This is a genomic window from Vibrio ulleungensis (assembly GCF_016900875.1).
Taxonomy (GTDB): Bacteria; Pseudomonadota; Gammaproteobacteria; order Enterobacterales; family Vibrionaceae; genus Vibrio; species Vibrio ulleungensis.
This window is the reverse complement of record NZ_JAFEUM010000001.1, coordinates 343,697-448,823: the sequence shown is the minus strand read 5'-3', so window position 1 is coordinate 448,823 and position 105,127 is coordinate 343,697. Positions and strand designations below refer to the sequence as shown.

At 45.2% G+C, this 105,127-nt stretch carries 92 protein-coding genes (1 of these 92 only partly in view); 39 read left to right on the top strand and 53 right to left on the bottom strand.

Annotated features, from left to right (window positions below):
• The 3 genes from JQC93_RS02180 to efpL all read right to left on the bottom strand — a co-directional run.
• Positions 1-1,001: S1 family peptidase (locus tag JQC93_RS02180; RefSeq protein ID WP_205156820.1), on the bottom strand; the 1,001-nt coding region annotated here is incomplete at its 3' end.
• Between the two features lie 552 nt (positions 1,002-1,553).
• Positions 1,554-2,465, bottom strand: a complete 912-nt coding sequence (locus JQC93_RS02175) for a TPR end-of-group domain-containing protein (protein WP_205156819.1) — start codon at positions 2,463-2,465, stop codon at positions 1,554-1,556.
• Between the two features lie 132 nt (positions 2,466-2,597).
• Positions 2,598-3,164, bottom strand: a complete 567-nt coding sequence (gene efpL, locus JQC93_RS02170) for an elongation factor P-like protein EfpL (RefSeq protein WP_205156818.1) — start codon at positions 3,162-3,164, stop codon at positions 2,598-2,600.
• Between the two features lie 254 nt (positions 3,165-3,418).
• Here efpL and JQC93_RS02165 point away from each other — a divergent pair, with 254 nt between their 5' ends.
• Positions 3,419-4,465: an MBL fold metallo-hydrolase gene (locus JQC93_RS02165; protein ID WP_205156817.1), complete on the top strand. Its 1,047-nt coding sequence runs from the start codon at positions 3,419-3,421 to the stop codon at positions 4,463-4,465.
• A gap of 85 nt (positions 4,466-4,550) precedes the next feature.
• Here JQC93_RS02165 and JQC93_RS02160 read toward each other — a convergent pair whose 3' ends face one another.
• Positions 4,551-5,162: a TetR/AcrR family transcriptional regulator gene (locus JQC93_RS02160; RefSeq protein ID WP_205156816.1), complete on the bottom strand. Its 612-nt coding sequence runs from the start codon at positions 5,160-5,162 to the stop codon at positions 4,551-4,553.
• 113 nt (positions 5,163-5,275) lie between these two features.
• Between JQC93_RS02160 and JQC93_RS02155 the strand changes: the two genes are divergently transcribed.
• The gene (locus tag JQC93_RS02155; RefSeq protein WP_205156815.1) at positions 5,276-6,133 is read left to right on the top strand and encodes an SDR family oxidoreductase; all 858 of its coding nucleotides are present in this window, start codon (positions 5,276-5,278) and stop codon (positions 6,131-6,133) included.
• 73 nt (positions 6,134-6,206) lie between these two features.
• On the opposite strand, the gene JQC93_RS02150 is transcribed toward JQC93_RS02155, so the two are convergent.
• From JQC93_RS02150 to JQC93_RS02140, 3 genes are all read right to left on the bottom strand, one after another.
• The gene (locus JQC93_RS02150) at positions 6,207-7,433 is read right to left on the bottom strand and encodes a M20/M25/M40 family metallo-hydrolase (RefSeq protein ID WP_236009246.1); all 1,227 of its coding nucleotides are present in this window, start codon (positions 7,431-7,433) and stop codon (positions 6,207-6,209) included.
• Positions 7,434-7,718: 285 nt separating this feature from the next.
• Positions 7,719-8,837: a glycine cleavage system aminomethyltransferase GcvT gene (gcvT, locus tag JQC93_RS02145; protein WP_205157364.1), complete on the bottom strand. Its 1,119-nt coding sequence runs from the start codon at positions 8,835-8,837 to the stop codon at positions 7,719-7,721.
• A 145-nt stretch (positions 8,838-8,982) separates the two neighbouring features.
• Entirely contained in the window at positions 8,983-9,606 is a 624-nt protein-coding gene (locus tag JQC93_RS02140) for a helix-turn-helix domain-containing protein (protein ID WP_205156814.1), read from the bottom strand.
• 217 nt (positions 9,607-9,823) lie between these two features.
• On the opposite strand from JQC93_RS02140, the gene gcvH reads away from it, so the two are divergent.
• Positions 9,824-10,204: a glycine cleavage system protein GcvH gene (gcvH, locus tag JQC93_RS02135; protein ID WP_205156813.1), complete on the top strand. Its 381-nt coding sequence runs from the start codon at positions 9,824-9,826 to the stop codon at positions 10,202-10,204.
• Between the two features lie 169 nt (positions 10,205-10,373).
• Positions 10,374-13,235, top strand: coding sequence for an aminomethyl-transferring glycine dehydrogenase (gcvP, locus tag JQC93_RS02130; RefSeq protein WP_205156812.1), 2,862 nt, complete (start codon positions 10,374-10,376; stop codon positions 13,233-13,235).
• 212 nt (positions 13,236-13,447) lie between these two features.
• Here the strand turns inward: gcvP and JQC93_RS02125 are convergent, their stop codons facing one another.
• Positions 13,448-14,719, bottom strand: coding sequence for an L-lactate MFS transporter (locus tag JQC93_RS02125; RefSeq protein ID WP_205156811.1), 1,272 nt, complete (start codon positions 14,717-14,719; stop codon positions 13,448-13,450).
• 408 nt (positions 14,720-15,127) lie between these two features.
• Positions 15,128-15,868, bottom strand: coding sequence for a TrmH family RNA methyltransferase (locus JQC93_RS02120; protein ID WP_205156810.1), 741 nt, complete (start codon positions 15,866-15,868; stop codon positions 15,128-15,130).
• A 146-nt stretch (positions 15,869-16,014) separates the two neighbouring features.
• Here JQC93_RS02120 and rlmE point away from each other — a divergent pair, with 146 nt between their 5' ends.
• A complete protein-coding gene (gene rlmE, locus JQC93_RS02115; protein ID WP_205156809.1) occupies positions 16,015-16,635 on the top strand; it encodes a 23S rRNA (uridine(2552)-2'-O)-methyltransferase RlmE in 621 nt (206 codons plus the stop codon).
• A 148-nt stretch (positions 16,636-16,783) separates the two neighbouring features.
• On the opposite strand, the gene fdxA is transcribed toward rlmE, so the two are convergent.
• On the bottom strand, positions 16,784-17,107 hold the full coding sequence (fdxA, locus tag JQC93_RS02110; protein WP_205156808.1) for a ferredoxin FdxA: 324 nt from the start codon (positions 17,105-17,107) through the stop codon (positions 16,784-16,786).
• A 176-nt stretch (positions 17,108-17,283) separates the two neighbouring features.
• Between fdxA and JQC93_RS02105 the strand changes: the two genes are divergently transcribed.
• A complete protein-coding gene (locus JQC93_RS02105) occupies positions 17,284-18,891 on the top strand; it encodes an NAD(P)/FAD-dependent oxidoreductase (RefSeq protein WP_205156807.1) in 1,608 nt (535 codons plus the stop codon).
• Positions 18,892-19,067: 176 nt separating this feature from the next.
• Here the strand turns inward: JQC93_RS02105 and JQC93_RS02100 are convergent, their stop codons facing one another.
• Positions 19,068-19,460: a hypothetical protein gene (locus JQC93_RS02100; RefSeq protein ID WP_328832978.1), complete on the bottom strand. Its 393-nt coding sequence runs from the start codon at positions 19,458-19,460 to the stop codon at positions 19,068-19,070.
• Between the two features lie 81 nt (positions 19,461-19,541).
• Positions 19,542-20,597 (bottom strand): DUF1254 domain-containing protein, encoded by a 1,056-nt coding sequence (locus tag JQC93_RS02095; protein WP_205156806.1) that lies wholly within the window; start codon positions 20,595-20,597, stop codon positions 19,542-19,544.
• A 322-nt stretch (positions 20,598-20,919) separates the two neighbouring features.
• On the opposite strand from JQC93_RS02095, the gene JQC93_RS02090 reads away from it, so the two are divergent.
• From JQC93_RS02090 to JQC93_RS02060, 7 genes are read left to right on the top strand one after another with little or no spacing between them, the layout of a single operon-like run.
• Positions 20,920-21,888, top strand: a complete 969-nt coding sequence (locus JQC93_RS02090) for an AAA family ATPase (protein ID WP_205156805.1) — start codon at positions 20,920-20,922, stop codon at positions 21,886-21,888.
• An 11-nt stretch (positions 21,889-21,899) separates the two neighbouring features.
• Entirely contained in the window at positions 21,900-22,850 is a 951-nt protein-coding gene (locus JQC93_RS02085; protein ID WP_236009245.1) for a DUF58 domain-containing protein, read from the top strand.
• The gene (locus tag JQC93_RS02080) at positions 22,847-23,347 is read left to right on the top strand and encodes a DUF4381 domain-containing protein (protein ID WP_205156804.1); all 501 of its coding nucleotides are present in this window, start codon (positions 22,847-22,849) and stop codon (positions 23,345-23,347) included. Before JQC93_RS02085 ends, JQC93_RS02080 begins: the two co-directional genes overlap by 4 nt.
• Positions 23,344-24,378, top strand: a complete 1,035-nt coding sequence (locus JQC93_RS02075; protein ID WP_205156803.1) for a vWA domain-containing protein — start codon at positions 23,344-23,346, stop codon at positions 24,376-24,378. The genes JQC93_RS02080 and JQC93_RS02075 overlap by 4 nt, the downstream gene beginning before the upstream one ends.
• A complete protein-coding gene (locus tag JQC93_RS02070; RefSeq protein ID WP_328832973.1) occupies positions 24,371-25,363 on the top strand; it encodes a VWA domain-containing protein in 993 nt (330 codons plus the stop codon). Before JQC93_RS02075 ends, JQC93_RS02070 begins: the two co-directional genes overlap by 8 nt.
• Positions 25,357-26,031, top strand: a complete 675-nt coding sequence (locus tag JQC93_RS02065; protein WP_205156802.1) for a hypothetical protein — start codon at positions 25,357-25,359, stop codon at positions 26,029-26,031. The genes JQC93_RS02070 and JQC93_RS02065 overlap by 7 nt, the downstream gene beginning before the upstream one ends.
• Positions 26,018-27,388, top strand: a complete 1,371-nt coding sequence (locus JQC93_RS02060; protein ID WP_205156801.1) for a BatD family protein — start codon at positions 26,018-26,020, stop codon at positions 27,386-27,388. Before JQC93_RS02065 ends, JQC93_RS02060 begins: the two co-directional genes overlap by 14 nt.
• Before the next feature lie 46 nt (positions 27,389-27,434).
• Here JQC93_RS02060 and JQC93_RS02055 read toward each other — a convergent pair whose 3' ends face one another.
• The gene (locus tag JQC93_RS02055) at positions 27,435-28,379 is read right to left on the bottom strand and encodes a LysR family transcriptional regulator (protein ID WP_205156800.1); all 945 of its coding nucleotides are present in this window, start codon (positions 28,377-28,379) and stop codon (positions 27,435-27,437) included.
• A gap of 292 nt (positions 28,380-28,671) precedes the next feature.
• Here JQC93_RS02055 and JQC93_RS02050 point away from each other — a divergent pair, with 292 nt between their 5' ends.
• Positions 28,672-29,316, top strand: coding sequence for a YdcF family protein (locus JQC93_RS02050; protein ID WP_205156799.1), 645 nt, complete (start codon positions 28,672-28,674; stop codon positions 29,314-29,316).
• 2 nt (positions 29,317-29,318) lie between these two features.
• Here JQC93_RS02050 and JQC93_RS02045 read toward each other — a convergent pair whose 3' ends face one another.
• On the bottom strand, positions 29,319-29,810 hold the full coding sequence (locus JQC93_RS02045) for a hypothetical protein (protein WP_205156798.1): 492 nt from the start codon (positions 29,808-29,810) through the stop codon (positions 29,319-29,321).
• A 118-nt stretch (positions 29,811-29,928) separates the two neighbouring features.
• Positions 29,929-30,501: a histidine phosphatase family protein gene (locus JQC93_RS02040; RefSeq protein ID WP_205156797.1), complete on the bottom strand. Its 573-nt coding sequence runs from the start codon at positions 30,499-30,501 to the stop codon at positions 29,929-29,931.
• Between the two features lie 278 nt (positions 30,502-30,779).
• On the opposite strand from JQC93_RS02040, the gene JQC93_RS02035 reads away from it, so the two are divergent.
• From JQC93_RS02035 to JQC93_RS02025, 3 genes are read left to right on the top strand one after another with little or no spacing between them, the layout of a single operon-like run.
• Positions 30,780-32,507, top strand: coding sequence for an arsenate reductase/protein-tyrosine-phosphatase family protein (locus JQC93_RS02035; RefSeq protein WP_205156796.1), 1,728 nt, complete (start codon positions 30,780-30,782; stop codon positions 32,505-32,507).
• Positions 32,508-32,515: 8 nt separating this feature from the next.
• Positions 32,516-33,484, top strand: coding sequence for a polysaccharide deacetylase family protein (locus tag JQC93_RS02030; protein WP_205156795.1), 969 nt, complete (start codon positions 32,516-32,518; stop codon positions 33,482-33,484).
• Positions 33,477-34,436: a glycosyltransferase family 2 protein gene (locus tag JQC93_RS02025; RefSeq protein WP_205156794.1), complete on the top strand. Its 960-nt coding sequence runs from the start codon at positions 33,477-33,479 to the stop codon at positions 34,434-34,436. Before JQC93_RS02030 ends, JQC93_RS02025 begins: the two co-directional genes overlap by 8 nt.
• Before the next feature lie 21 nt (positions 34,437-34,457).
• On the opposite strand, the gene JQC93_RS02020 is transcribed toward JQC93_RS02025, so the two are convergent.
• From JQC93_RS02020 to JQC93_RS02000, 5 genes are all read right to left on the bottom strand, one after another.
• Positions 34,458-35,942, bottom strand: a complete 1,485-nt coding sequence (locus JQC93_RS02020; protein ID WP_205156793.1) for a porin family protein — start codon at positions 35,940-35,942, stop codon at positions 34,458-34,460.
• 283 nt (positions 35,943-36,225) lie between these two features.
• Positions 36,226-37,032 (bottom strand): HAD family hydrolase, encoded by an 807-nt coding sequence (locus JQC93_RS02015; protein WP_205156792.1) that lies wholly within the window; start codon positions 37,030-37,032, stop codon positions 36,226-36,228.
• Positions 37,033-37,135: 103 nt separating this feature from the next.
• Entirely contained in the window at positions 37,136-38,296 is a 1,161-nt protein-coding gene (locus tag JQC93_RS02010) for a GNAT family N-acetyltransferase (RefSeq protein ID WP_205156791.1), read from the bottom strand.
• Between the two features lie 194 nt (positions 38,297-38,490).
• Complete coding sequence (locus JQC93_RS02005) at positions 38,491-39,420, bottom strand: SRPBCC family protein (protein ID WP_205156790.1); 930 nt, start codon at positions 39,418-39,420, stop codon at positions 38,491-38,493.
• An 89-nt stretch (positions 39,421-39,509) separates the two neighbouring features.
• Positions 39,510-40,664 carry a patatin-like phospholipase family protein gene (locus tag JQC93_RS02000; protein ID WP_205156789.1) on the bottom strand — a complete coding sequence of 385 codons (1,155 nt, stop codon included), beginning with the start codon at positions 40,662-40,664 and terminating at the stop codon, positions 39,510-39,512.
• A gap of 129 nt (positions 40,665-40,793) precedes the next feature.
• On the opposite strand from JQC93_RS02000, the gene JQC93_RS01995 reads away from it, so the two are divergent.
• Positions 40,794-41,390, top strand: a complete 597-nt coding sequence (locus JQC93_RS01995; RefSeq protein ID WP_236009328.1) for a TetR/AcrR family transcriptional regulator — start codon at positions 40,794-40,796, stop codon at positions 41,388-41,390.
• Positions 41,391-41,507: 117 nt separating this feature from the next.
• Here the strand turns inward: JQC93_RS01995 and JQC93_RS01990 are convergent, their stop codons facing one another.
• Positions 41,508-41,840 (bottom strand): TIGR01244 family sulfur transferase, encoded by a 333-nt coding sequence (locus tag JQC93_RS01990; RefSeq protein WP_205156787.1) that lies wholly within the window; start codon positions 41,838-41,840, stop codon positions 41,508-41,510.
• 38 nt (positions 41,841-41,878) lie between these two features.
• Complete coding sequence (locus JQC93_RS01985; RefSeq protein WP_205156786.1) at positions 41,879-42,736, bottom strand: MBL fold metallo-hydrolase; 858 nt, start codon at positions 42,734-42,736, stop codon at positions 41,879-41,881.
• A gap of 119 nt (positions 42,737-42,855) precedes the next feature.
• Between JQC93_RS01985 and JQC93_RS01980 the strand changes: the two genes are divergently transcribed.
• Positions 42,856-43,620 carry a sulfite exporter TauE/SafE family protein gene (locus JQC93_RS01980; RefSeq protein WP_205156785.1) on the top strand — a complete coding sequence of 255 codons (765 nt, stop codon included), beginning with the start codon at positions 42,856-42,858 and terminating at the stop codon, positions 43,618-43,620.
• 70 nt (positions 43,621-43,690) lie between these two features.
• Here the strand turns inward: JQC93_RS01980 and JQC93_RS01975 are convergent, their stop codons facing one another.
• Positions 43,691-44,545: an alpha/beta hydrolase gene (locus JQC93_RS01975; RefSeq protein ID WP_205156784.1), complete on the bottom strand. Its 855-nt coding sequence runs from the start codon at positions 44,543-44,545 to the stop codon at positions 43,691-43,693.
• 111 nt (positions 44,546-44,656) lie between these two features.
• A complete protein-coding gene (locus JQC93_RS01970; protein WP_205156783.1) occupies positions 44,657-45,091 on the bottom strand; it encodes a VOC family protein in 435 nt (144 codons plus the stop codon).
• Between the two features lie 186 nt (positions 45,092-45,277).
• Between JQC93_RS01970 and JQC93_RS01965 the strand changes: the two genes are divergently transcribed.
• Genes JQC93_RS01965 through JQC93_RS01955 form a run of 3 tightly spaced genes read left to right on the top strand, consistent with a single transcriptional unit; the run spans position 45,278 to position 46,520 of the window.
• The gene (locus JQC93_RS01965) at positions 45,278-45,712 is read left to right on the top strand and encodes an Mpo1 family 2-hydroxy fatty acid dioxygenase (RefSeq protein ID WP_205156782.1); all 435 of its coding nucleotides are present in this window, start codon (positions 45,278-45,280) and stop codon (positions 45,710-45,712) included.
• 8 nt (positions 45,713-45,720) lie between these two features.
• Complete coding sequence (locus JQC93_RS01960) at positions 45,721-46,095, top strand: VOC family protein (protein WP_205156781.1); 375 nt, start codon at positions 45,721-45,723, stop codon at positions 46,093-46,095.
• A complete protein-coding gene (locus JQC93_RS01955; protein WP_205156780.1) occupies positions 46,092-46,520 on the top strand; it encodes a GNAT family N-acetyltransferase in 429 nt (142 codons plus the stop codon). The genes JQC93_RS01960 and JQC93_RS01955 overlap by 4 nt, the downstream gene beginning before the upstream one ends.
• A 46-nt stretch (positions 46,521-46,566) precedes the next feature.
• Here the strand turns inward: JQC93_RS01955 and chrA are convergent, their stop codons facing one another.
• Positions 46,567-47,712, bottom strand: coding sequence for a chromate efflux transporter (gene chrA, locus JQC93_RS01950; protein WP_205156779.1), 1,146 nt, complete (start codon positions 47,710-47,712; stop codon positions 46,567-46,569).
• Between the two features lie 89 nt (positions 47,713-47,801).
• On the opposite strand from chrA, the gene JQC93_RS01945 reads away from it, so the two are divergent.
• Both JQC93_RS01945 and JQC93_RS01940 read left to right on the top strand, forming a co-directional pair.
• On the top strand, positions 47,802-48,734 hold the full coding sequence (locus JQC93_RS01945; RefSeq protein WP_205156778.1) for a LysR family transcriptional regulator: 933 nt from the start codon (positions 47,802-47,804) through the stop codon (positions 48,732-48,734).
• Positions 48,735-48,817: 83 nt separating this feature from the next.
• Complete coding sequence (locus JQC93_RS01940) at positions 48,818-49,630, top strand: glycerophosphodiester phosphodiesterase family protein (RefSeq protein WP_236009244.1); 813 nt, start codon at positions 48,818-48,820, stop codon at positions 49,628-49,630.
• Here the strand turns inward: JQC93_RS01940 and JQC93_RS01935 are convergent.
• From JQC93_RS01935 to JQC93_RS01925, 3 genes are read right to left on the bottom strand one after another with little or no spacing between them, the layout of a single operon-like run.
• Complete coding sequence (locus JQC93_RS01935; RefSeq protein ID WP_205156777.1) at positions 49,627-50,241, bottom strand: alpha-ketoglutarate-dependent dioxygenase AlkB family protein; 615 nt, start codon at positions 50,239-50,241, stop codon at positions 49,627-49,629. The two genes, JQC93_RS01940 and JQC93_RS01935, sit on opposite strands and share 4 nt — an antisense overlap.
• Before the next feature lie 9 nt (positions 50,242-50,250).
• A complete protein-coding gene (locus JQC93_RS01930; protein WP_205156776.1) occupies positions 50,251-50,784 on the bottom strand; it encodes a GNAT family N-acetyltransferase in 534 nt (177 codons plus the stop codon).
• Between the two features lie 38 nt (positions 50,785-50,822).
• Positions 50,823-51,701 (bottom strand): LysR family transcriptional regulator, encoded by an 879-nt coding sequence (locus JQC93_RS01925; protein ID WP_205156775.1) that lies wholly within the window; start codon positions 51,699-51,701, stop codon positions 50,823-50,825.
• Positions 51,702-51,910: 209 nt separating this feature from the next.
• Between JQC93_RS01925 and JQC93_RS01920 the strand changes: the two genes are divergently transcribed.
• The gene (locus JQC93_RS01920; RefSeq protein ID WP_205156774.1) at positions 51,911-52,384 is read left to right on the top strand and encodes a L,D-transpeptidase family protein; all 474 of its coding nucleotides are present in this window, start codon (positions 51,911-51,913) and stop codon (positions 52,382-52,384) included.
• Positions 52,385-52,540: 156 nt separating this feature from the next.
• On the opposite strand, the gene JQC93_RS01915 is transcribed toward JQC93_RS01920, so the two are convergent.
• Positions 52,541-54,193, bottom strand: coding sequence for an AMP-binding protein (locus tag JQC93_RS01915; protein WP_205157359.1), 1,653 nt, complete (start codon positions 54,191-54,193; stop codon positions 52,541-52,543).
• A 253-nt stretch (positions 54,194-54,446) separates the two neighbouring features.
• Here JQC93_RS01915 and JQC93_RS01910 point away from each other — a divergent pair, with 253 nt between their 5' ends.
• Positions 54,447-55,271: a LysR family transcriptional regulator gene (locus JQC93_RS01910; protein WP_205156773.1), complete on the top strand. Its 825-nt coding sequence runs from the start codon at positions 54,447-54,449 to the stop codon at positions 55,269-55,271.
• Here JQC93_RS01910 and JQC93_RS01905 read toward each other — a convergent pair.
• Positions 55,268-56,977, bottom strand: coding sequence for a glycoside hydrolase family 13 protein (locus JQC93_RS01905; RefSeq protein ID WP_328832958.1), 1,710 nt, complete (start codon positions 56,975-56,977; stop codon positions 55,268-55,270). The two genes, JQC93_RS01910 and JQC93_RS01905, sit on opposite strands and share 4 nt — an antisense overlap.
• Positions 56,978-57,249: 272 nt before the next feature.
• Between JQC93_RS01905 and JQC93_RS01900 the strand changes: the two genes are divergently transcribed.
• The 9 genes from JQC93_RS01900 to JQC93_RS01860 all read left to right on the top strand — a co-directional run bounded on the left by JQC93_RS01900 (position 57,250) and on the right by JQC93_RS01860 (position 67,372).
• Positions 57,250-58,602 carry an ABC transporter substrate-binding protein gene (locus JQC93_RS01900; RefSeq protein ID WP_205156772.1) on the top strand — a complete coding sequence of 451 codons (1,353 nt, stop codon included), beginning with the start codon at positions 57,250-57,252 and terminating at the stop codon, positions 58,600-58,602.
• Between the two features lie 91 nt (positions 58,603-58,693).
• Positions 58,694-59,704 (top strand): carbohydrate ABC transporter permease, encoded by a 1,011-nt coding sequence (locus JQC93_RS01895; protein WP_205156771.1) that lies wholly within the window; start codon positions 58,694-58,696, stop codon positions 59,702-59,704.
• Complete coding sequence (locus JQC93_RS01890) at positions 59,704-60,879, top strand: carbohydrate ABC transporter permease (RefSeq protein ID WP_205156770.1); 1,176 nt, start codon at positions 59,704-59,706, stop codon at positions 60,877-60,879. Before JQC93_RS01895 ends, JQC93_RS01890 begins: the two co-directional genes overlap by 1 nt.
• Positions 60,880-60,916: 37 nt before the next feature.
• Positions 60,917-62,014: an ABC transporter ATP-binding protein gene (locus JQC93_RS01885; RefSeq protein WP_205156769.1), complete on the top strand. Its 1,098-nt coding sequence runs from the start codon at positions 60,917-60,919 to the stop codon at positions 62,012-62,014.
• 84 nt (positions 62,015-62,098) lie between these two features.
• Positions 62,099-63,487: an SLC13 family permease gene (locus JQC93_RS01880; protein WP_205156768.1), complete on the top strand. Its 1,389-nt coding sequence runs from the start codon at positions 62,099-62,101 to the stop codon at positions 63,485-63,487.
• 134 nt (positions 63,488-63,621) lie between these two features.
• Positions 63,622-64,389, top strand: coding sequence for a hypothetical protein (locus JQC93_RS01875; protein WP_205156767.1), 768 nt, complete (start codon positions 63,622-63,624; stop codon positions 64,387-64,389).
• Between the two features lie 182 nt (positions 64,390-64,571).
• Positions 64,572-66,218, top strand: coding sequence for a VRR-NUC domain-containing protein (locus tag JQC93_RS01870; protein WP_205156766.1), 1,647 nt, complete (start codon positions 64,572-64,574; stop codon positions 66,216-66,218).
• Between the two features lie 114 nt (positions 66,219-66,332).
• Positions 66,333-66,821, top strand: coding sequence for a hypothetical protein (locus JQC93_RS01865; RefSeq protein WP_205156765.1), 489 nt, complete (start codon positions 66,333-66,335; stop codon positions 66,819-66,821).
• Entirely contained in the window at positions 66,818-67,372 is a 555-nt protein-coding gene (locus JQC93_RS01860) for a TVP38/TMEM64 family protein (protein ID WP_205156764.1), read from the top strand. Before JQC93_RS01865 ends, JQC93_RS01860 begins: the two co-directional genes overlap by 4 nt.
• 69 nt (positions 67,373-67,441) lie before the next feature.
• Here JQC93_RS01860 and JQC93_RS20355 read toward each other — a convergent pair whose 3' ends face one another.
• The 10 genes from JQC93_RS20355 to malE all read right to left on the bottom strand — a co-directional run bounded on the left by JQC93_RS20355 (position 67,442) and on the right by malE (position 80,645).
• Positions 67,442-67,576, bottom strand: coding sequence for a hypothetical protein (locus tag JQC93_RS20355; protein ID WP_268980136.1), 135 nt, complete (start codon positions 67,574-67,576; stop codon positions 67,442-67,444).
• 311 nt (positions 67,577-67,887) lie between these two features.
• Entirely contained in the window at positions 67,888-68,238 is a 351-nt protein-coding gene (locus JQC93_RS01855) for a hypothetical protein (RefSeq protein ID WP_205156763.1), read from the bottom strand.
• Between the two features lie 11 nt (positions 68,239-68,249).
• Positions 68,250-69,545, bottom strand: a complete 1,296-nt coding sequence (locus tag JQC93_RS01850) for a peptidoglycan DD-metalloendopeptidase family protein (protein ID WP_205156762.1) — start codon at positions 69,543-69,545, stop codon at positions 68,250-68,252.
• A 146-nt stretch (positions 69,546-69,691) separates the two neighbouring features.
• A complete protein-coding gene (locus JQC93_RS01845; protein ID WP_205156761.1) occupies positions 69,692-70,168 on the bottom strand; it encodes a hypothetical protein in 477 nt (158 codons plus the stop codon).
• 171 nt (positions 70,169-70,339) lie between these two features.
• Positions 70,340-74,035, bottom strand: a complete 3,696-nt coding sequence (locus JQC93_RS20435; protein ID WP_205156760.1) for an AAA family ATPase — start codon at positions 74,033-74,035, stop codon at positions 70,340-70,342.
• Positions 74,032-75,306, bottom strand: coding sequence for an exonuclease subunit SbcD (gene sbcD / locus JQC93_RS01835; RefSeq protein WP_205156759.1), 1,275 nt, complete (start codon positions 75,304-75,306; stop codon positions 74,032-74,034). Before sbcD ends, JQC93_RS20435 begins: the two co-directional genes overlap by 4 nt.
• A gap of 153 nt (positions 75,307-75,459) precedes the next feature.
• The gene (locus JQC93_RS01830) at positions 75,460-76,653 is read right to left on the bottom strand and encodes a sugar efflux transporter (RefSeq protein ID WP_205156758.1); all 1,194 of its coding nucleotides are present in this window, start codon (positions 76,651-76,653) and stop codon (positions 75,460-75,462) included.
• A 263-nt stretch (positions 76,654-76,916) separates the two neighbouring features.
• Positions 76,917-77,807 carry a maltose ABC transporter permease MalG gene (malG, locus tag JQC93_RS01825; protein ID WP_205156757.1) on the bottom strand — a complete coding sequence of 297 codons (891 nt, stop codon included), beginning with the start codon at positions 77,805-77,807 and terminating at the stop codon, positions 76,917-76,919.
• A gap of 12 nt (positions 77,808-77,819) precedes the next feature.
• The gene (malF, locus tag JQC93_RS01820) at positions 77,820-79,391 is read right to left on the bottom strand and encodes a maltose ABC transporter permease MalF (RefSeq protein ID WP_205156756.1); all 1,572 of its coding nucleotides are present in this window, start codon (positions 79,389-79,391) and stop codon (positions 77,820-77,822) included.
• Positions 79,392-79,463: 72 nt separating this feature from the next.
• Complete coding sequence (malE, locus tag JQC93_RS01815) at positions 79,464-80,645, bottom strand: maltose/maltodextrin ABC transporter substrate-binding protein MalE (RefSeq protein ID WP_205156755.1); 1,182 nt, start codon at positions 80,643-80,645, stop codon at positions 79,464-79,466.
• A gap of 618 nt (positions 80,646-81,263) precedes the next feature.
• Between malE and malK the strand changes: the two genes are divergently transcribed.
• Complete coding sequence (gene malK, locus JQC93_RS01810; protein ID WP_084888548.1) at positions 81,264-82,373, top strand: maltose/maltodextrin ABC transporter ATP-binding protein MalK; 1,110 nt, start codon at positions 81,264-81,266, stop codon at positions 82,371-82,373.
• A gap of 141 nt (positions 82,374-82,514) precedes the next feature.
• Here the strand turns inward: malK and JQC93_RS01805 are convergent, their stop codons facing one another.
• Both JQC93_RS01805 and JQC93_RS01800 read right to left on the bottom strand, forming a co-directional pair.
• Positions 82,515-83,210: a LuxR C-terminal-related transcriptional regulator gene (locus JQC93_RS01805; RefSeq protein WP_205156754.1), complete on the bottom strand. Its 696-nt coding sequence runs from the start codon at positions 83,208-83,210 to the stop codon at positions 82,515-82,517.
• Positions 83,211-83,407: 197 nt separating this feature from the next.
• Complete coding sequence (locus tag JQC93_RS01800) at positions 83,408-83,608, bottom strand: restriction endonuclease subunit S (RefSeq protein ID WP_205156753.1); 201 nt, start codon at positions 83,606-83,608, stop codon at positions 83,408-83,410.
• A 204-nt stretch (positions 83,609-83,812) separates the two neighbouring features.
• On the opposite strand from JQC93_RS01800, the gene JQC93_RS01795 reads away from it, so the two are divergent.
• Positions 83,813-84,337 carry a DUF4381 domain-containing protein gene (locus JQC93_RS01795; protein ID WP_205156752.1) on the top strand — a complete coding sequence of 175 codons (525 nt, stop codon included), beginning with the start codon at positions 83,813-83,815 and terminating at the stop codon, positions 84,335-84,337.
• Between the two features lie 76 nt (positions 84,338-84,413).
• On the opposite strand, the gene pstB is transcribed toward JQC93_RS01795, so the two are convergent.
• From pstB to JQC93_RS01760, 7 genes are all read right to left on the bottom strand, one after another.
• Positions 84,414-85,163 carry a phosphate ABC transporter ATP-binding protein PstB gene (gene pstB, locus JQC93_RS01790; protein WP_084888554.1) on the bottom strand — a complete coding sequence of 250 codons (750 nt, stop codon included), beginning with the start codon at positions 85,161-85,163 and terminating at the stop codon, positions 84,414-84,416.
• 98 nt (positions 85,164-85,261) lie between these two features.
• The gene (gene pstA, locus JQC93_RS01785; RefSeq protein WP_205156751.1) at positions 85,262-86,134 is read right to left on the bottom strand and encodes a phosphate ABC transporter permease PstA; all 873 of its coding nucleotides are present in this window, start codon (positions 86,132-86,134) and stop codon (positions 85,262-85,264) included.
• A gap of 3 nt (positions 86,135-86,137) precedes the next feature.
• A complete protein-coding gene (pstC, locus tag JQC93_RS01780) occupies positions 86,138-87,106 on the bottom strand; it encodes a phosphate ABC transporter permease subunit PstC (protein WP_408068579.1) in 969 nt (322 codons plus the stop codon).
• A 74-nt stretch (positions 87,107-87,180) separates the two neighbouring features.
• Positions 87,181-88,002 (bottom strand): phosphate ABC transporter substrate-binding protein, encoded by an 822-nt coding sequence (locus JQC93_RS01775; protein WP_205156750.1) that lies wholly within the window; start codon positions 88,000-88,002, stop codon positions 87,181-87,183.
• 517 nt (positions 88,003-88,519) lie between these two features.
• On the bottom strand, positions 88,520-89,719 hold the full coding sequence (locus tag JQC93_RS01770; protein WP_205156749.1) for a carbohydrate porin: 1,200 nt from the start codon (positions 89,717-89,719) through the stop codon (positions 88,520-88,522).
• 340 nt (positions 89,720-90,059) lie between these two features.
• Entirely contained in the window at positions 90,060-91,256 is a 1,197-nt protein-coding gene (locus JQC93_RS01765; protein ID WP_205156748.1) for a carbohydrate porin, read from the bottom strand.
• A 505-nt stretch (positions 91,257-91,761) separates the two neighbouring features.
• A complete protein-coding gene (locus JQC93_RS01760; protein WP_205156747.1) occupies positions 91,762-93,096 on the bottom strand; it encodes a DEAD/DEAH box helicase in 1,335 nt (444 codons plus the stop codon).
• Positions 93,097-93,410: 314 nt separating this feature from the next.
• Here JQC93_RS01760 and JQC93_RS01755 point away from each other — a divergent pair, with 314 nt between their 5' ends.
• Entirely contained in the window at positions 93,411-93,686 is a 276-nt protein-coding gene (locus JQC93_RS01755; RefSeq protein ID WP_205156746.1) for an Lpp/OprI family alanine-zipper lipoprotein, read from the top strand.
• 48 nt (positions 93,687-93,734) lie between these two features.
• Here JQC93_RS01755 and JQC93_RS01750 read toward each other — a convergent pair whose 3' ends face one another.
• Complete coding sequence (locus tag JQC93_RS01750; protein WP_236009238.1) at positions 93,735-94,616, bottom strand: L,D-transpeptidase family protein; 882 nt, start codon at positions 94,614-94,616, stop codon at positions 93,735-93,737.
• A gap of 76 nt (positions 94,617-94,692) precedes the next feature.
• Positions 94,693-95,646, bottom strand: coding sequence for a YbgA family protein (locus JQC93_RS01745; RefSeq protein WP_205156744.1), 954 nt, complete (start codon positions 95,644-95,646; stop codon positions 94,693-94,695).
• A gap of 163 nt (positions 95,647-95,809) precedes the next feature.
• Between JQC93_RS01745 and JQC93_RS01740 the strand changes: the two genes are divergently transcribed.
• On the top strand, positions 95,810-101,161 hold the full coding sequence (locus JQC93_RS01740) for an ATP-binding protein (protein WP_205156743.1): 5,352 nt from the start codon (positions 95,810-95,812) through the stop codon (positions 101,159-101,161).
• 87 nt (positions 101,162-101,248) lie between these two features.
• On the opposite strand, the gene glgB is transcribed toward JQC93_RS01740, so the two are convergent.
• The gene (glgB, locus tag JQC93_RS01735; protein WP_328832939.1) at positions 101,249-103,429 is read right to left on the bottom strand and encodes a 1,4-alpha-glucan branching protein GlgB; all 2,181 of its coding nucleotides are present in this window, start codon (positions 103,427-103,429) and stop codon (positions 101,249-101,251) included.
• A 199-nt stretch (positions 103,430-103,628) separates the two neighbouring features.
• Positions 103,629-105,127: the 3' portion of a 4-alpha-glucanotransferase gene (gene malQ / locus JQC93_RS01730; RefSeq protein WP_205156742.1), read on the bottom strand. It continues 685 nt past the right edge of the window; the window shows 1,499 of its 2,184 coding nt (coding positions 686-2,184); the start codon falls outside the window, past its right edge; the stop codon is at positions 103,629-103,631.

Here is a 105,127-nt window from a genome sequence, read left to right as displayed (position 1 = left end):
TCTGGAGTTGGCTCCGGCTCTGGTTCTGGTTCTGGTTCTGGTTCTGGTTCTGGCGTTGATGACCCAGTTGGTGAAACATTAACAATTGTATGATCAGGTGTCATTTCGCCATTCAAAACATCGGCGATCCAATCACGGTAATCAGCCACTTCAGTATAGGCCGAGGTAAACCTTGACGATGAAGAACCACATGACGTTGGTCCAAAACTCGCAACCCCTACCTGAATGTATTTGCCACCATCAAACCAATATAGTGGTCCACCTGAGTCACCTGAACAAATTGAGTTTTTAAATCCGCTGCTTGAGTCAATCTCGCCATCCATACAAAGCTGCTTGTCCGTCATTCTTGATGTGCAAGAACCTTCATACTTATAGGTTAGCGTTGTCTCCAATAGATCATCATCCAGTGAACCGCCAGCGTCAACGTACCCAAAACCGACCGCCATAAAGTCGTAAGCATCTGAACGATAGAGTGAAGAATCGCTGTTGCCCGCTAATGGAGAGAAGTACTGTGATGACAAATCCAAAGATTCTCTCAACTGGATGATTGCAATGTCATTTGGCCACGCTAATGACGAGCTATTTACATATTCAGGGTGGATGTAATACTTAGCCACCTTAACTTTTGGTATATACCCTTCCGAGTACTCGCTGCGTCTGCCCAATTGAACAGCGACTGCCGTATTACTGCGGACCGAGCTATTGGCTTGAACGCAATGCGCTGCAGTTAATACATGCCAATTATCTAAAATAGTTGCGCCACAATAAAGTTGGAAAGATGAATCATTAATATTCGGATCATAAGCGATTGCCGCCAATGAAGGGTAATCATTTACCGAGGCAATTTGCCCATTAATAATTCTCGTAGAAATATTAGATCTTGATTTTACACTGCTTTCTAGATCAACGACGCTCGGGAAATGAACTAATTCTGAGCCTTCCCCTGCATTCACACCAGCACAAAAGCTAAACGCAAATAGGTGTGGAACATACTTGTACATGACTGTGTTTCCATTAATAGTAATAATTATTTTGTTACAACTTAAATTTCCCAACACGCAGCGCTTCGTGTTAGTGACAGCGATACTAGCAACCAACAGCAGGGGCTTGCAAACGTGAAAAGGTTGTTTTTTGGTCAGTGAATTGTCGGTTAAATGTCAGGGAATGTATCAATTTGTATCTGCCGGGACATCAACAAACTTGCTACATGACGCTACAAACAGTTTACTTTTATCGGAGGGCGTACCAAAAAAAATTAAGCAAAACAGGGGAATGCGATCGAGCTATTTTGTATTAAAAGTGTTCAAATTTTACGCACTACTAGTACTAGTTCGAATATTAACTAATGGACTGGATAATTTTTTGGACCTGATATTTTGTGAAAATTCAAGTTTCAAAAATGAGAGATCGAGCAAGTTTATTTTTTCGACAAAAGATAGACGCGATGAATGCATAACTATAGTGCCATAATTTCCGCTTTATGATTTGGCACTATAGTTTATAAATTTAGTGGATATTAATAATTACAAATTATTAGATGATGGATGACTTATTTATGAGGTCGACTTATCACTGCTTTCAGCGTCAATGACGGAGTCGAACCATTCGTTACCATAAAGCGGCTCTAAGTCCGGCTCTTCAGCAAGTCGCTCTCTAAACGATGAGGAGTATTCCACGGCGTGTTGTAGATCGTAGATGGCTTGATTTTCAACACCGAGTTGAGCATACGCACAAGCACGTTGGAAAAATGCGTGTGCATTCTTATCATCCACTTCCAGTACCTTATTACAGATACTCATTGCCCAGTGGTACTCACGCATCTCTATTGCAGCGTCGGCTTTGTAGGTCAGCGCTTCTAAGTCACCAGGGCGGATTTTAAGAAGCTCATCGTAGATGGCAATCTTCTGCTCTGGTGTCGGCGCATTTTGAGAGCGTAACCAAAGCTTCTGTACTTCATTAATGATTTCAATTTCACGGTTGTTTTCGGTAATGATCCGAGTTTTTCTGCGCAGCTCGCGCTCCAGAGACAAGAACTTCTTCTCATACTCCTGTGTCATTTGCGTTAATCGTTTATCCGCTAGCTCTTTAGTATTGACCTTAATATCCTTGATGGATTGCCAACCAATTACAGCGACGACCGACGCGACTGCTGCAATCAAATAGAAAAAGTAGTTAATAGTTACATTGGCGTAGTTGAGTGATTTATCCGCAACGGACAGTTCACGATCAGTGATCTCAACCACCATTCTACGCTCCAAATCTTGCTGATCTGTTCGCAGCGCCTTGAGTTCATCCAAAATATAACGCTCAAGCAAAGGCCTATCTAATAAAGGTTGTTGAGAGTGTGTCGAAGAGGCTTGTGTCTGCTCTGGGGAGGCAATAACGGCTTCGTCGGCAAGGACGTTTGGCACCATGAATGTCCATGCTGACAATAGCAGCAATAGCGAGTGTATTGGTCGAGTCATACTATGAAATTCCGCAAAGGATTGAATTATGTGAACATATTGAGTGTATCAAGAAAACTATTGAACACCACTTAGAAGGCACAAAAAAGCCCAGAATAATCTGGGCTTGTTGACGTTATTTTTGTTGGTTTGCTAAGCGCGGCCCATGAACTTAGCTTCAACAGTATTAATCTTAATCTTGTCGCCTGAGGCAATATACTCTGGTACCTGAACGGTTAGACCCGTGCTTAATATTGCAGGTTTTGTACGAGCACTGGCTGATGCGCCTTTAATGGACGGATCGGTTTCTTCAATCACTAGCTCTACGGTTGCCGGCAGTTCTAAGGCAACCGGGCTATCGTCTACCAACACAACTTGCAAGCCTTGGGTTTCTTCAGTCACAAATTGCAGCTCTTCTTCAATGGCCTCTTTATTGAAGTTGTATGGTGTGTAATCTTCATTATCCATGAACACATATTCGTCGCCATCCACGTACGAGAACATTGCATTGCGTCGGCTTACATCAGCCAGTGAAATAATCTCGTCAGCTTTAAAGCTTTCGTCTGCTTTTGCGCCTGTTGCTACATCGTACATACGCATGCGATAAAGACTTGCACCTGCTCGTCCACTTGGAGTGAGCTTACTGATCTCTTTTACGAAGTAGACTTTACCGTTGTGCTCTATTGCGGCACTTTTTTTGATTTCACTTGCCTTTGGCATGGAATGTTCCTTTACAGGGGTAGATTACGTTATGGACAAAAATTATCACGCTAATTGGATAGATCAAGTGAAATCTCCCCTACATGATGCAATCGTCGGTTTTTCACCTCAACAGAGCCAATAGTGGCTAATTTTAATTCAAGGTAAACATCACTGTTTACTTTTTGTGAGATTGCTTCTAAACTGCACTTGTAAGTTTACTTTTGTAAGGACACTGTGTGAAACGTATTGCTTTAGCTATTGGAGTTCTATTTATGACAAGCACCCTGAACGCGACTGAGTCATCAATCAAAGTCGATGGCAAATTTCAAAACCAAGAAATCAGCTACGACACTAAGCTCAGCCAATTGTGGGATATGACAAAAATGTACGCCAAAGCCAAGCGTAAGGAGCCCGCACCGACAAAAGAAGTACCACTGCTTAGCGTAAGCAGAGAGCAGCTCGACAGTATCGACACAGACTCTGTGTTTCGTCTTGGCCACTCGACGATGCTCATGAAAGTCGACGGTAAATACATCATGGCTGATCCAGTAATGAGTGAACGCGCATCACCTGTTCAATGGGCTGGACCAAGGCGCTTCCACCCTAACCCTATCGATGTTGACGCGCTACCAGTCATTGATGTGGTGATCATTAGTCACGACCACTACGACCACCTTGACCGTCCTGCGCTTAAGAAGTTAGACAGTAAGGTCACGCAATATATTGTTCCACTCGGTGTTGGTCAGCGTATGATCAATTGGGGTGTCGATGCCGATAAAGTGACAGAATTGGATTGGTGGCAAGAACACCAAGTCGACGGGATCAACTTTGCCGCAACACCAACTCAGCACTTTTCTGGGCGTGGATTGTTCGACAAAGACAGCACATTATGGGCTGGCTGGGTGATTCAAGGGCAAAACAGTAACCTCTATTTTAGTGGTGATAGCGGCTATTTTGGTGGATTCAAAACAGTTGGCGAAAAGTACGGTCCTTTCGACATTACCATGATTGAAACCGGTGCGTATAACGACATGTGGAAAGAGATCCATATGCTTCCAGAAGAAAGCGTTCAGGCTCATATCGACCTTAAAGGTAAAGCCATGATCCCAATTCACAATGGTACTTTCGATCTTGCTTTGCACGATTGGTACGAACCTTTTGAGCGCGCGCAATCGGCAGCGATCCAACATGACGTTCAACTGCTGACACCAAAATTTGGCGAACAAGTCGAGATACACAGTCCTGGAATTTACTCTGCATGGTGGCGTGAAGTCAGTGAAACAGAAGACTTAAAGCTTACCGCTGCTTCGGCTCAATAATATAAAAGAAAAGCCCCGCAATTAGCGGGGCTTTTCTAATCCAAGTTTTACTGGTCGTGCGTTCAGCTATAGAACGGCACCGTGATCACACACGATAGGTATTGAGGAACATCCCAATCGCCGATTCAATTATGGACCTCTCTTCGTCTTCCGAAGGCGCTTGTGCGCGCAGCATAAGTTGAGGCCAATAACCAAACGCTTTAAGTAGCGCCGTAAATTGCTTACACGCTCGGGGGATATCATCGACGTTCAATGCACCCGCACTCACCGCTTCTATCATCCAATCATTCAAACTGCTGTTACTTGCTGCAATGTTATCCATTACATCGCTCGATAATTCTGATTGATGAAAGAACTCACCAAACAACACTCTAGATAAATCAATAAATCGAGGCGCGCGCCACAACTCGAGCTCCATTTGAGCAATGTCAGCTAATTGAACCTCAACACTCAACTCAGGATTGAACGGGTAGTGAGTGGCAGCCTTTCCCTGCTCCCAGGTTTGTAGGGTGATTAGCTTGAAGAGTTCATCTTTGCTAGAGAAATGATTGTACACGGTACGCTTAGACACGTTAGCTCGCTGTGCAATGGCGTCCATGTTGGCTTTTTGGAATCCTTTTTCCAAAAACTCTTCTATGGATGCCTCGACGATAGCCTCACGCTTTAATTCGCTGACCGATTTCTTCTTTATTGTCATTTCTTTACTAAACTTACTTCAATGATTTTCGTCTATTTTACACTTATGAGTTTACTTTTCAATTTAGTTAAGTAAACTACACAGTGTAGTTTACTTATAGAAAAGGATCTGTCATGAAAAAAGTCGCTATTGTTACAGGAGCATCAACTGGTCTAGGTGCAAGCGTTGCGATTAAACTCGCTCAACAAGGTTACGTAACCTATGCCACGATGCGCAACCTAGCAAAAAGCCCTGCCTTGGAAGAAATGGCCAATAAAGCCAACGTCACATTGAACATCACTCAGCTTGATGTAGAAAGCAGCGAAAGCGTCAACAACGCCATTGCCAGTATTATTGCGGATGAAGGTCAGGTCGATCTTCTGGTCAACAACGCAGGGGCAGGCTTCGTCAAAACCACAGAGCATGCGTCAGAAGAAGAGATCGAATGGGTAACCAATGTAAATTACCATGGCGTTGTACGCTGCACTAAAGCGGTACTTGGCGCCATGCGAGAGCGCCAAAGTGGTCATGTTATTAATGTCACGTCTGTTGGTGGCTTGGTTGGACAACCATTTAATGAGCTCTACTGCGCGGCTAAATTTGCTGTCGAAGGCTACACCGAGTCATTAGCCTCGTACGTGACACCCTCTTTTGGAATCAAGTTTACAGCCGTTGAGCCAGGTGGTATTGCTTCAGAATTTGCCAACAGTGTCCTCAAACAGCTCACATCAACTGGGGGCATGCCAGAAGACCAATACAAACCGATTTTGGAGAACTACATTGCAGGTGCCCAATCCCGAGCGGCGCAGCAAGGTGATGTATATCAAACCGCCGATCAAGTTGCCGATGTGATCATAGACTGTGCAAACATGGACTCTCCGCCAGTAAGAACCAGAACCTCAGCATGGGGTGAGGAATTTACCTCGTTAAAAACTCAAGCCGATCCAGACGGCAGCAAACTGCAAGCGAAGATCAGTTCGCAACTCATTTAAGCCTGCAGTAACATTTTGCTAAAATCAAAAAAAACGGAAGCCATACGGCTTCCATTTTTGTCATTTCTGACGCTTATAGTTGATCAAGTCGAATATGACTGTTCTTTAAATCGTCTTGTGTGATGCCAGAGCCATCGTTCTGTTGGTTGAAGTGACGCAAAAGCGCCGCAATGGCATGAATAGACGACAATAAGTCACCAGTGTGCGCCGACTCTGAACCCGTGTGCATGTTGCGGATTGGGTAGCCAATGCTAATAGCAGCACTGTCGACACCCGCCAGTGCTGCGGCCATGCCGTCGGTACCCATATCGCGACCAGAAAAGTCGAGCTGGTACGGAATGTTTTGCTCGCGGCACACGTTCTCGATGCTTTTCACCAAAAACTCAGACGTTACCGAGCCGCGTCCAACGGTAAACCCTTCACCCATTTTCAATGGGTTCATGTTACGGCTGCCAATACCCGGCGCCGCTTCATAATCGTGGTTAACGTCCGTAGCAATCAGAACGTCAGGTTTCAACTCACCCACCAACAGTGTGGAGCCAAAGCGACCGATCTCTTCATGGGTTGCAACGGTGTACAACACGCGCACGTTGTCTAGCCCTTCTTTGGCCAGCATGCGGGCAATCTCAGTGACCGAGAAACAGCCTAAGCCGTTATCTAAGTACGCACCATAGAATGTGTCTGGTGATACGCCGCGTTTGATTGGGCGATCCAAAAGAATAGGATCGCCAACACGGATCCCCAGCGCTTCCACTTGCGCTTTACGATCGTCACCGTGAGTGTGCAATTCTAAATAGATAGATTCAGGTTTAATACCTTGCTCACCCGAGCGCTGCGCCGGAGTTGAGAAGTGAATTGCACCCAACGCTTCAACCGTACAATGATTGATCACTTTATATTTTGACGCGTCGTCTGGATGTTGGCAAAAGACTTGGACTTCATGTCCGATAAGCGTCGTTGGCAAAAACGAGTCGGTGTTGATCCACACCTTACCGTCGCTGTCGATTTTGCGCACTTGCATGCGAATTTTGTCGGCATGACCAACAATCATTACACTAACAAGGTCATCACGGCCCGGATGTGAGTCAAACACTAACCCTGCGTTTCCTTTAAATTGATGAATGCCCCACTCTTTTGGCATAAAGGATTCAAATTCTGGCTTGATGACGCCGTAAGTCATCGCAGCTTCAAACCCAATTGGCGAAGGTGCGGCTAAGACTTTTTTCATAAACTCAAATTGATCGCTCGGCATTTCTGTTTGCCAAACGGGTTTATTTTCCATGTCATTTGTAGAAGTCATGTTTTGCTCTTTCTCTTTGTGTACAACTGCCTCACACGTCAATAATCCACAAAATGCAGCGTTGCTGGATCATCGGCGGCAAGAGAAGCCGATACGCTATCGCTAGTTGCAATTAACTGCAAGAGCAATTGCCCCTTAGCGAAGCGATTTAGTTAGAATCCGGCTAAGTCATTCTGTTTTAATAACTCATTTAATAAGAGAAGAAATACCATCAATCATTTTAGTTATATCAATACGATAGGCATAAAAAAGCCCACCAAATGGTGGGCCAATTGTTAGTGTAAGTTAGCCGCGGTAATACCGCTGCGGCACAAACGGCATTTTACTTACTGTCATGGCAAGCATCTTACCGCGAACCTCAGCAAATACTTCGCTTTCAAGTGCTGCAAATTCAGGTTTTACATAGCCCATTGAGACTGGTTTGCCCGCATTTGGTCCCGCGGTGCCGCTGGTCACAACGCCAATTTCGTTGTTGTCAGCATCAAACAGCTTGGCGCCTTCACGCACTGGAGCTTTAGTTTGCCCAATCAAACCGACGCGTTTTTTCGAAATGGCTTTGGTGGCAATTTGCTCGAAGATAATATCAGCGCCTGGGAAGCCACCTGGGCGCGCACCATCTTGACGGCGTACTTTGCTAATGCCCCAAAGCAAACTTGACTCAACCGGTGTCGTCTCTGTATCCAGATCGTGCCCGTACAGACACAATCCACACTCTAAACGCAGTGAATCACGCGCACCAAGACCAATCCATTCAACTTCATCTTCCGCCGTTAGCGCATTGGCCAGCTCAAGTGCCTTGTCTTGTGGAACTGAAATTTCATAGCCGTCTTCGCCCGTATAGCCAGAGCGACTTACAATACAGTCCACACCCATTAGTGACACATTGTCGACTTGCATAAACACCATATCGGCTACTTGAGGTGCAAGGCGTGATAGCACACTAGACGCTTTTGGCCCTTGTAGTGCAAGCAGCGCACGATCGGTAATAACTTCAAGTGTGACATCTTCAGGCAGGTTTGCTTGAAGGTGTGTTATGTCTTGCTCCTTACACGCGGCGTTGACGACCACAAACAAGTGGTCACCCAAATTGGCGACCATCAAATCGTCCATGATCCCGCCTTGTTCGTTCGTGAAAAAGGCATAACGCTGCTGGCCTGCTGGTAAATCGATGATATCGACGGGAACAAGTGCCTCTAGCGCTGCAGCTGCGTTGGCCCCTTTTAGTCGTAGCTGACCCATGTGCGAAACATCAAACAGACCCGCATTGTCACGTGTGTGTAGATGCTCTTTCTTAACACCCAAACCATATTGCACTGGCATGTCGTATCCTGCAAATGGCACCATTTTGGCGCCTGCGTCTACATGCGCTTGATATAATGGGGTCTTAAGTAATGTATCCGTCATCTGTTTTTCTCCTAGTGCGGCTTGGCCGCTCTTTTTTATTGTTTGGTTCATGAAGCTCCGCAAGTTTGTATTGGCAAAACCACAGCATGCAAACGTTTGCGGACACTATAGGAAACTTTTGTTTTGTACTGTCTTTGGGTAATTACTATTTCGCCGTCACCCAAAGTATCTGTGCATCTTCTGTACTAGTGGATACCAGCATGTGCCCCATATTGGCATCGTAGTAGACACTGTCTCCCTCGCGCATCGCGAGCGGTTCGTAAAACTCGCTATAGAAAAGCACTTCACCGTCGAGGATTAAAAGAAACTCTTCACCGTCATGCCTAACCCAGTCTTGGTACTCATCAAACGCCCTTGCATGGATACGACTTTTAAACGGCATCATGCGTTTATTGGACAGTTGAGTGGCCAATAGTTCGTGCTCATAAGTGGGGGTTGGATGGGGTTTCCCTTCGCCCTTTAGGGTAATATCTCGGCGACCAGACGCTTGTTTTTTTACTGGTGGCTCAAAGAGTTGCGGCATATTTATGCTTAGACCAGTCGCCAACTTCTGCATAGCTTGAAAGGTCGGTGATATTTGCTCGTTTTCTATTTTACTCAATGTTGAACGAGCTAGACCTGTGCGCTGGCTTGCTTCTTCCAAAGTAATGCCCAGTTGGGTGCGGATCTCTTTGATTCGAACCCCAAGTTTTAGCGGCTCTATCGAGGTGTCGTCCGACGCCTTTTCGAGCGTCATCGATGGATACTCATCAAAAATAGATTCAGACATTCATCCCTCTCGCCTGCGATTCTTTGACTAAATAAGAAGCAGAATCTTGCCACAGCTTGACTATAAAAGGAAAGCTCGAGGTTTATTTTAGTGGAAAATTGCGCCTTAAGTTGGCAAATATGTTTCCTATAGGAAATTTTGCTTGAGAAAACGTTTGCTTCGGGCTATTTTACGCTCAATATAAATGAAAACTGTTCTGTTTTTCTGGAGACACACAATGGACATGACTCTTAAATTTACCGAAAGCCACGAGTGGGTTCGCGACAACGGTGATGGCACGGTAACAATTGGTATTTCTGATCACGCGCAAGGCCTATTGGGCGACGTAGTATTTGTTGACCTACCGGACGTAGAAGACGAAGTAGAAGCTGGCGAGAGCTTTTCTCTTGTAGAATCGGTAAAAGCCGCCTCTGACATCTACGCACCAGTAACGGGTGAGATTGTCGAAATCAATGAAGAACTAGAAGACAGTCCAGAACTGATCAACGAAGAGCCGTACGAAACAGGCTGGATCGCTAAAGTGAAGCTAAGCGATGCCAGTGAGCTCGACGGACTCAAAACTGCTGAAGATTACCTAAACAGCATCGAAGACGAGTAATCGATACGATTGAATAAAAGCAGCTTCGGCTGCTTTTTTCACTTTATATACCGCGTTTACCCACGACAAAGTTGCGGGTATTGACGCACCGCTTTCCTCAACAAGGACGTATGAAAACACAAGCCCGCAGAGGCGTTTTCCTACTCAGTTGCTCAACAAGATAACGATTATGTCAAAACTACTTTCGCAATTAGGCACCGCCAACGAATTCGTGGCACGCCACAACGGCCCAAATCAAGCTGATCAAAAAAGCATGCTTGATGTAATTAATGCAGACAGCCTGGATGCGTTAATTGACCAAACTGTTCCAGCTCAAATTCGACTCGAATCGCCAATGTCATTGGACAAGCCAATGAGCGAGTCTGACATGCTGGTCGCATTACGTAAGATTGCTGACAAAAATCAGGTCAAGCGTACCTTTATTGGTCAAGGCTACTACAACACCTTCACACCAAACGTTATCTTGCGTAACGTGTTTGAAAATCCTGGTTGGTATACTGCGTACACGCCTTACCAGCCTGAGATCTCTCAAGGCCGTTTAGAAGCATTGCTGAATTTCCAACAAATGGTCATGGACCTAACAGGAATGGAAATTGCCAACGCCTCTCTTCTAGATGAAGCGACCGCAGCGGCAGAAGCGATGACCCTTTGTAAGCGTGCGGGTAAAAGCAAAAGTAATGTGTTTTTTGTTGCAGACGATGTTCACCCTCAAACACTAGAAGTAGTTAAGACTCGCGCGGAGTTTATAGGCTTTGAAGTGCTCGTTGCCCCAATGGAGTCACTGGCGAAACAAGATGTATTTGGCGCGCTATTACAATACCCAAGCACCACAGGTGAAGTGCGCGATCTCACTGAGATTATTGCCGCAGCGCAAGCCAACAAAACACTGGTGACGGTAGCCACAGACCTACTCGCTTGTGCTCTACTTAAGCCAGCAGGTGAAATGGGCGCAGACGTAGTGATTGGTTCAGCGCAGCGCTTTGGAGTACCTATGGGCTTTGGTGGTCCACACGCGGCATTTATGGCCACTCGTGATAAACACAAACGCACCATGCCAGGCCGGGTGATTGGTGTGTCGATTGACACCAACGGCAACCAAGCCTTACGTATGGCGATGCAAACACGCGAACAGCACATCCGCCGTGAAAAAGCGACGTCGAACATCTGTACCGCCCAAGCATTGCTGGCCAATATGGCCGCGTTTTATGCGGTGTACCATGGCAGCGAAGGCCTTAAAACCATCGCGCGTCGTACTCACCACATGACCGCTATTCTTGCAGCAGGGCTGGCGAAAAAAGGCTTTGAACTTGCACACAACAGCTTCTTTGACACCATCACCGTAAACACAGGGGCAGAGACAGACACCTTGTATGAAAAAGCACTGCGTCTTGATGTGAACCTGCGTAAGTTTGATGAGCAACTAGGTGTGTCTCTCGATGAGACCACCACAGAAGCCGACATTCATATTCTGTTTGAAGTGTTTGATATTCATGACAAAGTCACCGAGCTTTCGGATGCAATTTCTGCCAACGAATTTGCCGCTATTCCTGAAGCATGTCGCCGTGACAGCGCGTTCCTAACGCACCCTGTATTCAACACGCACCACAGCGAAACGCAAATGATGCGTTACCTTAAGCAGCTAGAGAACAAAGATTTCTCGCTCACCCACGGCATGATCCCACTGGGCAGCTGCACCATGAAGTTGAACGCAGCCGCCGAAATGATCCCTGTTTCTTGGCCAGAGTTTGGTGCGATCCACCCGTTCGCTCCGGCGAAGCAAACCCAAGGCTATCAAATTCTCGCCGACGATCTTAAGAAAAAGCTGTGCGAAATCACCGGTTACGACGATTTCTCACTGCAGCCTAACTCTGGCGCATCTGGTGAATATGCAGGTCTTATTGCCATCCAACGCTATCACCAAAGCCGCGGAGAAGGTCATCGTAACGTATGTTTGATCCCAAGCTCGGCGCACGGCACAAACCCAGCGACTGCATCAATGGTTTCAATGAAAGTGGTGGTGGTGAAATGTGATAACGATGGCAACATCGACATGGATGATCTAAACGCCAAAATTGCAAAGCACGCTGATAACCTTTCGAGCATCATGATCACTTACCCGTCCACTCACGGCGTGTATGAAGAGCAAGTGAAAGAAGTGTGTGAGCTTGTGCATGCCGCTGGCGGTCAAGTGTACCTAGACGGCGCTAACATGAACGCTCAGGTGGGCTTAACGAACCCTGGCATTATTGGCTCAGACGTGTCGCACCTTAACTTGCACAAAACCTTCTGTATCCCGCACGGCGGCGGCGGCCCAGGCATGGGACCAATCGGTGTAAAATCACACCTTGCCCCGTTCCTACCCGGACACATTGAAAATGGCGCTCAAGGTGAAGATTACGCCGTTGCCGCAGCCGACCTAGGCAGCGCATCTATCTTGCCAATCTCTTGGGCTTACATCGCCATGATGGGCGAGCGCGGCCTAACAGACGCTACCAAAGTAGCCATCCTAAATGCTAACTACCTCATGGAGCGTTTGCGCCCACACTACCCGGTACTCTACCGCGGCAGCAATGGACGCGTAGCCCACGAATGCATCATCGACATTCGTCCATTGAAAGAAGAAACCGGCATTAGCGAAGAAGATATCGCCAAGCGCCTAATGGATTACGGCTTCCACGCGCCAACAATGTCGTTCCCAGTAGCCGGCACATTAATGGTAGAACCTACTGAATCGGAAGATTTGGAGGAGTTAGACCGTTTCTGCGAAGCAATGATCGCCATTCGCCAAGAAATGGACAAAGTTAAACAAGGCGAGTGGCCACTAGACAACAACCCACTGGTTAACGCACCGCACACTCAAGTCGACTTAGCAAAAGATGACTGGGAGCGTCCTTACTCGCGTGATCTTGCTTGTTTCCCGAGTAAGGCGACTAAGATTTCTAAGTACTGGCCTACGGTGAATCGAGTGGACAATGTTTATGGGGATCGAAATTTGATTTGTTCGTGCCCTAGTATTGGGGATTATGAGTAACGAAGATGGTGATTATCACCGATAACTAAGTTGACTCTAACTTAAATAATAAAAGGCGAACCAATTGGTTCGCCTTTTCAATTAGGCCTACCCTTTTTGTAGCTTCGATGGCACAGTTTTATGCAAAGCCGCATTCTCAATACTTCTGGCTACTACCATGGCAAGCTGAAGATTATCTTCAATTTTAAGTCATACCCTAGCAAAGTTAACTGTTAAACCGCCTTAGCCTGATTATGACTCTGAACAGCTCGAGCTTGCTGTACAAAACGTTTCATCAATATCGAAACCAGAAGCGCGAGAACGAAGGTTCCTGCAAAGATGTAGAGGGTCAATTCATAACTTCCCGTCGCAGTTCTTACATATGCCGCAATCTGTGGGCCGGCTAAGCCCGCTAAGGCCCACGCTGTAAGTACGTAGCCATGGACAGCCCCCAACTCTTTGGTACCAAAAAGGTCACCGATATAGGCAGGAAGAGTGGCAAAGCCGCCGCCATAGCACGTTAAAATGGCGTAAAGCACAACTTGGAACATCAGCACACTGGTGATGTTAGGTAATGCATAAAAGGCCACAATCTGTAGCACAAAGAATATGGTATAAGTATTGGGTCGTCCTAAGTAGTCGGATGCTGAAGCCCACGCAATACGCCCAAGCCCATTAAATAGAGACATCAAACCCACCACTCCGGCGGCTTCAGCCGGGCTTAAGCCTATACTTTCTTGCGCTAAAGGCGAAGCAGCATAGATCACTGCGATACCACAGCTAATGTTAATGAACATCATCGTCCATAGGCCCCAAAACTGGGGTGTTTTTACCGCTTCATTGGCAGTACTTTGACTCAAATCGGCAACGACTTCTTTTTCGCCCGCATCGACTGCCGCTTTCATTGCGTCGGGCATCCATCCCTCTGGTGGACGTTGTAGATAGTTTGCAGATACCATCATGATCACCAGATAACCAACCCCGGTGATAAACCAGGTATAAGCAATACCATTGCCCTCAACCGTGAACAGCTCAATAATATAATTGAACACCGGGCCACCAACCATTGCACCAAACCCAAAGCCCATGATAGCAAGGCCTGTCGCCATGCCTCGATGATCGGGAAACCACTTCACCAATGTTGAAACCGGAGTAATATAACCGATGCCCAGTCCAATACCTCCCAACACACCGTAACCAACCCAGATCACGTAGAGATTTTGGATTAATGCACCAAATCCAGCCAGCAGTAAGCCACTTCCAAAAAAGGCCGCTGCGAGCATGCCAGAGGTGCGTGGACCACGCTTTTCAACAAAACGCCCCATGACTGCAGCTGACAGCCCTAAGAAGAAGATAGCAAAGCTAAAAGTCCATGCGATCTGATTATTTGATGCGCCTTCAAGTAACTGCCCAAGAGGTTTTTTAAACACACTAAATGCGTAGACCGAGCCAATGGAAGCGTGTACACCAATCGCTGATGCGGCGATGAGCCAACGGTTTTTCATGTCCCTACCTCATGCAATATTGACTATGAAATAGGCTACACCGTGTTGCGCAATTGTTTCTTGATGTGTATCAATTGATATGCAGTAGTTAACACCCTGTTTCGCGGGCAGTCTTTTGGAGCACTTTTAAGCGATGTTGTAATCTACGTTTGATTTATTGCGGCCAGCTCAGTATCGTCAATAGCCGGTGTTTGCATATAAAAAGGATGAGCAACTCGCTCATCCTAGGAGGGATATTACTCTTACATTGAGCTTTGAGTCAGTTAACCCGCACTTCGGTAATGGATAAGATTAAGTCTACATTCAGTGCCCATGCGAGCGACTATCGAGAACCCTTACTTCAATGCCATGTAGTACCATTGGAGAAAAGCTGGACAGCATTGCGTGATGAATTACCGCAATTACGCTTTATAGCGACAACTGATAAGCACAAATATTCACTGCACTCGCCAAATTCAACGAATCAATCTTCCCACTTCCCGCAATTGTAAACGGCTGCGCATTACAGTCAGCGAGTGCTTGCTTTGGCACACCACGTGCTTCATTGCCAAACAGATAACAATCGTAGTCCGCAAACTGTGATGAGTTAACTTTATCGCCTTGCATATCAAGGTACGCAAAGCGCTTAAAGCGCTGGTTGAGCTCTTCGAGCTCCACACCTTGCTCGATTGGAAGATGGAAAATCGCACCCATGCTTGAGCGAACGACTTTTGGGTTGAACGGATCGACACTGTTTTGGCTCATGAGCAAGCGGAACTGCCCAAACCACGCGAGGCTGCGCAAAATGGTGCCGAGATTACCGGGGTCTTGTACTTCGTGGAGATAGATACAACGCTCGCCTTTTTTCAGCGGTTGGCTCTCTGATGCGGTTGGCAGCGGGACACAGGCAATGATGCCTTGTGGGGTTTTAGTGTCGCTGAGTCCTGCCATGCTTTTTTTGCTGATGGTGGTGATGGTGTAGGAGTGCTTAAGCTGTCCTACCCACTCTTGGTACTCTTCGGTCACGTACAAAATAGTGTTTTTTAGGTATGACTGAGACTGGGCGGCTTTGTCGAGCTCTAATATTAGGTGTTCACCTTCGACCAAATAGTGACCAAACTGCTCACGATATTTTTTTTGATGCAGCTTCTTTGCGTTGTCCAGTTTCATTTATTGTGCCTTACCTTGAATGTCGCGGCAGATTGTACCTTGTTGATTGGCAAAATGTCACCATTAGTGCGCTGCAGAGATTGGCAAAACAAAACGACGCGATTACAATAGCGCTCCCTTTATTCCGCGAAGATGGCGAAGATCCTATGGCACGTTCTAAAACCAGCAAAAAATGGCTCGATGAACACGTAAATGACCCTTATGTAAAGAAAGCTCAAATCGACGGCTATCGTTCGCGTGCAAGTTACAAGCTAATAGAGATCAATGAAAAAGATCAGCTGATTAAGCCAGGTGATATCGCGATGGATCTGGGTTCTGCGCCGGGTGGTTGGTCACAAATTGTGGCACCTATGGTAGGAGACAACGGTAAAGTAATTGCCTCCGACATATTACCGATGGATGGCATTGTTGGGGTGACCTTTATTCAAGGGGACTTCACTGACGAAGCGGTGTATGAGCGTATTTTGGAAACCATCGACGGTGAAGGGGTCGACGTGGTGATTTCGGATATGGCACCTAATATGAGTGGCGTGAAAACCACCGACCAATACAGCTCTATGTATTTAGTCGAGTTAGCGCTGGATATGGCGCGTAACGTGTTAAAGCCAGGCGGTAATTTCTGTGCCAAGGTGTTTCAGGGTGTTGGCTACGAAGAGTATGTAAAAGACGTTCGCAGCTCTTTTAATAAAGTGATCATTCGCAAACCTGCGGCATCGCGCCCTCGTTCACGTGAGGTGTATATCGTCGGTAAAGGCTTTAAAGGCTAGAGCGTCCAATGACTCCCTTTTGCAAGCTGGCGAAGGGGAGACAGTTCACTTACCGAGTAATACCACTCTACCTAACTGTCTGTTCAGATTACTGTTTGTACAGTGATTGCAGGAACCACTGCCTTTTGAGCAGTGGCGTCGTAGGCTGCTACTTTTCAAGCATTGAGAGCTTGTTCTCTACCCCATTCCACTCGTCGGCGTCCTCGGGCGGTTCTATCATCTCGGTAATATTTGGCCACTTCTTACTTAGCTCGTCATTGAGCTCGATAAAATGGATCTGATCGTCCGGTATATCGGTATCTTGGCAAATGGCATTCGCGGGACATTCTGGCTCACATAAAGAGCAATCGATACAGATATCGGGGTCGATCACTAAAAAGTTAGGGCCTTCAAAAAATGCATCGACTGGGCACACGGCAACACAGTCGGAATACTTGCATTTGATGCAGTTCTCGGTCACTACAAAAGTCATTTAAACGCTATTTCTTCTTCAATCATTTACTGTGGCGTAAGTTTAAAGTAGAACCCTCAAAACACAAGTTTCTTTAGGGGCAATATGGTGTAAAATCCAGCCACTAATTTCGAAGTATCGATCTTATCCTGCCCTGACGGAGAGGCCGTCCGGCAATATTAAAGAGTAATTTACCTATGCTACGTTTAACCGACATCAAACTGCCCCTAGATCACGATGAGCAAGCGCTCGAAAACGCCATCTTGGAAAAACTAAACATCAAAAAAGCGCAATTGTTGTCCTTTACCATGTTCAAACGTGGCTACGATGCCCGCAACAACAAAAACATCCAGCTTATTTACACATTGGATATCGACGTCGAGAACCAACAGCAGCTACTTGAGCAATTTGCCGATGATCATCGAGTCAAAGAAACTCCCGACATGAGCTACAAATTTGTCGCCAAAGCGCCCGAAAACCTAGAAGAGCGACCAGTGGTGATCGGTTTTGGCCCTTGTGGACTGTTTTCTGCACTTGTTCTGGCGCAAATGGGCTTTAAGCCAATTGTTCTTGAGCGTGGCAAAGCGGTACGTGAGCGTACCAAAGACACGTTTGGCTTTTGGCGTAAGCAGCCGCTTAATACCGAATCCAATGTACAGTTTGGTGAAGGCGGTGCGGGCACGTTCTCAGATGGTAAACTATACACTCAAATCAAAGATCCAAATTTTTACGGCCGTAAGGTAATCAAAGAATTTGTGGAAGCCGGCGCACCTCAAGAGATCGAATACGTGAGTAAGCCGCACATCGGTACTTTTAAACTGGTGGGCATGATTGAAAAAATGCGCGCCAAAATCATTGAGTTGGGCGGTGAAATTCGCTTTAGTACGCGTGTTGATAAGTTCGACTTAGTCGACAATCAAGTACAAGGTCTACACCTATCAACGGGTGAGTATCTAAAGAGTAAACACGTGATCTTGGCTGTTGGCCACAGTGCACGTGACACCTTTGCCGAACTGCATGAGCAAGGCGTGTACATTGAACCAAAGCCGTTCTCTGTAGGCTTTCGTATTGAACACGAGCAAAGTGCAATCGACCGTTGCCGCTTTGGTGATAACGCTGGGCACCCTCTTTTGGGCGCAGCCGACTACAAGTTAGTCCACCACTGTAAAAACGGTCGCAGCGTATACAGTTTCTGTATGTGTCCGGGCGGCACTGTTGTGGCAGCAACGTCGGAAGAAGGGCGTGTTGTGACTAACGGCATGAGCCAATATTCGCGCCATGAGCGCAACGCAAACAGCGCCATTGTCGTCGGTATCTCGCCAGAAGAAGACTACCCAGGTCACCCATTAGCGGGTATCGAACTGCAACGTAAGCTAGAGGCGTTAGCCTTTAAAGAAGGCGGTGAAAACTACCATGCTCCGGCTCAGCTTATTGGTGACTTCCTTGCAGGCAAATCAAGTAAAGAGCTTGGCGATGTTCAGCCCTCTTACACCCCAGGTATCACTCTTGCCGATCTAAGCAAAGTCGTTCCAGATTACGTTACCGAAGCCATTCGCGAGGCTATTCCTGCGTTTGAGAAGAAGATTAAAGGCTTTTCAAAACCTGATGGCATGCTAACTGGTGTTGAAACTCGTACTTCTTCGCCTATCTGCATAAAGCGTGGCAAAGACTACCAAAGCATCAATACCCCTGGCCTATTCCCAGCAGGTGAAGGTGCGGGCTATGCCGGTGGTATCCTTTCTGCGGGTATCGACGGCATCAAAGTGGCCGAAGCCGTTGCTCTTGCCATGACTGAGCAAGCGTAAACTGCAGTACGTCACAGGTAAGCATTCTCCCACAAAGATGAATGTTTACCTGTAAAGAAAGCGACAGCTAAAACGCGTGAAGTCTGCATCGTTGCAGACTTCATCTCTTATCGCCCTATTGCCTCACTGAGAATGCAAAGTGATAACTGAATACAATGTGATCGGTTTTCAGCTGGCTAGTTAGTGTGCTTGAACGATTTACGCAACGATATCAAGAAGAACACACCGCAAAGCGACCAAATAATGCCTTTTAAAATGATGGAGCCTACATCGTCTATTGGGTGGTCAGTACGGATTTCCACACCGCGCATAAACGCTTCCAAGTGAGCAAAAAACGGAACAAACATTCCACCAAACGCGTACCCCCAAGCCCCAATAAGCATAACTTGAGCCTTCGCATTACCTTTAGCAAGCAATGTCGCTGCTAAAAACAGCAGTCCGCCACAGAGTAGATCTTCAACCATTGTGGTGGTGTTAATTGTAAAGTATTCAAATCCTCGACGTGCAATTTCACCAAGTAAGAAAACCGCGCTCATTGCATAGGTGCTGATCACTAATAATTTGTTCACTGTTCATACCCCACTATCTAGAAATTAAAAGACCAGAGCCAAAGTGGCTCTGGTCTGCAGTGCTACTTAGTAAAATTCGACTTATTTCATCTCTTTCATATAAGGAAGAACTCGGTAACCGTCACGCACCTTCTGACTTGGAATGTAGTGGCGGAATGCAACGCTAAACATACCCGAATCATTATCAATCTCTAGATTGTTCTTCGCATCAGGTCCACAGCCAAAGCTTACGGTATAAGTACCATCGGCGTTCTTGTCGGCAGTGTTTGAGCTCACGTTAGCAACATCTTTAAACATGAAGCCAGCTTTGTTGTAGACAGTGACTGACCAAAACGCTTGGTTCTCTGGATCTGGGAAGGTCGCTTGGTAACATTTGTCTGCTGGGAAATTTCCTGATACTTCATACACATTATCCGCTAGCTGTGCACCACCCCACCCAATGGCTGCACCAATCGCGTATTTCTCTTCGGTGAACAACTCTTTCGACTCATCTTGAGGGTCGGTAAACATACCAAATGTTGCTTGCGCACCATCACGTTTTAAAATCACAGGCATCTGTGCTTTAAGATCTTTTTCAACAGCCTCGAACGCTTCTTTGTTGACTTGTGGCGCGGTGAATTCGTTGTTTGAACCCGCCTGAATGCTCATTTTATCTTGTAGGGCGTGAACTTCTTCAAGGCTCAATCGCGTATCGGTACGTATGATAATGTGCACATGATCACCAGTATGAGTGCTCAACTCATAGGTACCAGCGCCATACTCCATCGCTTGAATACGGTGATCTTCGGTAATCACTTCAAGTGACATATACATACCTTCAGGAATTTCCGGCAAAGTAACAGAAGCACCCTTAGACACATCAATGGTTGCCATTGAGTAGTAGGTATCGCGGTTCATTCTCACTACTGGCTGGTCGTCGGTTGGGGTAAGAACACGCTTGTGTTCAAAATTGTTGACCCCTACTTTTTCCTGCACTTTTACAAACTGTCTTGCAGTTTCGAGTACTGGATAGTTCTCAACCGTAGTGATTTCACCATCATCAGCAAAATACTCAGTGAGTGTAGAAACGTCTTTAGCAAACGCTGTGTTTGACAATAGAGCCATGCTGACAAGAGCGCTGATAGTAACTTTTTTCATAATGTAAACCTTTAGATTCGTTGAGTTATGTAAGTGCTATCTCCGTTAGCGATGACTATACAATAGCGGCTCAATCAGGTTTTGACGAATGACCTTTGCGTATATGAGCCATACGCAAAAAGAATAACGAAAACCATTCCATATCCAATTAATGCATGCTGTAATTTATTAGCCCAAGTAACTAAAACGTGAGTACTAACCAGAATGTGTGTGTTACTGAGTAGTGCTTAAAGAAAATCTAATATTTTTAATTGCTTAGTGCCTAGATTTTGGGCCAGTAGACGCTAGATTTTAATAGTAGATACGATAATCGGAGAAGTAAATGAACCAGGCTTTAAAAGACATAAGAGAGCTTAAAACTCAAATGGGTCGCTCTGTGGTTGGTCAACAACATATGGTGGATACCTTATTAGTTGCGTTATTGACCAACGGCAACGTGTTGCTCGAGGGGCTTCCTGGCACCGCCAAAACACGTTCGATAAAAGCTCTTGCTGATGCATTAACAGTCGATCTTGGGCGTGTCCAATTTACCCCCGATCTGTTGCCGTCAGACGTCACGGGTACCGAGGTGTATCAAGAGGTCGATGGCAAGCCCACACTGACGTTCCAGCAGGGACCGGTATTCAATAACTTACTCCTAGCCGACGAGATCAATCGCTCTCCCGCGAAAGTGCAAGCTGCATTGCTTGAGGCGATGGAGGAGAGACAAATTACCGTTGCAGGTAAAACCTATAAATTGCCTGACCTATTTATGGTATTAGCCACACAAAATCCGGTTGAACAAGAAGGGACATATCCTTTACCAGAGGCGCAGATGGACAGATTTATTATGAAGATCAATCTGGATTATCCAAATGCTGAGGATGAAGAGTTGATCATCAAAATGGTACGTGGCGAAGAAGCCCAGTCTAACGAGCCTTCACAGCCAATTGATCCTCAATCCATTTTTGAAGCGCGCAACCAAATAACCAAGATCCATTGTAGCGATGCGGTGCTTAAATACATCGTCGCGATTATCGTCGCGACCCGACAGCCCGAGCTGTACCCTGACTCAAACTTATCTAAGTGGATTGCAGTGGGCTCTAGTCCCCGAGCAACCATTGCGCTCGATAAGTGCGCTCGCGCCATGGCGTGGCTGAGCGGTAAAGAATTTGTCGATCCCGATGATGTTAGGGGCGTGGTCCACGGTGTACTAAGACATCGCTTGATCTTAACCTACGATGCGCTGGCTGATGGGGTGAATGCGGACCGTGTTATCGACGAGATTCTTACCCACATCGCGGTTGCGTAGAGGTATTTGTTATGTCGATGAGCCAAGGCAATAGAGATCCAGACTTCTACACCAGCCTCGATACGTTGAGTCGCTTAAGATACAAAGCAACAGGATTTGATTTCTTGCCTAACCAGCCAATAAACAGCTTGTTGACTGGCAGACATGTATCAAAGCTGCGTGGCCGAGGATTAAACTTTGAAGAGATGCGCCATTACAATGTGGGTGATGATATTCGCACCATGGATTGGAAAGTCACCAATAGAACCGGCAAACCTCATGTAAGGATCTATTCTGAAGAGCGCGAACGAAACGTCTATTTATTGATTGATCAAAGAGCAGGAATGTTCTTTGGCAGTCAAAGAAAAATGAAATCCGTCATTGCTGCAGAAATTGGTGCACTTATCGCCTGGAATATCATAGGGGCCACCGACCGAGTTGGTGCCATTGTGTTTGACGATTCATCGTCGGTTACTGTCGCTCCCCACCGCAGTGCCAATCATGTGTTAAAGCTGTTAAGCCAAGTGGTGCTAAAAAACCACGCCTTGGGGGTAGAGAGCGCGGCGCTTTCACAACGCTCTTCATTTAGCGGTTTCTTTAAACAAGCTCAACGTTTGGTCAAGCATGATGGGCTGGTGATCATCATTACCGATGGTTACGGCTATAGCTCGCACAACGATGACGCGATCAAAAAGCTTTGTCAGCACAACGACGTCGTATTTTGTCATGTGACCGATCCTCTCGAGCATCAACTCGCCAATTTAGGCGATGTCGTGTTCAGCGATGGAGCAAAACAAGTCTCGCTGTCGAGCGATGATGAGCCGTTTAGAGAAAAGTTCTCCAGCGATGTTACTCAGGCTATCGAAGGGTTTGCAAAGCTTGCCCGAAAATTCAAAATTCCAATGCTTCACTTTAATACGATTGAAGAGACCGATGTGCAGCTTCGCGCCCAACTTGGTCATCACAGTAGGACAATGAAATGAGCGATGGCATAGAAAACCTGCACCCACAAGGCATCACGCCACTCACCTCAGGTTTAATGGAGCCTAGCTTGCCTGAGCCCATTAGTTGGATACCTGATGCACCTGGGTGGTGGGTTGTTATCGGTTTGCTAGCTGCTTACGTTATCTACCAGCTGGTTCGGCTATATCGGCATTATCAACGCAATGCTTATCGAAGAGCTGCGATCAAAGCGCTATCGGAGATTGGGCTTAACTCAGACCAAGTCGCAATGATACCGCTGCTGATTAGACGTACGGCGCTTTATGCCTACCCAAGAGAAGATGTCGCTCCGTTGGTCGGTCAATCATGGGAAGAGTGGCTAGATGCTCGCTGCCCAGGCAGTGATTTCAGCGTAAAACACGCGGGGTTACTCAGCCGTTTGGCCTATTCACATCAAGTTGATGAATCACAACAACAATTGTTGTCGCTGCGCGAAGCCGTGGCATTTTGGATAAAGCATCATGAGGTCGCACAATGATTGAGTTTGATTATCCTTTGGCATTTTGTCTGTTGATCGCGCCTTTACTGGTCTATCGCTTTATACCGCCCTACAAAACCACAACAAAAGCCCTAAAAGTGCCGTTTTTTGAGCGATTGGTTGCGGTATCTGGGCAAGAGGCTCTCGAAGGCTCATCCGAACTAAAACGCCGAAAAATTCAATGGGTGGTCGTGGTTATCGGCTACTTAGCACTGGTAACTGCGATAGCTAAACCCGTTTGGTTGGGTGAGCCTATTGAGCAGCGAAAATCTGCCAGAGAGATCATGGTGGCATTGGATTTGTCCGGCTCAATGTCGGAGAAAGATTTTGTTGACGCCTCTGGGGTTAAAGTCGACCGCCTAACCGTGGCAAAACAGGTTTTGAACGACTTTGCTGCAGGGCGAGAACATGACCGACTCGGTTTGATTTTGTTTGCTGATGCAGCCTATGTGCAAACCCCTTTTACTGATGACATCCCAGCTTGGCAAGCGTTGCTTAACGATGCTCAACTTGGCTACGCCGGATTTCAAACCGCCTTTGGTGATGCTATTGGACTATCAATTGCCCTTTTTGAGCAAGAGAAAAGCCGTCAACGTGTACTGATTTTATTGACTGATGGTGATGACACCAGTTCGAAAATGCCACCCATTAAAGCTGCGGAAATTGCTCAAAAATACAATATAAAGATCCACACTATCGCGATGGGTGATCCCAGCACTAAAGGGCGCTACAAAATGGACCTTCCCACCCTAGAGAGCGTATCGCGCATTACGGGAGGCAGCATGTTCCATGCGATGAATTCACAAGATTTAGAAAAAGCGTACCACGTGATCAACAACCTCGAACAGCAAGAGTTTGATGTTGTCTCACATCGTCCTAGACATAGCTTGCACCATATTGCGTTTGGGGTTTTCTTTGTTACTCAGCTGCTCGCGGTGGCGCTGGTACTGCTACTAAAAATTACACAAAGCACGCGTCGAACTGAGTCAACCACGGCCCAAGCGTCGTCAAAAGGAGCGCACCGTGTTTGATCTCCTAACTAAGCTAAATGTTTCTGATCTGAGTCAGTTTCACTTTATAAGACCATGGTGGTTGGTATCGCTAATACCGCTATTTGTGTTCTATCGAATGCTGCGTAAGGAAGATGATCTCACCGCGCAGTGGCGAAAGCACATGTCCGCCAAAATGGTTCAGCAATTAACCATCAATGCCCACAATAATGGGTGGTGGACGCCTACTCACCTGTTTCTGGTGATCGCGATAATTGCCACCTTGGTTATGGCTGGACCCACATGGACACGACAAACATCGCCACTTTACGAAGATAACTCAGAACTCATCGTGGTATTAGACGTAGCCGATACCATGAATCAATCCGACCTACAGCCCACTAGACTGACACGTGCAAAACAGAAAGTGCTGCAACTCATTGAGCGTCGCGGTGATGCTAAAACCGCCTTGGTGGTGTATGGAGGTAGCGCCCATGTTGCAATGCCAACCACTAAAGATAGCACCCTAGCCCACTACTTTTTGGATGTATTAGATACGCAGCTGTTGCCGGATCAAACAACACGGCCTGACGCCTTCATTACACCGGTGAAAACACTGCTGAAAAAAGCAAAAGCGCCTTCGACCGTTCTGCTATTAACCGATAAAACTGATGAGCAGGCTATAGCAAAGCTGAAGCAAGAATTTGCGCCACTGGAGCATCAAGTATTGGTGTGGGCTATTGGTGAACATGCCAACAGCGGTTCGGGTGCCGAGGCTCCCGTTGCGGGTCTTACTCAAGAAGACTTGCAGCGCCTAACCCAGCTGGCTCAATCCGGGCATGGGTCTATGATCCCATTCACTCATGACTCTAGCGATATCGACAGAGTGTATAGCTTGATTCAAAACAACCTGTTTAGCTCAGACGATGCTGACCAGCCTTGGCTCGATGCCGGGTATTGGTTGCTGTTTTTACTACTGCCACTGCAACTTATGTGGTTTAGACGAGGTTGGACATTAAAATGGTAACGACAATCAACACTCGGCCGACAGACCAACGCACTGTAGCCAATCACCGACTCATAAAGACCATTGATAAGCTAAGTCCTATCAAGCGATGGGGTCTCTCCATTTTGCTTATTGCCACAGGGTTAGTTTGCTGGCATCAGTTATCACCGGCATCGTTTAAAAACGCATGGCTGTCGAGTGACCAACAAGCCGCTCTCTATTTTAACAATGAGCAGTATAAAGAAGCGGCGGCCCTATTTGAGTCACAACAATGGAAAGCTCACAGCAGCTACTTATCGGGCAACTTCGTATCGGCAATCGAGCAGTTTGAACGGTTAGACAGTCCTAATGCTCAGCTCGCGGTTGCTAACGCGTATGCGCATTCAGGGCAATTCGAAACGGCGCAAACGCAGTATCAAGCGTTGTATCAAACCGGCGAAGTGTCTGACGCAGCAAAAGAAAATTTCCGCGTGGTGTCATTGGCAATGGAAAAAATCAAAAATGCGCCACCGGAGAAGAGCACCAATAAATCCATCGATGATCGCCAAATAGCCAGCGAAGAGAGCGATAAAAAGGCTGATAAGACTGTGCGCCTAACAGACCAAGCTTGGCTTAATCAAGTGCGCCAAAACCCTTCAAATTTTTTAAGGCAAAAGTTTCAAAGTGAGTACGCTAATGAACAAAAATAAACCCGGCCGCAACCGCTTGTTTAGAATGTGGTTAGTGGTATGCACACTTGCGGTAACCAGTGTTGCCTTTTCACAAAGCGTTACTGCCCAAAGCACATTTGAACAAGCGGTCTCTGAAAAGGACATTCGCTTGAACATGACCACCAGCGCGGATGAGGTGGTGATTAAAGAGCAACTCGACATCGAGTTGGAGCTGCTTAGTTTGTATCCTTTTGCCGAGGATATGGTGCTTCCCTATGTTGATATTCAAGATGCTGTGGTCGTGACTGATAGCAAACCTATCTCAAGCTCTACCCGCACTATTGAAGGCCAAAAGTGGTACTCACAAAAAACTCAGTTACATGTTTTTCCTACTACTGCAAAAACCTTTTCTTTACCCGAATTAGCTGTGGATGCCTCTATCGAGTCTACGGGGGGTGAAAAAAGTGCTGGTCGTGTGACTGCAGCATCAGCTGTTGAGTTTTCAGTCACAGAAATAGGTGGATCTGGCGATAATTCACGTTTAGTGGTTGGCAGCAACGCATCACTATCTGTGACCACCGACCGTGAGCTTGATAAAGAACTGTACGTGGGGGATGCCGTGACATTCACCTACAAGCTCGAAGTGAGTGGCTCCAATACCATCGTGCTACCCGAGATCAATATAGAGCCGATAAAAGGAACCGAAAACTATCTCAAACCACCGGTAAAAGAAAATGTCCTAAACCCGTTGAGCAAAACCAACACGGCGGTACTTAAACAAAGCGTAACCGTCATCGTACAAGAAAAAGGCGCCTACACGCTGCCAGAGATCCGTATACCGTGGTGGGACACCAAAAACAAACAACTCGAGACTCTGTCAGTGAGCGAGCAAACAATGATTGCTGGTAACAAAGGAGTGATCGCTAGCCTCACAAATGTCGATGTCCAAAACCTTGCAACAAAGACCATTGAGTGGCTAACGGTCAATAAAGCCACTCTTCCAATTGTTATTGTTCTACTCAGCATTCTTGTATGGGCAAATAAAAAGGTAACGCTGTTTTCTGACTTCACCCTTAAACGTAAAAAGCGCGCTTGGTTGGCTAGTCAGCGAAAACTGTTTCTATCACATATCGAACGCAAGCAGTATATCAATGCGATACAAGTGGCTTATTTAATCGTGGGCTCAAAAAGCCAATCCGCGACAGATGTATCGAGACACCTTAATGCCGATTCAGAGGCTATATGGAAAAAGCTTCAAAGCGCTGCATTTGATGGGGGTAAAACATCTACATTGAGTACCGCCGAGGCAAGTACCTTGATTGAACATCTGCTAAGTCCTAAGCAGAGAGCTTCAGAACCATTCACATTTGACTTAAATCTTAACGGTCAGAAATAAATGTCTGTAGCCCGAGCAACAACTTGAAGCAATTAGCCCACAACCGTTAGAGGAACACGCCATCTCTAATGGTTGAAACGATCAGTTCCTTAAACCATTTGTGGGGCTCGCTGTGCAGTGTTCTCTTGTGTTCAATTAAATAGAGATTAACCTCAACCTCATCGACACCCTGTAAACTCAAAATCGGCACTAGCTGCTCCGCATTCGCCGTTTTAGCCAGCATTTGCGTCGACGCCATCACACTGTCGGTGCTTTGCATAAATTTAATCAGCGAGGCCACCTGTCCACTTTTGTAAGCGAGGTCCCGTCTAAGGCCCAACCCTTCCAAATAGACATCGATGGGGTTTTGGAATTCAATGAGAGAGCTAATATCCAAGCTCATATCAACGAATCGATACGCCAAAATCTCTTCTAAGGTCACATCATTTTTCTGCGCTAGGGGATGATTTTGCGAGACATAAAAAACGGGGTGCAACCGCCCCAACTTCTGATATGAGTACTCTGTTTCGTCTTTTGGCTGAATAATATGGATCGAAAAGTCCACATCTCGTGACGATAAATGCTGAATCGGCGTAGTGGTGATAGGGTATTCCGCCATGCTAGCGAGTGGAGCCTGCTCAACAAGCGCCGTCGCCAATGGAACCGACAAAAATGTGCTCATTAGCGGCGGGATTGAAATGGTAAAGGTGTTGTCACAGCTTTGAGGGCTAAACTCCTTTTTCGACAGAATACTTTGAGTCGACAGCAATAGCTCATCGATTGCCCCCTGAAGCTCCAGCGCTTTTTGAGTGGGTGACAACCCATTCGACTCACGATACAAAAGTGGATCGTCAAAAATTTCCCGTAACTTTGCTAAGGCTCGACTCATCGCCGGCTGCGACAGATACAATCGCTGTGCAGCCTTAGTAACATTTCTCTCTTTAAGGAGCACGCTCAGCGACACCAAAAGATTAAGGTCTATGCGCGATAGTTGCTGTTCTATTGTTACCATGGTATCCGTCTCACTGGGCAGCGTGATCTCAAAGTCTCTATTTAGCTAATATATTACCTGCATTTCCAGTATGAAAATACCTAATGGGTTTATTGACTAATCTTGGATCACATCTCATGCACAACAGTATGACGACGATTGCATTCTCCTTCGTCTGTGACAGTGTGCTTTCAAAACGATAGCGCAGTGGTATCAAAAGACTCGCGAAGGTTTTCCCATATTACAACTCGCTTCCATTTTTGCATGTCAAATGATGGTAGTCTCAGGCTATAAAGACTCAACAAACTCGATAATGAAGATGAGAAAATACAAAGCGATTGAAACCTTGTGGCAATATTTGCAGCTCGACCATTGCGTAGTTAAAAGTGACCTAATTATGGTGCTATGCAGCAATGATCTTCGCGTAGCTGAATACGCTGCCCAACTTTATCATCTGCAGTTAGCCCCAAAGATACTATTCAGCGGTGGCTTAGGTCGATTTACTGAAGATCTATTTGAGCACACTGAAGCCGAGACTTTTGCGCAGGTCGCTCGCGATTTGGGCGTACCTAAAGAGGCGATTTTATTAGAAACAAACGCCAGCAATACAGGGGAAAATGTACTCTTTAGTTATCAAATGCTGAATGATATGAACGACATTCCCGAAAAAGTCATTATTGTTCAAAAGCCGTTTATGGAACGACGAAGCCTAGCGACGTTTGTTAAACAGTGGCCTATAGAAGAAACACAAGTAGTCGTCACCTCTCAGAAAGGCAAGTTTGAAGACTATCTCTGCATCGATATGCCAATCGATTTAGTGGTGGACGCTATGGTGAGCGATTTTGAGCGAATTAGAGACTATCCGGCAAAGGGGTTTCAAATTGAGCAACCTATCCCTAAAGAAGTTTATCAAGCTTATGAGGTGGTTAAGGCACTTGGATATTACCACTGCGACTAGCCTTAGTGGCAAACCGATTCATCTGGTGACGGGCTTGGCTGATTAAGCAATACCGTTTGATTCTGTTTGTGTTTATCTATCCGCTGTGGAGTATTAATGGTATACAAATGAAGACTATCCACGATACTTCCCGCTTTTTCGTCATCTTGCATAGACTCCACAAAACAATATAGATGGGATACGTAATCCTGATGATTTTTTTGTAATGTGGGTTGGCTGTCGAGGCTTCTCTCAAGGTCAGTTTCAAGGCTAACTTGCAGCGACACCGCCAACCGATTCAGCGCTTTTTGCTGGGAATCATTTAGCTCAAGAGTCCCTAAGTAACGCTCAATATCGTCTCTTATACCATTGCCGTCAGTATCTATGCCTGCGAGAGTCGGAGAGTTATCTTGCTCAAACTCAGGTAAAGGATTGCTGGGATACAAGGAAAAGCGGCATCCACTTACTAGCAGTAGCAACATACCCGTCATCAAAAAGCTTTTAGCGTTTTGCATAGAAAATATAAGTCTCGTCGTTCAAGTAGTCGAAAAAATTCAAACTATTTATCACTCAATCGTCTCATTTGACGTCGCGATTGTTGTGTATTATTAGCTATCGCCCTACAAACAAAGTTCACTCAAACAGAACACTAATCTCTGGCGAAATCGCGTCCTGCAAGTGTGAAGAGTGATTAAAATACTCAAAATCCCACCCATTTTCAAAGACCAGCTTAGTCACTCCTGTATGAGTCATATCGTGCCCGAAAGACTTACCAATAAGCTGCTTTAGCAAATAGAGGATAAAGCATCCGTGCGCCACAACTAACACTGTTTCCCCATCGGCTATGCGCAAAAGATGATTTTCAATAAAGCGCAGCACACGTTGTTTCTGCCGTTTAAATTCTTCAATGTCTACGTTGCCTAAATTTTTACCTATGCACTCACAATACAACTCTCTAATATCGGCAAGCTCACAATGCGCATTCGACGCAATATTAAGTTGAGCGAAGGTTTCTTTAGCTCGCAAGTAGTCACTGGTGTAGCTTCGGTCGATGGAGATTGAGTCAAACACCGCGTTTAACTTAATGGACTGTTCGATACCCAGTTGGGTGAGCGGCTTGTCGTATTCATTTATCGCGACATAACTCACCTGCTCAAGCCTATCGTCTCCCGCTTCACCATGCCTAACCAAATACAGTGTTTTCATTCGCATTTCTACTCATTGTGGTTTTATCATATTGATGTGCATTACCAACGCTCTCGTACCTTCGATTATCATCACGCTATTTAGGGGTATTTGACGAGCAAAAGCTTGAATGTTTTCAATATTTCAGCCTCACCGTGTCACCTTTGAGACCGTAATAAGGGAACACTTCTTTATCTTAAGTTTGCAACACAGACCAGTAACCCGTTCGCGTAGTATGAATGAGAGTGTAATTGGTGATTATTTGCATCGTAAAGCAAAGCGGAGTTTAGGCTAAAAGGATGAGCAAACGTAAACGCGTTTTAGTGATTGGCGAAGATTCGAGGAGCTTTCTTAGCTCAATTCGTTCGCTGGCTAAAAATGAGTATGAGGTCCATGCCATTTCGCTCAATGCGCAGTCTATTGCACTGCGCAGCCAATACCTTCACGCCTTTAAATGCGTCAGTCAACTAGCCAACACAGAGTCCGCGTGGTCACATGCCATCGCGCAATACGTTACCGAACACGCCATTGAGCTGATTTTTCCGTGTGATGAGCGTGCCATTTTCCCGCTGCTTGAATTACGAAAATCTCACCAAGACTTCCCTCCTTGCGCCGTCGTTAACGAAGATGCGTTCTACGTCTTTTTGGACAAGTGGAAAACCAAATCTGTTGCCATGGAATGTGATATTCCCGTGGCAGATGCCCACCATTTTGAGAATTCATCACAGATAGACCTTGAAGCTATTGAGCTGCCTGTTGTGTTTAAGCCGCTGCAATCCTACCGCGAAGACGACATTCACAACCGTGGTAAGGTCGCTATAGTGCGCGATACCGAACAACTAAAAACGTTATTAGACGGACAGCATCAGCCTTTTATTCTAGAGCAATATTTTGAAGGCACTGGTGAAGGCTTGTCAGTGTTTGCTATTGAGGGCGTGGTCAAAACCGCGTTTGCTCATCAGCGGCTTTGGGAGTCCGCCGACGGGGGTGGCAGCTCCTACCGTAAAAGTGTCGAGGTCGACCCCGCGCAGCTTGAAGCCGTTAAAAAGCTGTGTGAAAAGACCCATATGACCGGTCTGGCGATGTTTGAATTTAAAAGAAACCCTAATAATGGCAAATGGATCCTTATCGAAGTAAATGCTCGTGTATGGGGTTCAATTCCTTTGGCTGTGCAATCAGGTATCGACTTTCCAAGCTACTTTGCTAACTACTTGACCGAACCTCAAAGTGTTCACAGTGATTTGTATCCCAAAGACTATCGTATCGATCAATACGCTCGCAATCTTACGTCTGACTTTAATATGGTAAGAAGTCAGTTTCAGGGCATTCGTCGACGCAAAGGCTTACTCAAAGCGCTTAAGTTTTTAGCGATTAGATCCTTTGAATCAAGAAGAATGCTAGTAGGTAAAGAGCGAATAGACAGCTTCGAATTGAACGACACAAAACCCTTTTTTGCTGAACTGTTGGATATCGTGAAACTGGTTAGCTCGTTCATCAATCGGAAAGTACCGCAGCTTAGGCTTTTTTACCGCCCATTTGTGCGTGCAACCTTACGTAAAAAACTGGGGAATGGTTACTACAACTCGATCTACTTCTTGTGTTACGGGAACATCGTGCGCAGCTCATTCGCCGAGTTCGATTTGAAAAAGAAACTGCCCGGAGATACTACGTTATCTATTCACTCTGTAGGTATCCATGATCCAACAGGTCGTCAGTCCCCCGATATGTTTATTGAGGCGGCCAAACAGTTTGATGTGGATTTAGCGCTGCACAGATCTAAACATATTCGAGATTTTCAACTTACCGATAGAGATTTGGTTTTGTTTTTTGATGAGAAAAATCAACTATTTTTTGAACAAAACTTGGCTCCGGCAGAAGGCGTTAACATGACAGACTTGGTTGGCCCTTTGTGGTTTGGCCGAGCCTATATTGACGATCCGTATGGTAAAACCACCCAAGACGCTAATGACAGCTATAGCATGATTAACGCCGCTGTCGAGCGACTCTACAACGATATTAGTCGATAGGTATCACAATGGAATGTGCGGTAGTCATTCACACAGAAGAAGAGTTTGATTGGAATGGTGGGTTTAATCGTTTCAATGATAATGTCTCACATCACACACAGTTCACAACTACGGTTAAACAGCTTCTCGACATTGGCGCGAAGGTCACGTTAGCGCTTGATTACGCGTTTATAAATAGCCCACAAGGTCGTCAGGCCATAGAAGAGCTGGTCGGGTTAGCCTCTCCAAACATCGAATTTGCCAGTCACCTGCACCCGTGGGTCACTCCGCCGTATAGTGAGTCAGACTCTGAAGGCAACGTGGATGAGTATCACTCCTTTGCTGGAAACTTGGCGCGCGACCTTGAGTTTGACAAACTAAAGACACTGACAGACGCTATTGAAGCGTTAACCCATCACGCACCGACAACTTATTTGGCGGGTCGCTATGGCATTGGCGAGAACACCTACGAGATTTTGCACGCCTTGGGCTACAAAACAGACATCAGTCCGAGCGCATTCAGTGACTTTACCTCTATGGGTGGCCCAGATTTCTCTTCTACAACCAACGGACATTACGTCAAACAAGGGATAGAAGTATTCCCTCATAATAGCGCCTTCTTGTCTGTGGTTGGGCCGCTGGCGAACTACCTCAATAAAAAGCCTGAGCTGTTTACCCGCATTCAAAGTTCAACACCGCTTAAGCTGCTCAGTAAAATTGCGCGGGTTAAAAAATTACGCTTTAGCCCAGAAGGTGTTCCCATCTACGAGCTTAAACGCATCTATTCGAGATTGCAGCAAACAGGTCATCAACACCTCATTTTGTCACTGCATTCTTCCAGTTTAAAATCAGGGTTAACTCCCTACTCAACCGGTAATACGGCTGCCGACATTGGTGAAAGTACTGTTGAGATCATGACTTGGCTACTTAATAACAATAAAGTAATCCCTAGTCTGGTTTCGGAGTTTTCTAGGTTAGAGAAGGCGAACAATGACTAACGTTTCGATAATTATCCCAACGAAAAATAGAGTTGGGCTTTTTAGTAAAGCCTTGGATTCAGCACTCACCCAAAGCTACCCGCATACTGAAATTATTGTGGTTGACGATGGAAGCTCGCCTGATGTCCAGGCCCAATATCAACAGTTGATCGCCACACACCCAGATAAGATTCAATACTTTCACTTGATAGAAAAGCGCAACGGTCACGGTCCAAACTATTCCAGAAACTACGGCGTGGCTCAGGCAACTGGAGAGTATGTCGCTTTCCTTGACGATGACGACTATTGGACAGACCCGCACTATCTATCAAATGTGGTGCGCGATCTAGAGCAATACCCTTCTGGTGTGGATGTCATCTATTCCAATCAAATCGCGTATGAACCTAACGGGACATTGAAAGAGGCCGTGATTTGGATTGAAGACATTGCCAAAACATTTCAAAGGACTGACACGCAACCTATCAAGGTTGATCAACTGCTTACCAGTAATGGATTTGCGCACATGAACTGCACATTTATGCACCGTGACTTTTTCTTGCAGGTTGGTGGGATGGATGAATCTCTCGCTTACGAAGGGGATAGAGATTTTTACTACCGAAGTATCGACCAAGCCGTCTCGATATTGTACAACCCAGCTATCGTATCAAGGCACAATATTCCTGATCGAGGTAAGGCAGACAATGTATCTACGGCGGTAAACGCAGTTGGAAAGATCCTGAACCGCCTCTGCTACATTGAGAAGAACATCACCAATGTAAAACACCTTCAAATTAGGCAGCGATTTATTCAAGCTAAAGTATACGAATACAAACATTTAGCTAGTATCATGAAACAGCAGCAGTCATACAAACTGGCCAGCATTTATGCCAATCAAGCACTGGCCAATCAGTTTACCCTGAAGTGGTCGCTTTATGCGGTGTACTTGTCTGTACTGGCATTGATAAAGCGCTAAAGAGCCAGTGTTCACACTGCTCTAATAGCGGTAATTAAGCGAAGTAATAAACTGCTTTTTATCACTTTTGTATTGGCCGTATTCTGCTGAAAGTGACCATTCTCGGTTGAACGTGTAGTTGGCGCCAAAGAGGCCTGCCCACTTATCATCGTTTTCTTGTTTGATCTTGTAGTTTATGACTTCGCCGTCCATCCCAATAGCTGCCAAATCAAAAGTACCTGTTATGGTTAAGGTGCTGTCTAGATAACTGGCACCAATAAACAAATCTAGTGATTGTGAACCTTGCAGTGGAATACGCTTCCCGACACGAGGCGAGGCACTAATTACCAACTCTTCGGCTTTAGAGCTTTTCATATCCACATAAGTCATTGAAAAAGGTAGCGCTACGAAATAGTCTCTCCACCCTCCAGCTAAAACGGTTCCAAACGTATAGTTATATCCATCTAGATCTACGTCAATGGGGACAAATGGGGTTTGATTATCTTCTAGCACGCGGCACGCAAATGGTTTAAAGGGCCCGCTACAGTCAATCCCCAAATGATCTAATACCCCGTTGCCATCCAAATTAAACTCAATGTGCGCCGTACCATTCAGCTTACCCACGGTGGCAAAAACATTCATAAACGGGAACAGCCACGCATCAATCTTTAGTTGCGGCGTTTTACTGTGCGAGTAGTTATTATCGAACGTCACAAACTCCATAGGAATGGCGACATTACCATTGCCAGGTAAGCCTGCTTCTAGGTCGGTCAGCGACATGTTTTGTCGTGTTTCTGCGTAAACTAAAGAAATGCCAAATGGCTTAGGCAGGCTGTAACCTTGATCGATAACCTCTTGCGCAAAGAACGGCAATGGGTAGTCCCAGATGGGTCTGGGTTCATCAGGCTTTGTAGCTATTGGCGGTTGAGTTTGGTTAGGAAATTTAGCGTCACCTTCACCTGTTTCAGTCAGTTCTTCATTTACCGAAACGGACACAACCCGCGCACTGCCTACAACGCCAACCGTTGAATCGTCGTACAGTAGATAGGTGGTGTATGGCAGATCGGCACCGCCTTGAAAAAGCTCTGCTTCACGCGAGCTGTCACTGACCGCCCAATCGCCACCAATGGACATCTCTAAAGAGCCTTCTCGCACGGTATGAAGCTGTTCAATGTCATCAAATAGGGTTAATGAACGGTAGCCACCAGCGCCAAGTCCAGCCCCCAGATCATAGCGAGTGACCTCGACGTAAGTCCTTGAGTTTTCTTGTTGGCTGTAAATCACACCTTCACCGGACGCCGAACCAACCACAGGCACTTTAACACCACTCATAGAAATGGTGACGTAACCCTCGGACTGGTTGATTTGCTCTTCAATATCAGGGTATTTATCGCGTAACTGCTCAACAATTTCTTGCGATTGCTGATCAATTTGCTCTCGTTTAGCTTCACGTTCTTCAAGCGATAGCGTAGAGCTACAACCTGTCATTGCGAGACTAAATACGGCTATCCATCCAACTTTACTCATCTGCCACTACATCCCTTTACTGACTATGAAGTAAGCCAACATCCATTGGCCGTTGAAACTTTTGTTTATACCAATCGAAGTCATTAACTGGTCAGAAAATTGCGACGGGAAAATCGCTGAGAACAAGGCAAAGATTGCCGTAGGTAGTTGCTCTACCTACAAAATCTTTAACGCCGTTATCAGTGATTTTAACAAGCAAGAATGACCAGTTAATTGCTTTGGTTGGTATTACAGCATACTATATCATTTTAGCGGCATTGACTGTCAGCACAACAACCGATCACTATTGAGCAAGAGAAAATAAGCGCTTAATTGTAGATAGAACCCCCGACTGTGCATTACTAGGAGCTATATACTTCGCGTATTGTTTTACTTCTGGGTGAGCATTTTCCATGGCATAAGATTCGCCGCTAACTTGTAGCATTTCGACGTCGTTAAAGAAGTCACCAAAACTCATCGTTTGTTCATAGCTAAAGCCCATTGTATTTTGTAAATGCTCAATTGCTGCGCCTTTGGAAGCGGTTTTGTCCATCACGTCGAGCCATATTTTGGCGCTGACAACTACTTGGTGACTGTCACCAAACTCAGCATTAAACGTTGGCGCGACTTTAGCCTCCGTGCCATCAAAGTGTAGCAATGCCACTTTAATAAACTGATCATCCACGCTGAGCAAATCGTCTACTTGAGTGCGTTTGGCGTAATATTTTTGAATCTCTTGATGCGCTCTAGGATCGGTAGACTCAATATAGGCTCCCGACTTACCGCACAGCACAATATGCACGCCGTCGATTTGTCTTGCGGCCTCAATCACTCGAGTAATATCCTGTCGTTCAATGGTGTTGCTGTACAGCTCTTGTCCTTGGTGCATTACCATGGTGCCATTTTCGGCGACAAACAGCATTTTATCTGCAATGGGTGCAAAGGTATCTTGCAAGCTGTAATACTGCCGACCCGACGCTGCTGCAAATAGAACATTTCTTTTTGCTAGCTGTTCAAACACATCAAAAAAATCAGGATCCAAATTACCAGAAGGGTCCAACAGTGTGCCGTCCATATCGGCAGCAATAAAACGGATATCAGGGGTCGTCATTACCATACTCACTAGAGATTGAAGCGCATTCACGCGCGATGAGAGGGAGTATAGGGGGAGAGTGGTGGAAAAAAAAGGGTACGAAATGGCAGAAAAGATTTCCTCAATTTTTCTTTTTGCGGCTTTGAGTTGGTGGTGAGGATTGTGTTAAGCGATCACGCAGTACAGCAGCATGATCAATGGCTAACTTAATCGAATTGGCAAAATTGATGTTTCGGTAAACACGCATTTCCAGCGACATCTCTTCGTCGCTTAATGTGCGCTTGTATTGCAACTCTCCCCCCATAAAGTCGTAATACTCAAAGCCACTTTTTTGGGCCGCTTCAATCAGCATATGGTGGGTGACTAGACCCGGTTTTAGGTGCTTGTCGGTAAAGGTGTAGTCAAATGCACTCAAATAAAAATACGCACATCCATTAAAGTGAAAGTTATAGATATAGCCAAGGTGATGCTCACCAGCCGACACTTTGACTAGCTGAACAATACCTTGTGGGACGCCTTTCATCGCTAGGCGATGATGAAAATCCAAGAACTTAGGGTTATTGAACCCACTACTTTTTCCCCAACGCTCTAAATGATACGGGGCGCAATCTTTAAAGAACTGATCAACTTGTTCGGCGCTGTAGTGAGTAAACTTAACCCCACCCATCACTTGGTAGCGCTTTTTACTTCGCCTAATTTGATAACGGGCGTTTTTTGACAGGGTCTGTTTTTCATATTCAGAAAAGCTTTGATATCGATGGAGGTTCACTCTATAAGCCATCGTGCTCCATATTGTGCGCTGACTGTGCTTAGAAAGACCAGAATGGGCAAGTACCTCCTGTTTCGATACGCCTATCGAAAACCCACCGCGCTTTACCACATTATCCATAACGTACTGGTTCAGCAGTGGTCTCAGCTGATCCGATAACTCGGCATCCAGCAAGTAGTCGTTGTACTCGATCCAAATCTGGTCAAGATCTCGCTGGCCAGTACGATGGAGGTGATAATCCTCAAACCCTGGCAAATGCGAGCTCGAAGGGGTTTTCACAATGATGCCAAGACCGATCGGCACGCCGTGTTCGCTCTTTGCAACCACTAAAATAAAGTCGGTGACGAACACCTCAAGCCAGGTTCCTATCCAAAACCAACTTAAAAACACATTACTTGGCGCTCGATTTTCGAGCTCGCACCACAACTCCCGCACGAGGGTTAAGTCGGGCGTATCAATATGTTCAATAGTCATTGATGTTGATAGGTCAGTTTGTGGTGAAGCCAGTTCCATTAGCTCTACTCATAATTCACGTATTGAATAGAGTAAAAGAGCGGACTCAGAAGTCTTGTAACATTTATAAGACCAAGCAAATTGAAGCCGCATATAGCGATTTAAAATGTGCACGTCTCAAAAGTGTGAGGGAAATTTTAAACGCACAAGCAAAAGGCCAAATATTTTGGCCCAATTCCCAGACTACTCAAACTCTATTTTTTAAACACCATCACTTGTGTTCGCAGTTCACCTTCGGCCACTGTATGCGGCGAGTCCAAAAATCGCTCCATGCCTAAAATGGCCTTAGATGTTTTCACCTTATAGTGACGTGATGCCATCATCACCATCGACCAAGCATTACCTAAATAATTGTACGACCCTGTATGCTCAACCGCATAAGCCTGTGTGGTAGGAAGCTGTTTAACTAAAAATGGCTCTGGAAGATCAACAGCGGATTCGATTGGCAAACAGGTTTCGAACTCGGAGTAACTGGTGTTCATGTCCATTTTGGTATAAAGCGCAAACAATGGGCCATTCGGCACCACTTTTTGCTCGGTTATCAGTTGAGTTAGCGAGTCGATATGACCTGGCATCACCTCTTTCATTTGTTCAATGGTTGCCCCGCCGCGTAAAGAGACATAGTGCGTCGCATCTATTGTAAGATCACCGAGTAAACTCAGCTTACTCTCCACCTTACCAGTCTCAATTTTCGCCTTAAGCATTCCCAGACCACGGTCGTAATCCATGCCAATCATGTTCTTAAACAAGTTTTTTAAGAAGAACAAAAACCAAGGAACTTGGCTGTCCATGATCCACGACACTTTACAACCGCCATCCACTGCGTCGAATTCAAAACCCACTTTAGCTTGCGATTTAAAAGGACGAAGAAACCTTAAATCCATGTTAAGTGTGCCAGGCTTGACCTCGACCAACTGCATTTCGCCAGAGCCTACTATCTCTCCATCCCATGTGTAACTGGCTCCTTCACTGCCTTGATCTCCGCTATACACTAACGGGCAATCTGGCTCTGTGATTAACCATGGCGACCAACTTGGCCACTGGGTGAAATCTGCAACAAACTGTTGAACCTGCTCGGGCTCTGCATCGATAACAATGGACTTTTTAACTTGGTACTTTAGCATCGAACTTCCTTATTCTTTGTTTCTTAACCTTGTTTTCACTTCGGCGCGTAGCTCTGTAACAGAAAGTATAGACGCTCATGGCGCACATATTATGATGACTGAGTCTGCTCAAGCTTGTTCTTAGATTGCTCTTGATGAAACGCTTCAAGAAACTCAGTTCCAGCTAGCAAGCCCAACTCATAATCATGCAGAATGTCCGATTTGCTGCTCATCAAGCCTTTGCTTTTTAGTGGTACCGTCGGCGAAATCTCGTGCAATGTGACTCCTTCTGGAGGAGTCTGAATGAATTGACGCACAGCGTTGTGACTCACGTAATGTTGCACAAGCATATCCATATTTTTATTGCCGGTAGATGTTTGCATCAACCGCTGCTGCTGCTGAGCAACTAATTGAGTTAGCGTGTCTTTATCGGGCAACCACTCTGGGGCCACAGAGTCAAAGTTAGGCAACTTAATCTCGTGGCTAAGTTCTTCTATCTTTTTTGAAAATTGCTTTTGAAAGTCGAGCAATTTATCACGATGACCGTGCAGTTTATATTTGTCGACATACGGGGCAAGGCCTTCTTCTAGCTCTTGACGAAAACGACCTATCCCCTGCTCTTTGTCCGCCTCTTCAACCCGAGGAGTCGCAACCGTAATTTGATCTGCAGCAGACTGCTGTGACATAGGCTCTGTGGAAATAACGACAATGTTTTTGAAGCCTCTTCGATACGCTTCTTCGACCGGAATAGTCGCGGTCACGCCACCATCTACCCATTTGGCGCCATCAAATTCGACGTCTCGGAAGTAAAGCATAGGAATCGCGCAGGTCGCTCGCAACACATCAAACCAATCCTCCGAAAAAATCGGGTAATAGTAGTCCTTCACCTCATCAACATTGGTAATGCACGCGAGTGCCTCACGGTCACCTCCAAGGTGACGTCGACCCTTTTCGATGTCTAATGGAAAGTCGCCGCTATTTACAAACTCAAACGCCCAATCAAGATCCATCGGCTGTTCTTTTTTCACAAACTTATTGAAGTCAAAGAAGCGCTCGCGTGTGGTGTAATTAAGAATGAAGTCGAGGCCTAGTCCAGGCTGCCCTGCCACAAATGCGGCAACATTAAGTGCGCCTGCGCTAGTGCCTAAATACAACGAAAATGGGTCAAAGTTCTCTTTTTTAAACTTATCTAATACCCCAGATGCAAAAGCACCTTTTTGACCGCCACCTTGAACGGCGAGTGCGTATTTAATGTGTTGATCCATTGGGTAACTGCCTATTTATAATTAGTATTCGACTCTAAAGTAAACGATAGTGTACACTTTAGAATTCCCGTCAGTAAAGCTTGTAGAGCGAATTGTTGACAATTTTGAGAGGCATCTAACTTGAGCAAAATGAGAGAAGCAAAACAACACGATATCTTCAATGCTGCCATGACGCTATTTTCGGAAAAAGGATTCGATCAAGCGAGCATGGATGGCATTGCAAAGCTTGCTCAAGTGTCTAAGCGAACTCTGTATAAATACTTCCCAACCAAAGATAAGCTATTTGAAACAATTGTCGAATCACTGATGAGCAATTTTGATCAGCATTTGCCCGTCGATTTTGACCAAAGCACGTCCATCTCAGATCAGCTGTTTGCGATTTTGAGTGAACGCATGTCGTATTTGTTGGAGCCACAGTTTATCCAGCTATCGCGGCTGGTCAGCGTCGAGTGCATGAGACAGAAACGATTTGCAGAAATTGCGTTAGCGCAACTGCAAACGATTGAAGGTGGGTATGGACTGCGGCATTGGGCCAAACAAGGCGTCGAGCAAAACAAACTCTCATTGTCGGAGCCGTTACTGGCCATTGAGCAGTTGATCGGTTCAATAAAGGGGACGTGCTATTGGCCATCGTTAATGACTCACCAAAAGCCAGTCACTAGAGCCGAGCTAAACAAGGCTATACGATTTGCCTGTGATAGTTTCGAATCTGCACATAGTCGCTAATGCAATTAGGCAATTAGGCAATTAGGCAATTAGGCAATTAGGCAATTAGGCGATAATCATTCTTCAAAGAGGTTTACACCGGTAAACCTCTTCAAAATGAATGAACAACAATGCCGATTAATTTACCGCTAAAGCCGCTTTCCAAATAATCGACGAGCGATTACCTGTTCGGCAGAAGGCAAATACTCGCTGGTGCTGCTGCATAAATTGATTGAACTGTTCGACCATTGGCATAGTGACCTCTGGGCCATTCATTGGGATAGCGACGATGTCTATACCTTGGTTAGCCGCCTCTAACATAAGTTCATCAAATAGCGGCTGCCCCGGCTCTTCCCCATTGGGGCGATTACACACGATACCGTCAAAGCCCATCTCTTTTATCGTCGCAATATCCTGCACCGCAATTTGTGGGCTGACGGAATAGTTTTCTGCTAGTTTAGTAATGTTCATCCATGTTCTCCTGCTTGTTCAAATAATGTACTGCAATTTTACAGGGCATTAAGTGGAATCTTTAGATAGCTTACACCATTATCTTCTGCTGGAGGTGTCTCACCTGCTCGCATATTGATCTGGACCGATGGTAATAAAAGAACTGGCATAGCCAATGTGGCATCGCGCTCGCTACGCATAGCAACAAAATCACTTTCTGCTGTCCCATTGGCAACGTGGATATTGCGTGCTTTTTCCTCACCTACGGTTGTAACAAACTGATGTTCACGGCCACCTGGTGCATAGTCGTGGCACATATACAGTTGAGTCTGCTCGGGTAGCGATAAAATTTTGCCAATAGACTGGAACAGCTCTTCCGCACTGCCACCAGGGAAATCACAACGCGCCGTCCCCATATCGGGCATAAAAATCGTATCCCCCACAAACGCTGCTTCCTCTTCTACAATGTAAGTTGCGCAAGCAGGTGTGTGGCCTGGTGTGTGCCAAGCTTTTGCGGTTAGCGACCCTATATTGAAGGTTTCGTTATCATCAAACAGATGATCAAACTGGCTGCCGTCTGTTGCAAACTCGGGTTCAGCATTAAATACGCCTTTGAACACCGCTTGAACCTGATTGATTTTAGAGCCAATAGCGACTTTGCCACCCAATTTTGATTTTAGGTAGGGTGCCGAAGAAAGGTGATCGGCATGAACATGCGTCTCCAATATCCAGTCAACCCTAAGCTGATGGCCATTAATGTAATCGATCACTGCATCTGCAGATTGAGTGCTACTTCGACCAGACTTAGGGTCGTAATCAAGGACAGGATCAACAATGGCACAATGCTGCGTCTCTGGATCGATAATCACATGAGTATAAGTTGAGGATCCTTCATGGAAAAACGTTTCAATCTTCATAACACTTCCTTTCATTGAATTAATCTAAATTAGCGTTTGCTAATCAATGAAAATAGCGTAAGATAAAAATCAAATATTAGCAACATCTAATTTAGAAAAACTTAATACAGGAGGCAGGGATGATTCATGTAGTCGCAGGAGCAATGAGCATTGGCATAACTCTAGGCTTGTTAGGATCGGGAGGCTCTATAGTTACAGTGCCTGTATTGGCCTATTTAGTTGGCCAAGAGCAAAAAGTGGCTATTGCGGGGTCACTAGTCATTGTGGGCTTAATCAGCTTTATCGCTTCTCTACCGCTTATTAAACGTAAGCAGGTCGATTGGCACAGTGTGCTCTACTTTGGTGTTCCTGGCATGATAGGGACGTATTTAGGAGCATGGGCAGCTGGGTTTGTTAATGGTGATGTGCAGTTTATCGCCTTTGCTGGGGTGATGGTGATTGCCGCCTACAAAATGTTGCAACCAAAACTACAGAGCGAATCCGAAGGCGACACAAAACGCTCAATAGCAAAAATTGGCCTCGACGGTATTCTTGTGGGCTCAGTTACTGGATTTGTTGGTGTTGGAGGAGGGTTTTTAATCGTTCCCGCGCTTGTCATCCTCGGCGGATTAACCATGCAGCGCGCTGTCGCCACCAGTCTTGTCATCATTGCAATGAAATCACTGTCTGGTTTTATTAAGTATCAGCAAGTCCTTGATGCTAATCAACTGCACTTGGATTGGTCTGTCATCGCATTGGTGACCATAATTGGTATCGTTGGTAGCCAAGTAGGAACGCAGCTTAATCAACGCATTCCACAGCAAGCGCTAAAAACTGGCTTTGGCATTTTCTTAGTGCTAATGGCAGGTTACATAAGTTGGCAGACAGTGCCTGCGCTCATCTAGCAACTACCTCAAATAAAAAAATCCCTATCTAGTCAAACTAGGTAGGGATTTTTTGTTGCGTCTGCGCCTATCAATTGCTGTGAATCAAACGTGTGAATGCATCATAGGTTTCTTGGCATGACATGATGCGACCATGTCCTTTACCTTGCGTCGTCACTAGCTCGACATTGTTGGAGCTTTGACTGGCTTGTTCGGAAATGCTGTGGCTGGCAAAACGATCTTTTTCGTCATGCACAATAATGGTTTGCGACTCACGACGCTTTAGGTGTGCCTGCGGATCAATAGAATTCAGCGGATAGCTATATTCTGCTTCAATTTCTTCAACCACGGCGGTAAATAGCTTAATTGAGTAACCTGAGCGGGCAACACTGCCAAATAGGTTTTCTAGATAATTAAGAACAGGTGCAACCAACAGTAACGGGACATTTTGCATTTTTGCATGTCGACATTCTAATGTGGCCGCGGCCCCCATACTATGAGACACCACGCCAGCCAATTCATCTACGTTATCAAGTATCGTTTCCAGTCCATGTACAAAAGCTGGAATGTGCCCATAGGCTCCATCACTTTGCCCATGAGCAGGCTGATCATAAGCCATTGCCGTAAAGCCACTTTTGGCAATCTGCTCCATCAGCGGAAAAAACTGGCTCGCGCTGCCAGACCACCCGTGATTCAGAACCCAAACTGGACCTTGACCCAAGGTGTACGTTGTCAAAGCACCGTACTTACTCTGCACTGAAGCAACCTGTAAGTTTTGTGGTGATTCGTTCTTCGGCTTGGCTCTAACGGGGGTTAACAACAATTTTCTGGCGGTATTCTTAGCGTGTTTAGGGGCTAAGGTATGATGTAACCGAGTGGTTGCATTGATCAATTGCTTTTTAAAGTTAAACCGATTCGAGGTGTTAAAGTAGATTTTGTCGCTCATCCGTACTGCTCTTATGTGATCCTTGGCACAACATGCCACTGTTGCTCAAAAATAACAACTTATGGATTGTTTCTCATACATCTAATTTGATGAACGAGTACCCCTGAAAAATTACTCGATAACCAAACTGCCATCATCGTTAAACTGCCATGAGTCCGCATATGCAACTTCCCACAAGTGACCATCAGGGTCTTGAAAATACCCACTAAACCCACCCCAGAAAACCAACTGTGCTGGCTTGATGATGGTACCACCCGCCGCCTCCGCTTGAGCCAACACCAGCTCGACTTCGTCTTTGCTTCTCGTATTGTGGGCTAAAGTAACCGGTGAACCTTGTGCATTGCCAATAGACACCGCTCTGTCGGGAAACTCTTCAGCAAGTTTGTCTAATGGATACAGCGCTAAGCAGGTTCCAGCGGTTTTAAAGAACGCGATCTCAGCGCCATATTCGGCAGAGGTATCCAAACCTAACCCTTCTTTGTAGAACTTAATTGAACGATCTAAATCCTTCACGCCAAGTGTGATGATACTGATTCTTCCTTCCATGAGATGTCCTATCGTCTATGTTTATATGGCCCATTATTAGCAGGGCTGACTCAACCTCAAACCATAGCATGTTTTAATTCAGGCCGCCCAACTTAACAATTTGATAACAAACCTGTTCTTGTAGACTGTTGTTTTCTGTTATAAATCTCTCAAGCAGTCTATTGTCATTTTTTACAAGGAGTTACTATGAGAACGCTGCAGCAATGGCTAGACGCCTATGGTGAGAGTCACCAAAATGGCACCAATCGGAAAATCCATAAAGTAGCGGTACCCGGCATTTTCTTATCCATCGTCGGCCTCATATTTTCAATCCCTCCTCTAGAACTTTTTGGCCTGAGCTTAAACTGGATTTGGATCGTGCTGCTTCCTGTTATGGCGTTCTATTTGAGCCTGTCATTGAGTGTTTTTCTCTCAATGCTAAGTTTTAGCTTGCTGTGCATTGGAATCGTGTTTGTGTTGCAAGAGCAGATCAACATTTTCAACTGGTCAGTCGGTTTATTTGTGGTGTTGTGGATTTTTCAGTTTATAGGTCACAAAATTGAAGGGAAAAAACCCTCCTTTTTCGATGATGTTCAATTCTTATTGATAGGGCCAATTTGGGTGTTTAAACAGAAGGTATAGGTGTTGTTATGGATCTCGGTGCATTTTCAGTCAGTCTCAACGTGAAAGATATTCATCAATCTTTTGATTTTTATCAAAAATTAGGGTTCAAAGTGTTTGGCGGGGATATTGACCAAAACTGGCTTATTCTGAAGAATGGAGATACCGTCATTGGACTATTCCAAGGCATGTTCGACAAAAACATGCTCACCTTTAACCCTGGCTGGGACAGCAATGGTAAAGATACCGATGCCTTTGACGATATTCGAACCATCGAAGAGTTATTGCTTCAACGCGGCGTTGCGTTAGATGCGACTACAGCGGCGGCCACGGGTCCCGCGCACGTAATGCTCACTGATCCCGATGGTAACCCTATCCTCATTGACCAACATCGAGCCACATGAACATAACATTAGATTTAAATCCAAGTGCCCAAGATATCGAAGAGATTCGTTTAGGGCTTGTTGAACATAATAAACCCCATTTAGGAAACTTGAGAGAGCAGCCCGTTGCTTGCTACTGCTACCACCCAGACGACGCTAATCAAAAAATTGCTGGCGTGTGTGGTGAAATTAGAGGCAATTGGCTGATGATCCAGTTTTTGTGGGTCTCGCCCGATTTTAAGCATCAGGGTTTAGGGTCAAAATTGCTGTCGAATATTGAAGGCTACGCGCAATCATTAGGGTGCCATTCTGTATTACTTGATACCTTTAGTTTTCAAGCACGCCCTTTTTATGAAAAGCACGGTTATGTCGCTCAGATGACGTTAGAAAAATTTCCCGAAAATCACGAAAAGTATTTTTTAATTAAAAATTTATCGTCCAAATAGACTAAAGCCGACACAGTAGTGTCGGCTTTTCTATCTTTCCTTCCTATTAGGCCACAAATGACAGTACTGGCCCTAGCAACATAAACAACGACACTAACCCAACAATCGGCAGCTTCAACTGTTTAAGTAGGAAAAATCCAAGCAGAACCGCAGCCATATCAAGCCCGCTGAATACAGCGCTAGACACTACTGGCTGATACAGCGCAGCGGCAAGTAATCCCACAACCGCTGCGTTGACTCCAGCAATCGCTCCAGCAACCTTAGGCCGCTTAGCCAACTGCTGCCAATGGCTCAAAACACCAAGCAGCAACAAAAACCCTGGTAGAAAAATAGCAATCGTTGCTAACAATGCACCTGCGATTGGGCTATTTGGCAACAAATGAAACCCTAAGAAAGTCGCGAGCGTAAACATTGGTCCTGGTACTGCTTGCGCCGCTGCGTAGCCCGTTAAGAAGGTCTCGGTTGCAACCGCATCGCCCAAACTATTTTGTAGTAGCGGGAGCACCACATGACCACCACCAAATACCAGGCTTCCTGCCTGAAAAAATTGTGAAAACAGGTTGATGCTTTGGGATGCAGCGCTCACAAGCGGTAACACCAATAGGAGGCCCACAAATACTGCCAGCGGCCAAGGGTTTACCTTAATAGGCGCGTGGGCTGTTTTGTCCGGTGACGAGAGCGCAGACATGCCCACTAAGGCCGCCACGATGAGCACCAACATTTGACTGACTAACGACGGCGCGATAAGCAACACAATAGCGGTGCCAAAGGCGACAGCAATAGAGGTGTTTTGCTTACAGAAGTTTTTGTACATGCCCCATGTCGCATCGGCGACCACCACCACGGCAAGTAATTTAAGTCCATGGACAACTTGTTCAAACAGTGGCACGCCCATAAGCTCGGCACTTGCCGTTGCAAGAGCTACCATAATCGCAACAGACGGTAAGGTAAAACCAACAAAGGCCGCAATCGCACCGGGTAATCCACCACGGTGGTAACCTACCGCAAAACCAACTTGGCTTGATCCTGGCCCCGGTAAAAACTGGCTTAACGCGACGATTTGCGCGTAATCACTATCGGTTAACCAGCCACGTTTTTCTACAAAAGCTTGGCGGAAATACCCTATGTGCGCGGCAGGCCCACCAAAGCTGACCCACCCCAAAAAGAAAAATATCTTAAATATCTGAAACATCGGTACTAATCAATTGACTATTGAATTTGTGTGGGGCTAGAGTAAGCTGACATTATTAATGACTCAAATTGATAGTAATAATAATTAGTATGAATAGTATTGATAGTGTGGAATCTAGAAACTGGCGAAATGTTGATTTGAACCTATTGATCGCGTTTCACTATTTGTATGGCTGCCAATCCGTCTCTCAGGCCGCACAGCAAGCTCATGTGAGCCAATCGGCCATGAGCCATAGCCTAGCAAAACTCAGAACGTTATTTGACGATCCTCTTTTCTATCGCCGCGGCCATCAAATGCTACCAACGGAATACGCGGTTACGCTCGCTCCAAAGATTAAAGACATTTTGAGCCACATAGACCAAGAGTTATCTCACAATCATCAATTTGTTCCGTCTCAATTTGATGGACAGTTCAAAATTGGGCTGACCGATTACGCTGAATGGCTATTTGCCCCAGCCATCTACGACCATTTGCGCCAACTCGCTCCTTCGGCGCAAATCCTGTTTCATACAATCAATAGAGATAATTATCAGGCTCTATTTGATAAACAACGTATTGACGCCGCTATAGTGGGTTTCACCCCAGCATCAACAGGCTTCCAGCGCCAAACTTTGTACACTGAAGACCATGTTGTTTTATTCGATTCGACGATCGTTGATCGCCAGCAGCTTACTTCTGCCACAGGGTTTGCTCAACTTCCGCATGCATTGGTTAGCCCCGACGGCAGCGTAGCAACCAAAGTCGATACGATATTGAACGACCTTGGGCTGACTCGACAAGTAACGACGACCTCTGCCAGCTTCATGTCGATCAGTCGAATGTTACAAGGTCGCAGCATCATCGCTACATTACCTTCTCGGTTGGCCAAAGCCCTTCAACAGCATCACCAGTTAAGTTACTGCAAGCCACCTATAGAAATGGATGGGTTTGACGTTTCTCTTATTTCAGAGCAGCACCAACACACCACGCAAAAGGTGCAGTGGCTAACTTATGAGCTGTTAACGTTATTTAAAAAAAACTGACCCAATACTGAAACATTGCACTTTTAGACTTAGCTGAAGATTTTACACATTTTAGCTTTGAAAAATTATCAAGAGGTGCGAGGATGAGCGAAATTGTTACCAGTATGTTGGAAGTTAGTGTAATGCCCATTCATTCTCCGTTGTTAGTTGTCGGTCATCGTGGACTTTCTGGACACTATCCTGAAAATACTGCAAGCAGCATTAAAGCAGCTGCAGAAGAAGGACTCGCTTGGGTCGAAGTTGATGTACAACCCACAAAAGAAGGTGCCTTGGTGGTCACGCATGATCACACCTTAGAGCGCTGCAGCAATGGAACAGGTCGTGTCGACGAACATACCTTGTTGGATTTATACGAGTTAGACTTCGGGTTATGGAAAGGCCCTCAGTTTGAAGGTGAGTCTATTCTAACCCTAGAGGCGTTACTGCACCTCGCTCAGCAGTACGATTTAGGCATCAACTTAGAAATTAAACTGGATCGTACACAGCAGTCTGATGACACCATTAACAGTGTGGTAGATAACTTGCTCAGTACTCTTGAACATTTCGAATTTTCGAGCGACAAAGTAGTGATTTCTAGCTTCTGCCAAGCCGCACTGCGTGAAGTTCGTCGCCAGTCAAGCAGCGTGTGTATTGGTGTGTTAGCTGATCGATTAGGCAAAGATCATCTTCAGTTAATCGAAGAATTAGGTGCATACAGCTGTCATTTGAATCATTTTTGGGTGACCGAAACTCAGATTTCAAAACTAAAAAAGCTAGGGGTTAAAGTTTGGTGTTACACCGTAAATAAGCCGCACAAGTTTAAACACCTCGATCAAGTTGATGGCATTTTTACAGACTACCCAGAACGCTTTGCAGGTATCAAACCAACCAAAGCCATGACCAATAGCACTACTTAGGCGACGATATTTCTAAACGTAAAGTTGAGTCTCAACTGTTGACCCACTTTCGTCTTTGGCAAGGCGTGCATCCAGTGATGTTGAATAGCGCCCGCCATCACTAGCAGGCTGCCAGAGTCGAGCCAAAGCTCGTGTTTAGCACTTGTCAGCTTGTGTTTGAACACGAACTTTCTGCGCTGTCCTAAAGAGACAGAAGCAATTGTTGGTTCCTCACCCAAAGCGGCTTCGTTGTCTTGGTGCCAACCCATGTAGTCGTCGCCATTGCGATAGTAGTTACCCAACACACTATTAAAGTCTGTTCCGCACACAGACGATACAGCCTGACGCATCATAGCAAGCGATATAGGTAGCTCGCGCGGCTCTATTGTAAGGCCTGAATATCGATATGCGCGGCTACCGTAACCACAAATAAGCCTTGGTTGATCTATCCAGCGACCAAATAACCTAATTTGCTTTTGTTGCCAGTCCAATTGCTCAATACATTCGTTCGTCAGCGCCTTAGCGGCAGTAGGAGAAATGAAATTAGGCAATACAGCAATGCTACACCGACTCTCATCAGCAACCTGTTTCGGCAAGGTTAACCACGCTAACGGACTGTTTAGGTTATACATTGTGGATAGTTACCAGAGATTTGGGTCATCAAACGCTGCAACTGTCGTTAGGGTCATGCTCATGTCGGCGATATTCTCAGCAGCCAAGCTTTGCCCAAGCCAACCCATAGGGTGACTTAAGGGCTGAGGTGCAACAATCTTGTTGTTATCGATTTGCTCAAAACCTACTTTCCCATAAAAACTAGGATCACCATAAGTAAAGAGAAGCTCAACACCCTGATCGGCCAATGCTGAACGTGCAAATTGAATCAACGCCTGACCCACACCTTGGCCTTGCGCCTTAGTCGCTACAGCAACAGGAGAAAGCAGATACGCACTCTGTTGAGTCGAGGTTTCGAGCTTAGTCAAAATGATTGCCGCTTGTAATTCGGACTCTGTTGCACCAAAAACTTCAACCAACGACGGTTCGGTGGTGCTGAGAATTGCGGCAACTAAACCGCTGACGACCTGCCCTTCTTCGGCACTTTCTGAGTCGGTAAAGGTCTCTAGAAATAGAGACTTAAGTGATTCAATGTCTGGATGACTAATGTGAGAATAATCCATACTCACTCCTTAGTGGATTTGTTTCATTGATTATACTATCAGAGAGAAAGTCTAGGCCGAATAAAGTCAATAAACGCGGTGATCCGTTTAGACAGTGTAGATGACTTATAATACACCGCATTAACGCGCTCTCGGCCTGTATTACTGATAACGAAAGGGTGTAGTAAGCTTACTAGACGGCCCTGCTCGATGTCTTGGTGAACCATAAAACCCGAAAGGCACGCTATGCCATTGCCAGCTAATGCCAGTTGACGCAGGGTTTCACCATTGCTCACCATCAATTTGGGCACAACCGTTTCCATTGGCAATGGCCATTGGTTTAAGGTTTTACTCTCGGTAAAGCCAAGCAGTTTGTGCTGCGACAGATCGCTTACCTGTTTTGGCACGCCGTTGATCTTCAAGTAAGAGGGCGAGGCGACAATAAACAGTGGGCTTTCGCCTAGCAACGTAGAGTAAAGCGTAGAATCGTCCAACTGGCCGATGCGGATAGCAATATCGGTGCGTTTTTCCAATAAATCGACAATACCTTCATTGGAGGTTAATTCTAATTCTATCTCAGGATAAGCTGCGTTAAACTCGGCCACTAGAGGCACAAGTTGATGTAATACAAACGGGCTAGCCGCATCGACTCTTAAACGCCCTTTAGGCTGGTTTTTACGCTCAACGATCTCTGCTTCTGCCTGCTCTAGGTACGACAGTCCTTGTCTAATTTGCGCTGCAAACTGTCGCCCTTCTTCGGTCAATTCAATTCGACGAGTGGTTCGATTAAGCAAAGTAACCCCAAGCTGTTTTTCAATTTTACTGACAGTACGGGACACTTTGGCAACCTGAATATTTAGCATCGAGGCAGCGGCAGAAAACCCTCCACTATCGATAACGGTAAGTAAGATATTCAGTTCATCGGAGCGTGTGCGCATCGCTATCCGCCTCATTCATGGGTTGAGTGACGTTTAAGTTCAAATATAGCAATAATCGACGAGATCTAGTGCAATATTTAGCAACAATAATTTGATGGCACCAACTTTTTATGAACAGCGTACGTAAAAACAGTGCACTATACCTTTAAAGTCGCTAAAATCTCGCCAATTATCCCGACACAAATGAACACCGCGTTACCGCTACTATCATGAAATTTTTGATTGCCTTTATTGCTCTAATCAGTCCACTTGCCAACGCCAGCGTTGACCTCGTCAAAGTGGTCAAATCCCAAAATCGTATGTTTCTAATTTACGATGGGCAAGTCGTCAAAGAGTATCATGTCGCTTTTGGTCAAAACCCTAAAGGCCATAAACAAGAAGCTGGCGATCAACGCACTCCCGAGGGTAATTACACCTTAGATCTTAAGAAGGAAGACTCCGAGTTTTATCGAGCAATGCGCATCTCCTATCCAAACAATTACGATAAGATCATTGCCAAAAATAGAGGGGTTTCACCCGGTGGACACATTATGGTGCATGGACAAAAAAATGGTTTTGAACACCTAGAGTCATTTACTCAAACTGCTAACTGGACCGATGGGTGCATCGCTCTTACTAACCGTGAGATGGATGAGTTCATGCGTTTAGTGAGTATAGGCACCCCTATTGAGATCCGTTGGTAACCATTTCTCGCAAGCGACATTTAGCCCAATAAAGAAGGCCAGCCTAAGCTGACCTATATTTGGAGTGAGACCGCATAAGTGCTATTAGTTTCAAGCCGCATCTGGTCATATAGTATCCCTGATGGCTCTATATTAGCGTCACAGTAACTCAGTAAACTATCGCAGATCCTTACGTAAGATCTTACCTACCACCGATTTTGGCAGCTCATCACGAAATTCAACTTCCTTTGGCACTTTGTAGTTGGTTAGGTGCTTCTTACAGTGTTTACGCACTTCCTCAACGCTGACTGGCTGATTAGTCACAACCACAAGTTTTACACGCTCTCCTGTTACGTCATCGCTCACGCCAATCGCACCGGCTTCAACAATGTGTGGATGCAACGTAGCAACTGATTCAACTTCACTTGGGAAAACATTAAAGCCAGATACCAAGATCATGTCTTTCTTACGGTCTTCAATAAAAAAGAACCCTTCTTCATCCATACGGCCAATATCACCTGAGCTAAACCAACCGTCCTCAGTCAATACCTGCTTTGTCTCTGCTTCTTGATTCCAATAGCCCTGCATCACTTGGTCACCACGAATCTGGATCTCGCCAATGCCGCCCACTGGCATAGGAGCCCCTGATTCGTCGACAATTCTTAGCTCGGTACTTGGAAGCGGAACGCCAATAGACGGTTTAAAGTGCTGCTGAGTGTGGATACCTCCTGCTACTACAGGAGAACATTCTGTCAGACCATAACCTTCTACAACGGTCATTCCTGTTATCGATTGCCACTCTTCTGCAACATGTTGTTGCGTCGCCATACCACCAGCAATGGTTAAATTTGCACTGCTAAAATCTAGTTTTTTGAACCCTTCGTGGCGATTGAGCCCATTAAGCAAAGTGTTTAAACCAAAAAACGTGGTAAATGGATAGCGGCTCAGATCTTTCACAAACCCGTCCAAATCACGAGGGTTGGTGATAAGTAAGTTGGTTGCACCCATGTGCATCATCAGCATCATGCTGACTGAGTTAGCAAATATATGATAAAGAGGAAGTGGTGTAACTACATGTTCTTTGTCGCGCAACGTACGCGGAGAAAAGTGCGCATCGACTTGCAAGACATTGGCAACAATATTGCGGTGAGTTAATACTGCACCTTTTGCCACGCCCGTTGTCCCACCGGTGTACTGCAAGTAGGCGATGTCATCACCCGACAGTTCTGGCGCTTCAAACGGAAGCTTTTTACCGTTAGTGATCACTTTTTTCAGTGAGATCGCATTGGGTAAGTGATACGCAGGCACCATCTTTTTGATGTATTTGACAGCAAAGTTCACTAGCGTACGCTTGTAGGGTGCAAGCTCATCACCGATGTGGGTGAGTATCACGTGACGCAAACTGGTTTTACTGATCACTTTTTGCAAATTGTTGCCAAAGTTAGTTACTGCAACAATGGCGCTGGCACCAGAGTCACGCAATTGATGCTGTAGCTCTGTTGGCGTGTATAGAGGATTCACGTTTACGATGACTAAACCTGCTTTTAGTGCGCCAATCAAACAGATTGGGTATTGCAGCAAGTTTGGCATCATCAGTGCAATGCGCTCACCTTTTTTCATGCCCAATTCATTTTGCATATAAGCGGCAAAAGCATCACTTTTTTCGTTTAACTCTTTATAGGTCAAACTCTGCCCCATATTGACGAAGGCAGGCTTATCTGGATAGGTTTCAAAGCTACGATCGAACATCGACAGCGCATTTGGGTATTTGTCTGCGTCGATCATTGCGGGGACATCTTTCGGGTAACTTTTCAGCCAGAGTTGTTCGATCATGTATATTCCAAAACAGGTAGTCATTTTTTCGTGCAATAGAATACTCTATATCTAGGTAGTTCCACCGCAAATGAGCGAAAATTTGCGATCAATTGCCAGTTTTCCAAGCAGATCGTGTAACTTTCGTTCAACTACCTGCCGCGACGAGTCGCAGCTTGACCTCCCAGCGACGTGCACACTTTCAGTTACTATGGACAATATGCCATGCCACCGCTATCGTAAACAAAACGGTTATTAACTTTGGATTTAAATGAAAGACTACAATGCGTTACAAGTTTTTTTGATACTTATGCAAACCCATTCAACCAAACGAACGGCGCAGCGACTGGGTCGCTCTCAATCATACGTATCCAAAGTACTGGCTCAACTCCGAGAGAGTTTGGACGACCAGCTGTTTATCAGAAGCGCGGACGGTCTAATGCCGACAACCTACGCCATGAATATAGAGCCTAAATTGCAAGAAGCGTTTGATCAAATTGGCGTTGCTCTATCGCCGGAAGTCTTCGACCCAAAACAAGTCGATAAAGTTACATTACACATTGTGGACATTTACCTCACCCACATTGGTAAAAAGCTAATTCAAGCGATTCGCGCCCAAACCGATGCGATTATAGAGATCAGAACCTGGACAAATGTCACCGAATCTCTTATCGAGCAGGGAGACGTTGATATGGGGTTACACATATTAGGAGACAAGCCGCAAAGCATATATCAAAAGCGGTTGCACAGTGGCGTTGGCGTCTTTGACGGCAATCGCTCAGGCGAATACGTAAAGTACATCGTCAACGCCGTAAATGAGTACCGTAATCACTTCAAGACGATTGATCCTAGCATTGAAGCAACATTGATCATTGATAATCACCACTTAATGACTCAATTACTCGATAGCTGTTTTACCCTTCGCTACCAGCCTACAATTGAAGATATCGATGGTGTAAAACTGTCACTCGATGTTGCACTTATCATGAAATCCACCAAGCGACAGTCACCCAAAAACCTCTGGCTAATGAGTATAATCGAGCCTCTAGTGCTCGATTACATTAAAGATTGGAACGAGAAAGACGGCTTTTCTTAGTCACCACCTTTCAGTTCAATCACCAGTGCTTGATAGGGTTGCAGCGTAATCGACGATAAATTGGACGGGTCGAGGTCATAGTTATTCAACACGACCAACCCCAATTCGCCTTGATATTGCCTTTCAACGACCGCTTCGCTGAAATTGGCAACGATCAACAGCTGTTTTCCGTGGAAACAACGCAAATAGGCGTACACTTCACTGTCATCAGGATCGAGTAGCGTATAGCGTCCATACACAATCACATCACCATATTCACCGCTTTTGCGCAGCTCAATCAGCTTGCGATAGTGATGATAAATAGACTGTTGATCTCCTACTGCTTGCTGAGCGTTAATGGTTGCGTAGTTATCGTTCAGCGGCAGCCATGGCTTACCGTCAGTGAACCCTGCATTTTCAGAGTCTTGCCACTGCATCGGCACGCGCGCATGGTCGCGTGAGTATCGGTTAAGAAAATCGAGTGCTTCTTGCGGTTTTACCCCTTTGTCCATCAGCTTCTGATAATGGAACTTAGCCATTAAGTCGTTAAACTCGTCAATTGAGGTAAATTGTTTGTTGGTCATTCCTATCTCTTCACCCTGATAGACATAGGGTGTGCCACTCATCAAATGCAGCACCGTGCCCAACATTTTGGCACTGATGACACGGTATTGATCGTTATCGTTGCCATAGCGACTGACCGTTCGAGGTTGGTCGTGGTTGCTCCAGTAGACCGAATTCCAGCCTTTTTGGTAAAGGTCATTTTGCCAGCGACTCATGATTTCTTTGTACTGCACGAGATCAAATGGCTTAGCGACAGCGTTGTGCTCTTCACGATCGATACTTACATGTTCAAACTGAAATATCATGCTGATTTCTTTACGATCAGGGTGCGAGTAATAGCGACCATCTAACGTGGTAGTAAAGGGCGTTTCCCCAACGGTCAGCACATCATAGTCTTTCAATACCTGCTGGTTCATTTCACGTAGGTATTGGTGACAAAGATCGTTATTAGCCCAGTGTTCCCAACCTGCTACACCCGAGTCAAAAATTGTTGCGTCTGGGAAGTCGGCAGGTTTACCGATCATATTGATGGTGTCCATTCGGAAGCCACCTACGCCTTTGTCCAACCAAAAGCGCATCATTTGATAAATAGCTTCTCTTACTTCTGGATTTGCCCAGTTAAGATCTGGCTGCTTATTGGAGAAAAGGTGCAGATAATACTGACCAGAATCTTCGTCATAGGTCCATGCCTTAGGTTTAAAAAAGGATTCCCAATTGTTAGGCTCGCTGCCATCTTCTTTGGGATCTTTCCAGATATACCAATCGCGCTTTGGGTTATCCTTACTGCTTTGGGACTCGATAAACCAAGGGTGCTCGTCGGAGGTATGGTTGGCCACCAAATCCATGACAATTTTGATGCCTCTAGAGTTAGCCTGTGCAATCAACTCATCCATATCTTGCATCGTGCCAAACTCTGGAGAAATCGCTAAATAATCGGAAATGTCATAACCATTATCGTCCATTGGCGACTGATACACAGGGCTCAGCCAAATGACATCCGCACCAAGTTGAGCGATATAATCCAACTTTTGAATGATTCCTCTCAAATCACCCACACCGTCACCGTTACTGTCATTAAAACTGCGTGGATAAATTTGATACACCACAGAGTTATGCCACCACTTTCTCATAACTTGTTGTTTTGTAGTAATTAGCTCGCTCATACGGGACCTGCTGTGCGTTGAGAATATGCGCTTTAGTCTAGCGCTTTCAAACGCCGCTGTAAGAAAGATTGGTCACCAAACGCGCGGAAAATTGACTATCATCAAGATTATTGTTTGTTTTTCAGCCAAAAAGCGAGATCGCGCACACATCGGTATTTTTTGTACAGCAAACTTTTTACAGGGGTATATGGTTATTAGGGAAGTATATAACTAAGCAAATCAGAAGTTTGCATTCCTAGCACTTATGTAACATCACTTACATGGAGTTGACGATGAAATCTACCCTACTCTCTACAGCCGTAGCACTCGCTATAGCATCTACCTCTACCTTTGCTGCCGATCTTATGTTTGCCCCTGGTGAAGACGATCGCTTTAATTGGCAAAGTTTTGAAGAACTAAAAGCAATGGATCTAAAAGGTGAAACCATCACTGTATTTGGACCATGGCTAACTGCCGATAAAGATTTAGTTGAAAGTGTCATCGCCTATTTTGAGGCGGCTACTGGCGCGACCGTAAATTACTCCGGCTCTGACAGCTTTGAGCAACAAATTGCCATTGATGTGCAAGCTGGTAGTGCACCTAACATTGCTATTTTCCCTCAGCCTGGTCTTGCGGCTGATCTCGCGTCAAAGGGATTCTTGACGCCATTAAGCGACGAAACAGCACCATGGCTTGAAGCTAACTACGCCGCTGGCTCATCTTGGGTCGATCTTGGCACTTTTGCAGGTAAAGATGGGAAAGATGATCTGTACGGCTTCTTCTATAAAGTCGACCTAAAATCACTCGTTTGGTATGTACCAGAGAACTTTGAAGATGCCGGGTACGAAGTACCAGAGACTCTAGAAGATCTTAAAGCACTTACTGAGCAAATGGTCGCAGATGGTGAAACACCTTGGTGTGTAGGTTTAGGTTCAGGTGGTGCTACAGGTTGGCCTGCAACCGACTGGGTTGAAGATCTCATGCTTCGCACACAGTCTCCACAAGACTATGATAAGTGGACCACCAACGAACTTAAATTTAACGATCCTAAAGTGGTTGAAGCTATCGACGAGTTTGGTTGGTTTGTACTAAACGACAAATTTGTAGACGGCGGTTCTCGCGCTGTTGCGGCAACCGACTTCCGTGATTCTCCTAAAGGAATGTTTACGTCACCTGCGAAGTGTTACATGCACCGTCAAGCGTCATTCATTCCTAGCTTCTTCCCAGAAGGTACTGAGCTAGGCCTAGACGCGGATTTCTTCTACTTCCCTGCGTACGAATCTAAGGACCTAGGTAAACCAGTATTAGGTGCTGGTACCATGTTTAGTATTACTAAAGATTCGAAAGGTGCTCGCGCCTTTATGGAATTCTTGAAATCGCCTATCGCGCACGAAGTATGGATGGCTCAATCGGGCTTCTTAACTCCGTACAAAGGCGTGAACATGGACGCTTACGGTAACGATACGCTTAAGAAACAAGGGGCTATCTTACTTGATGCAACCACATTCCGCTTTGACGGTTCAGACCTAATGCCAGGTAAAATTGGCGCAGGCGCATTCTGGACAGGCATGGTGGACTACAGTGGTGGTAAACCTGCTAAACAAGTGGCCGATGAAATCCAGAAAACATGGGATGCACTGAAGTAATTCCATCGACAATAGGCTCCTTTTGATATGAGAAAGGAGCCTTTCTTGATTAATCAGCTCGTCAATAACTAACGAATAACGCGAGGTCACGATGGAGCAACTCTATTCATCACTGATTATTATGGTCATAGGTGTCGCGACCTGTGCGTTTTACTATGTTTTTTCCAACTGGCTACTGACTGTATTCTTCCCAACACGTAACGTCGCCAATGCAAAGATGGCCAAGAATATTCGCCGCGCGGCGGCTATTAGACCTTGGTTGTTTCTCTTTCCAGCACTGGCCTTTCTAACCCTTTACTTGATTTACCCCGTATTTGAATCGTTTTACTTATCATTGCATGACCGCAATGGTGACCAATTCGTTGGACTCTCGAATTACACATGGCTGTTTCAAAACCCTGAGTTTCAAGAGTCTTTGGTTAATAACTTACTGTGGCTGTTGGTTGTACCTGCCGCCTCCACCTTCTTTGGGCTTGTGATCGCCGCACTGACCGATAAAGTCAGCTGGGGCAACATTGCCAAGAGTCTTATTTTCATGCCGATGGCCATCTCGTTTATCGGTGCATCCATCATCTGGAAATTCATCTACGACTACCGAGGGCCAGGCTCTGAGCAAATTGGTCTACTCAACGCCTTCGTCGAGTTTTTAGGTTTTGCTCCTCAAGCATGGATCACCATTCCGTTTTGGAACAATTTCTTCTTGATGGTGATTTTAATTTGGATCCAGACTGGTTTTGCAATGGTGATTTTGTCTGCGGCTCTACGCGGGATCCCTGAGGAAACCGTCGAAGCGGCTGTCCTTGATGGCGCCAATGGTGTGCAGATTTTCTTTAAAATTCTTATCCCGCAAATTTGGGGCACCATTGCTGTGGTATGGACCACGATTACGATTTTAGTTCTCAAGGTATTCGATATAGTGCTGGCCATGACCAATGGTCAGTGGAGCACTCAGGTTCTCGCCAACATGATGTTTGATTGGATGTTTAGAGGTGGTGGTGACTTTGGACGTGGCGCAGCGATTGCCGTCATCATCATGATTGCCGTTATCCCTGTGATGGTTTGGAACATGCGCAATGCAAGCGCTGAAATGGAGGATAGATAATGAGCTCAGTGACTCCAAAAGCAGCGAGTTTTAGTTTTAGTGCTATGCGGCGCTCGCCACTCACCATACTGGTTCATGTGTCGGTATTGCTCATCGTCATAATGTGGACTCTACCCACCGCTGGCTTGTTCATTTCGTCATTTAGAGACAAAGATCAACTTGCACTTTCTGGCTGGTGGACCAGCTTAAGTGCTTCCGAGCAGAACTTAGTGGCGCGTACCGAAGACCCAGACCAACAGCGTGAAATGGATGGGAAATTTATATTAGAAGGGCAATTACTTGTCGCAGATAAGCCTACTGAAGTGATGGCGTTTGGCTTTTCGTCTCGTGAACCCAATAAGTTTCTACCGGGTGAAACTGCGGAGATGAAAAATGGCACACTTACCGTGACTGAAGACGGGCACTATCAAATGATCCAAGAGGAGCCCTTTACTGGCTCTCGAGGTAAGCGAGTATTCTATACCGCGGTCGTTCCACCAAAATTTGGTTTGGATAACTACCGCGAGGTACTTACTTCAGAGGGGATTGGCCGTTCATTCATCAACTCGTTGACCGTGACCATTCCTGCGACTGTTATACCCATCTTAATTGCGGCCTACGCAGCCTATGCGTTGTCGTGGATGAAGATGCCAGGTCGTAGCCTATTGCTGGCGGTTGTGGTTGGTTTGCTGGTGGTGCCACTACAAATGTCGCTCATACCGCTGTTGAGGTTATACAACGACATTGGCGCCGTATTCGGTGTAGGGGCCAAGACTTATCTCGGGATATGGCTCGCGCATACAGGGTTTGGCTTACCCTTAGCCATATATCTGTTACGCAACTACATTTCCAGTTTACCGCGAGAGATCATTGAGTCGGCCAAAGTTGATGGTGCAACAGACTTCGAAATATTTATGAGGATTGTATTGCCGCTATCGTTCCCTGCTTTGGCATCGTTCGGCATATTCCAGTTCTTGTGGGTTTGGAACGATCTGTTAGTCGCTACGGTATTCTTGGGAACCGGAGAAGAGCATATGGTGTTAACCGCTCGTCTAAGAGAGTTACTCGGTTCGCGTGGTGGTAACTGGGAAATCTTGACCGCATCGGCGTTTGTGTCGATAGCCGTACCTTTATTAGTCTTCTTCACACTACAGCGCTACCTCGTTAGAGGGCTGCTCGCTGGCTCTGTGAAATAGACACTTTTTCGTTGTACCTGATTAAAGAGAACAACCTATGACAGGATTAAGTCTAAAAAATATTAAAAAGGCCTACGGAAAAACCGAGGTTATCCATGGGGTTGATTTGGACATCGAACAAGGTGAGTTTGTTGTCTTTGTTGGACCTTCTGGCTGCGGTAAGTCCACTCTGCTCAGAATGATTGCGGGGCTTGAAGACATCACCTCTGGTGACATGTTTATTGAGTCGGCACAGGTCAATGATATGCCAGCGGCAATGCGTGGCATCGCCATGGTATTCCAAACCTACGCTCTCTACCCGCACATGACCGTCTATGACAACATGGCATTTGCCATGCGGATTGCCAAGCAAGACAAAGAGACCATCCATGAACGCGTCATGGATGCCGCCAGAATGCTGCAATTAGAGCCCTATTTAGATAGGCTACCAAAAGCCCTATCAGGCGGTCAAAGACAGCGCGTCGCTATAGGCCGAGCTATTGTCAGGCAGCCAAAAGTGTTCTTGTTTGATGAACCTTTGTCTAACTTGGATGCCGCGCTTCGGGTACAAACTCGAATCGAAATCGCTAACCTTAACGAGCAGTTGCCGCAGACCACTATGATTTATGTAACCCATGATCAGGTTGAAGCTATGACTCTCGCTGACCGAATCGTTGTCCTTTCGGCAGGCATTATCGAACAAGTCGGTACCCCACTCGAGCTGTATACAAGTCCTGCAAACGTCTTTGTTGCGCAATTTATTGGCTCTCCATCGATGAATATCGTTAGCTGCCAATGTCTGAAAAGTGGCGACACTACGCAGGTGAAAGCGCCCAGCGGATTGGACGTAACCATACCAATTCAGTCGCAAACGGGTATGATTGGTCAGCCTTTGAGTCTTGGCGTGCGCCCAGAAGATTATCAATTGGCGGGTGAACAAAGTGCCATGATCAGCGGTGAAGTTATGTTTGTCGAATCGCTCGGTGAAGTCACGCTTTTGCACATCAACGTTGAAGGTGTTGAACAAGCTATCATTGCGAAGTTGCCTGGTATTTACGATTTCCATAAGGGTGAGACCATCCACTTAACGGCTGACTTAGAAAAAGTCCACTTGTTTGACGAAAAAGGAATATCACTCAAACACTTAGCAAAATAACCACAGCAATATGATGGTTATCACAACAGCCCTCTGATCCCTGAACCATACTCAAGTTGGGTTTTCAGAGTTAGGGGGCTAACCATGTCTACACCGCATCACGCCAGTTTATCCATCGACAACCACCCCTGGTTCGAACACCACCGTAGCAGCGTAATATTTATCCTCGACGTTATAATATTCGCGCTACTTTATACCTATCTACCATTAGAGCATGACGTCACTGTAGGTCTGGCGATACTGGTGTTTATCGCCATTTTGTGGCTCACCGAAGCATTGCATGTCACGGTCACCGCATTGTTAGTGCCGATACTAGCGGTAGTATTTGGGGTATTTGATCTCCAAAATGCACTACACAGCTTTTCCAATTCGATAATATTTCTCTTCTTGGGCGGCTTCGCGCTAGCAGCGGCATTACACCGGCAGGGGTTGGATAAAATTATTGCAGACCAAGTTCTGGTGCTGGCGCGCGGAAAACTGCTTAATGCAGTTCTGTTACTATTTGGGACGACCGCATTGTTATCGATGTGGATCAGCAACACCGCAACTACGGCTATGATGCTACCGCTAGTGTTAGGTATTTTGACCAAACTTGACGCCAACAAGCAACATAGTGGCTATGTGTTTGTTTTATTAGGCATTGCCTACAGCGCGAGTATTGGAGGTATCGCTACAATTATAGGTAGCCCACCTAATGCTATCGCCGCCTCAGAGATGGGCCTAACCTTTACCCAATGGATGTCTTTTGGCGTTCCAGCGGTGGTCGTTTTGCTGCCAATCGCTATCGCAATACTCTATACAGTCTTAAAACCAGATCTTAGCGGTGAACTTGATTTTGCCACTACAGACATCAAGTTAAACAAGAATCAAAAGTTAGTCTTAGGGATCTTTGCGCTAACCGTGGGTGCGTGGATTTTTAGCAAACCTCTTAGTACGTTATTTGGTGGAACCGCCAAGTTTGATACCTTGGTTGCAATTACAGCAATCGTTGCGCTTGGACTGGCGAAGGTCGTTCATTGGAATGATATTGAACGAACCGCAGATTGGGGAGTGTTGTTGCTGTTTGGCGGTGGTATTTGTTTAAGTAACATCCTTAAAGCCACCGGAGCCAGTCTCTATTTGGCAACCACACTCAGCCTATTGATCCAAGATTGGCACACGGTTTTGATCATCGGCATGCTGGCTATGTTCGTGGTGTTTTTGACCGAATTTGCTAGCAATACCGCCAGTGCCGCACTATTGATCCCAGTGTTTGCTGGTGTCGCTGAAGCGTTTGGGCTATCGCCTATAATTGTGTCGGTACTCATTGCAGTGTCCGCATCATGCGCGTTTATGTTGCCCGTCGCGACGCCACCCAACGCAATTGTTTTTGGATCTGGTCATATACAACAAAAAGAGATGATGCGTATCGGTTTGGTGCTGAACCTATCCTGCATTGTCATACTGACCTTTCTGGTGAGTATTTGGTTGTAGCGACCCCCGCTGGTGCTGGCATTAGCTAAGTTATTACCACTTGTAAATACCTATTTTCGAATAAGCGATATTACATGTATTTGTCGGGGGCCAGAATAAAATGGCGTTCCTGTTCCCGATCAGTTCCTAAATCCATGAAAAAATCACTATTATTCCTTCTTCCGCTTGCTTTACCTGCAATCGCTGAAACCGACAACGAGCAAGAACTTCAAGACATGTCTGACCCATTAGCGGTTTATACACAGGCTGGTGCCGGCTATACCGATAAAGGCTTGAACATTAAAGTAGGCCAGACATATGATACCGGCAGCGACACCACTCTGGGCATGAACGTGTTTGAAATTAAAGGCTTTGCGGGTGAAGCGTTAGGCTGGGCCGATACTGCTGATAACAGCATCGATTCACTTAGATACCGTAATTTTGGCGTAGATCTCACCAACGGCCGCGGCTCGCAAGTCGATGTAAACTTAGCATTTACCGATGGTAATGGTGCGCAAGGCAGTGCTTCTTACAGTTTCATTCAGGCATTGCCTAAGATGGGACCAGTAATGCTGTATCCTCTTGCTGGTGCTGGTGTTGCATTTGGTGAGACGTTTGACACTACTCGCGATGATGCACAAGCACTCGATCGCTGGGATCTACACGGTACGTTTTACGTGGTAGGTATGTACAGCAAGATCGATGTGACTGACAAAATCTGGCTAAACTATAACCCAATGTTCATGGATAGCATTTCTGGTTCAGATATCCATAAGGATATTTTTGACAATGAGCTTCTGCATGAAGTCTCTGCGAGCTACCAAATTAATGGCCGAACCAACATTCGTTATTTCGCCAACTGGAACCAAGACTCAAACTTTGCCGATGGTGATCATCGAGTCGAAGTTAACTACCAATTTTAAGAAGGCCGATTTAAGCACGCCTTTCGCATAGAACAACAGGAGCCACAGTGCTCCTGTTTTTTTGGGTTCAAGTTTATACCAACGCGCTTTTATCATCTAACCTCAAAGGGAATAGATTATAAAGTCGACTAAATCCTATTTACTCCATAAAATTAACTTGTTAACTGTAAGGAGTAACAGACATGGCGTCAGAAAAAATTGAATTACCCGTTGGGTACTATTTAGAAAATTTTCGACGTTTAGTGGATCACGCCCAAAAGAATTATTCCTCGCTGATAACGGAACAAGAATCTTGTTGGCTAGCAACTTTTGCCTCTTTGTCTGTGCAAGGCCAACGATTGACTGTCAGACTGCTAACTCGTAAAGGAGTATGGTTTCGAAGTGATAAGCTGAGTTATCAAGAAATCCCCGATATTGAAGGAACGCTCACAGAGCTGCAAGATGCAGAGATAGTGCATCTCAATCCTCCACTGAGTGCTGCGGAGTTAGGCACACAACTATTAACCAAGAATGAAATTATTCAACGGTTTCCTGTCTCGAATAAGCAGTTAAAGAAACCGCAGCTTATCGAAGAGTTGTCACAGGCTGCGCAGGTTCATCACTGTTCTTTTACCATCGTCCAATTACTAGACAACGCGATACTTGACACCCTCCTACTGCTGTTTTTCGCTAACTATCATCAAGACCAGAGCCAGTTTATTCTCGAAGATCTTGGGGTACACAAGTTTGAAAACTATGCGCTGGACGAGCATAACCGCTTTTATCAGCATCGGCAGCAGTTAGAAAGTCTTCGACTATTTTCTCAACTGTCCGACGATTACTACGATCGATATCGCTCGTTGCCTAAAGATGACAAGATCAGTGCGTTAGAGCACTGGTACTCGCTTATAGACCACGATCGTAAACAGTACGCAGATCCGTCTGCACATTCATACACCCATACAAAAAGACAAAGTTTGGTTAACCTTATTGCTCGTGACTTCGAACGGTTAGGTATGCTCGACAAAGCGTTAGAACTGTTTAATGGTACCGAGCTTCCACCATCACGTGAGCGCCGTGCACGTATATTACTGCAGCAACAACGTATTAATGAGGCCTCATCGATTATTGATGAAATGCTCGAACGTCCTCTTAGTATTGAGGAACAAGAAGTTGCGCAGCGCTTACTCACAAAGCGGTTGAGAGCTCAAGGTGAAAAAGTGCCACGCACTTCAAAGCCTAGGGTAGATGAAGATTTCATTCAGCTAGATCTCTCGATACAAAGAGTGGAGCTCGCCGCTGCAGACTACTATCGAGCGCAGGGCTTTGAGGTGTATTACGTCGAGAATGCATTCTTGTGCGGATTATTTGGTTTACTGTATTGGGACGCTATATTTGCAGCTGTGGACGGTGCGTTCATCAATCCATACCAAGCACAACCTAAAAACCTTTACTCATCAAGGTTTGCTCAACTAAGGCAGGTAGAGCTAAATCGCTGTAGAGTACAGTTTGAACAACATGGTTATCGATCCCTATCGGACACGCTGAAAAGAAAACAGGATATATTGAATCCCTTTGTGTACTGGTCTTTGTTCAATCGAGAGTTACTGTCTCAAGCAGAGCAATGCTTACCGCCTGATACTCTCCTTCAACTCACGGACATCATTTTGAGTGATCGAAAAGCTTACCGCGCAGGCATGCCAGATTTAGTTGCCTTTAGAGATGGTCAAACATTTTGGATAGAAGTGAAGGGGCCTGGAGATAAACTGCAAGATAACCAGTGGCGGTGGATAAAGCATTTTCAAGCGTTACAGTTACCGATTAGAGTCTGCTATGTCAATCATCAATAGTATGAGTCTAGCCAAAGATGTTCATGATAAAAGTAAAACAATATTGTAACTAAACGCCCTATCTATCATACTGATTAAGCACGGATTTTGATACGCTACACAAAGAGATGGAACATGAAATCAACCACCCAAACACCCAACAATAATGTATTGCGTTGGGCAAGAGTATTGCTAAAGGCATTGATTGGACTCGCAATTTCTGTCGGATTAACCGTTGTAGCGGTCGCGTTTATCCCTAGTGCGTTCAAGTTTGGCTTAAACATAACTTTAGATTTACTGTCAGAGCAAAAATTCACCATCTACGATGTCAGCAACCGACAGCAACTGGTTGAACATTTCGAATTATCCAATCCCAACAACGACGACCATCTGTTGTTTAATCAACTATCAGAAAAGTTTGATCATACTCGACAGCGCGATACTTTTTTTGCGCGGATGTTTGTCGCACTTGACCACCCAGAGGTGTGCCAATACACCTTTATAGGAAAGCACCGTTTATACAATATTGCTTGGGTGGTACAAGCGAATGAATGCCGAAAGAAACACATCTGTAAGGATAAAAGTAAGCAAGAGTGTAAACTTCTTCTGGAGAAAAGAAGTTGAAAAGTAAACTGATCAAGTTTGTTTGGCTGGTCATTGCAATCAGCGCCATTACCACTACACAAAACATCATCTCCAATTATTCACTCGACGAAATGCAAGCGTTGGTCGACGAGAATTTCTATCCGCTTATCGCAGCCTATATACTTCTTATTAGCGTTAGAGGGCTGTTGTTCATTCCCACTCTACCAATCATCATAGTCATGGCGAGTTCGCTGCCACCACTTATGATGTTTGGCGTAACGTTGTTAGCCTCATGCTGCTCTTGCTACTTAGTGTGTTTGGCTGTGGATCATTTTGATATGAACAAGCGGATCGAGAAACTGCCTCAAAAATCCGTTGATAAAGCACAACGTTGGATACAACGATTAGGTGTACCAGCCATTGCTGGTTGGGCATTCTTCCCTTTTGTGTTTACCGAACTGATCGTGTATTTATCTCGGATCTCGGGAATAAAACGCAAGCACATTGTTTTTGCCGCTGGGTTGGGTGAAGGTTTGCTTATTGCTGGCATTATTTATGTCACCGACTGGTTTGTCACCTTCACCTTGTAAGCCTAATCAACCATGCCAAAACGCAAAAAGCCAACCCGAAGGTTGGCTTTTTAGTATTCTTTTTTTCTCTTACTTACTGATGCGCTTTTTAAGCTTTTTCAGTAGAGAGGGTTTACGTGCAGGCTTCTTGTAGTTCATGTAATCTTCTTGAACGCGTGCTGCTACAGCTTGACCTAATAGTGCTACACCAAATTCGTAACTCATAATGCTTCTCCTAATCTTCTTTTCATCTTGCTCATCGGCTATGTTGTAAATTTACATAACAACCAAACAAAAATCAAGATATAGATCACATTTATTTTGCATTTTGCCTAATTATGTGTGATTTAGGTCGATTTTTTTGTAACCATAAACCATTTTCGTAATTAAATTACACAATTATCCGGTGAAATTGGCAATGTACTACATTTTTTACGATCACCTTGCCCGTTAGTATTGCCTAGGTGAACACTATCTACCACGCATAAAAAAAGAGCACGATGTGCTCTTCATTAATAATAGGAATGAGGTGATTATCAGCTACGTTTAGGCTGGCGATAGGTTTTCCCAGCAATCTGATAGATCTCTTTCGCACTATATTCGAATTGAGATTCAAAAAACCACGCGACAAACTGGATTACATCATCACCTTCGTTCATGACATGCTCAAGAAATTGCTCGCTATTGCCTTCGTCGTCTGTCTGCTCGGTCACATGGTAAATGCGCAGCTGCCCATCCAATTCGGCAGCGCTAAACTGGCCTTTTAGAGATTGGGCGGCATCGCTGATTTCTTCATGCTCACTCTGAGCGAAAAACTCAAGCGCTGGCGCTAATCCTTTGGTTTGAATGGCTTGCTTTATAATCGCTTCAAATTCGGCGTGTTGCACATCTATTTCCTCTAACTCGATGGTGAAGCGAGATTGTCCTCTTTTCCTTCGCTTTGAGCAAGTGTTGGCAATTGTTTAAGCATAATATCCAACTCATTACGCTTGGCGATAAATTGTTTGATCTGGTCGCCTTCAATACCATCCGCCATCGGGATGTTTGCTCGCATTGCATTAACAGGGCGATTATTAACCAGCAATTCAAAGTGTAAATGTGGACCCGTCACACGACCAGTTTGGCCACTTAGCCCGATTCGTTGGCCTCGCGAGACTTTTTGACCAGTTCTTACTAGGATTCTGCTAAGGTGTAAATAACGGGTTTTGTAGTTGGACCCATGGTCAATCACAATGTATTTGCCCGCATAGGGATGGTCGCGCACCATGACAACTGTACCATCGCCTGTCGAGTTTATTGGCGTACCATTTGGGGTACCAAAGTCGGTACCATTATGAGGCGTCACTTTGCCCGTTACTGGGTGCTTACGATTAGGGTTGAAACCCGAGGTAATTCGATAACCGTTGACTGGATTACGAATAAAGGCACGCTGTAAACTTTCGCCATTGGCATCGTAATATTGACCATCGTCATGCAGGTACGCACTGATTTTATTTCGACGGCTGTTAATTACAATTGCTTCAATTTCCTTGTTTCCAGTGAGTTTTCCATCAATGGACTGAACTCGCTGGATCACGCCAAACTCATCCCCGGCTTGTAGATCGCGAGCAAAATTAATCTTATCTCCAAGCAAGTCTGCGATTTGAGCGATTTGATAGCTGCCTAAGCCTGCATTGTTAGCCGATAAAGAAAAGCTGCCATGCACCTCTCCCTTAATGACCTGCTGCTTCCAATCACCTTTGACCTGAATATCCTGATAGCCAAACCCATTGTCACCGTCTCGCTCATACCTCACTTTATGCGCCAGCGAAAACTCAATTTCCATCTGATTGAGTAAACCGTTTCCTTCATCAATCCAGAAACGAAGTGTATCGCCAGGCTTTAAGGTATCCAGTGCCAATACATTGAGATCCGCTTCCATAACCGAAAGCAATTGAGAGTAGCCGATGTCAAATTTGTCAAAAATGGTGCTTAAGGTATCCCCTTTTTGAATGGTGGTTTCAAAACTTGGCGGGGAGAAGGGTGATGTGTCAGATTGCTCGGTCGACTTCGACACCTCAACGTCAGGCTCTGCGTTAAGACGAGTAAAGCGTGGGGTGATCTGGTCTTCAAGATCCAGCTCTACCTGTTTTCTGTTATTGGCGTCACTAGCCCAAACAAGTGCGGAAGTAATCAGACCAAGAGTTGCGGTCATTACCAATGTATTTTTAAACAAACGAGCCAAAATAAGTCGAACCTAAAACGAAGCTGCAGAATCCAATGGGACAAAAATATACATAAAAAAGCATTAATTTTCATTACCTATTTATTGTAACTTTTTGTTCGATCAAAGTTGGCGATTCAATTATTTGAGCCAGGCTGCAATTGTGATTTCGCAATCTCTTGAGAGTTAAAGGAAAAGACTTTTTCTTTAGGCAACGTTACTGGCTCCGAGAATGACTGCTCTTCAGCACGATCAAGGAGCAAAACGGTCGCCGTAAATCCGATTAATGGAGATTCTTGCAATGTGATTTGGTTTATTTCGATACGATCACCCAACCATTGCCCCTCTAGTGGCTGTTGTTGGGTTGCCCCAAATGCTAAGTAATGGAAAACGCCACTGCCTTGGGTGGTGACTATAAAAGGAAAAATAGCGACAGAGTGGTTTGAATCTGTATAGAGCATGACACAGTCTTTAGAGTGAACCGAAACATTGCCCCTAACCCACTCATCCTCATAAGGGAAGTGAGTTGTTCCAGGCTCAAACTCTATCGTGAGCACCACATCGGTCTCAGGAACCAATAAGTCGACCTGCATTGCGTCCAAACTGCACGACATACTAGCTCTGTCGGTCTGATTAACCCACTTTACAGTCGGTGAAACAGGCTGGTTTTCGGCAGCCACAATGCTCGTGTGCAAACTCAAAAAAACCGCGAGGGCCAACATTGTAATCCTTCTAAAAGCTGTCATCGTTACCCTCGTACAAAACCACTTCGTCAACCCTTAAGTCTAGCTGGTAACACGATATGGGTCTGCCAGCACACTGACGCCTAAGCCGCTTTTTTTGCTCACCACTAGTTGTGTTGGGATCCTCTCTTTCAAGGCATCAATATGGCTGATCACACCAATCATTTTGCCACTGGTTTGCAAGTTGTCTAAGGCATCAAGCGCAATATCCAAGGTTTCACTGTCTAATGTGCCAAAGCCTTCATCTAAGAACAGTGAGTCGATAGAGGTTTTGTGACTCACCAGATCCGACAAGGCTAATGCCAAAGCAAGACTGACTAAAAAGCTCTCCCCGCCAGATAGTGTTTTGGTATCTCGCTCCACATCGGCTTGCCAACTATCAATAACGTTAAACTGTAGATCGGTGTTCTGATTACGCTTGAGACGATAGCGTCCATGCAATTGCGCTAAACGCTTATTGGCCAAATAAACCAGATTGTCCAAAGTTAGACTCTGAGCAAATTTTCTAAACTTATCGCCGCTACTGGAGCCGATAAGTCCATGTAAGTAAGCGATATCATCGTAATAGACATCAAATGCCTTCATCTCTTCTATAAGCTCTGCGGCTTTGGACTGATTCTGGTGATCGATATCGATACGGCTGTTAATTTCACCGTTCTGTTGTTGGATCTGCTGGATCGCTTCTTCACTTGTCGAGACGGCCAGTTTACAGCTCTCCTCATCAGGAAGTTCGCTAGGTTTCTTGTTTAAAATCTCTTGCTGCTGTTTATCTATGGCGCTCCATTCTCCGAGCGCATGCTGTAATGCCTGCTCAGCTAGAGCAATCTGTTTCTTCCACGTTGGGGCATTGGCATGCAATTGGATCGCTTGCTTAAAGGCTTCTTCATTATCAAATAAAGATTCTTCGACAGTATTTAACCATTGTTGGTTTGCTTGCTGCTGCAAAAGGGTCAGTTTTTGGAGATGTGCTTTGACCGAGTTTAGTTCGGTCTTAAGCTGGGTAATGCTGGTTTCACATTCGCGCAGTTTCGCACTTGCGCCCTGTTGCTCACGTTCATTGATAACTAATTTTTGTTTGTATTCTGCTCGCGATTCATCAACGGTTTTACGACCAAGGATTGAGAATCGCTTTTCTTGCAACTCGTTTAATTGCTGTTGTTTGGCGGTAAGCTCGGTGTGCATCTCATTGAGATCAGTCGTCCACTGAGCATTGATAGTGTTTTTTTGCGCAAGTGCTTGAGTGATTTCTATACGTGCATTCTTTGCATTTAGCAGGTCCGAATCATGTTTTTTCCATGTTGCTAATCGATCGCGTAACGCCTTTAGCCCGCGCTCAAGCTCTGAAGTATCACCTGCAGCATCAACCTCTACGAAGCGATGAATTGACGCCTTGAGGTCTTCTATAGCACCCTGCCAAGACTGCTTAGTCTTAGTCAACTGATCGCGAGTATGCTGCTCTCGCTCTTGGCTGGATTTAAGCTCCGACTCAATCGCTCGAATATCGTTATCGAGTCCTTGAATAGCCGTGTTAGCTTGCTGAATAAACGCATCCATGCGACTGGACTCATGCATTAACGACTGAATCAATAATGCCATTGCATTGGTTTGCTCAAACTGCTCACCGCAATGCTCTGCGGCGTCGCGGGAAGTCTGGATCTGTTCGAAGTCTAGAACTAAGTTGAACCCAGTCTCTACAAGAGCATTGTGTTGTGCAGTCCATTTTTCGCGTGCGACGTTGTATTCGGGCTGAAGACTTGAAATAAGGTGCTGCTGATGTTCTATTTTTTGCTTAAGTACCGCTTGTTGCTCTCTTTGAGCTTGACCTTGTTCTGTGATGGCTTTTAGCTGCGCCGCTTTTTGCTGAAGTTGCTGCTTTTCATCAGACAACTCTGTCAATGTGTCCTCAATGGCTAGATGCTTGCGAGATCCACACACAACACAAGGCTGATCGTCTTTCAACTCAGTTCTAAGCATTGCAATAGTATCAGCTTGACTGACCAACTTTTCCAACCACTTCACTTGAGTATCGCATTCTCGATAGTCTGCTTTAAGCGTGGCAATACTCTTTAGGCACTGCGCCTCTAGCTCACGGTCTTCGCCAACGCTTCGCTTAGATTGTGCCAATTGCCCTTCTAAGTCTAAAGCTGTGTTATGAGTACGCAGCAGTTCGTCAGCCATCTGTTGTTGAATCCGTGCATTCTCAGTAGCGGCATGTAGCTCTTTTATGTCTCCCTTAAAAGAAGCTAATCCATCTTCTATTTGATGCTTAAGATCAGTCAGTTTTTTCTGCGAAGGTTCAAGTTCAACAAATTGCGCCTGCCTCATTGAAACGAGTGAAGCCCGGCGTTGTATGGCCTGCTCAATCAGCTTACAGTCTGCTGCTAAGGCGGCTTCCTGCTCTCTTACCTGGGATTGCTCTTGCTGCAATTGCGCCATTTTGTGTTGCCATAGGGGCAAATTTTGCTCGAGCTGATCGTCCAAGCTGAACCGTGTTTGGTAAGCCTGCACGCGTTCAATATCCAGCTCAAACCCCTGTTGTTTCTCTGTAAGTAATTTAATCTCTTGCTGCAAAGGAATATGCTGCTTACTAAGCGCGTCGTGTTTGGCTCTAAGTTGCTGTAGTTGCTGGCTTTCTATATCGATCTGTTTATCTAGAGGAGCAATTTGACTGACAATGTGAGCCTCAAAATGCTCCAGCTGCTGACGATCATTTTCCACAGCCTGTGTTGCCACAGCTGCGTCCTTTTCAACCTTCGGCAGCAACTGCTCACTCGCCGTTAGCGACGACAACACTGTACGTTCGTTTTGAGCAACTTGCTCACGCTCATTGCATAATCGCTGATACTCCTCGTATAGAGGTTCCATATCTTTAGCCAGCTCAACGTCGATCAATTGCTGTTTTACCGCATCACACGCGTCTAACTCGCTTTGCGCCTTTAACTTAGCGCTTGCTGTGAGAGCTAGCCGTTCAGCAGTCGCATTATAGTTTTGCCACCAACTTAAGTTTGAGGAATGGGTAACGAGTTCTTTTTTAAGGTCACCAATACGGACTTCATTTTGACTCAATGACTGTGCGAAGGCACTTTTTTCATCTTCCGACAATAACTCAATACCCTGCGAGCGAGCACTCAACAGTTCTTTGTTTTGCTTTGCTTCGGTAAAATGCTGATGAACTTGCTGAGAAATCAAACCGTAAATTTCTGTACCGGTAAGCTCTTCAAGAAGCTCTGCCCGCTCACCCTCTTCTGCATTTAGAAACGCTGCAAAGTCTCCCTGAGACAGCAACATCGATTTGGTAAAGCGCTCAAAATCTAAACCTGTTAACGATTCAATAGCGTCCAATTTAGGCTTGATTTGTGACGCGATAATTTTGCCGCCTTGGCGTTTTGCTAGGCTGACTAACGCACTTTGCAGCTTTCCATCCGCTTTTCCTCGCGCACGCTTCATCGACCAACTGGCGATATACTCGACAGACTTCACCGAAAACACCACTTCTGCACTGCATTCGCCTGTACCGTGAGTCATTAGCTCATTTGTGCTGCTGGACACCACCTTGATGCGCGGAGTTTTGTGGTAAAGCGCCAAACAGATAGCGTCTAATATGGTGGTTTTACCGGCGCCAGTCGGTCCAGTGATTGCAAACAGTGCGTTTTCGCTAAAAGGCGGTTTAGTGAAGTCTATTTTCCACTCACCTTTGAGCGAGTTAATGTTGCTAAATTGAACGCTTAATATTTTCACTTATTCGTTCCTTGCTTAGGTGCATCTGCAGCAATATTTGAAGTGGGGTCATCTTGTTGAGAGGTTTCTACCTGATTAAGAATGTCATTAAACTGCTTGGTAACTCGTTCGATGCGTTGCTTGTGCACATCTGTCATGTCATCGGCTAGTTGCTGATTTAACTTACGTTCAAAGACATCTAAAGGCAGCAGTTCGTCAAGAGAGTGTTCAATCACTTCGCTATCCGCTGTAGAAGAACTAATCTGCCGTTGAATTCGTAACACATCGGCATTTAGAGGCTCTAACATAGCGTAAATCTTTGCTTGTAGATCCGAGTATTGTTCAACTGAACTAACACTGATACTTAACCAAGTTGTTAACGTGCTGTCTTCAAGCGCATTAATACTTGATTCAATCTCGGTTAAGTCACCAGATAAAGATATTAATGGTCGAAATACGGGTATGTCATGCAAGGTTGTCTGGCACTGTTCATTGCAATCAATTATCACTACCGACTTCTGCGTTGTTGCTTCATCAAAACTGAGCGGGATCGGCGATCCTGAGTATCGGAAGTTACTGTTTTTGGAGACTCGCTGAGGTCGATGTATATGGCCAAGTGCTAAATAATCGAACGGGGGAAACTCGGTCGACGCAAACCCCTCTAACGTGCCGATATATATGTCTCGAACTGATTCAGACTGTGACACCCCAAGAGTGGTTAGATGTCCCGTCCCAATGATTGGCGCGCTAGGGTTATGTTTGTCTCGACGCTCTGCAGCATGCTGATAAAGAGATAAGTAATGCGCTGAAATCGCCTGAGATAGGTCTAGCTGACGCTGTTGGGCGCTGATACCTTGGTTTTGCGATATCACGTCCCTTGGGCGTAAAAAAGGCACTGCGCACACTACGGCGCCAAGCTCTCCGTTGTTATCCCGAAGCTCTACCAATTGCTGGTCATAGTCATCACTGGCGTTGGTGATCACTGAAGTATTAAGATACGCCAGTAGTTGCTGACTCTCTTGCAATACGGCTACCGAATCATGATTCCCCGCGAGTATCACTACTTGGCAATCAAGCTTGTGCATACGCACCACAAATTGATTGTACAGTTCACGTGCGTAACTGGGTGGAGAACCTGTATCAAACACATCGCCGGCCACAATAATTGCGTCAACGCTCTGGCTGACGACTGTGTCACACAACCAATCGATAAAAAGCTGGTGCTCTTTAAGACGCGATTGTGTGAAAAAATGCTGACCAAGGTGCCAGTCGGATGTGTGCAATAGTCGCATAACGGTATAATAACCTATGAATTTTTCTTGGTGGTACGTTACCAAAAAAAGACTCAAGGCGATACGGCATGCTAGAGCAATACGGCACACTTAAGCATTAATGCCAACTATCCTAATGATGGGTTGTTAGCTAGGCACTTGTGCGGGGTAATATTAACTCTTAGTTTCTGCCGATTTTGCTTGGATAGCTTCGTAGATTATGAGGCCAATGAACGCCAGTACTATACTGACCACACTCCCCAAAAGGGCAAACTTAAAGTCGACCCATTGCGCAAGCAATCCGGCAATACTGCCACCAGCCATAGAGGCAATGGTCATCGAGTTGCTGTAAAACGCTGATGCGACCCCAGGTCTATCAGGTAGCGCATCTTGGAATAAACTGATTGATAACCCAGCAAACACCCCAAAAAATATCCCATTAAAAATAGTCAGCATAAAGATACTTGGAATGCTTTCGACCCATTGGAGACTTGCATAGAAAATAAAACCAGAAACAAAGCTCCAACGGAGCAATCTTGACACACCAAACCGAGCACAGTAGCGCGCTGCTAAAAGCATAAATGGAATCTCTAAACCTGCGGTAAGACCGAGCAACAACCCGGAAACGCTCACTTCTGCACCCATTTCCTGAACCAAGTACAGCGGGATGGCAGTGAAGTAGATCGAGTGAGCAGCAAACGCAAAGAAGGTGATCGCACCCAGAAGCCAAAACAGCATCGGGATAGGTTCTGAGTCTTGTCGCTGTTGCTTAGTTTTCTTGCTGGAAGTGGTCTCTGGTAAATTGTAGTGTGCAACTAACATCACCACTACTGCCAGTACAGCAGCGGCTAGAAAGCTGGCTCGAAAACCAAATGCACCTGCAAGTCCAAAGGCAATCGGAGGACCAATAATCCAAACGCCAGAGATTGACGAACGCATCTGTGCATTCAATGTGGTGGTGTTGAGTTTGCTGCGCTCCGCATACTTTCGGATCATCGTCATCGACTGACTCATCGACGTTCTCGCAATACTTAGTAGCACGACCCCGGCAATAAGTAACTGCCAAAAGCCATCTAATACCATTAGCGATACGGCGAACAACAACGAACCAAGCATGGAGATTTGGTATAGGAGTTTGTCGTTAACCCCATTATCTGAAAGTCGACCTACTAACTGGCTATAAAGCACGCCGGATATGGCTGTCGCAACCATAAACAGGCCAATGTACATTGGCTCCACACCTAGCTCCTCCACCATAAATGTAGGGATCAGGGGCGAAAAAAAGCAAAATACCATTGCTCCAAAGGCATTGATAAAAAAGAATCGCCCGGTTTGGCCGGACAATGCTGATAACGAAAATCGACTCACAAGACAATCCCAAGAAAGGAGGATAAAACAGAGACCAAGAACGGTCGAGGTGGCGACTATACAGAAGTGGTCGATTTTTGTCCTGACTTTACGCAATAAAAAGTCTGATTTAGTTTTGCCTCCTAAACCACAGTAATACAAACCATGGCCATTCACTGACTAGTTTGGGACATAAGTTGGTTGAACAATGTTACTGTGCCAAAAACAAAAAAAGACCGAAGGGCTAGCCCTTCGATCTTAGTCTTAACAAGTTTCGGTGTCAGTTAACCTTTCACACCACCGGCTGTCAGGCCACCTACCAACCAGCGTTGTGCCAGTAGGAATACGATGGTGATTGGAAGCGCAGAGAGTACCGCTGCCGCCGCAAAGTCACCCCATAGGTAGTTTTGAGGGTTCAAGTACTGCTGCATACCTACTGCCAATGTGTAGTTATTCACATCAGTCAACAATAGAGACGCTACTGGTACTTCTGTCACCACACCGATAAACGATAGGATAAATACCACCGCTAGAATTGGCACAGACAATGGTAGCAATACCAGTCGGAAGGCTTGCCAAGGCGATGCCCCATCAAGAGCAGCGGCTTCTTCAAGCGAGTTATCAATCGACTCGAAGTACCCTTTTATCGTCCATACGTGCAGTGCGATACCGCCTAAGTAGGAGAATATCAAGCCGCCGTGAGTGTTTAGCCCCAAGAATGGAATGTATTGACCCAACTTATCAAACAGTGCGTAGAGAGCAACCAGTGCCAGCACCGCTGGGAACATTTGGAAAATCATCATGCCCTTAAGAATCGTTTCTTTGCCTTTAAAACGCATACGAGCAAACGCATAAGCCGAAGTAGTCGACAGTGCAACGATAAGGACTGATGTGATCCCGGCAATTTTCACTGAGTTCCATAACCAAGTTAATACTGGGAATGGAGGTGGCGTAATGCTGCCATCAGAGTTTGTCACAGAGAATCCAAGTGCCAGTCTCCAGTGATCCAGTGTTGGGTTCTTTGGAATGATATCGCCCACCGCAAAGTTACCCGTACGGAATGAAATCGCGACGATCATCAATAGTGGGAAGATGATCAGTGCTAGGAAACTCCACATTGCGATGTGGGTTGCCCAAACACGGTATTTTAAATTTTTACCTTGTACCATTGGCATGGGAATGTCTCCTTAGTCTTGCGTAAGCTTGGTGAAGCGTAGGTTAAGTAGCGCTAGACCACCAACCAGTAGGAAAATAAGCGTTGCGATTGCACTGGCTAGACCGAAGTCTTGCGTACCACTACCCTCAAACGCGATGCGGTAGGTGTAGCTTACGAGTAAGTCGGTATAACCCGCTGGCTCAGACACGCCAATCATGTTTGGTCCACCTTCTGTTAACAGGTAAATCATAACGAAGTTGTTGAAGTTAAAGGCGAAACTTGCGATTAGCAGCGGAGTCATTGGCTTCATGATCAGCGGCAATGTAATGTTCTTGAAGTTCTGGATGAAGTTTGCACCATCAATGGCTGATGCTTCGTACAGATCTTCTGGTATCGCTTTAAGGAGGCCCATAGCAAGAATCATCATATAAGGGAAACCTAACCAAATATTCACAATGATGACCATGAGTCGAGCTAATGTTGGATCAGTAAACCAAGTTGGCTTGATGCCGAAAATGGCATCCAAAATCATGTTTATCTCACCAAAGCTGTTATTAAACAGACCTTTGAACACTAGGATAGAGATAAATGATGGTACCGCGTAAGGAAGAATCAATAGTACGCGATAGACCGCACGGCCTCGCAACGCTTCCCACTGAACAATACACGCTAGTACCAAGCCGATAATGAGGGTTAGAACAACAGTCGCTACTGCGAAGAAGATAGTCCAAATAAAGATTTCTAGGAAAGGTTCTTGGATACCCTCGTCTTCGATAATACGCTCGAAGTTTGCAATTCCGTTGGCCACAATAAAGCCAGGAGCAAGACCTTCGTCGCTCACAAATTGCTGGGTAGATTCATCATATTGTTGGTAGAAACCAGTTTCGAAGTTGGCTTTAATGATCTCGCCAGTACGGTTGTTTTTCAGTAACTCACCGTCTTCATCAAGTTTGGTATAAAGCGGTCCAACAGCACCAAAGTTTCGAAGACCGCTCATGCGAACTTCTTCTTGGTTTGGCAGCATCAGTTCGATCTGACCAAGTTGGTTTTTCTTAGCGATAATGTCTTTTATTTTTAGTGCTTCGCCTGGCGCAGTACCAGGAGTCAAATCTAAGTTAATAACCGAGTCATTATCCAGTGCAATCACTGGAGTCACTAATTGCTGGCCATCCACCGTTAGAGAAAGCTGGTAGCCGTTGTCGGCTTCATGAAGCTTAAATGGGTAGTTTTCGCCACTTTTGTACGTACGGTCTAGAAAGACGCCTTGTGCACGTTCAAAGGTGAGCTGGTTCTTACCGCTGTAGTTGGTGAACGCAAGGTTAACCGTGTAAAAAAGCGGAAAGAGTACGAATATAATCATGCCCGCAATACCAGGGAAGATATAACGGTGTGCATAGGTCTTGTTACTTCCAAAGAAGTACAGACCGAGGGAAGTCACAATGACGGTTAGCATAGCGAACGGGAATTCGCCGTTCATATACATAAGGGTAGCTGCGTACCCATTTACAAGACCAATCAAACCCAACACAAACCACTTTAAAAACTGTTTGTAATTGAGCTTCATGCCGTTATTTGGCATTTTTGCGCCGCTAACTGACTGCATAACTTAACCTTAACTTACCTAACTTAAAACAAATAGGGGCCAAATTAGCCCCTATCAAAGACTTACTTATTATTAGCGAATCATTGCTTTATCAGCATCAGCAAGAGCTGCGTCTACTGTTTGACGACCAGAAGCGATGTTTTCTAGTGCTTTAGTCGCTGCGTCCCAGAACTTAGGCATTTCAGGAATGTTAGGCATCGCCTCACCATTCAATGCGCTGTTCATTGTTGCTGCAATGCGTGCATCGCCTTCTAGCTCAGCTTGATATGCTTTGTGTGCTACCGCGCCTAGTGGAACGTCAGCATTCACTTTACCAAGACCTTCAGCAGTCAATAGGTAGCTCTCTAGGAACTCAACCGCTAGGTCTTTGTTTGGTGATGCAGTGCTGATTTGCGCCGCAAGTACACCAACCATTGGCTTAGCATCTTGACCGTTGATCTTAGGAATGTACGTTACGCCGTAATCGATACCCGCTTTGTCTGCGTTACCCCAGCCCCAAGGACCGTTGATGATCATTGCCGTTTCGCCTTTCGCGAACGTAGCATCCATAACACCGTAGTTCATGTCTGGAGAAATAACACCTTTGTCCATTAGATCACGCATGAACGTTAGAGTGTTGTTAACGCCTTTCTCATCGATACCAGCGTCTTTTAGGTCGTAACCCGCTGCGCCACGCTTGTAGATGTAACCGCCGTCAGCAGCCATCATAGGCCAAGTGAAGTAGGCGTTTTTGAAATCCCACATGATGGCTTTTTTGCCTTCAGCAGAAAGTTTCTTATCTAGTGCTTCGATCTCTTCCCACGTTTTTGGTGGGTTAGGAACAAGTGCTTTGTTGTAGATTAGCGAGATAGCTTCTACAGAGATTGGGTAACCGTAGTATTTACCTTTAACATCTACCGCATCCCATGTGAATTCGAACATTGCGTCTTTTACATCAGCAGAAGGGTTAACTTCAGCTAGTAGACCAGATTGAACGTAAGCGCCGATACGATCGTGTGGACCAATGAAAATGTCTGGGCCGTCACCTGTTGCAGCAACTTGAGCAAACTTGTTTTGAATGTCATCTGGGTATTGAACGCTTACTTTAATACCCGTGTCTTCTTCAAATTGTTTACCTACTTCTGCTAGGCCGTTGTAACCTTTATCAGGGAAAATCCAAACGGTAAGTTGACCTTCCTCGATCGCAGCGTTTGCGCCAAATGAACCTAGAGCAACCAGGGTACCTAGTGCCACAGAACTTAGGGCTTTTTTCATGTTCATAATCCTTTGTTATTTTGATGTAGGGCTTTCTATACAGATAGCCAGAAGTCAGGGTCTATCATCAGAGATTTTAGAGCATATATCATCCTCCTACCCTCTACGCCCCTAAGGGGTTAACACAATTTCGTGATCTTAGTCCGATCGCGCTCGAGATCTTGCTCACAGAAATTTCAGTAGGGTGACTTTGCTCCCAACTTTTTGGGGGTCAAAGTTGAGCAAGATCAGATTTTGCGGCTCAATGGGCTCTAATACTCCTCCTCCTCTACTCCCCCCCCAACTTTTTTTAACCGGGAGGATGTCATGGGCAGCAAAATCATCAAAACTAAGCTCATCCTAGAGTGGATAGTAAGAACCTTAGCGTTCGTTAGCTCACCGGTTACGATCGCTTTACATTGCGCAGTGCTTGATTTTGATTGATAGACAGTTTCGTATTGGGGGTGGATATCAAATGGGGGAAGTCAAGTCACCATTGCTGATGGCGGGTGGTGTGCTACATTATGCACCACCCTAATTTTCTTGCTAGCTCTAACACAGTTTCTAGTACTTATCGCGCACAACTTCATACAAGTATAAGTGGTCGATAAATTTAAATTAAACTCGAGGACAAGCTTAATGGCGAGTGTCACGTTAAAAAATGTATGTAAAGCCTATGGTGACGTTCTGATCTCAAAGAACGTTGACCTAGAGATCCAAGAAGGTGAATTTGTAGTATTTGTTGGGCCGTCAGGTTGTGGTAAATCTACACTATTGCGTTGTATCGCAGGCCTAGAAGACATCACATCAGGTGATCTTTACATTGGTGAAGAACGCATGAACGATACCGAACCTTCAAAACGTGGCGTAGGCATGGTGTTCCAATCATACGCTCTATACCCTCACCTAAACCTTTACGACAACATGTCTTTTGGTATGAAGCTGGCAAAAGCTGAAAAAGGTGAAATCGATAAGCGTGTTACTCATGCTGCAGACATCCTACAGCTAACTCACCTATTGGATCGTCAACCAAAAGCATTATCTGGTGGTCAACGTCAGCGTGTTGCCATTGGTCGTACTTTAGTATCTCAACCAAACGTATTCCTTCTAGATGAGCCTCTCTCTAACTTGGACGCGGCACTGCGTGTACAAATGCGTAGCGAAATCACTAAGCTACAACGCAAACTGGGTTGTACGATGATTTATGTAACGCACGATCAGGTAGAAGCCATGACCATGGCGGATAAAATCGTGGTACTTGATGCAGGCTTTGTCTCTCAAGTTGGTAAGCCGCTTGAGCTTTACCACTACCCACAAAACCGTTTCGTAGCGGGCTTCATTGGCTCACCAAAAATGAACTTCATGAGCGTGCACATCCTTGAAGCTGAGCCAGAGCGCGTGAAAGTTGAACTAGCAAATGGCGCGTCATTCTGGATCCCTGTAGAAGGCAGCACAGTAAACGTGGGCGACCGTATGTCTTTGGGTATTCGTCCTGAGCACCTACGCACCGCAGACGATGGTGACGCATCTATCCAAGGCGAAGTAATGATTGTTGAAAAACTGGGACAAGAAACTCAGGTTTATCTAAATCTAGACGGCGCAGATGCAGACGTTATCTTCCGTCAACCAGATACCCTTGATGTGGAGCCTGGCGATCACTACTCGATTGGCATCAACGCTGATCGTTGTCACCTGTTCCATGCTGACGGCCAAGCTTGTCGTCGTCTATTTAAAGAAAAGGGCGTATAACCCCGCCCTCTTTCTTAGACGCAATAAAAAAAACCTCCTAATTAGGAGGTTTTTTTATGAGCGTGTTCGCACCTCTCACAGTAACGCCAAGGACGTACAGCGGGGATTCACTACTTAAACGTAACTGCGTCAATCAACAGATTAAGGTGCCATACCTTGCAAGGGTTCATCTTCAAGAAGCATATGCTCACGAGCCCAAATCAACGCTTGCAAACGGTTCTTCGCATGGATTTTCTTAAACACATTGTGTAAGTGCGTTTTCACCGTGTTTTCACTGACAAATAGCTTTTCTGCAATCTCTACATTGGATGCGCCACTGCCTAGTAACTTAATGATTTCCTGCTCACGCTTAGTTAAATTGGCGTCGACACTGTGCGCTTTTGGACGATGCATGCTTCGGAAATACATAATGTATTCCTGCGCCAATTTTCGGCTAAGCCACATTTCACCTTCAGTGATACGTTGAATACCTTGAGCAAGCATTGAAATATCGTCGGAAAGATAGAACACACCAACCAGATTGGTCCAACCTAATAAATCTCCGTAATGAAGGTCTTTATTGCAGTTGATCAAAATTTCGCTGGCATGCGGAAAATCCACAGCTTTGCAATTGACGTAGTACTCAACGTAACGCTCTTCAAAAGCCGACATATCAATCATTAGATAGTCATCGACATCGATGCTTTGCTCAATCAGTGCATTGAGTGGATAAACCTTTAAGCGAATACCTAAGTTGTGCTCTAAGGATTCTTTCAGCAGCGTGGTTTGCATGCTGGGTTCTGTCAGCAGTACAATCTCTTTTTGATAGAGTTTTCCCTGCTGCGGGTCTGTATTCATTGTCCTAGCCTCCTACTGTACGATAGTTAACTTTTAGTCAAAATCTTAGACCAATTCAACCACAGCAAGTGAGACGGGCGAGCGAAAAAAGGAAAATTGAGGAAATCGATTGCTATTTGTTAGCAATAAGGTGTTACATTCTCATTTGTAAGACAATGTAGAAGTGGCAGGCGTTAAGGTCCTACCACTTACGACTATTAGTGGACAGGCTTGTCATTCTGGGCGTAATAGTGACCAAAGAACTGCTCTAAAACTTCAGGAGTGAGCTCGCCCTTTTCTTCTAATTCTTTCAGCTTAGCTGCGATCTCTTTTTGCTCTTCCATGCTCGGTAACTTAACCTCTGGCTCATCTGCTACCTGCTGGCTCATCGCCTCTAACTCTTTTTCAAAATCACTCATAAAATACTCGTTGTCTCATTACCAATGGGAAAGGATGTCTATAGGAAACTGTGGAACACATTATTCTACACTTCTCTCAAAATTGGATCTTGTATCACATTGATACAAAAGCAAATTCACAGCACACCACAAACCGTATAAGATACCATTTATATAAGCCACTGTTGTGGCCCATAGATTATAACAAAAAAGAGTACCGTTGAGATGTTCGATTCTCTTTGGGCAGCGCTTGAGCGCAAAATCGCCCAGATCCAGTCCTTTTCTCCGTTTAGCGCAATCGATGGTGACTTAGCAGCTAACCCTGCATCACTGGCAGTTCTCGGACTGTTAACGACTTTATTGTTAGCCGTCATTGTCAGGAGGCGCAGTCAAAAGCGTAGCCGACCCAAACAAACCGCACTACGAGTGATAGCACTAGAAAAACAGACCATTTCCCCGTCTGCGGCAATGGAAGTGTTACGACAAGCCGTTCGCTGCTACTACCCCCAATCCTACGTTGACTCACTGAGCGGTGACGCTTGGTTTACGTTCTTAGACTCACAAGCTGAAAAGCCGCTGTTTAAAGAGCACTCTGCACAATGGCAACAAGCGATGCACCCACAATACCAACTGCGTCGTGAGCAAGTTGATAAAGCAGCACTGGTAGAGCAATGCGAAGCGTTTATTCACCAAGCACTTCCTCCAACGCGTCGACAGAAAGCTGCCGCCAAAGTAGCGCCTAGAGCTTAATAGCTGCCACAAAAAAGCCCCTCGAATGAGGGGCAAAAGTTCCATCGCTTATTGTTGTAGTTTATACAGTTATCTATTAACCAAAGTCACCGTTCACGTAGCCACGTGTACGATCATCTTTAGGGTTTGAGAAAATTACTTTAGTATCATCGTGCTCAACCAGTTCTCCCATGAGGAAAAAAGCTGTCCGATCTGAAATACGGCGAGCCTGCTGCATTGAGTGAGTCACGATGACAATGGTGTAGTTCTGCTTAAGACTCTCCATCAAATCTTCAATTTTTGAGGTCGCTATTGGGTCCAAAGCCGAGGTTGGCTCGTCCATTAAGATGACGTCAGGCTCCATAGAAATAGTACGCGCAATACACAGACGTTGCTGTTGACCACCAGATAAACCAAATGCATGAGATTTTAGGCGATCTTTCACCTCATCCCAAAGTGCTGCACCACGCAATGAACGCTCGACAACCGCATCGATATGCTTCTTGTCTTTAATACCTTGAGCTCGTAAGCCATAAGCTACGTTCTCATAAATGCTCATTGGAAATGGGTTTGGCTTCTGGAAAACCATACCGACACGAATACGCAAATCAGCGACGTCGATATTGCCGTAGATATCTTGATCATCCATCTGTACAAGACCGGTGATCTTCACCCCAGCAATTAGGTCATTCATGCGGTTCAAACAGCGTAGCAATGTCGATTTACCACAGCCTGAAGGGCCGATAAGTGCGGTAACTTGCTTTTTAGGCACTGGAAGATTAATGCCTTTAAGTGCTTGGTTTTCGCCGTAAAAAAGGTCTAGGTTTTCGATGTTAAATTTGTTCATTGTTCTTTCTCTTCAATTCTTTTTCGTTCGCAGTCGCGGTGAAGACTGAGCCTATTTCTCTATCGAATAGCGCAGTCTATCTCGAGTTTTTGTTTAAATTAGTAAGTAGCTTTGCTAATGCGACTTGCGAGTAATTTGGTAAACATATTGATCAGCAGTACAACCACAATCAGTACTGTTGCGGTGCCGTACGCTTGGTTCCATTCATCAATTGTGAATAGCTCAGTTGTCAGCTTATATAGGTGAACGGTTAGGGTACGTCCAGAATCTAATAAAGAATCAGGAATACGCGCCACCATACCAGCAGTCAAGAACACCGGTGCCGATTCACCAATTACACGACCAATACTAAGGATAACCGAGGTCAAAATACCAGGGGTTGCACTCGGTAGAATCAAACGCCAAATGGTGTAGATTTTTGAAGAGCCTAATGCATAAGAACCTTCTCTGTAGGTCGATGGCACAGCCATCAGCGCTTCTTCAGTAGTACGGATAATGACTGGAAGTATCAAGATACTCAGCGTTAACGCACCAGAAAGAATAGAGAAGCCAAGGCCAAGAATGGCAACGAAGAACGTCATACCAAACAGACCAAAGATAATAGACGGAATACCAGCCAACGATTCAGTACAGAAACGAATCACTTTCACTAAGCGGCTACCCACTTTCGCGTATTCAGTCAAATAGATTGCCGTCATAATACCCAAAGGCGCTGCAACCGCTATGGAAGCAATGACCATATAGACAGTTGACACAATCATAGGAAAAATACCGGCCTGATCGCCTGTACGGGTGTAATCGTCGGTCACGAACTTCCAATCAACGAACTGTAGGCCGTTCGACAAGATGTACCAGATGATCCAAAACAAGAACCCTACGGTCAGTGATGCAGCAAACCAGATCATCGCGTTTAAAAAGCGGTCTTTATTGACGCGAGCCTGTTTAAGTTGTGATTGAACTTGAATAGACATGTTTTATCTCGCTTTTTCGCGGTTGAGGTAAAGTAAGCTTGCGTTGAGCAGCATAATGAACACCAGAAGCACAACACCTGTTGCGTACAGTGCACTTGCGTGTGTACCACTTGCGTAGGACATCTCAATCGCGATATTGGCTGTTAACGTACGTGCTGAATCTAAGATGCCTCCAGGCATCGCAGGAGCGTTACCCATTACCATAATGATTGCCATGGTTTCACCCAGTGCACGACCGATACCCAAAATAACCGCCGTCATGATGCCAGAGCGAGCTGCTGGCAACAGGATTTTAAAAATGGTGTATATCTTTGATGCGCCCAGTGCGTACGAGCCTTCTTTGTAAGAGGACGGCACTGCGCGAATCGATGTTTCTGAAACAGTAATGACTGTTGGCAGAATCATCACACCAAGCACAATAATTCCCGCCAGAATAGTGTTACCTGCAGGAACATTAAAAATGTCTTGGATAAGTGGAACAATAATCACCAAGCCAAAGAATCCGTAAACCACTGATGGTATGCCGGCAAGAAGCTCTACCGCAGGACGGATGATATTGGCGAGAGATTTAGGCGCTACTTCTGCAATAAAAATAGCGGTAAGAACCCCGATTGGAACACCGACAATTACCGCACCTAAGGTTGAAGCAACCGAGGCGACGATCATTGTAGCAACACCATACAGTGCCGGTGGAAGCCAGTTTTGCCCCAAAACGATGCCGGAAACTCCGGCCTCTTGGAATGCAGGAATACTTTCTTTAACAATAAAGTACGCGATGATTGCCAGTGAAACGATACCGATAATGGCACTGGTTAAAAACAGCCCGTGGAAAATTCGTTCTTTCCAGTCGATTCGTTTATTTTGGCGTAGCGCTTTTTTGTCTTGAGGTAAGTTGCTTTGGTTCTCGGCAACGTCACTCATTAGAGACTTAGGATTAGCCATAGAATTTTCACTACTGATTGCGATGGTCATAAAACACTCAAAAAATCATTGAGATAAATAGAAAAGGCTCAGCCCTCACGGGCTGAGCAAGTTTGTCATTAGTATTAGTTAACAGAGATGTAGCCTTTGCCTTCGACTAGTTGCTGTGCGTCATCAGCAAGCATCCAGTCTAGGAACTTTTGAGTTTCAGCTGTTGGTGCGCCTTCTTTGTAAAGTACTAGGAAAGGACGAGCTACTTTGTAAGAGCCGTTCTTAACATTGTCTACAGATGCTGGAGTACCATCGATTTCTAGTGCTGTAACAGAGCTGTCAACAGTACCTAGTGAGATGTAACCGATAGCGTAAGGGTTAGAAGCAACCATAGTTTTTAGAGCACCGTTACCGTTAGCAACCTGTGCACGTTGAGAAATTGCAGATACGGTTACGTCGTTGATCTTCTTCTTCAGGCTCATGATGTCTTCAAAAGCGCCACGAGTACCAGAGGCAGTATCACGAGTTACAACAACGATTGGCGTGTCCATGCCGCCAACGTCTTTCCAGTTTGTTACTTCACCTTTGTAGATTGCAGAAACTTGCTCTGCAGTCAGACCGTCAAGGCTGTTTTTAGGGTTTACAACGACTGCGATACCGTCACGAGCAACAACCAACTCTTTTAAAGTAGGCTCTTTTTCAGAATCTTTAAGGTCACGTGAAGACATGCCTAGGTCAGCAGAACCGTTTTTCGCTGCTTTTACGCCAGCAGAAGAACCAGGACCTTGAACTTCGATGAATACGTTTGAGTTAGACTTCATGTAAGTTTCAGAGAAAACTTCCATCAGAGGAGTCACACTGCTCGAACCCACAGCAGAGATAGTTTCTTTTGCTACTACTGGGTTGATTACTAGAGCGCCTAGAAGTGCCACTGCGCCGATAACTGTCTTTTTCATTACTTTTTCCTTAAGTGGTATTCAAACCGTTTATGTTTTGTGAACGGTGCTCAATGTATCCTTGTTTTATGACAGTTATGTTTCACCTGATTGAAAGGTTTATGACAACTGTAATATTCATCGACAATCTGAATTAGACTACTGATGTGACGAATACTGTTAAAAAATCCGCGATAAACTCAAAATTCACATAGATATTAGAATGTATCGAACAGTCAGGATAAAAAATCATGAATCGTGAGACGATCGAGGGTGTCTATTTTGCCGATGGCAAAATCGGTAGGGGATCTACATGTTTTTCCTATGTGAGAGTACGACCAGTGTTGGTAGCCGAGACATCATCCATAGCCACATAAGTGGTTAAACGTGTTGATTACTAATTAGCAGCAGAGTCGAACCAGTTGTTGTAGCAACGGACCATAAGAGTGGCCTCAATATGAGTCATTCATACTACTTAAAAAAGATGTTAAATCGAAAAAAGGTCAGGCGAACGCCCGACCCGCAAATAGGTTGTTATTTACCAAGATGCCTCGAACATTGCACCTAACGACACTGTATCGTAGGTACCTGCTAACAGTTCATCTGGAGCGCCAATAACTGTTTTGTTTTCAGTTTCACCAAAGGTTGCATAGAAACGAAGCATTGGACGGTCACCACTTCGTGCCTGTCCAAAGCTAATGTTTTGCGATAATGTTACCTTCCATGCACTATTGGACTCCGTATCGGCAAAGTCGACTAATGCGTAGCCAGCTTCTACCCATGTAGAGTGAATATCACTCCAGCTATACATAGGACGGAAAATCAAACTGTAATTCGAACGCGATGCTTCTACATCTGTAACTGGCGATTTGTTGGTCGTGTCGTGCCAAGCTGCGATATACCCCAACTCAAAGCTCTGTGTAAAATTGTACTGACCTTGCCAGTGCACTAACATAGTGCTTAAATCTTCATCACGAGTAAATACTGAATTGTCTGCACCATCTCCGTAACGTATAAACAACTGATCGAAGCCTGAATCTCGCCCAATGTCCCAAACACCAGCGAGATGGTACGAATTACCTTTCCCAGATGCCACTTCACCTTTGTCCGAAGCAAAACCATAGTTTATTAGGAATGAAAGTTCTCCTAAGCCAACACCAATACCATGTAATTTAGAAGTAAAGGCATAATTGCCGTTGTCGGTTACATCACTGCCGTCTGCTGCGTCAACTTGACCAACTATGGAAGCATCGAATGCCACAGTACCAAACTCCCAATTAGTAAATCCACCACCTTGACCGTCATGTGACATCAGGAAGTAATCGTTTAATCCAGATTGTGGACGTTGATGGAAGTCTCGGCCAGCCCAAACCGTAAGGTTAGGTTGAGAGTCCCACACGTTGCTCACCTTCGCATAAAACTTTTTGATATTCACACCTGAGCCGTAGTTATCGAGCATTACTGCGACATCCCAGTTGGTACCGTTTTCCGACATCAACTTCTTGCCAAGTTGAAATTCGCCTCCGTTTGTTTCATTACCAAGTCTACCTACGCCGTAACCTATAGTTTCACCCAATGCCCTGACGTAAGCAGCTTCCTTACCCGCATAATGCAAGCCGTAACGTGCATAACCACTGAAGTAAAAGCCATCACCTTCGTGCCCATCAGCCAATACGATTGGTGCACACAAGCTGGAGACAACTACAGCGTATGTCGGTAATAATTTTATCCGTTTCATTACTTACCCCTGCGTTCCTTTTTTATGCCGTACGGCTAGTCTCGGCGTCGTCCTAAATTGAATTGTTGTTTTGAATATGATGAGTATCACTGGCGAACTATTGAGTGCTTCTAAGCTATTGTTATTGCGTAATGTGCACCAAGCGGTACTGCAAGATAAGTATATACGCTAAGAAGAAATTTGCGTATGGGGTTGCATAAAACGAAATGTTTTCTCCTGAAATCATGCAATGTGAGTAGATTTGGTAACTCTAAAAGCGGCAAAAAGCCCAGAACATATAATGTTCTGGGCTTTAGTAGGACAAACTTGTATCAAATTAATTAACAACAGCTAGGAATTATTACCACCAAGCTTCAACCATTGCGCCGACAGACACAGTGTCTAGCTCAGTCTTATCTGCTAAGTCAGTCACTTCGTTGGTTGCATCACCTACAGTTGCGTAGAAACGCAGCATTGGACGGTCGCCACTCTTCGCTTCACCAAAGCTGATGTTTTGAGATAGCGTTGCTTTCCAAGCACTGTTTGTGCCGCTGTCTTTGTAGTCAACGACTGAGTAACCTGCTTCTACCCACGTAGAGTGGATGTTGTTCCAGCTGTACATTGGACGTACGATTGCGTTGTAGTTGGTACGTGATGCTTCAGTATTATCGTAGACTTGAACGTTTTGATCGTTTGTAAGGTCTTGATACGCAGCAACATAACCTAGCTCGAATTGTTCAGTGAAGTTATGACCACCTTCCCAGTGAACCATCGTTGTAGAAATATCGTCGTTACGCATAAACACAGAATCCTGAGCACCATCTGTATAACGCAAAATCACCTGGTTCCAACCGCCGTTGTGATTGAAATCCATTACTGCTGCAAGTTGGTACGAAGTCATGCCAATGTAATCTTCAAAGTCTTCATCCGCAGCATCTGAAGCAAAACCATAGTTGAATAGGAACGATAGAGAACCTACGTCACCAAGGCCAATACCGTGTAGTTTAGAAGTAAATGCGTAGTTACCGTTATCACCAGTACCGCCGCCATCTACTTGACCAACAACCGATGCGTCAAATGCGATGCCACCAATTTGAAGATCAGTGAAACCACCACCTTGACCATCGTGAGTCATCCAGAAGTAATCGTTCAGACCAGTTTGCGGACGTTGATGGAAGTCACGACCAGCCCAAACCGTCATACCTGGTTGAGATTCGAAAACATTATTTGCTTTCGCATAGAATTTTTTAAGACCAACGGTATCGCCCCAGTGCTCTAGCATCACTGCTAGGTCCCAGTTTGTGCCGTTGTCAGAAGTCATTTTGTTGCCGAACTGGAATTCACCACCGTTGCTTTCGTTACCTAGGCGACCAGCTGACGCGCCATTTAGTGCACCGTCTGGTGCAACGTATGCTTCGTCACCAGCTGCGAAGTGCGCGCCGTAACGAGCGTAACCTGAGAAATAGAACCCTTCGTCTGAGTCATTTGCAATGGCGATGCCTGAACCTAGTGTTGCTAGTACCGCTGCGCTAATTGGAAGTAGTTTTAATGCTTTCATTAATTTACCTATGCTGTTTGTACGACGTAATGCGATGTCGTAACCCTTAATTTAAGTGACTTACTTATTGTTGTTATAAGTCGAATGCTCAAATGAACTTCCATGTCATCTGCGCTACAACTTTTGACGTAGCCAATGTAGTACATTAAGGGACCTACAGTATGAGGAGCTGATCACCGTTTATTTTTTGTAGAGTTTACATTTAGAAAAAGAAAACCTAAAAAACATATAAAATCAATAAAAACAAAGTCTTAGCAAAAAATATTAATTGAACTTTTAGGGCTTTTATAAAAGCAGTTTCTCTGAATAGCGATTTGATCACTGTGTGATTAGTGAAATTCACAACAGTGTTGATTTAAACGGACGATGGTAAAGAAATTACTCACCGAGAATTAACATAACCACCCTCCGAAAATTAACAGTTGAGTGATTTAGGTACTAAAAAGCCGCTCAGTAGAGCGGCTTTTTAAATCATTGATATTCAATCAATTAATCAATTAATCAATTAGTCTGCAGAGTCATCACTCTGAGGACGTTTTTTAGGAACAAACACATTGTCACCAACGGCAACATGCTGATAAAAACTCTTATCTCGCTTAACCGGTTTACGTGCCACTTTTTTAGGTTGCGCTTTTTGTGCAGCTTTACCCTTGTTCGGCTTACCTGCAAACTTAGGCTTACGTGGCTTAATGCCTTTAAACTTACCTTTTAAACCTTCCAATGTATCGAATTGAATGTCCTGCTGAAGATAGGTTTCTATACGTTTAAAGCTTGCCCAGTCTTTCGGCCCAACCAAAGACAGCGCCTCACCACGATTGCCGGCTCGACCTGTGCGGCCAACACGGTGTACATACTCTTCAGTGTGTTTTGGCATATCAAAGTTAATCACATGCGAAACATTTGGTATATCGATTCCGCGAGAGGCAATATCGGTGGTCACGAGTATCTTGTGCACAGCTCGTTCAAACTGACTCATGATCGCATTACGTTGTGATTGAGAAAGCTCACCACTTAACGCCACAGCTTTCAACTTGCGTTGATTGAGCAGCTCTGTCAGTCGTTCTGTATCGCTTCGAGTAGCAGTAAAAATCATCACCTGACGATAATCTGCATCGTCAAGAATACGATCCAACAAAGCTTGTTTATGATCCAAGTGGTCACACAAGTAGAAGCGCTGGTCGATATCGGTATGTTGCTGATTGGCCGCACCAACAGCAATACGTTTTGGGTCTTCCAACATCTGCATTGCGATGTCGTTCACTTCGGCATGGTCCAAGGTAGCGGAAAACATCAAGGTTTGACGACGACGATGGTTTGCGGCTTTATGAATGCTATGAAGCTCTTTCACAAAACCAAGATCCAACATACGATCAGCTTCGTCCAGCACCAATGTATCCAGACCATCTAGGTAAAGTGAACGATGGTCTAAGTGATCAGCCAGGCGACCAGGAGTTGCGACTATAAAGCGCGGGTATTTTCTTAGAGCTTTTACTTGATCGTTGAAGTTTTCACCACCAACAATTAGGGTCGCGGTATAAGATAGGCCACCCAACATAGCACGCAATTCACCGTACACTTGCTTGGCTAATTCACGTGTTGGCGCCAAGATAACACCTCGTGGGTCTCTTGCAGAAAAAGCCTTACTTTTAAGCGCCTTATGCAGCATCGGCAAGACAAATGCCAATGTTTTACCCGAGCCAGTTTTAGACGAAGCCAGCAGGTCTTTATTTGCCAAAGCAACAGGTATGGCCTGGCGCTGTATATCCGTCGCTTTCTTAAACGCGAAATGATCTAAGTTTTTTAGTAAACGGTTATCAAGACCTAACTCTTTAAATTGCAATGTATTCTCCGAATATAACTGGATGGGTGAAGTTCGTAGTCGACTTCAGTTCAAAGTCTAATTGGCGCCTATAATAGCTCGTTTTGACTAATAATTGATACAAGTCACAAAAAAAAATTAGATTTAACTGGAAATTAACGAAAAGCCTTTGTTATTCACAAAAAAGGTTTCTACACTGAGGAAGGGAATAAGGGACTAACTGCTCATATTACAGGCAGATGGAACCGCTTCGCGCAATTCTCCAACGGCAGGAAACAATATGTGGCCGTTGAAATACACGTGTAACTAAATAATTTAAAAGGAATGGAGTTATAATGAATTACAAACTTCTTATTGCAGTGGCGGGCACCGTTGCTCTAGCGGGCTGTGCATCAGGACCAGACGAAGCAACTACTGAGCAACTGACTTCTATGAGCTCTCAAATCGAAGCTCTAGAAACGAAAATTGACTCTTTAGAAGCGGAACACGCAAGTCTTAAATCAGATGCTATGGCAGCTTCAGAAGCGAAGCAAATGGCAATGTCTGCTGAAGACGAAGCAGCTCGTGCAAATGAGCGTCTAGACAATCTAGCTCAGTCTTACACAAAATAATCCATAGCTTCGCTATAGGATTTGCTAATTACCGGTATTTCTCAAAATCTATAGCAATTGAGGAATGCCGGTTTGCGTTGCAAGCATCCCACTTACTAGTGCCGAGTCTTTAGGGTTTTGCTCTAGCCACATTTCCAATTCCATTGTTGTTTCAGGGCGCATCTTAATCCCATCATCGTTGGTTAATGGCTCATGAACTTCCACAAACAAAGAATCATCACTGTAAGCGACCTTAACGGGATCGTTCACTATAGCGACTGGCGTCTTATACTTAACCTGATTAAACAACCATTCAATATGCGGTGGCTGCATGCGAATGCACCCAGAGCTGACGCGCAAACCAATTCCAAACTCTTTGTTTGTACCATGGATTAGATATTGTCCAGCGCCATAGGCCAGTCTTAGCGCATGATTACCTAGTGGGTTTTCGGGGCCAGGCGGCACTGTCACAGGAAGATCGATGCCTTGTGCTGCGTATCGTTTTCTAATTGAAACCGTTGGTGTCCAGGACGGGCCGTCTATGATTTCGTTGACATAGGTTGTCATCGTTGGCGTTTCACGTCCTATAGCGCCTATTCCAACAGGGAACACATGCACATCTTTACCATTGGGATCGTAATAATAGAGCCTAAGTTCGGCCAAATTTACCACAATCCCTTTGCGAGGCGCATTAGGTAATATCATTTTTGTCGGTAGATCTAAAATGACACCTTCACCCGGTAAGTAAGGATCTACACCAGGGTTGGCGGCCAACAGAGCCAGAAAGCCCACATGATGCTTGTCCGCAATTTCAGCAAAGGTTTCTTTTGCCTCAACAATGTGTACTTGGTTTTTACCAATGACATTCGAGCCATCTTCTGGCAACGCAAAAGTGGCGGCATGAGACACAAAAGGCAACAGCAATATCAAACTAAAAACACGGCAAAGCATACAAATCTCCAACATCTATGTATGCACTTTAAACAGCAACCTTAAGAAGTGCAAGTCTCCCCCATTTTAACTATGCCTATAAGGCATATCTAAGGCGCAGCTCATGTGGATGAGGGTTCAAAAAAACTTGGCTCGACAGATATTCGTTTGGGTAGAGAGTCAAATAATGATTCACCATGGTGATTGCACTAAGCAGAGGCAAAGTTCCTACGCGGTACTCATCGATCACTTTTCTAAATTGCTGCCTCTCCACTGAGCTCAACAATTTTTTAAAATACCCCTGAGCATGCATTAGTACGTTTGCGTTGTTTTTGCGCGATGCTCTTTCTGTCAGTGCAGTCATTAGTGTGCTTCGATATTGTGTGTAAAATTCATCCGCAGGAAACTGTTTTACATTAGCCACTAGCTGTCCGAGTGTTTTATAGGCATCTTGGCTATGTGCCATCAAAGTTAACTTGTAGCGAGAATGAAATGCCACTACTTTACCTGGTGTAGGCGCGCCGCCCATCGACTCATAGAAGTCGGAAAGAGCAAATACCCGTGAAATAAAGTTTTCTTTCAATACGGGATCATTTAGACGACCGTCCTCTTCGACTGGCAACCACGGCATAGTGTTCATCAACTGCTGAGTAAAAAGCCCGACACCTTCTTTAGCAGCGCTATTTTTCTTATACACTTTGACGCGTTCCATACCGCAGGTTGGAGACTTTGCACAGACTATGTAGCCACACAAATCTTGCTTAGCTAGGTGTTCCGATTTTGCTTTCGAAAAGTCGACCATTTTTTGGGTGTAATCGATCGTGTCGTCTTTGGTGTCGACTAACAAAACTCGCTCTTCGTTACTCACCAATCGGATTGTGGGCCTAGGCACGGGCATGCCGATTCCCACTTCAGGACACACTTTCACGAACTCGAAATGTGGTGACAATTCGTTTTCCACAAAACGGCTGGCTTTGTGGCCTCCATCAAAGCGAACTTTTTCACCCATAACGCATGCGCTGATGCCAACTTTAATACCTTGTCTTTCCATAGCAGAACTCCTTGTTTAATCGTTCATACGCAGAAGTCACATAAACGGTCCAATTATTCTAAAAATTATTAAAAACATAGTCTTATTTAGGAATACCAGACTATGCTAAACAGACAAGTGCTGCGATCACTTTGGCCATAAAATCAGCTAGGAGGCTTTGCCATTGCGTTTCATACTACCTTTTCTAAGTCTGCTTTTTTCCACACTACTGTTCGCGTCTGAAATGCAAATCACCGACCAAGAAAAAGACTGGCTGATAAAGAATCCTACCCTAAAAGTAGCGTATTCTCGCGCGTACTATCCATTTATCTATTTAGACACACAAGGTCAACAACGCGGTATTGTACGAGACTATTTAGATATCATCGAAACGTCACTCGGAATAGATTTTGATTATGTCGATGTCACAGGAAAAACCAGTGAGGAGATGCTCACTCTTATCGAATCTGGTGAGATCGATTTAATGCCGATGTTACTCGATACTCCAAAAATTCTTAATAGAATCGCTTCCACACAAAGTTACTTTCCGTTTGATCTTTATCATTTTGGGAGTTCTCGCTCCGATACCCCTAGCTTGTGGGACACCTCAAGCTACGAGTCGAGTAACATCGGAATCTGGGAAGGCTCTTTGGTTAAAGAGCTCATTCAAAAGACCTATCCGGGAGCCACCATTAAGGTATTTAAAAACAAACGCAGTGCAATACGGGCACTGGATGCAGGTGAAATTGACATCGTAATTGCCGAACTATTAACGACACAGTATCTAATTGAAGAGCTCAACCTGTTTAATATTGATTTGCTGACCAAAGCAAACATTATGGACAGTACTGTACTCACCATGGGCACCAAAAACTCAAACGCTACACTCCTTCAGCTCGTCAATAAATCACTTACAAACATTACGTTACGACAAGAAAACAGCATTCGCACCCAATGGCTTAAAAACAAGCAATACACGCAACCTATTCATGGTGTTTACAAACAGGGTGCGCAACCCTACGTCTATGGGCAAAAAAGTAACTACGGATTAGAAGTAAGTATTGTTCAGCATATTCTTGAAGATATGGGCTTCTATATTGATGGCATCGTTTCTCAGCAAACCAATACACTGGAAGAAGAGTTTAACAGTGACTCTAACTTGGATTTTGCCTTAGGGCAGTTTGAACCCTCGAGCACGCTTTATCACTCGGCGCCTTACTTTACATTGGAATATGGCCTGCTCATTTCCAGTGAAAACCCCGAACTTGTCTCTGCAGAGGAACGTGCCGGTGAGGATCAGTTTCGGTTGGGGTACATCGCTGGTGAGCAAGACAGCCCAATACATCAAATCGTTCAGACCATTCGCACCGAATACCCGAACGTAAATATCACTCCATTTCCCACTTTAGAGGCAGCTCAATCAGGATTAGAAAGTCAGCAAATCGATGGGATTTTGTTTGAAAAGAATGCGTTTCGATGGCTGCTTAACAATCAAATATTCGACTCAGTCTCGCGTTTAAGTTTCTTGAATGAAAAGTTTGAAAACCTCACGCTTCCTCTTACGGTTGCGTTTCGAGACGAAAAGTTACGAGATCTCTTTAATGACAACTTATCCGAGTTTACTCGCTCTCCCCTCTATAACCGAGTGATAAGCTTCGCGCACAATAACGATCTAACACCTCTCATTGCACGCAGTAATTTACTGACTAACATATTGGCGTACTACGTCAATAAACAAGACCTTCAAAGCATCGAGAAGGTTATTAATATCTTCCATTTACCCGGGGATTTACGAGCTATCGAGATTTTTTCTGACCAGCTTCCATTGCGTCGGGTCATATACATGGAAGCTGACAATAAGATGCAACAAGTCAATCATCTGCCGCAACGAAACCTAGCGCGCCTCGAGCGAGACTTAGTTTTGGCCGAAAATGCTCAAATAAATGTGATCGGTAAAATACACATCTATACGGACTTAGACCAACATTATCAAAGTGGCGCATATATTCCGCCGTTAAAGTCATTTAATCAGTTCAGTGAAGAAGATTTTCAGTATCTAGAGCTTCAATATCGTCAGCTAGGGTTAGATAACACCAAGCTCAACCTAACCACTGAAGAGCTCGCATGGATAGCGGACAATCCGATAGTAGAAGTTGGTGTCGATCCCGTAGCTTTGCCCTATGAAGGCTTTGTAGACGGACAGTATGTTGGCATCATCGCAGAGATTTTGTCCTTGCTGTCTGAGGCGACAGAAATCAACTTTGCACCTATAGAAGTCGATTCGTGGAGTGACACCATAAAACTGGTTGAGTCACAATCTGTCAAACTGGTTTCTGCTGCGGCTGAAAACAGTTATCTCTCTTTAAACTATAAAGCGAGCATCCCAATTTTCACCGACCGCTTAGCAATCGCAATGCGCGACACATTACCTGATCCGCAATTTACCATCGCAGATCTTAGTGGCAAGAAAGTCGCTATATTGTCTGCAGCAGCGAATACGCCGCTTATTAAATCACGTTTTCCAAACATTGATTGGCAAATTGTAAGCAGTACTAGCGAAGGGCTTACGCTAATGGACGCAAAGCAAGTTGACGCCGTCATAGACACCAGCTTCGTGCTTAAATACCTTATTCAACAAATGGAATTGGACAAAGTTAACGTAGTAACAACCCTCCAGTATTCTATCTCACCAACCTTTCATACCCTGGATCGTGACCATATATTTGCGTCTATCCTGTCAAAAGCCATCAACTCGCTTAAAGCGGACGACGTGTATAACCTTCAACAGAAATGGGCGCCGACAAAAGTCATAGAAAAAGTCGATTACACACTGTTCATTGTGAGCAGTATTTTCTCTATCGTCATCATTATCGTTTTCTACTTATCTTATCGTCGTTTGACACACCAAGTAGAAAAAACAGAGATCGCTCAAAAACAAGCGGAGTTTCAGCAGCAGCAACTGTTTGAAATTCTAAACTCCTCGCCTATTGCCGTGGCCATTGTACAAAGCGATACAGCCGTCTATACAAACAATAGAGCTCTGGAGCTCTTCAAACTCGGTGATGACACCATTGGCGATTATAACGTCAACAATATTTATGATAGCCCGCAGACACGAGAAAACATTTATCAAGCATTGATGAGTGAAGGTAAGTATGTCGACGTCGAAATGGGCTTTAAAAAATCAGACGGTACCCTATTTACAGGACTCGCCAGCTATTACCTTATTCCCTACAACGGAGGGAATGCGACCTTATTTTGGGCGTACGACATTTCGGAAATAAAAGAGCTAACTCACGCCCTAGAACACTCTAAAGAAGTCGCTGATAAAGCGAATCAGGCGAAGAGTGACTTTTTGGCTAACATGAGCCATGAAATTCGTACGCCCATGAACGCCATCATAGGGATGTCGCATCTCGCCCTAAATGAAGAATTACCTCCATTGGCAAAACGCTATGTCGAGAAAGTAAGTGTATCTGCAAATTCTTTACTTAATGTAATCAACGATATACTTGATATTTCTAAGATTGAAGCCGGCAAACTAGACATAGACCCACACCCATTTGAGTTGCAAAATCTAATTCGAAATGTTTTGGATGTCACGGCTGTTAAAGTCAGTGAAAAATCACTGAAACTCTATGTTGATATAGGCGCAGATGTCCCTAGGCACTTTGTTGGCGATTCAAATCGAATCGCGCAAATTCTGCTTAACCTCACCAATAATGCTGCTAAATTTACCGAACATGGCAGTATTACCTTGTCTCTCAAATTACTGTCAGCAGAACAAAACTCCGCGACTATCCGCTTTGCGGTCAAAGACACGGGAATAGGCATAACAGCGCAACAACAAGCCATATTATTTGAATCCTTTCAACAGGCGGACGCCAGCACCACCCGAAAATACGGAGGGACAGGTTTAGGGTTATCCATTTCTAAGCAGCTAGTGACTCTCATGGGCGGACATATTGGCGTTACCAGCGAAATAAATACAGGAAGCGAGTTCCACTTCGAACTCAGCATCCCCGTCGACCCCACAAAAGAAGATTATCAAACATGGTGTCAGCAGATTTCGCTACACGCTGAACGGGTAGAGGTTTGGATACAAAACAGTGACCAAACCTCGAACAGACTGATTTCGGGCGCATTAAGCCAGGTGAACAGCGAAGGACATTTTTTTGATAATCTCACCGATATTCCAGTAACAGCTCAGGGGCAAAAACAGCTTGTGGTTTTATTGGGAACATCCGTCACGCCTACGCAATTACGCTCTGCCATCGAGTTATCAAAACGAAACCATTGGCAAATCGTCGTTCCTAACCAAGACGAAACGATCGTAAATACTCTATTCAAAGAAGGCATCACTCATCTTCCAGACCCTGCCCTGCCTAGTGAGTTTTACCGAGCATTATTCAATCTAGATAGTGTGTACCAGAACACGACAGATCATGCTCACCTGCTCGCAACGCATCGCGATAAGATGATTGCTAAGTCAATACTACTGGTCGAAGACAATGAGATAAATCAAGAGCTTGCGTGCGGACTTTTAGAAGAGTACAAGGTCAATATCGACATCGCGGGCAACGGCAAAATCGCCGTAAACAAAGCCCGAGACAATCACTACGATCTGATATTTATGGATATTCAAATGCCGATTCTAGGGGGCCTTGAAGCAACACAACAAATTAGACAATTTGATACACAGACGCCTATTGTCGCGATGACCGCCAACGTCATGGTCGACGACTTAGAGCACGTCAAACTGGTGGGTATGAACGATTTCTTGGCCAAACCTATTGAAATGAGAGAATTCGAACGAGTTCTACTTACTTATCTCGCTAAGGTATCCCCATCAATGGCGAGTCATTCTGATACTGCAATACCCCCAGAGAGTGACTCCGTAATCCTCAGCAGCGAGGTGTTTGACCCAACGGCCGCTCTGGTGAATACCAATAATAATCAAACGTTGCTTATGAGAATTCTCAATCAAACGCTGGCCAATACACCTCAACGCCTCAACAACTTGCAGCATTTCATTGAGCAACAACAGTGGAATGATGCGACTCGCGAAGCACATACTTTGAAAAGTGTTTTTGGCTCGATAGGCGCCAAAAAACTGCAACAGCTTTGCGCCGACTATGAGGCTTACTTTAGCACTGAGCCCGATAACGTTGCTCATGGACTCGACGATCTTTTGCCCCATTATCAACAATTAAGCACCAGAATCACAGCTTACATCGCTGAGATTAGCCAAGTCACGCACTCTTTAGATGAACCTTTAAAAGAAGACTTATCTACCGGTCAAGAAACACCATTAGCCGATTGTGTGCCGATGCTTGAACGGTTGCTTGTGCTGGTCGATGAATACGACATAGATGCAGGTGAGCTGTCTCTAACGCTTGTCGAACGACTTAAGCACACACACTTTAGTGTCGCGATAAATGACATAGAAAAACAGATTTCTGGCTATCACTACGATGGAGCCACACAGCAACTTAAAGCGCTATTAAAAGAGATCCAACAGCAGCTCGAGTCATAAAGTGGGTGACTCGGACATAAAAAAAGAGCTAGCGACCGTCTAAGCCACTAGCTCTTATCTGTCGTTATGTATGCGACTACACTGACTTTATCCGATGTACTTGTAATACAACGTCGCGAGAGGTGGAATGTTTAGTTGCAGAGATTGCGGTAAGCTCTGCGATTCTTTTTCTCGAGTTTCTATATCTGACCTAATTTCGAAATTACTTCCGTTGTACACACTAGCGTCGGTGTTTAAGATCAGTTCATAACGACCTGCATTCGGTACTCCTAGATCAAAACCGGAGTAAGGAACAGGCGTAAAGTTGGTCACAACTAATACACGTTCACCACTGTCTCCGATGCGCTCATGAGCCAAAATACTATGGTCGGCATCATCTTGAAGACGCCACTCATACCCTTTAGGCTCACAATCCAAACTGTGCAATGCATCCTCTGACTTATACAGATGATTAAGATCGCGGGTTAGATTTTTTAGCCCTTGGTGACGTTCGTAATCGAGCAAGAACCATTGCAATTGATCGTCGTGGTTCCATTCACCTGTTTGACCAAATTCGGCACCCATAAAGTTGAGCTTTTTACCCGGTTGCGCATACATGTAACCGTAGTACGCACGCAGATTAGCCGTTTTCTGCCATTCATCCCCCGGCATTTTATCGTGTAGAGCACCTTTGCCATACACCACTTCATCGTGCGATAGAGACAAGACGTAGTTTTCACTATGGGCATACACCAAAGGGAAAGTAATGGTGTTGTGATGATACTTACGATGAATAGGATCTTCTTGGATATAGCTTAGGCTGTCGTGCATCCATCCCATATTCCATTTGAAACCAAAGCCAAGACCGCCTAAAAATGTCGGGGCAGAGACGCCAGGGAAAGCCGTAGACTCTTCCGCAATCGTCATCGCATTCGGGAAGTGTTTATACACTTCTTCGTTCATCCACTTCAATGTCGCAATGGCGTCGTAATTTTCACGACCACCGTCGACATTAGGGATCCATTGATCGTGACTGCGTGAGTAATCCAGATACAGCATCGAGGCAACAGCATCCACACGAATGCCATCGATGTGGAACATCTCAAACCAATACAGTGCGTTGGAGACTAAAAATCGACGAACGTGCTCTCGACCTAAATCATAGATGAATGAACTCCAATCTTGGTGCCACCCGCGACGCGGGTCCGGATCGTGATAGAGCGGAGTGCCATCAAAGTTTGCTAAGCCGTGATCATCGGATGGGAAATGCGCTGGGACCCAGTCGAGAACCACACCTAATCCTGCTTGGTGACACTGGTCAACAAAATACTTAAAGTCATCTGGTGTACCAAAGCGGCTGGTTGGCGCAAATAGACCTATTGGCTGATATCCCCACGAACCATAAAAAGGGTGTTCGGAGACAGGCATGAGTTCAACATGGGTATAACCAAGTTCAACTAAATAAGGAATCAGTTGCTCGGCCAGTTGGCGATAGTTAAGGAAGTCACCTTTCTCATCACGACGCCAAGAGCCTACGTGCAACTCATAGAATGATAAAGCTTGCTTGCGCTTATCGCTAAATGGGCGGCCTTGCCAAGCATCATCTTGCCACTCGTAGTTTTCGTGATTGTAGGTTACAGAAGCAAACGATGGGTGCTGCTCGGATTGGAATCCCCAAGGATCCGCTTTGTGAGGTAAGCCCTCGCCTTGCGGTCCCTTCATTTCAAACTTATATTGAGCGCCTTCTTCCAAGTGCGGAATGAATAGCCCCCAAATACCGTAATCGAGACGTTGCATAGGATTTCGGCGGCCATCCCACGCATTAAAGCTTCCTACAAGACTAACTGCTTGCGCATGCGGGGCATACACCAAAAATCGCGTGCCTGAAATTAGCTCACCTTCACGCTCCATCTCAATAAATTGTGCACCCATGTGACGGTACATCTCTTTTGGAGTGTGCAAGTGCTCAAACTCTTCATAGAGAGCGTGGTATTGATAAGGATCGTCAATGATCTGCTCGTTGTCTCCCCACTGAACAGCCAACTGATAGTGGGTGGAGCTCAAATCACGAGGTTCTAATAAAACAAATGCACTGTCCTTATCACGAGTCAGCGCGATTCGCTCGTCGCCAATAATCACAGAAACAGCGTCTGCTCCGGGCATCCATACCCGCAATCCTATCTCTTCTTTATGGCATACAAAGGGCCCAAGAAGTGAAAATGGATCAGAATAAGCGGCTTGTTCCAATAATGGATAATAATCATGTGCAGCTTTGATCTCTTGATTCACGCGGTCTCTCCTGATTTTTTTAGAATTAATCGTTACTCATTTACTCAATACTAGAGCCTTTGGCTCAATGTTGTAATGGGAAAAAAGCCCCGTTACAAAAAAGCCCGCAAATAAGTGCGGGCTTTCATAGTAGCAAAGAAAAAATCAGCATTTGTTGACCAATGCGCCATTTCCCCCTTTGCCAAAAGGGCTTTGCTGATTATTTAGACGCTTTAGCGCGTACTTCGGTCAGTTTAGCAGCAATGCTATTGACCTCTTCCTTAGCAAACACTTCATCTAGGTTAATAGACAGTTTACGACGCCAGTTTGGATATTCATCGACGGTACCAGGAATATTAACTGGTTTGTCCATTTCCAACCAGTCTTCAAGCTGAGTACTTAACAGCGTTGACGAACCTGCCGCTACGTGAAGTTGAATCGCTTCGGCGAGGAAGCGGTCCATTGGAACAAATTGAGCATCGTAACCAATACCTTCTGAAAGCCAGTTCTGTGTATGACCACGCATGCTGTCCAATATACCCTGCTTACACTCTAGACGGTCTGCAAACAATGTTTCCAGTTGTTCTTGGTTTGGATACAAACCAAGCTCTTTACCCATCTTAAGGTCATCGCAATGCCAAAATCCGCGAAGTGTAGGCATATCGTGCGTACAGATAGCCGACATAGACTGAGGTTCGTAATGTCCAGGTGAAATAAAGCCACCGTCTTCCGCTGTTTCAAATGGGAACACTTTGTAAGAGTGGATGCCGGCTTCTTTTAGAATACCTACAACTTCATCTGGCACAGTTCCTAGATCTTCGCCAATGACTGAACACTGGTAGCGATGAGATTCTAGCGCAAGGATAGAAATCATATCTTCCACAGGGTAGTACATATACGCCCCTTGGGTTGCATTTTCACCTTTAGGTATCCACCATAGGCGAAGTAGGCCCAATACGTGGTCGATACGCAATGCACCACAATGCTTCATGTTGGCGCGAAGTAGTTTAATGTACGCATCATAAGCGGTATCGAGCAGAACCTGTGGATTCAATGGTGGTAAACCCCAGTTTTGACCTAGAGGGCCAAGAATATCAGGTGGAGCACCAATGCTCGCATCCAAGATTAGGTTTCCTTCGTCGGCCCAAGTTTCCGATCCACAGTCGGCAACGCCAACCGCTAGGTCGCGATACAAACCAACGGCCATACCTTTATCTTCCGCTAGCGCCTGAACTTCATTAACCTGAGAGTCTGCAAGCCACTGCATGTACATGTATAGCTGCACTTTCTCTTGGTTATCTTTGATGAACTTCTGTGTTGCCGGAGCGTCGAAGCGGCGGTATTTCTCAGGGAATACAGGCCAGCCCCATACGTTAGAATCCTCATCGTGCAATACTTGATGAAGTGCATCAAACGCAGCTTGGTGCAATAGACTGTCACTGCCTTGCTCGACGAAGTCTAGGAAAGCACGACCGCGCTCAGTCACTTTAGTCAGGTGACGAGATTTGAACTCTTCAAACAAAATCGGTAGTACACTCATTTTCAGTGCAGACACTTCACTGTAATTTACCCAATGAGAGTCACGAGCCGCTTGCAATCGTCTTTGGAAGTCCGAGCTGCCGACTTTTTGTTGTGCTTCGGCACTCAAAGAAAATTCTGGAACTGAGCTGACATCAATGTACATCACATTCAGCCACTGACGAGAAGACGGGCTGTAAG

What these genes read in the sequence shown, in the direction of transcription:
- JQC93_RS01875 (WP_205156767.1), top strand. Translation starts at nt 63,622, where the DNA reads ATGAAAAAATCACTATTATTCCTTCTTCCGCTTGCTTTACCTGCAATC.
- JQC93_RS02030 (WP_205156795.1), top strand. Translation starts at nt 32,516, where the DNA reads ATGGAATGTGCGGTAGTCATTCACACAGAAGAAGAGTTTGATTGGAAT.
- JQC93_RS01935 (WP_205156777.1), bottom strand. Translation starts at nt 50,241, where the DNA reads ATGTATAACCTAAACAGTCCGTTAGCGTGGTTAACCTTGCCGAAACAG.
- JQC93_RS02065 (WP_205156802.1), top strand. Translation starts at nt 25,357, where the DNA reads ATGGTAACGACAATCAACACTCGGCCGACAGACCAACGCACTGTAGCC.
- JQC93_RS01805 (WP_205156754.1), bottom strand. Translation starts at nt 83,210, where the DNA reads ATGAATACAGACCCGCAGCAGGGAAAACTCTATCAAAAAGAGATTGTA.
- JQC93_RS01845 (WP_205156761.1), bottom strand. Translation starts at nt 70,168, where the DNA reads ATGTCGTGCAGTTTGGACGCAATGCAGGTCGACTTATTGGTTCCTGAG.
- JQC93_RS02120 (WP_205156810.1), bottom strand. Translation starts at nt 15,868, where the DNA reads ATGAAACTGGACAACGCAAAGAAGCTGCATCAAAAAAAATATCGTGAG.
- JQC93_RS01755 (WP_205156746.1), top strand. Translation starts at nt 93,411, where the DNA reads ATGAATTACAAACTTCTTATTGCAGTGGCGGGCACCGTTGCTCTAGCG.
- JQC93_RS02025 (WP_205156794.1), top strand. Translation starts at nt 33,477, where the DNA reads ATGACTAACGTTTCGATAATTATCCCAACGAAAAATAGAGTTGGGCTT.
- JQC93_RS02160 (WP_205156816.1), bottom strand. Translation starts at nt 5,162, where the DNA reads ATGACAATAAAGAAGAAATCGGTCAGCGAATTAAAGCGTGAGGCTATC.
- malG (WP_205156757.1), bottom strand. Translation starts at nt 77,807, where the DNA reads ATGCCAATGGTACAAGGTAAAAATTTAAAATACCGTGTTTGGGCAACC.
- rlmE (WP_205156809.1), top strand. Translation starts at nt 16,015, where the DNA reads ATGGCACGTTCTAAAACCAGCAAAAAATGGCTCGATGAACACGTAAAT.
- JQC93_RS02175 (WP_205156819.1), bottom strand. Translation starts at nt 2,465, where the DNA reads ATGACTCGACCAATACACTCGCTATTGCTGCTATTGTCAGCATGGACA.
- JQC93_RS01895 (WP_205156771.1), top strand. Translation starts at nt 58,694, where the DNA reads ATGGAGCAACTCTATTCATCACTGATTATTATGGTCATAGGTGTCGCG.
- JQC93_RS01910 (WP_205156773.1), top strand. Translation starts at nt 54,447, where the DNA reads ATGAAAGACTACAATGCGTTACAAGTTTTTTTGATACTTATGCAAACC.
- JQC93_RS02075 (WP_205156803.1), top strand. Translation starts at nt 23,344, where the DNA reads ATGATTGAGTTTGATTATCCTTTGGCATTTTGTCTGTTGATCGCGCCT.
- JQC93_RS01850 (WP_205156762.1), bottom strand. Translation starts at nt 69,545, where the DNA reads ATGACCGCAACTCTTGGTCTGATTACTTCCGCACTTGTTTGGGCTAGT.
- gcvT (WP_205157364.1), bottom strand. Translation starts at nt 8,837, where the DNA reads ATGACGGATACATTACTTAAGACCCCATTATATCAAGCGCATGTAGAC.
- JQC93_RS01990 (WP_205156787.1), bottom strand. Translation starts at nt 41,840, where the DNA reads ATGAACATTACTAAACTAGCAGAAAACTATTCCGTCAGCCCACAAATT.
- fdxA (WP_205156808.1), bottom strand. Translation starts at nt 17,107, where the DNA reads ATGACTTTTGTAGTGACCGAGAACTGCATCAAATGCAAGTATTCCGAC.
- JQC93_RS01930 (WP_205156776.1), bottom strand. Translation starts at nt 50,784, where the DNA reads ATGGATTATTCTCACATTAGTCATCCAGACATTGAATCACTTAAGTCT.
- JQC93_RS02015 (WP_205156792.1), bottom strand. Translation starts at nt 37,032, where the DNA reads ATGACGACCCCTGATATCCGTTTTATTGCTGCCGATATGGACGGCACA.
- JQC93_RS20355 (WP_268980136.1), bottom strand. Translation starts at nt 67,576, where the DNA reads ATGAGTTACGAATTTGGTGTAGCACTATTAGGTCAAGCTGTAGCAGCA.
- JQC93_RS01750 (WP_236009238.1), bottom strand. Translation starts at nt 94,616, where the DNA reads ATGCTTTGCCGTGTTTTTAGTTTGATATTGCTGTTGCCTTTTGTGTCT.
- JQC93_RS01965 (WP_205156782.1), top strand. Translation starts at nt 45,278, where the DNA reads ATGAGAACGCTGCAGCAATGGCTAGACGCCTATGGTGAGAGTCACCAA.
- JQC93_RS01865 (WP_205156765.1), top strand. Translation starts at nt 66,333, where the DNA reads ATGAAATCAACCACCCAAACACCCAACAATAATGTATTGCGTTGGGCA.
- JQC93_RS02060 (WP_205156801.1), top strand. Translation starts at nt 26,018, where the DNA reads ATGAACAAAAATAAACCCGGCCGCAACCGCTTGTTTAGAATGTGGTTA.
- malE (WP_205156755.1), bottom strand. Translation starts at nt 80,645, where the DNA reads ATGAAAAAAGCCCTAAGTTCTGTGGCACTAGGTACCCTGGTTGCTCTA.
- JQC93_RS01765 (WP_205156748.1), bottom strand. Translation starts at nt 91,256, where the DNA reads ATGAAAGCATTAAAACTACTTCCAATTAGCGCAGCGGTACTAGCAACA.
- JQC93_RS02050 (WP_205156799.1), top strand. Translation starts at nt 28,672, where the DNA reads ATGAAGATGAGAAAATACAAAGCGATTGAAACCTTGTGGCAATATTTG.
- JQC93_RS01925 (WP_205156775.1), bottom strand. Translation starts at nt 51,701, where the DNA reads ATGCGCACACGCTCCGATGAACTGAATATCTTACTTACCGTTATCGAT.
- JQC93_RS02095 (WP_205156806.1), bottom strand. Translation starts at nt 20,597, where the DNA reads ATGAAAAAAGTTACTATCAGCGCTCTTGTCAGCATGGCTCTATTGTCA.
- JQC93_RS01800 (WP_205156753.1), bottom strand. Translation starts at nt 83,608, where the DNA reads ATGAGTGATTTTGAAAAAGAGTTAGAGGCGATGAGCCAGCAGGTAGCA.
- JQC93_RS01970 (WP_205156783.1), bottom strand. Translation starts at nt 45,091, where the DNA reads ATGGAAGGAAGAATCAGTATCATCACACTTGGCGTGAAGGATTTAGAT.
- JQC93_RS01775 (WP_205156750.1), bottom strand. Translation starts at nt 88,002, where the DNA reads ATGAAAAAGACAGTTATCGGCGCAGTGGCACTTCTAGGCGCTCTAGTA.
- JQC93_RS01980 (WP_205156785.1), top strand. Translation starts at nt 42,856, where the DNA reads ATGATTCATGTAGTCGCAGGAGCAATGAGCATTGGCATAACTCTAGGC.
- gcvH (WP_205156813.1), top strand. Translation starts at nt 9,824, where the DNA reads ATGGACATGACTCTTAAATTTACCGAAAGCCACGAGTGGGTTCGCGAC.
- JQC93_RS02150 (WP_236009246.1), bottom strand. Translation starts at nt 7,433, where the DNA reads ATGACTTCTACAAATGACATGGAAAATAAACCCGTTTGGCAAACAGAA.
- JQC93_RS02125 (WP_205156811.1), bottom strand. Translation starts at nt 14,719, where the DNA reads ATGAAAAACCGTTGGCTCATCGCCGCATCAGCGATTGGTGTACACGCT.
- JQC93_RS02105 (WP_205156807.1), top strand. Translation starts at nt 17,284, where the DNA reads ATGCTACGTTTAACCGACATCAAACTGCCCCTAGATCACGATGAGCAA.
- pstA (WP_205156751.1), bottom strand. Translation starts at nt 86,134, where the DNA reads ATGTCTATTCAAGTTCAATCACAACTTAAACAGGCTCGCGTCAATAAA.
- JQC93_RS02005 (WP_205156790.1), bottom strand. Translation starts at nt 39,420, where the DNA reads ATGCTAAAGTACCAAGTTAAAAAGTCCATTGTTATCGATGCAGAGCCC.
- JQC93_RS02035 (WP_205156796.1), top strand. Translation starts at nt 30,780, where the DNA reads ATGAGCAAACGTAAACGCGTTTTAGTGATTGGCGAAGATTCGAGGAGC.
- JQC93_RS01900 (WP_205156772.1), top strand. Translation starts at nt 57,250, where the DNA reads ATGAAATCTACCCTACTCTCTACAGCCGTAGCACTCGCTATAGCATCT.
- JQC93_RS01870 (WP_205156766.1), top strand. Translation starts at nt 64,572, where the DNA reads ATGGCGTCAGAAAAAATTGAATTACCCGTTGGGTACTATTTAGAAAAT.
- JQC93_RS01795 (WP_205156752.1), top strand. Translation starts at nt 83,813, where the DNA reads ATGTTCGATTCTCTTTGGGCAGCGCTTGAGCGCAAAATCGCCCAGATC.
- JQC93_RS02140 (WP_205156814.1), bottom strand. Translation starts at nt 9,606, where the DNA reads ATGTCTGAATCTATTTTTGATGAGTATCCATCGATGACGCTCGAAAAG.
- JQC93_RS01985 (WP_205156786.1), bottom strand. Translation starts at nt 42,736, where the DNA reads ATGAAGATTGAAACGTTTTTCCATGAAGGATCCTCAACTTATACTCAT.
- JQC93_RS02090 (WP_205156805.1), top strand. Translation starts at nt 20,920, where the DNA reads ATGAACCAGGCTTTAAAAGACATAAGAGAGCTTAAAACTCAAATGGGT.
- JQC93_RS01770 (WP_205156749.1), bottom strand. Translation starts at nt 89,719, where the DNA reads ATGAAACGGATAAAATTATTACCGACATACGCTGTAGTTGTCTCCAGC.
- JQC93_RS01745 (WP_205156744.1), bottom strand. Translation starts at nt 95,646, where the DNA reads ATGGAAAGACAAGGTATTAAAGTTGGCATCAGCGCATGCGTTATGGGT.
- malK (WP_084888548.1), top strand. Translation starts at nt 81,264, where the DNA reads ATGGCGAGTGTCACGTTAAAAAATGTATGTAAAGCCTATGGTGACGTT.
- JQC93_RS01960 (WP_205156781.1), top strand. Translation starts at nt 45,721, where the DNA reads ATGGATCTCGGTGCATTTTCAGTCAGTCTCAACGTGAAAGATATTCAT.
- JQC93_RS02055 (WP_205156800.1), bottom strand. Translation starts at nt 28,379, where the DNA reads ATGGTAACAATAGAACAGCAACTATCGCGCATAGACCTTAATCTTTTG.
- JQC93_RS01975 (WP_205156784.1), bottom strand. Translation starts at nt 44,545, where the DNA reads ATGAGCGACAAAATCTACTTTAACACCTCGAATCGGTTTAACTTTAAA.
- JQC93_RS02045 (WP_205156798.1), bottom strand. Translation starts at nt 29,810, where the DNA reads ATGCAAAACGCTAAAAGCTTTTTGATGACGGGTATGTTGCTACTGCTA.
- JQC93_RS01945 (WP_205156778.1), top strand. Translation starts at nt 47,802, where the DNA reads ATGAATAGTATTGATAGTGTGGAATCTAGAAACTGGCGAAATGTTGAT.
- JQC93_RS01940 (WP_236009244.1), top strand. Translation starts at nt 48,818, where the DNA reads ATGAGCGAAATTGTTACCAGTATGTTGGAAGTTAGTGTAATGCCCATT.
- chrA (WP_205156779.1), bottom strand. Translation starts at nt 47,712, where the DNA reads ATGTTTCAGATATTTAAGATATTTTTCTTTTTGGGGTGGGTCAGCTTT.
- sbcD (WP_205156759.1), bottom strand. Translation starts at nt 75,306, where the DNA reads ATGCGACTATTGCACACATCCGACTGGCACCTTGGTCAGCATTTTTTC.
- JQC93_RS02010 (WP_205156791.1), bottom strand. Translation starts at nt 38,296, where the DNA reads ATGGAACTGGCTTCACCACAAACTGACCTATCAACATCAATGACTATT.
- efpL (WP_205156818.1), bottom strand. Translation starts at nt 3,164, where the DNA reads ATGCCAAAGGCAAGTGAAATCAAAAAAAGTGCCGCAATAGAGCACAAC.
- pstB (WP_084888554.1), bottom strand. Translation starts at nt 85,163, where the DNA reads ATGAACAAATTTAACATCGAAAACCTAGACCTTTTTTACGGCGAAAAC.
- JQC93_RS01905 (WP_328832958.1), bottom strand. Translation starts at nt 56,977, where the DNA reads ATGAGCGAGCTAATTACTACAAAACAACAAGTTATGAGAAAGTGGTGG.
- JQC93_RS02000 (WP_205156789.1), bottom strand. Translation starts at nt 40,664, where the DNA reads ATGGATCAACACATTAAATACGCACTCGCCGTTCAAGGTGGCGGTCAA.
- JQC93_RS01885 (WP_205156769.1), top strand. Translation starts at nt 60,917, where the DNA reads ATGACAGGATTAAGTCTAAAAAATATTAAAAAGGCCTACGGAAAAACC.
- JQC93_RS01880 (WP_205156768.1), top strand. Translation starts at nt 62,099, where the DNA reads ATGTCTACACCGCATCACGCCAGTTTATCCATCGACAACCACCCCTGG.
- JQC93_RS02040 (WP_205156797.1), bottom strand. Translation starts at nt 30,501, where the DNA reads ATGAAAACACTGTATTTGGTTAGGCATGGTGAAGCGGGAGACGATAGG.
- JQC93_RS02080 (WP_205156804.1), top strand. Translation starts at nt 22,847, where the DNA reads ATGAGCGATGGCATAGAAAACCTGCACCCACAAGGCATCACGCCACTC.
- JQC93_RS02020 (WP_205156793.1), bottom strand. Translation starts at nt 35,942, where the DNA reads ATGAGTAAAGTTGGATGGATAGCCGTATTTAGTCTCGCAATGACAGGT.
- JQC93_RS01995 (WP_236009328.1), top strand. Translation starts at nt 40,794, where the DNA reads ATGAGAGAAGCAAAACAACACGATATCTTCAATGCTGCCATGACGCTA.
- JQC93_RS01890 (WP_205156770.1), top strand. Translation starts at nt 59,704, where the DNA reads ATGAGCTCAGTGACTCCAAAAGCAGCGAGTTTTAGTTTTAGTGCTATG.
- JQC93_RS02165 (WP_205156817.1), top strand. Translation starts at nt 3,419, where the DNA reads ATGACAAGCACCCTGAACGCGACTGAGTCATCAATCAAAGTCGATGGC.
- JQC93_RS02085 (WP_236009245.1), top strand. Translation starts at nt 21,900, where the DNA reads ATGTCGATGAGCCAAGGCAATAGAGATCCAGACTTCTACACCAGCCTC.
- JQC93_RS02155 (WP_205156815.1), top strand. Translation starts at nt 5,276, where the DNA reads ATGAAAAAAGTCGCTATTGTTACAGGAGCATCAACTGGTCTAGGTGCA.
- malF (WP_205156756.1), bottom strand. Translation starts at nt 79,391, where the DNA reads ATGCAGTCAGTTAGCGGCGCAAAAATGCCAAATAACGGCATGAAGCTC.
- gcvP (WP_205156812.1), top strand. Translation starts at nt 10,374, where the DNA reads ATGTCAAAACTACTTTCGCAATTAGGCACCGCCAACGAATTCGTGGCA.
- JQC93_RS01920 (WP_205156774.1), top strand. Translation starts at nt 51,911, where the DNA reads ATGAAATTTTTGATTGCCTTTATTGCTCTAATCAGTCCACTTGCCAAC.
- pstC (WP_408068579.1), bottom strand. Translation starts at nt 87,106, where the DNA reads ATGACCATCGCAATCAGTAGTGAAAATTCTATGGCTAATCCTAAGTCT.
- JQC93_RS01955 (WP_205156780.1), top strand. Translation starts at nt 46,092, where the DNA reads ATGAACATAACATTAGATTTAAATCCAAGTGCCCAAGATATCGAAGAG.